At 75.5% G+C, this 113923-nt stretch carries 105 protein-coding genes and 1 pseudogene (2 of these 106 cut by a window edge); 77 read left to right on the top strand and 29 right to left on the bottom strand.

Annotation, left to right across the window (positions count from 1 at the left end):
* The 3 genes in view from KPL60_RS28570 to mftE are tightly spaced (at most 17 nt apart) and all read left to right on the top strand, a layout consistent with a single transcriptional unit that may run on beyond the window.
* Nucleotides 1-430, top strand: the final stretch of a protein-coding gene (locus tag KPL60_RS28570) for an FAD-dependent oxidoreductase (protein WP_226367727.1). It extends 4130 nt beyond the left edge of the window; the window shows 430 of its 4560 coding nt (coding positions 4131-4560); its start codon lies off the left edge, out of view; the stop codon is at nucleotides 428-430.
* On the top strand, nucleotides 427-1938 hold the full coding sequence (locus KPL60_RS28565; protein WP_226353986.1) for an MFS transporter: 1512 nt from the start codon (nucleotides 427-429) through the stop codon (nucleotides 1936-1938). Before KPL60_RS28570 ends, KPL60_RS28565 begins: the two co-directional genes overlap by 4 nt.
* Before the next feature lie 17 nt (nucleotides 1939-1955).
* A complete protein-coding gene (mftE, locus tag KPL60_RS28560; RefSeq protein ID WP_226353985.1) occupies nucleotides 1956-2678 on the top strand; it encodes a mycofactocin biosynthesis peptidyl-dipeptidase MftE in 723 nt (240 codons plus the stop codon).
* Nucleotides 2679-2685: 7 nt separating this feature from the next.
* Here mftE and KPL60_RS28555 read toward each other — a convergent pair whose 3' ends face one another.
* A complete protein-coding gene (locus KPL60_RS28555) occupies nucleotides 2686-3819 on the bottom strand; it encodes an alkaline phosphatase family protein (RefSeq protein ID WP_226367726.1) in 1134 nt (377 codons plus the stop codon).
* Between the two features lie 96 nt (nucleotides 3820-3915).
* On the opposite strand from KPL60_RS28555, the gene mftF reads away from it, so the two are divergent.
* From mftF to KPL60_RS28520, 7 genes are all read left to right on the top strand, one after another.
* Nucleotides 3916-5409: a mycofactocin biosynthesis glycosyltransferase MftF gene (gene mftF / locus KPL60_RS28550; RefSeq protein ID WP_226367725.1), complete on the top strand. Its 1494-nt coding sequence runs from the start codon at nucleotides 3916-3918 to the stop codon at nucleotides 5407-5409.
* Nucleotides 5410-5792: 383 nt separating this feature from the next.
* Nucleotides 5793-6308 (top strand): (2Fe-2S)-binding protein, encoded by a 516-nt coding sequence (locus tag KPL60_RS28545; protein WP_100878813.1) that lies wholly within the window; start codon nucleotides 5793-5795, stop codon nucleotides 6306-6308.
* A gap of 1 nt (nucleotide 6309) precedes the next feature.
* Complete coding sequence (locus tag KPL60_RS28540) at nucleotides 6310-8793, top strand: xanthine dehydrogenase family protein molybdopterin-binding subunit (RefSeq protein ID WP_226353982.1); 2484 nt, start codon at nucleotides 6310-6312, stop codon at nucleotides 8791-8793.
* The gene (locus tag KPL60_RS28535) at nucleotides 8790-9641 is read left to right on the top strand and encodes a xanthine dehydrogenase family protein subunit M (protein WP_226353981.1); all 852 of its coding nucleotides are present in this window, start codon (nucleotides 8790-8792) and stop codon (nucleotides 9639-9641) included. The genes KPL60_RS28540 and KPL60_RS28535 overlap by 4 nt, the downstream gene beginning before the upstream one ends.
* Nucleotides 9642-9722: 81 nt before the next feature.
* Nucleotides 9723-10451, top strand: coding sequence for an SRPBCC family protein (locus KPL60_RS28530; RefSeq protein ID WP_374203811.1), 729 nt, complete (start codon nucleotides 9723-9725; stop codon nucleotides 10449-10451).
* 76 nt (nucleotides 10452-10527) lie between these two features.
* Nucleotides 10528-11544: a P1 family peptidase gene (locus KPL60_RS28525; protein ID WP_226367724.1), complete on the top strand. Its 1017-nt coding sequence runs from the start codon at nucleotides 10528-10530 to the stop codon at nucleotides 11542-11544.
* A complete protein-coding gene (locus tag KPL60_RS28520; protein ID WP_226353979.1) occupies nucleotides 11541-11849 on the top strand; it encodes a hypothetical protein in 309 nt (102 codons plus the stop codon). The genes KPL60_RS28525 and KPL60_RS28520 overlap by 4 nt, the downstream gene beginning before the upstream one ends.
* A 26-nt stretch (nucleotides 11850-11875) precedes the next feature.
* Here KPL60_RS28520 and KPL60_RS28515 read toward each other — a convergent pair whose 3' ends face one another.
* Nucleotides 11876-12352, bottom strand: coding sequence for a PepSY domain-containing protein (locus KPL60_RS28515; RefSeq protein ID WP_226367723.1), 477 nt, complete (start codon nucleotides 12350-12352; stop codon nucleotides 11876-11878).
* Between the two features lie 148 nt (nucleotides 12353-12500).
* Between KPL60_RS28515 and KPL60_RS28510 the strand changes: the two genes are divergently transcribed.
* From KPL60_RS28510 to KPL60_RS28485, 6 genes and pseudogenes are all read left to right on the top strand, one after another.
* Nucleotides 12501-13961, top strand: a complete 1461-nt coding sequence (locus KPL60_RS28510) for a hypothetical protein (RefSeq protein WP_073576609.1) — start codon at nucleotides 12501-12503, stop codon at nucleotides 13959-13961.
* Nucleotides 13958-14695: pseudogene (locus KPL60_RS28505) on the top strand (hypothetical protein); the annotation flags it as partial. The gene KPL60_RS28510 and the pseudogene KPL60_RS28505, both read left to right, overlap by 4 nt.
* A 478-nt stretch (nucleotides 14696-15173) precedes the next feature.
* The gene (locus KPL60_RS28500; RefSeq protein ID WP_226367722.1) at nucleotides 15174-19655 is read left to right on the top strand and encodes a hypothetical protein; all 4482 of its coding nucleotides are present in this window, start codon (nucleotides 15174-15176) and stop codon (nucleotides 19653-19655) included.
* On the top strand, nucleotides 19652-20647 hold the full coding sequence (locus KPL60_RS28495; protein WP_226367721.1) for a hypothetical protein: 996 nt from the start codon (nucleotides 19652-19654) through the stop codon (nucleotides 20645-20647). The genes KPL60_RS28500 and KPL60_RS28495 overlap by 4 nt, the downstream gene beginning before the upstream one ends.
* Before the next feature lie 120 nt (nucleotides 20648-20767).
* Nucleotides 20768-21649: a polysaccharide deacetylase gene (locus KPL60_RS28490; RefSeq protein ID WP_226353976.1), complete on the top strand. Its 882-nt coding sequence runs from the start codon at nucleotides 20768-20770 to the stop codon at nucleotides 21647-21649.
* Nucleotides 21649-21945, top strand: a complete 297-nt coding sequence (locus KPL60_RS28485) for a hypothetical protein (protein ID WP_226353975.1) — start codon at nucleotides 21649-21651, stop codon at nucleotides 21943-21945. The genes KPL60_RS28490 and KPL60_RS28485 overlap by 1 nt, the downstream gene beginning before the upstream one ends.
* A 25-nt stretch (nucleotides 21946-21970) precedes the next feature.
* Here the strand turns inward: KPL60_RS28485 and KPL60_RS28480 are convergent, their stop codons facing one another.
* Both KPL60_RS28480 and KPL60_RS28475 read right to left on the bottom strand, forming a co-directional pair.
* Complete coding sequence (locus KPL60_RS28480) at nucleotides 21971-23248, bottom strand: HAMP domain-containing sensor histidine kinase (protein ID WP_226367720.1); 1278 nt, start codon at nucleotides 23246-23248, stop codon at nucleotides 21971-21973.
* Complete coding sequence (locus KPL60_RS28475; protein ID WP_226367719.1) at nucleotides 23248-23958, bottom strand: response regulator transcription factor; 711 nt, start codon at nucleotides 23956-23958, stop codon at nucleotides 23248-23250. Before KPL60_RS28475 ends, KPL60_RS28480 begins: the two co-directional genes overlap by 1 nt.
* A 104-nt stretch (nucleotides 23959-24062) precedes the next feature.
* On the opposite strand from KPL60_RS28475, the gene KPL60_RS28470 reads away from it, so the two are divergent.
* Complete coding sequence (locus KPL60_RS28470) at nucleotides 24063-24524, top strand: hypothetical protein (protein WP_226367718.1); 462 nt, start codon at nucleotides 24063-24065, stop codon at nucleotides 24522-24524.
* A 23-nt stretch (nucleotides 24525-24547) separates the two neighbouring features.
* Here the strand turns inward: KPL60_RS28470 and KPL60_RS28465 are convergent, their stop codons facing one another.
* The 3 genes from KPL60_RS28465 to KPL60_RS28455 all read right to left on the bottom strand — a co-directional run bounded on the left by KPL60_RS28465 (nucleotide 24548) and on the right by KPL60_RS28455 (nucleotide 27254).
* Nucleotides 24548-24820, bottom strand: coding sequence for a MoaD/ThiS family protein (locus KPL60_RS28465; protein WP_226367717.1), 273 nt, complete (start codon nucleotides 24818-24820; stop codon nucleotides 24548-24550).
* A 2-nt stretch (nucleotides 24821-24822) separates the two neighbouring features.
* Complete coding sequence (moaA, locus tag KPL60_RS28460; RefSeq protein WP_226353970.1) at nucleotides 24823-25881, bottom strand: GTP 3',8-cyclase MoaA; 1059 nt, start codon at nucleotides 25879-25881, stop codon at nucleotides 24823-24825.
* A gap of 152 nt (nucleotides 25882-26033) precedes the next feature.
* The gene (locus KPL60_RS28455) at nucleotides 26034-27254 is read right to left on the bottom strand and encodes an acyl-CoA dehydrogenase family protein (protein ID WP_374228767.1); all 1221 of its coding nucleotides are present in this window, start codon (nucleotides 27252-27254) and stop codon (nucleotides 26034-26036) included.
* Nucleotides 27255-27361: 107 nt separating this feature from the next.
* Here KPL60_RS28455 and KPL60_RS28450 point away from each other — a divergent pair, with 107 nt between their 5' ends.
* The 4 genes from KPL60_RS28450 (at nucleotide 27362) to KPL60_RS28435 (ending at nucleotide 31089) form a co-directional block, all read left to right on the top strand.
* Nucleotides 27362-27766, top strand: coding sequence for a molybdopterin-binding protein (locus tag KPL60_RS28450; protein WP_062398137.1), 405 nt, complete (start codon nucleotides 27362-27364; stop codon nucleotides 27764-27766).
* A 95-nt stretch (nucleotides 27767-27861) separates the two neighbouring features.
* Nucleotides 27862-28635 (top strand): ABC transporter permease, encoded by a 774-nt coding sequence (locus KPL60_RS28445; protein WP_226368260.1) that lies wholly within the window; start codon nucleotides 27862-27864, stop codon nucleotides 28633-28635.
* Nucleotides 28632-29723, top strand: a complete 1092-nt coding sequence (locus KPL60_RS28440) for a sulfate/molybdate ABC transporter ATP-binding protein (protein WP_226367716.1) — start codon at nucleotides 28632-28634, stop codon at nucleotides 29721-29723. The genes KPL60_RS28445 and KPL60_RS28440 overlap by 4 nt, the downstream gene beginning before the upstream one ends.
* Nucleotides 29724-29907: 184 nt before the next feature.
* Entirely contained in the window at nucleotides 29908-31089 is a 1182-nt protein-coding gene (locus KPL60_RS28435; RefSeq protein WP_226356579.1) for a S8 family peptidase, read from the top strand.
* Here KPL60_RS28435 and KPL60_RS28430 read toward each other — a convergent pair.
* Entirely contained in the window at nucleotides 31086-31949 is an 864-nt protein-coding gene (locus KPL60_RS28430; RefSeq protein ID WP_226367715.1) for a hypothetical protein, read from the bottom strand. The genes KPL60_RS28435 and KPL60_RS28430 overlap by 4 nt on opposite strands.
* 48 nt (nucleotides 31950-31997) lie before the next feature.
* On the opposite strand from KPL60_RS28430, the gene KPL60_RS28425 reads away from it, so the two are divergent.
* The 4 genes from KPL60_RS28425 (at nucleotide 31998) to KPL60_RS28410 (ending at nucleotide 36872) form a co-directional block, all read left to right on the top strand.
* Complete coding sequence (locus tag KPL60_RS28425; RefSeq protein WP_226367714.1) at nucleotides 31998-33629, top strand: phosphatidylserine/phosphatidylglycerophosphate/cardiolipin synthase family protein; 1632 nt, start codon at nucleotides 31998-32000, stop codon at nucleotides 33627-33629.
* Between the two features lie 79 nt (nucleotides 33630-33708).
* Nucleotides 33709-35373: an AMP-binding protein gene (locus KPL60_RS28420; RefSeq protein ID WP_226367713.1), complete on the top strand. Its 1665-nt coding sequence runs from the start codon at nucleotides 33709-33711 to the stop codon at nucleotides 35371-35373.
* A gap of 105 nt (nucleotides 35374-35478) precedes the next feature.
* Nucleotides 35479-35865 (top strand): cold-shock protein, encoded by a 387-nt coding sequence (locus tag KPL60_RS28415; RefSeq protein ID WP_226367712.1) that lies wholly within the window; start codon nucleotides 35479-35481, stop codon nucleotides 35863-35865.
* Nucleotides 35866-35948: 83 nt separating this feature from the next.
* Nucleotides 35949-36872 (top strand): MsnO8 family LLM class oxidoreductase, encoded by a 924-nt coding sequence (locus KPL60_RS28410; protein WP_255656620.1) that lies wholly within the window; start codon nucleotides 35949-35951, stop codon nucleotides 36870-36872.
* Between the two features lie 18 nt (nucleotides 36873-36890).
* On the opposite strand, the gene KPL60_RS28405 is transcribed toward KPL60_RS28410, so the two are convergent.
* The 3 genes from KPL60_RS28405 to KPL60_RS28395 form a co-directional block, all read right to left on the bottom strand.
* Nucleotides 36891-37400, bottom strand: coding sequence for a DUF2771 family protein (locus tag KPL60_RS28405; protein ID WP_226353965.1), 510 nt, complete (start codon nucleotides 37398-37400; stop codon nucleotides 36891-36893).
* A gap of 43 nt (nucleotides 37401-37443) precedes the next feature.
* Nucleotides 37444-38946: an MFS transporter gene (locus tag KPL60_RS28400; protein WP_226353964.1), complete on the bottom strand. Its 1503-nt coding sequence runs from the start codon at nucleotides 38944-38946 to the stop codon at nucleotides 37444-37446.
* A gap of 76 nt (nucleotides 38947-39022) precedes the next feature.
* The gene (locus KPL60_RS28395; protein ID WP_226367710.1) at nucleotides 39023-39847 is read right to left on the bottom strand and encodes a glutaminyl-peptide cyclotransferase; all 825 of its coding nucleotides are present in this window, start codon (nucleotides 39845-39847) and stop codon (nucleotides 39023-39025) included.
* A gap of 39 nt (nucleotides 39848-39886) precedes the next feature.
* Here KPL60_RS28395 and KPL60_RS28390 point away from each other — a divergent pair, with 39 nt between their 5' ends.
* From KPL60_RS28390 to KPL60_RS28365, 6 genes are all read left to right on the top strand, one after another.
* Complete coding sequence (locus KPL60_RS28390) at nucleotides 39887-40720, top strand: DUF3027 domain-containing protein (RefSeq protein ID WP_308016848.1); 834 nt, start codon at nucleotides 39887-39889, stop codon at nucleotides 40718-40720.
* Nucleotides 40618-43527, top strand: a complete 2910-nt coding sequence (locus KPL60_RS28385) for a sacsin N-terminal ATP-binding-like domain-containing protein (RefSeq protein ID WP_374228795.1) — start codon at nucleotides 40618-40620, stop codon at nucleotides 43525-43527. Before KPL60_RS28390 ends, KPL60_RS28385 begins: the two co-directional genes overlap by 103 nt.
* Entirely contained in the window at nucleotides 43524-44798 is a 1275-nt protein-coding gene (gene mshA, locus KPL60_RS28380; protein ID WP_226353961.1) for a D-inositol-3-phosphate glycosyltransferase, read from the top strand. The genes KPL60_RS28385 and mshA overlap by 4 nt, the downstream gene beginning before the upstream one ends.
* Nucleotides 44795-45274, top strand: a complete 480-nt coding sequence (locus KPL60_RS28375; RefSeq protein WP_226353960.1) for a YbjN domain-containing protein — start codon at nucleotides 44795-44797, stop codon at nucleotides 45272-45274. Before mshA ends, KPL60_RS28375 begins: the two co-directional genes overlap by 4 nt.
* 122 nt (nucleotides 45275-45396) lie before the next feature.
* Entirely contained in the window at nucleotides 45397-46974 is a 1578-nt protein-coding gene (locus tag KPL60_RS28370; protein ID WP_226353959.1) for an AMP-binding protein, read from the top strand.
* Nucleotides 46975-47239: 265 nt separating this feature from the next.
* Nucleotides 47240-47731: a GNAT family N-acetyltransferase gene (locus KPL60_RS28365; RefSeq protein WP_226367708.1), complete on the top strand. Its 492-nt coding sequence runs from the start codon at nucleotides 47240-47242 to the stop codon at nucleotides 47729-47731.
* Between the two features lie 28 nt (nucleotides 47732-47759).
* Here KPL60_RS28365 and KPL60_RS34925 read toward each other — a convergent pair whose 3' ends face one another.
* Entirely contained in the window at nucleotides 47760-48746 is a 987-nt protein-coding gene (locus KPL60_RS34925) for an AraC family transcriptional regulator (protein ID WP_226367707.1), read from the bottom strand.
* A gap of 113 nt (nucleotides 48747-48859) precedes the next feature.
* Here KPL60_RS34925 and KPL60_RS28355 point away from each other — a divergent pair, with 113 nt between their 5' ends.
* Together KPL60_RS28355 and KPL60_RS28350 are read left to right on the top strand one after the other, a co-directional pair.
* Nucleotides 48860-49303 (top strand): VOC family protein, encoded by a 444-nt coding sequence (locus KPL60_RS28355; protein ID WP_208818912.1) that lies wholly within the window; start codon nucleotides 48860-48862, stop codon nucleotides 49301-49303.
* Between the two features lie 24 nt (nucleotides 49304-49327).
* The gene (locus tag KPL60_RS28350; protein WP_226367706.1) at nucleotides 49328-50101 is read left to right on the top strand and encodes an SDR family NAD(P)-dependent oxidoreductase; all 774 of its coding nucleotides are present in this window, start codon (nucleotides 49328-49330) and stop codon (nucleotides 50099-50101) included.
* A 5-nt stretch (nucleotides 50102-50106) separates the two neighbouring features.
* Here the strand turns inward: KPL60_RS28350 and KPL60_RS28345 are convergent, their stop codons facing one another.
* Nucleotides 50107-51066 (bottom strand): FAD-dependent oxidoreductase, encoded by a 960-nt coding sequence (locus KPL60_RS28345; protein WP_226367705.1) that lies wholly within the window; start codon nucleotides 51064-51066, stop codon nucleotides 50107-50109.
* Nucleotides 51067-51149: 83 nt separating this feature from the next.
* Between KPL60_RS28345 and KPL60_RS28340 the strand changes: the two genes are divergently transcribed.
* A complete protein-coding gene (locus tag KPL60_RS28340; RefSeq protein WP_226367704.1) occupies nucleotides 51150-51584 on the top strand; it encodes a hypothetical protein in 435 nt (144 codons plus the stop codon).
* Here KPL60_RS28340 and KPL60_RS28335 read toward each other — a convergent pair.
* Complete coding sequence (locus tag KPL60_RS28335; protein ID WP_226367703.1) at nucleotides 51572-52204, bottom strand: TenA family protein; 633 nt, start codon at nucleotides 52202-52204, stop codon at nucleotides 51572-51574. The two genes, KPL60_RS28340 and KPL60_RS28335, sit on opposite strands and share 13 nt — an antisense overlap.
* A gap of 122 nt (nucleotides 52205-52326) precedes the next feature.
* On the opposite strand from KPL60_RS28335, the gene gabP reads away from it, so the two are divergent.
* Complete coding sequence (gene gabP, locus KPL60_RS28330) at nucleotides 52327-53730, top strand: GABA permease (RefSeq protein WP_226353952.1); 1404 nt, start codon at nucleotides 52327-52329, stop codon at nucleotides 53728-53730.
* A 46-nt stretch (nucleotides 53731-53776) separates the two neighbouring features.
* Complete coding sequence (locus tag KPL60_RS28325) at nucleotides 53777-54541, top strand: GntR family transcriptional regulator (RefSeq protein ID WP_208818916.1); 765 nt, start codon at nucleotides 53777-53779, stop codon at nucleotides 54539-54541.
* 8 nt (nucleotides 54542-54549) lie between these two features.
* Here the strand turns inward: KPL60_RS28325 and KPL60_RS28320 are convergent, their stop codons facing one another.
* Both KPL60_RS28320 and KPL60_RS28315 read right to left on the bottom strand, forming a co-directional pair.
* Nucleotides 54550-55059, bottom strand: coding sequence for a VOC family protein (locus KPL60_RS28320; protein WP_100878790.1), 510 nt, complete (start codon nucleotides 55057-55059; stop codon nucleotides 54550-54552).
* A gap of 57 nt (nucleotides 55060-55116) precedes the next feature.
* Nucleotides 55117-55548, bottom strand: coding sequence for an Lrp/AsnC family transcriptional regulator (locus KPL60_RS28315; RefSeq protein ID WP_226368258.1), 432 nt, complete (start codon nucleotides 55546-55548; stop codon nucleotides 55117-55119).
* A gap of 122 nt (nucleotides 55549-55670) precedes the next feature.
* On the opposite strand from KPL60_RS28315, the gene ddaH reads away from it, so the two are divergent.
* From ddaH to KPL60_RS28240, 15 genes are all read left to right on the top strand, one after another.
* A complete protein-coding gene (gene ddaH, locus KPL60_RS28310; protein WP_178375901.1) occupies nucleotides 55671-56471 on the top strand; it encodes a dimethylargininase in 801 nt (266 codons plus the stop codon).
* Nucleotides 56468-57688, top strand: a complete 1221-nt coding sequence (rocD, locus tag KPL60_RS28305) for an ornithine--oxo-acid transaminase (protein WP_374203809.1) — start codon at nucleotides 56468-56470, stop codon at nucleotides 57686-57688. The genes ddaH and rocD overlap by 4 nt, the downstream gene beginning before the upstream one ends.
* Nucleotides 57689-57705: 17 nt before the next feature.
* Nucleotides 57706-58440, top strand: a complete 735-nt coding sequence (locus KPL60_RS28300) for a phosphoglyceromutase (RefSeq protein ID WP_226367702.1) — start codon at nucleotides 57706-57708, stop codon at nucleotides 58438-58440.
* A 165-nt stretch (nucleotides 58441-58605) separates the two neighbouring features.
* On the top strand, nucleotides 58606-59868 hold the full coding sequence (locus tag KPL60_RS28295) for a cell wall metabolism sensor histidine kinase WalK (RefSeq protein ID WP_226367701.1): 1263 nt from the start codon (nucleotides 58606-58608) through the stop codon (nucleotides 59866-59868).
* 1 nt (nucleotide 59869) lies between these two features.
* Nucleotides 59870-60559, top strand: coding sequence for a response regulator transcription factor (locus KPL60_RS28290; RefSeq protein WP_062398072.1), 690 nt, complete (start codon nucleotides 59870-59872; stop codon nucleotides 60557-60559).
* Between the two features lie 46 nt (nucleotides 60560-60605).
* Nucleotides 60606-61613, top strand: a complete 1008-nt coding sequence (locus KPL60_RS28285) for a Ppx/GppA phosphatase family protein (RefSeq protein WP_226353948.1) — start codon at nucleotides 60606-60608, stop codon at nucleotides 61611-61613.
* The gene (locus KPL60_RS28280) at nucleotides 61613-63079 is read left to right on the top strand and encodes a hypothetical protein (protein WP_226367700.1); all 1467 of its coding nucleotides are present in this window, start codon (nucleotides 61613-61615) and stop codon (nucleotides 63077-63079) included. The genes KPL60_RS28285 and KPL60_RS28280 overlap by 1 nt, the downstream gene beginning before the upstream one ends.
* A 62-nt stretch (nucleotides 63080-63141) precedes the next feature.
* Nucleotides 63142-63966 (top strand): sugar phosphate isomerase/epimerase family protein, encoded by an 825-nt coding sequence (locus KPL60_RS28275; RefSeq protein WP_374228794.1) that lies wholly within the window; start codon nucleotides 63142-63144, stop codon nucleotides 63964-63966.
* 9 nt (nucleotides 63967-63975) lie between these two features.
* Nucleotides 63976-64821: a thioesterase family protein gene (locus KPL60_RS28270; RefSeq protein ID WP_226367699.1), complete on the top strand. Its 846-nt coding sequence runs from the start codon at nucleotides 63976-63978 to the stop codon at nucleotides 64819-64821.
* A 20-nt stretch (nucleotides 64822-64841) separates the two neighbouring features.
* Entirely contained in the window at nucleotides 64842-65642 is an 801-nt protein-coding gene (proC, locus tag KPL60_RS28265) for a pyrroline-5-carboxylate reductase (protein ID WP_100878782.1), read from the top strand.
* Between the two features lie 186 nt (nucleotides 65643-65828).
* Nucleotides 65829-66041 (top strand): helix-turn-helix domain-containing protein, encoded by a 213-nt coding sequence (locus KPL60_RS28260; protein ID WP_062398062.1) that lies wholly within the window; start codon nucleotides 65829-65831, stop codon nucleotides 66039-66041.
* A gap of 211 nt (nucleotides 66042-66252) precedes the next feature.
* Nucleotides 66253-66354: a 30S ribosomal protein bS22 gene (locus tag KPL60_RS28255; RefSeq protein ID WP_010241351.1), complete on the top strand. Its 102-nt coding sequence runs from the start codon at nucleotides 66253-66255 to the stop codon at nucleotides 66352-66354.
* A gap of 175 nt (nucleotides 66355-66529) precedes the next feature.
* Nucleotides 66530-67672, top strand: a complete 1143-nt coding sequence (locus tag KPL60_RS28250) for an NAD-dependent epimerase/dehydratase family protein (RefSeq protein ID WP_226367698.1) — start codon at nucleotides 66530-66532, stop codon at nucleotides 67670-67672.
* Nucleotides 67654-68619: a lysophospholipid acyltransferase family protein gene (locus KPL60_RS28245; protein WP_062403815.1), complete on the top strand. Its 966-nt coding sequence runs from the start codon at nucleotides 67654-67656 to the stop codon at nucleotides 68617-68619. The genes KPL60_RS28250 and KPL60_RS28245 overlap by 19 nt, the downstream gene beginning before the upstream one ends.
* Complete coding sequence (locus KPL60_RS28240) at nucleotides 68616-69014, top strand: DUF5313 family protein (RefSeq protein ID WP_226367697.1); 399 nt, start codon at nucleotides 68616-68618, stop codon at nucleotides 69012-69014. Before KPL60_RS28245 ends, KPL60_RS28240 begins: the two co-directional genes overlap by 4 nt.
* A 13-nt stretch (nucleotides 69015-69027) precedes the next feature.
* On the opposite strand, the gene KPL60_RS28235 is transcribed toward KPL60_RS28240, so the two are convergent.
* The 3 genes from KPL60_RS28235 to KPL60_RS28225 form a co-directional block, all read right to left on the bottom strand.
* The gene (locus KPL60_RS28235; protein WP_062398055.1) at nucleotides 69028-69918 is read right to left on the bottom strand and encodes an HAD family phosphatase; all 891 of its coding nucleotides are present in this window, start codon (nucleotides 69916-69918) and stop codon (nucleotides 69028-69030) included.
* A 251-nt stretch (nucleotides 69919-70169) separates the two neighbouring features.
* Entirely contained in the window at nucleotides 70170-71594 is a 1425-nt protein-coding gene (locus KPL60_RS28230; protein WP_208818936.1) for a DUF5667 domain-containing protein, read from the bottom strand.
* A gap of 190 nt (nucleotides 71595-71784) precedes the next feature.
* Complete coding sequence (locus tag KPL60_RS28225) at nucleotides 71785-72423, bottom strand: sigma-70 family RNA polymerase sigma factor (protein ID WP_062398051.1); 639 nt, start codon at nucleotides 72421-72423, stop codon at nucleotides 71785-71787.
* A gap of 728 nt (nucleotides 72424-73151) precedes the next feature.
* Between KPL60_RS28225 and KPL60_RS28220 the strand changes: the two genes are divergently transcribed.
* The 16 genes from KPL60_RS28220 to KPL60_RS35255 all read left to right on the top strand — a co-directional run bounded on the left by KPL60_RS28220 (nucleotide 73152) and on the right by KPL60_RS35255 (nucleotide 92698).
* Nucleotides 73152-74756: an AMP-binding protein gene (locus KPL60_RS28220; RefSeq protein WP_226367696.1), complete on the top strand. Its 1605-nt coding sequence runs from the start codon at nucleotides 73152-73154 to the stop codon at nucleotides 74754-74756.
* A 1-nt stretch (nucleotide 74757) separates the two neighbouring features.
* The gene (locus tag KPL60_RS28215; protein ID WP_073576570.1) at nucleotides 74758-74994 is read left to right on the top strand and encodes a glutaredoxin family protein; all 237 of its coding nucleotides are present in this window, start codon (nucleotides 74758-74760) and stop codon (nucleotides 74992-74994) included.
* Nucleotides 74991-76676, top strand: a complete 1686-nt coding sequence (locus KPL60_RS28210; RefSeq protein WP_226367695.1) for a molybdopterin-dependent oxidoreductase — start codon at nucleotides 74991-74993, stop codon at nucleotides 76674-76676. The genes KPL60_RS28215 and KPL60_RS28210 overlap by 4 nt, the downstream gene beginning before the upstream one ends.
* Before the next feature lie 481 nt (nucleotides 76677-77157).
* Nucleotides 77158-77886, top strand: a complete 729-nt coding sequence (locus tag KPL60_RS28205) for a redox-sensing transcriptional repressor Rex (RefSeq protein ID WP_062403813.1) — start codon at nucleotides 77158-77160, stop codon at nucleotides 77884-77886.
* A gap of 4 nt (nucleotides 77887-77890) precedes the next feature.
* Nucleotides 77891-79327 (top strand): glutamyl-tRNA reductase, encoded by a 1437-nt coding sequence (locus tag KPL60_RS28200; RefSeq protein WP_226367694.1) that lies wholly within the window; start codon nucleotides 77891-77893, stop codon nucleotides 79325-79327.
* Nucleotides 79324-80280: a hydroxymethylbilane synthase gene (gene hemC, locus KPL60_RS28195; protein WP_226367693.1), complete on the top strand. Its 957-nt coding sequence runs from the start codon at nucleotides 79324-79326 to the stop codon at nucleotides 80278-80280. The genes KPL60_RS28200 and hemC overlap by 4 nt, the downstream gene beginning before the upstream one ends.
* Before the next feature lie 16 nt (nucleotides 80281-80296).
* On the top strand, nucleotides 80297-81838 hold the full coding sequence (locus KPL60_RS28190; RefSeq protein ID WP_226353938.1) for a bifunctional uroporphyrinogen-III C-methyltransferase/uroporphyrinogen-III synthase: 1542 nt from the start codon (nucleotides 80297-80299) through the stop codon (nucleotides 81836-81838).
* Between the two features lie 84 nt (nucleotides 81839-81922).
* Complete coding sequence (gene hemB, locus KPL60_RS28185) at nucleotides 81923-82903, top strand: porphobilinogen synthase (RefSeq protein WP_226367692.1); 981 nt, start codon at nucleotides 81923-81925, stop codon at nucleotides 82901-82903.
* A 343-nt stretch (nucleotides 82904-83246) separates the two neighbouring features.
* Complete coding sequence (locus KPL60_RS28180) at nucleotides 83247-84014, top strand: hypothetical protein (RefSeq protein ID WP_226367691.1); 768 nt, start codon at nucleotides 83247-83249, stop codon at nucleotides 84012-84014.
* A gap of 22 nt (nucleotides 84015-84036) precedes the next feature.
* Complete coding sequence (gene hemL / locus KPL60_RS28175) at nucleotides 84037-85377, top strand: glutamate-1-semialdehyde 2,1-aminomutase (protein WP_374228764.1); 1341 nt, start codon at nucleotides 84037-84039, stop codon at nucleotides 85375-85377.
* Nucleotides 85378-85379: 2 nt separating this feature from the next.
* Nucleotides 85380-86039: a histidine phosphatase family protein gene (locus KPL60_RS28170; RefSeq protein WP_226353934.1), complete on the top strand. Its 660-nt coding sequence runs from the start codon at nucleotides 85380-85382 to the stop codon at nucleotides 86037-86039.
* Nucleotides 86036-86635 carry a TlpA disulfide reductase family protein gene (locus KPL60_RS28165; RefSeq protein WP_062398027.1) on the top strand — a complete coding sequence of 200 codons (600 nt, stop codon included), beginning with the start codon at nucleotides 86036-86038 and terminating at the stop codon, nucleotides 86633-86635. Before KPL60_RS28170 ends, KPL60_RS28165 begins: the two co-directional genes overlap by 4 nt.
* Nucleotides 86636-86731: 96 nt before the next feature.
* Nucleotides 86732-87604 carry a cytochrome c biogenesis CcdA family protein gene (locus tag KPL60_RS28160; protein ID WP_226353933.1) on the top strand — a complete coding sequence of 291 codons (873 nt, stop codon included), beginning with the start codon at nucleotides 86732-86734 and terminating at the stop codon, nucleotides 87602-87604.
* Nucleotides 87604-89250, top strand: a complete 1647-nt coding sequence (locus tag KPL60_RS28155) for a cytochrome c biogenesis protein ResB (RefSeq protein WP_226353932.1) — start codon at nucleotides 87604-87606, stop codon at nucleotides 89248-89250. The genes KPL60_RS28160 and KPL60_RS28155 overlap by 1 nt, the downstream gene beginning before the upstream one ends.
* A 6-nt stretch (nucleotides 89251-89256) precedes the next feature.
* Complete coding sequence (gene ccsB / locus KPL60_RS28150; RefSeq protein WP_226353931.1) at nucleotides 89257-90213, top strand: c-type cytochrome biogenesis protein CcsB; 957 nt, start codon at nucleotides 89257-89259, stop codon at nucleotides 90211-90213.
* A 43-nt stretch (nucleotides 90214-90256) separates the two neighbouring features.
* Nucleotides 90257-92698 carry an AAA family ATPase gene (locus KPL60_RS35255; RefSeq protein WP_374228763.1) on the top strand — a complete coding sequence of 814 codons (2442 nt, stop codon included), beginning with the start codon at nucleotides 90257-90259 and terminating at the stop codon, nucleotides 92696-92698.
* A 128-nt stretch (nucleotides 92699-92826) separates the two neighbouring features.
* On the opposite strand, the gene KPL60_RS28140 is transcribed toward KPL60_RS35255, so the two are convergent.
* Together KPL60_RS28140 and KPL60_RS28135 are read right to left on the bottom strand one after the other, a co-directional pair.
* A complete protein-coding gene (locus KPL60_RS28140) occupies nucleotides 92827-93060 on the bottom strand; it encodes a hypothetical protein (protein WP_062398018.1) in 234 nt (77 codons plus the stop codon).
* An 85-nt stretch (nucleotides 93061-93145) separates the two neighbouring features.
* Complete coding sequence (locus KPL60_RS28135; protein ID WP_073576557.1) at nucleotides 93146-93358, bottom strand: BldC family transcriptional regulator; 213 nt, start codon at nucleotides 93356-93358, stop codon at nucleotides 93146-93148.
* Between the two features lie 300 nt (nucleotides 93359-93658).
* Between KPL60_RS28135 and KPL60_RS28130 the strand changes: the two genes are divergently transcribed.
* Nucleotides 93659-94120 (top strand): DUF4229 domain-containing protein, encoded by a 462-nt coding sequence (locus tag KPL60_RS28130; RefSeq protein ID WP_226367690.1) that lies wholly within the window; start codon nucleotides 93659-93661, stop codon nucleotides 94118-94120.
* 12 nt (nucleotides 94121-94132) lie between these two features.
* Here the strand turns inward: KPL60_RS28130 and KPL60_RS28125 are convergent, their stop codons facing one another.
* The 3 genes from KPL60_RS28125 to menE form a co-directional block, all read right to left on the bottom strand.
* Nucleotides 94133-95005 (bottom strand): 1,4-dihydroxy-2-naphthoate polyprenyltransferase, encoded by an 873-nt coding sequence (locus KPL60_RS28125; RefSeq protein ID WP_226367689.1) that lies wholly within the window; start codon nucleotides 95003-95005, stop codon nucleotides 94133-94135.
* A 134-nt stretch (nucleotides 95006-95139) separates the two neighbouring features.
* The gene (locus tag KPL60_RS28120; protein ID WP_226367688.1) at nucleotides 95140-96798 is read right to left on the bottom strand and encodes a hypothetical protein; all 1659 of its coding nucleotides are present in this window, start codon (nucleotides 96796-96798) and stop codon (nucleotides 95140-95142) included.
* Nucleotides 96799-97024: 226 nt separating this feature from the next.
* Nucleotides 97025-98248 (bottom strand): o-succinylbenzoate--CoA ligase, encoded by a 1224-nt coding sequence (menE, locus tag KPL60_RS28115; RefSeq protein ID WP_255656608.1) that lies wholly within the window; start codon nucleotides 98246-98248, stop codon nucleotides 97025-97027.
* 176 nt (nucleotides 98249-98424) lie between these two features.
* Between menE and KPL60_RS28110 the strand changes: the two genes are divergently transcribed.
* The gene (locus KPL60_RS28110) at nucleotides 98425-98682 is read left to right on the top strand and encodes a hypothetical protein (protein ID WP_226353927.1); all 258 of its coding nucleotides are present in this window, start codon (nucleotides 98425-98427) and stop codon (nucleotides 98680-98682) included.
* Nucleotides 98683-98686: 4 nt separating this feature from the next.
* On the opposite strand, the gene KPL60_RS28105 is transcribed toward KPL60_RS28110, so the two are convergent.
* Nucleotides 98687-99589: a 1,4-dihydroxy-2-naphthoyl-CoA synthase gene (locus KPL60_RS28105; RefSeq protein ID WP_226353926.1), complete on the bottom strand. Its 903-nt coding sequence runs from the start codon at nucleotides 99587-99589 to the stop codon at nucleotides 98687-98689.
* Nucleotides 99590-99606: 17 nt separating this feature from the next.
* Nucleotides 99607-100500, bottom strand: coding sequence for an aminoglycoside phosphotransferase family protein (locus KPL60_RS28100; protein ID WP_226353925.1), 894 nt, complete (start codon nucleotides 100498-100500; stop codon nucleotides 99607-99609).
* A 120-nt stretch (nucleotides 100501-100620) separates the two neighbouring features.
* Between KPL60_RS28100 and KPL60_RS28095 the strand changes: the two genes are divergently transcribed.
* The 6 genes from KPL60_RS28095 to KPL60_RS28070 all read left to right on the top strand — a co-directional run bounded on the left by KPL60_RS28095 (nucleotide 100621) and on the right by KPL60_RS28070 (nucleotide 107623).
* Entirely contained in the window at nucleotides 100621-103533 is a 2913-nt protein-coding gene (locus tag KPL60_RS28095) for an FAD-binding and (Fe-S)-binding domain-containing protein (RefSeq protein ID WP_374203853.1), read from the top strand.
* A gap of 43 nt (nucleotides 103534-103576) precedes the next feature.
* A complete protein-coding gene (locus KPL60_RS28090) occupies nucleotides 103577-104422 on the top strand; it encodes a patatin-like phospholipase family protein (protein ID WP_226367687.1) in 846 nt (281 codons plus the stop codon).
* A 7-nt stretch (nucleotides 104423-104429) separates the two neighbouring features.
* Nucleotides 104430-105014, top strand: coding sequence for a TetR/AcrR family transcriptional regulator (locus KPL60_RS28085; protein WP_226367686.1), 585 nt, complete (start codon nucleotides 104430-104432; stop codon nucleotides 105012-105014).
* Nucleotides 105015-105130: 116 nt separating this feature from the next.
* Nucleotides 105131-106339: a Bcr/CflA family efflux MFS transporter gene (locus KPL60_RS28080; protein WP_226367685.1), complete on the top strand. Its 1209-nt coding sequence runs from the start codon at nucleotides 105131-105133 to the stop codon at nucleotides 106337-106339.
* A gap of 29 nt (nucleotides 106340-106368) precedes the next feature.
* Nucleotides 106369-107193, top strand: coding sequence for an aldo/keto reductase (locus KPL60_RS28075; RefSeq protein WP_226353920.1), 825 nt, complete (start codon nucleotides 106369-106371; stop codon nucleotides 107191-107193).
* A 127-nt stretch (nucleotides 107194-107320) separates the two neighbouring features.
* On the top strand, nucleotides 107321-107623 hold the full coding sequence (locus KPL60_RS28070; protein ID WP_226367684.1) for an adhesin: 303 nt from the start codon (nucleotides 107321-107323) through the stop codon (nucleotides 107621-107623).
* Nucleotides 107624-107681: 58 nt separating this feature from the next.
* Here the strand turns inward: KPL60_RS28070 and KPL60_RS28065 are convergent, their stop codons facing one another.
* From KPL60_RS28065 to KPL60_RS28055, 3 genes are all read right to left on the bottom strand, one after another.
* Nucleotides 107682-109328 carry an ABC-F family ATP-binding cassette domain-containing protein gene (locus tag KPL60_RS28065; RefSeq protein ID WP_226367683.1) on the bottom strand — a complete coding sequence of 549 codons (1647 nt, stop codon included), beginning with the start codon at nucleotides 109326-109328 and terminating at the stop codon, nucleotides 107682-107684.
* Between the two features lie 20 nt (nucleotides 109329-109348).
* Nucleotides 109349-110083 carry a dienelactone hydrolase family protein gene (locus tag KPL60_RS28060; RefSeq protein WP_226367682.1) on the bottom strand — a complete coding sequence of 245 codons (735 nt, stop codon included), beginning with the start codon at nucleotides 110081-110083 and terminating at the stop codon, nucleotides 109349-109351.
* A 100-nt stretch (nucleotides 110084-110183) separates the two neighbouring features.
* Nucleotides 110184-111461, bottom strand: a complete 1278-nt coding sequence (locus KPL60_RS28055) for an MFS transporter (protein ID WP_226368253.1) — start codon at nucleotides 111459-111461, stop codon at nucleotides 110184-110186.
* Between the two features lie 243 nt (nucleotides 111462-111704).
* Between KPL60_RS28055 and KPL60_RS28050 the strand changes: the two genes are divergently transcribed.
* Both KPL60_RS28050 and menD read left to right on the top strand, forming a co-directional pair.
* On the top strand, nucleotides 111705-112424 hold the full coding sequence (locus KPL60_RS28050) for a PIG-L deacetylase family protein (protein ID WP_226367681.1): 720 nt from the start codon (nucleotides 111705-111707) through the stop codon (nucleotides 112422-112424).
* A 95-nt stretch (nucleotides 112425-112519) separates the two neighbouring features.
* A protein-coding gene (gene menD / locus KPL60_RS28045) for a 2-succinyl-5-enolpyruvyl-6-hydroxy-3-cyclohexene-1-carboxylic-acid synthase (protein ID WP_226367680.1) crosses the window boundary here: on the top strand, nucleotides 112520-113923 show its 5' portion. Its footprint extends 285 nt past the window's final position; the window shows 1404 of its 1689 coding nt (coding positions 1-1404); the start codon lies at nucleotides 112520-112522; the stop codon falls past the right edge of the window.

The following is a 113923-nucleotide window of genomic DNA, read 5'->3' as shown; positions in this document are numbered from 1 at the left end:
GCAGGACCTCGGGCTCACCCTGGACCGCGAGGGGTTCCGCCGCCGAGCGCACGCCGCCGGGATCCGCTGCCGCACCGACCTCGCCGTGCTGGGGGTGCTGCGCAGGGGTGAGCAGAGCCGTGGTGAGCGGAGCCGTGGTGAGCGGAGCCGTGGTGAGCAGAGCCGTGGTGAGCAGAGCCGCGCCGAGCCCGGCTGCACCGTGGAGCTGCTGCACCACCCGACCGGCCGCACCGAGCGGCGCGCCGTCGGCGCCGTCGTCGCCGCGACGGCCACCGTCCCCGCCACCCGCCTGTGGACCGCGCTGGCCGGCGGGCCGTGGCCGGTGCACCGGATCGGCGACGCGCTGACCCCGCGCCGGTTCGACGCCGCGATCCGTGAGGGCCGCCTCGTCGACCTGGAGCCGGGGCGAGTTCCTACGGTCGTCCGGTGACCACCGAGATCCCGGCCCGCCGCGCCGGACCGCGTGAGTGGGCCGGTCTGGCCGTCCTCGCGCTGCCCCTGCTCGTCCTCGCCCTCGACGTGAGCGTCCTCTACCTGGCCGCGCCCGCACTGGCCGCCGACCTCGCCCCGACCGCCACCCAGGAGCTGTGGATCCTCGACATCTACGGCTTCCTGATCGCCGGGTTCCTCATCACCATGGGCACCCTCGGCGACCGCATCGGCCGCCGTCGGCTGCTGCTCGTCGGCGGCGCCGCGTTCGCCGCGGCGTCGGTGCTGGCGGCCTTCGCCCCCACCGCCGAGCTGCTGATCGCGGCCCGCGCGCTGCTCGGCGTCGCCGGGGCGACCCTGATGCCCTCGACGCTCGGGCTGATCTCGACGATGTTCCCCGACCCCACCCAGCGGCGGTTCGCGGTCGCGGTGTGGATGACGACGTTCTCGGTCGGCATCGCGATCGGCCCGCTCGTCGGCGGGGCGCTGGTCGGGTCGTTCTGGTGGGGCGCGGTGTTCCTCATCGGCGTCCCCGCCATGCTCGCGCTGGTCGTCCTCGGCCCGTTCCTGCTGCCCGAGGAGCGTGCCGCCGGCGGCGGGCGGTTCGACGTCGCCGGGGTCGTGCTGTCGCTGGCCGCGATGCTGCCGCTGGTCTACGCGGTGAAGAACCTCGCCGCCCACGGCCCGGGGCCCGGGGTGCTGGTCGCCGGGGTCGTCGGCCTGGCCGCGGGGACGGCGTTCGTGCGCCGCCAGCGCCGGCTGCCCGCCCCGCTGCTCGACGTCGCGCTGTTCACCCGGCCCGCGTTCACCGCGGCGGTGTCGGTGCTGCTCATCGGCCTGCTCGCCGTCAACGGCCTGTTCTTCGTGCTCCCGCAGTACCTGCAGCTCGTGACCGGTCTGTCCGCGCTCGCCGCCGGGGTCTGGATGCTGCCGCTCGCACTGGCCACCGTCGGTGGGTCGCTGGTGACGCCGGTGCTGTCGCGGCGGTTCGGGGTGCCCGCCGTCGTCGCCGGGTCGGCCGCGTTCGCCGCGGTCGGCGCGCTGCTGGTCGGGCTGGTCGGTGCGGGTTCCGGGCCGGTCGCGCTGGTGGCGCTGACCGCGGGCACCGTGCTCGGCCTGGGCCCGATCGGCGTGCTCGCGACCGACCTGGTCATCGGCTCGGTGCCCAGCGCCCGCGCCGGGTCCGCGGCGTCGATCTCGGAGACCGCGGGCGAGCTGGGCGTGGCGCTCGGCGTCGCCGTCACCGGCAGCGTGCTCACCGCCGTCTACACCGGACGGCTGGTGCTGCCCGGCGGGCTGCCCGCCGACGTCGCCGGCCGGGCCGGGGAGAGCCTGGCGGGAGCGGTCGCCGCGGCCGCGCGGCTGCCCGGCACCGGCGGGGACGCGCTGCTCGCGGCCGCCCGGGACGCCTACACCGCGGGGATCGGCGTCGTCGGGCTCATCGCCGCCGGGCTGCTGACCGGCGCCGTCGTCCTCGCGCTGACCGCGCTGCGCCGGACCGGGGCCTGAGCGGGCAGGCTGGGACCGTGCTCCTCGCGGATCTGACCTGGCCCGACCTCGACCCGGCCGCGGCGTACACGCTGCTCGTGCCGGTCGGCTCCACCGAGCAGCACGGCCCGCACCTGCCGCTGGGCACCGACACCGCCGTGGCGTCGGCGGTCGCGGCGGCGCTGCACGACGCCGACCCGGGGCTCGTCCTCGCCCCCGCCCTGCCCTACGGCGCCGCCGGTGAGCACGAGGGCTTCCCCGGCACCGTGTCGATCGGGGAGGACGCGCTGCGCACGGTCCTCGTCGAGTACGGCCGTTCGGCGTGCCGGTGGGCGTCGCGGCTGGTGCTGCTCAACGGGCACGGCGGCAACGTCGCCGCGCTCCGCTCGGCGGTGACCCTGCTGCGCGACGAGGGCCGCGACGCGGGCTGGCTGTCCTGCGTCGCCGACGTCCCCGGAGTGCCGCTGGACGCGCACGCCGGGCGCTACGAGACCTCGCTGCTCGCCCACCTGCACCCCGGCCTGGTCCGCACCGACCGCGCCCAGGCGGGCGACACCCGGCCGCTGCGCGAGGTCATCGGGGAGCTGCGGGCCGGGGGGATCGCCGCGGTCAGCCCGAACGGGGTGCTCGGTGACCCGGCCGGCGCGACGGCCGGGGAGGGGCTGCGGCTGCTCGCGGCGATCACGGCGACGGCGTCGGCGGCGGTCACGGCGTGGGACCCCGACCCCGGCACCGGACGCCTCCGCCCGCCGCCGGCGTAGCGCGGGGTCACACCGCGGGGTGCACCAGCAGGGGCACGAGCTGCTCGGCCGTGGTGAACGAGCCGTGCTGGCCGGGCAGCGTGGACAGGAACGGCTCCGCCTCGCTCCGGACCACCGCGGCCGTCCCGTGCATCGCGGCGACGACGTCGCCGACCCGGTCGAGCACCCGGTCGGTGACCGGCCCGAACCAGCCCCGGGCGACCGCCTCCTCCCGGGTGACGACGGCGGCGTCGTCGCCGAGCACCGCCCGCCAGGCGGCGAGCACGTCGGCCGCCGCCCCGGGCTCGGCGTAGACGTGCCGGGCGCGCGGGTCCCCGCCGAGCAGCGCCACGCCGTCGGACAGTGCCGGGGTGGTGTCGGCGTCGACGGTCCGGTCGACGGTGACCATGCCGTGGTCGCCGGTGACCGCCAGCAGGGTCCCCGCGGGCAGTGCGTCGCGCAGCATCGCGAGCAGCGCGTCGACCTGGCGCAGCTGCCAGCGCCACGCGGGGCTCCCGGGGCCGTACAGGTGGCCGACCTTGTCCAGGTCGGCGTGGTAGCCGTAGACCAGCCGCGGACCGGGGCCCTCCATCCCGGCGAGGATCTCCACGGCCAGGTCGCCCAGCGCGGCGACCCCGCGGTACTCGCCGCCGCGCAGCCCCGACCGGGTCAGCCCGGACGTCCGGAACTCCAGCGGCGACACCGACCGCACCGCGACGCCCGCCGCCGCGGCCCGCTCCAGCACGGTCGGCTCCGGCTGCACCCGCTCCGGGACGAGCCGCTCCCGCAGGTCCCGGCGGCCCGAGGACCAGCCCAGCGCGTCGAGCAGCTCGCCGTCGACGCGGAACCGCAGCCCCAGCGTGCCGTGTGCGCCCGGCGGCAGCCCGGTGCCGAGCGAGGTCAGGCTGATCGGGGTGGTCGAGGGGAACCCGACGGTGAGCGGGCCGGCGTCGGCGAGCCCGGCCAGCACCGGCGCGTCGGCGGCGTGGGCGTGCAGCAGTTCGTGGCCCAGCCCGTCGACGAGCAGCAGCACCGCCGCCCCGGCCCGCGGGAGCCCGAACGCGGGCGGCCGGTCGTCGAGCGGGGCGCCGATCGCGTGCAGCAGGGCGGGGAGGACGTCGGCCAGCGTCGCCGAGCCGTAGCGGGGGAGGACCTCGGGCATGCCCCGGAGTCTGCACGGCAGGACCCGTGCGGACCACGCCGATCGGGCAGGTGCGGGTGTCGACCCGCGACGGCCGGGGATGGAAGGCTCCCGGAGGTGACCGCCGCCCGGACCGACCCCGACCGTCCCTCCGCCACGACCCCCTCGGGCCCGGCGGACCGGCGGCTCCCGGACGGCTTCCGGGTGCTGCTCGACCGTCGCACCCGGCGGCTCGACGGAGGCGCGGCGCTGCTCGGCGGCGCCCCGCCCCGGCTGGTGCACCTGTCCGCGCGGGCCCGCGCGCTGCTGCCCGCCCCCGGGCGGCCGCTGGTCGTCACCGGCCCCACCGAGCGGTCCCTGGCCCGCACCCTGCTCGACGCCGGGCTCGCCCACCCCGTCCCCGACGCCCCGGCCGGGATCACCGCGGCCGAGGTCACCGTCGTCGTCCCGGTGAAGGACCGGCCGCTGGACCGGCTCCTCGCCGCGCTGGCCGGGACCGGGGTGGCCGGCCCGGTCGTCGTCGACGACGGGTCCGCCGACCCGGCCCCGCTGCGCCGCGCCGTCGAGCGGGCCGGGGGGACGGTCCTGCGGCACGCCACCCCGCGCGGCCCGGCGGCCGCCCGCAACGCCGGCCTCGCCGCCGCGACCACCCCGTTCGTGGTGTTCCTCGACTCCGACGTCGTCCCCGAACCCGGCTGGCTGCCCCCGCTGCTCGCCCACCTCGCCGACCCCGCGGTCGGTCTCGTCGCACCGCGGATCGTGGCGCCGGACCCGGAGCGGGGAGGCGGGCTGCGCGGGGCGGTCGGGCGCTACGAGGCGGTGCGGTCGTCGCTGGACCTGGGGCCCGACCCGGCGCTGATCGTGCCGCGGTCCCGTGTCGCCTACGTGCCGAGCGCGGCGATGCTCGTCCGGGTCTCGGCGGTCGGGCCGGTCGCGTTCGACCCGGGGATGCACGTCGCCGAGGACGTCGACCTCGTCCTGCGCCTGCACGCGGCCGGCTGGGCGATGCGCTTCGAACCCGTCGCGCGGGTCGCCCACGACCACCGCACCCATCCGGGGGAGTGGCTGCGGCGCAAGGCGTTCTACGGCACCGGGGCGGCGCCGCTGGCGCGCAGGCACCCGGGCGCGGTCCCGCCGGTGATCCTCTCCCCCTGGACGGCGGCGGTCTGTCTGCTCCTGCTCGCCCAGCGGCGGGGGGCGACGGCGCTCGCCGCCGTCGTCACCGGGGTCGCGACCGAACGGCTGTCCCGGAAGCTGCCCCGGCTCGAGCACCCGCGGCGCGGGGCGGCGCTGCTCACCGCGCTCGGCCTGTCCGGGGCGCTGTGGCAGACGGCGTCGGCGCTGACCCGGCACTTCTGGCCGGTCGCCGCGCTCGCCTGCCTGGTGTCGCGCCGGGCCCGTCGCGCGGTCGTCGCGGCGGCGCTGGTGGAGGGGCTGACCGACTGGTGGCGCCACCGCGACCGCGACCCGCGGGTCCGGACCGGGCCGCTGCTGCACCTGCTCGCGCACCGGCTCGACGACCTCGCCTACGGTGCCGGTCTGTGGTGGGGGGCCGTCGAGCACCGGACCTCCGCCCCGCTGCGCCCGACCGGTCCTGGCGCACGACGCTGACGCAGGTTAGGCTTCCCTGACCTCCGGTGTCGTACCACTCCGTCTGGAGTGGTCTGAACGGGTGATTCGTGTTGCGTCACGGATCCGATTCTGAGGGCGTCTCTCGCCCACCTTCTCCGCGCCTGCGGTTGCGCACGACAGGCTGTCGCCGTGACGTCGGCAACACGCCACCCGACCTCCGGTCGCCCCGCTCCCGGCTCCTTGCACCCCAGGAAGATCGGGAGTGTGATGTGGGCGCTGCCACACGAGACGTGCGGCAACTTTTCCGGGCGCGCCGGCGTGGTCGCGAGTCAGGCGACGGCGAACGGCGTTCCTCGGACGAAGTCCCCGGTCAGACCCCGCGCTTCGGAGCGTGCGTGGTCGCGTACGAGGAGTGAGAGTTCATGACAGAGGTCCGGGTCACCGTCGACGGCGTGAACTACGCCGACGACGTCGAGCCCCGCATGTTGCTCGCGCAGTACCTGAGGGAGACGCTGGGCAAGACGGGGACGCTGATCGGCTGCGACACCAGCAACTGTGGTGCCTGCACGGTTCATCTCAACGGGCAGAGCGTGAAGTCCTGCTCGGTGCTCGCGGTCCAGGCGGACGGCGCCGAGGTCACCACCATCGAGGGTCTCGCCCGCGACGGTCAGCTGCACCCGGTGCAGGAGGCCTTCCGTGAGTGCCACGGTCTGCAGTGCGGGTACTGCACGCCGGGAATGATCATGGCTGCGGTGGACCTGCTCGGGGACAACCCCGACCCGTCCGAGCAGGAGGTCCGTGAGGGCATCGAGGGCAACCTCTGCCGGTGCACGGGCTACCAGAACATCGTGCGTGCCGTGCAGACCGCGGCGAAGAACATGAAGCCGGGAGCCGCTCAGCCCTCCGGCCAGGCCGCCCCGGTTGCGGGAGGTAACTGACGTGACGACGACCGCCGAACCCACCACGACCGGCGAGATCGGCAAGGCCAGGGTCCGCAAGGAGGACCAGCGCCTCATCACCGGCCGGTCCCGCTACACCGACTCCATCACGCCTCCGGGAACCGTCCACATCGCCGTCGTCCGGTCGACGATCGCGCGGGCGACCATCACCTCGATCGACAAGTCCGAGGCCGAGAAGGCCCCGGGTGTGTTCGGCGTCTACACCGCGGCCGACCTGGGTGCGGAGGAGGTCGGCATGCCCTGCGCGTGGCCGATCACCCCGGACCAGAAGGCCCCGCAGCGCCCGGTGCTCGCCGTCGGCCGCGTCAACTTCTCCGGTGAGGGCGTCGCCGTCGTCGTCGCCCGGTCGGCCGCCGCCGCGCGCGACGCCGCCGAGCTCGTCGAGGTCGACTACGAGCCGCTCGACCCGGTCCTCGACATGGAGGCCGCCGCGCAGGACGGTGCCGAGCTGGTCCACCCGGACCTCGGCACCAACGTCTCCGCGACCTGGGTGTTCGACTCCGCCGCCGCCGGCACCGGTGCCGACGTGGCCGAGGCCATCAAGGCCGCCGAGGCCGACAGCGACTCCGTCGTCGTCCGCCGCCGCTTCCGCCAGCAGCGCCTGATCCCCGCGTTTATGGAGCCCCGCTCCTGCGTGGTGGACCCGACCGGTGAGCAGCTGACCATCTGGGCCGCGACCCAGGTGCCGCACATCCTGCGCACCATGACCACGGTGACCCTCGGGGTGCCGGAGTCCAAGCTGCGCGTCATCGCCCCCGACGTGGGCGGCGGCTTCGGCGGCAAGATCGGTGTCCTGCCCGAGGAGATGCTCTGCGTGCTGCTCGCGCAGAAGCTGGGCAAGCCGGTCAAGTGGACCGAGACCCGCAGCGAGTGCATGCTCACCGCGCACCACGCCCGGGACCAGATCCAGGACCTCGTGATGACCGCCAAGAAGGACGGCACCATCACCGGGTTCGACATCCACCTCTACGCCGACATGGGCGCCTACCTGGGCCTCGTCGGGCCGGGTGTGCCGATCCTCGGCGCGTTCATGTTCAACGCGATCTACAAGATCCCCGCGCTGAAGTTCACCTGCTCCAACGTCTTCACCAACAAGACGCTGACCGACGCCTACCGCGGCGCCGGCCGTCCCGAGGCGACCTTCGCCGTCGAGCGCATGCTCGACGAGCTGGCCGTCGAGCTCGGCCGCGACCCGATGGAGCTGCGCGAGCAGAACTGGATCAAGCACGAGGAGTTCCCCTTCACGACCGTCGTGGGCCTGACCTACGACACCGGCAACTACGAGCAGGCCACGCAGCGCGCGATGGACCTGTTCGACTACGCCGGTCTGCGCCGTGAGCAGGAGGAGCGCCGCAAGTCCGGTGACCCGGTCCAGCTGGGCATCGGCATCTCGACCTTCACCGAGATGTGCGGTCTCGCCCCGTCCCGCGTGCTCGGCTCGCTGGACTACGGCGCCGGCGGCTGGGAGGCCGCCAGCATCCGGATGCTGGCCACCGGCAAGGTCGAGGTCACCACCGGTGCCTCCGCCCACGGCCAGGGCCACGAGACGGCGTTCTCGCAGATCGTCGCGGACAAGCTGGGCGTCGCGTTCGAGGACGTCGAGATCCTGCACGGCGACACCCAGGTGGCGCCGAAGGGCCTCGACACCTACGGCTCGCGCTCGCTGGTCGTCGGCGGTGTCGCCATCGTCAACGCCGCGGACAAGGTGATCGAGAAGGCGACGAAGATCGCCGCGCACCTGCTCGAGGCCTCCGAGGACGACATCGAGTTCGCGAACGGCCAGTTCACCGTCCGCGGCACCGACAAGGGCAAGGCCATCCAGGAGATCGCGTTCGCCGCGTTCATGGCGCACGACTACCCGGAGGGCATGGAGCCGTCGCTGGACTCCGACGCCGTCTTCGACCCGGAGAACTTCTCCTACCCGCACGGCACCCACCTGGCCGCGATCGAGGTCGACACCGACACCGGCCGGGTGAACCTGCGCAAGTACGTCTGCGTCGACGACATCGGCAACGTCATCAACCCGCTGATCGTCGAGGGCCAGGTGCACGGCGGTCTTGCCCAGGGCATCGCGCAGGCCCTGTTCGAGGAGGCGAACTACGACGACCAGGGCACCCTGGTCAACGCCACGTTCGTCGACTACACGATCCCGTCGGCGGCGGACCTGCCGAGCTTCACCACCGAGACGGTCTCCACCCCGGCGACGAGCAACCCGCTCGGCGTGAAGGGCGTCGGCGAGGCGGGCACCATCGCCTCGACCCCGGCGATCCTCAACGGCGTGCTGGACGCGGTGCGGCACCTCGGCGTCGACGAGATCGAGATGCCGACCACCTCGCAGCGCGTGTGGCGTGCGCTCCAGGTCGCGAAGGGCAAGAGCCCGCAGGAGACCCCGAGCGACACCCACTCGCCCGGCGCCGGCCTCGGCTCCATCGACCCGAACAACCCCAAGGGAGAGGTCCAGTGATCCCGGCCAAGTTCGACTACGTCCGGCCCTCCTCGGTCGAGGAGGCCGTGACGGCCCTGCAGTCGGCCGGTGAGGACGCCAAGATCCTCGCCGGCGGCCAGAGCCTGCTGCCGGTGCTGCGTCTGCGGATGGCCGCGCCGAGCACGATCATCGACCTCGGGGGCATCCCCGAGCTCAAGCGGATCGGCGAGGACGACCAGTACGTCATGGTCGGCGCGATGGCCACCCACCACGAGGTCATGCGCAACGACCTGGTGAACAAGCACGTGGAGCTCATCGCCCGGGCGACCGAGACCGTCGCCGACCCGCAGGTCCGCCACCGCGGCACCCTGGGCGGCGCGCTCGCGCACGCCGACCCGGCCGGTGACCTGGGCGCGGCCGCCCTGGCGCTGGACGCCGAGTTCGTCATCCTGGGTGCCGGTGGCACCCGCCTGGTGACCGCGGCGGACTTCTTCCAGGACTACTTCACGACCGCGATCGGCGAGGGCGAGATCCTCACCATGATCCGGTTCCCGAAGTACACCGGCTGGAAGAGCCACTACGAGAAGTTCAACCGGGTCGCCCAGGCGTGGTCGATGGTGGCCGTCGCCGTCGCGCTGAAGGTGGACGGCGGGACGATCACCGAGGCCCGTGTCGGCCTGACCAACATGGGCAACACGCCGGTCCGCGCGACCGGGGTCGAGGCGGCCCTGGTGGGCAAGGCCGCGGGCCCGGACGTCGCGAAGGCCGCCGCCGAGCACGCGCTCGAGGGCACGTCGGCTCCGAGTGACGCGGACGCCGCAGCCGACTACCGTGAGCACCTGGCGAAGGTTCTCACCGGTCGTGCGGTGCTGGCCGCGGCCGGCTGACGAACCCGACAGACACACCGACGCCGGCGCCGGCTCCCGGAGAACATCCCGGGACCGGCGCCGGCGTTCGTTCGAGGAGGCTTGGCAGAGAAGATGCAGCTGGAGAACAAGTTCACGATCGCGGCGCCGATCGAGGACGCCTGGAAGGCGCTCAACGACCCGGAGCTCATCGCTCCGTGCTTCCCCGGGGCGACCCTGACCGAGTACGAGGGCGACTCGTTCCAGGGCACCGTCAAGGTCAAGCTCGGCCCGATCTCGCTCACCTACAAGGGCAAGGGCACCTACATCGACCGTGACGACGCCAACCACAAGGTCGTCATCGACGCGTCCGGCCGCGACGCCCGCGGCAACGGCACCGCCAAGGCCATCGTGACCGGCACGATGGTCGCCGACGGTCCCGACAAGACCTCGGTCACGATGGTCACCGACATGACCGTCACCGGTCGTCCGGCGCAGTTCGGCCGGGGCGTCATCTCCGACGTCGCCGACAAGATCATCGGGCAGTTCTCGAACTGCGTCGCGGACAAGCTGACCGGCCCCGGTGCCGCGTCGTCCAACGGCGCGGGCCCGAAGCACGCGGCCGACGAGACCAGCCCGATCCCGGCCGTCCCGCCGGCGCCGGGCGAGCAGGCCGCGCCCGCCCCGGTGAAGCGCACCTACCAGCCGCAGAGCAGCCCGGTCGAGGCCATCGACCTGCTCGACTCGGCGGGTGCCCCGGTGCTCAAGCGCCTCGCGCCCGTGCTGGGCGGCGTGGGTGCGCTGGTGCTGCTGTTCGTGCTGATCCGGCGTCTGCGCGGCGCGAAGGGCTGAGTCCCCCGCACGTCCCTCCGGGCCGGTACCGCGTTCCGCGGTGCCGGCCCGTGGCGTTGCGGGGCAGGATGGAGCGGTGCGAGCGGGCGAGCGGAACGGGCTGACCGACGTCGAGGGCCTGCGGGTCGGGCACGCGGCGGTGAGCGGGCCGGGCGCCCGCAGCGGGACGACGGTCGTGCTGGCCCCGCCGGGCGGCGCGGTCGCCGGCGTGGACGTACGCGGCGCCGCGCCCGGCACCCGGGAGACCGACCTGCTCGACCCGGTCGCGACGGTCCAGCGGGTGCACGCCGTCACCCTGTCCGGGGGCAGCGCCTTCGGTCTCGACGCCGCCTCCGGGGTGATGGCCCGGCTGGAGCGCGACGGCGAGGGCTTCCCGGTGCCCGGCGCCGTCGTGCCGATCGTGCCGGCCGCCGTGGTGTTCGACCTCGGCCGCGGCGGCGACCCCCGGGCCCGCCCGACCGCGGTGACCGGCACGGCCGCCTACGACGACGCGCACGCCGGCCCGGTCGTCCAGGGCTCGGTCGGGGCGGGCACCGGCGCGGTGTCCGGCGGGCTGCGCGGCGGGATCGGGTCGGCGTCCGCGGTGCTCACCGAGGGCTCTGCCGCCGGGACGACGATCGCGGCCCTGGTCGTGCTCAACTCCGCCGGTGCGGCCGCGGACCCGGCCACCGGTGAGGTGTACGGCGCCCGGCACGGTCTGCCGGGCGAGTTCACCGCCGGGGTGGCCCCGGTCCTCGCCCCGCCGGAGCGGCTCGCCGAGCTGTACGCGGGGCACGTGAACCCGCTGGGGACGGCGACGACGCTGGTCGTCGTCGGCACCGATGCGGCCCTGGACAAGGTCGGCTGCACCCGGCTGGCGACGATGGCGCACGACGGCCTGGCCCGGTCGATCTCGCCGGTGCACACGATCCGCGACGGCGACTGCGCGTTCGCGCTGGCCACGGGCACCCGGGCCGCGCCGGACGTCGCCGGGGTGTTCGCGCTGCAGGCGGCTGCGGCGGAGGTGACGGCGCGGGCGGTGGCGCACGCGCTGCTCGCGGCGGAACCGGCGCCGGACCGGCCGTCGTACTCGTCGCTCCTGGTGGGTCCGTGAGCGCGCCGAACCCGTGGCTGGGGCGCCCGCGTGCCCCGCGTCCGCCGTCCGCGCCGGACCCGGACGCGGTGCGTCTGGTGGGACTGCCCCGGCGGCGGGCGGCGGCCCGGGCGGTGAACGACGTGGTGCGGGGCGTGGACGTGCGCGCGTTCGGCGACGGGTGGACCGTGTCGTTCCTCAGCGGCTACTACACGCTCTGCCACACCCTCGACCAGCTGCTCGACGCCGTGGCCCCACCCGGGGAGCGGGAGCTGCTGCGGGCGACGGTGCTGGCCGCGGCCGACGGGACCGCGGGCCGGGGCTGACCGGCCCGGCCCGCGCCCCGCCGCCGTCAGTCGTCGTCCCGGTCGTCGCCGTCGTGGTGGTCGCCGTCGTGGTCGAGGACCCGGCCGGTGGCGGCGTCGACGTCGATGTCGTGCTCGGTGGTGCCGTTCCGGACCTCGACCTCCCAGTGGTCCCGGTCGTCGCTGCCGTCGTCGTCGCGGTCGTCCCGGTCGGCGCTCTCCCACTCGCTCTTCGTGACCCGGCCCCCGCCCGCGGCGGCCAGTGCGGCGCGCTCGGCGGCGGCACGGTCGACCGCGGGCGCGGCGGGGGTGGGGGCCGCCGGCGCGGTGGCCGCGGCGGTGGGCGCGGCGGTGCGGGGCAGCTCCGGCGGCAGCAGGTCGGCGGTGCGTGCGATCGCGGCGCCGGTCGGGACGACGGTGAGCTCGTCCGGGGCGCCACCCGCGCCGAGTGCGAGGGCGGTGCCCCCGCCGACGAGCAGGAGACCGGTGGCGGCGACGGCGGCGACGGTGAGCGGGGTACGCACGGTGATCTTCCTCCGAGAGGTTCCGGCTGGTCCGGGTCGGTGCGACCCGGATGCTGGTGGGAACTGTGCCGCCGCCCGCCCCAAGGTCGCGCTGCGTGAGCCCTAAGGCGGCGTTAGGGCCCGGAGCGGCCGAACTACAGTCGTCGGGGTGTCGACCATCAGCCCGGACGAGGGAGTGGCGCGCCGGCTGAAGGCCCTGGCCTGCACGGCGCCGCTGCACGACCTCGACGCTCGCAAGGGGCGGCTCGACTGGGACGCGACCGGCTACCAGATGGCCGAGATCGGCCTGCAGGCGATCGACCAGGTCACCCTGGCCATGGACTTCGACCACGGTGCGGACCACGCGGAGGTCGTCCGGCGGCTGCTGCCGTTCGTGGGCGCGCAGGTGCCGGGGGCGCCGCGGTCGGAGTATGTCCGCGTCGCACAGTGGGTCATCGACAACCTGATCAACGTGGGGTCGATCGACCGCGGGTTCGCCGTGGAGTACGGCACGACCGACGACGACGGCCGCTACGTGCGTCGCCGGTTCGACTTCAAGCTGCTCGTCGAGGTGGCCGCCCCGGACGGCGGGATCTACCTGCGCGCCTCGGACGAGGCGATCAACGTGCTGGTCGGGGCGTTGGACACCGACGTCGAGTCGGCCCAGGAGGCGGCCGAGACGAAGCTGGAGACGCTGATCGTCCGCGGTCGTCTCGGCGACGCCCGGCTGGCCGCCGAGCAGGCCCGCTACCGGACCGTGCAGTACGCGGAGTCGTTGCGGCGCAAGCTGGAGGCGACCCGGCGCGACGTCCGCTCGGTGGACTGGCTCGACGCCGTCCCGCAGCTGCTCGACGAGGCGCTGACCCACATCGAGTCCCGCTACCGCGCCGAGACGATGATCAAGGCGAACATCGCCGACGCCCGTGACGAGGCCACCGAGCCCGGGCGCCGCAGGCAGGCCGCGGAGCTGGTGACCGTCGTCGACGACTGCATCCAGCGGCACACCCAGCTGCAGGCGCGGTTGCAGGAGGCGGGCGCGTCGTTCCGCGCCGAGCAGGACCGCCAGCAGTTCTCCGGGAAGCCGAAGCGGGCCGCCGTCGACGTGTTCGGGCAGCTGCTGCGGCCGTCGCTGGCGCTGACCGTCGAGGCGGCGCACGACCCGGTGACCGGCTACTTCGGTGCCGGGGCCGGCGTGCGGAACCCGTCGGTGCCGAGCCTGGGCGGGCTGGTCGAGACGCTGCTGACACCGCCGAGCGACCGTGACCCGTTCGGCGCCGAGGTGCCCGAGCCGGAGCTGGCACCGCAGCCGCGCGAGCGGTTCGGGGTGGACACGTGGGCGGCCGCCGACGCGGTGCTGCCCGCCGACGTCGAGCACCCGGTGCGGCTGTCCGCGGCGCTCGCGGCGGCCCGCGCGGCCGGGGCGGACCTGCCGCAGCTGGTCGCGCTGCGGGCGATGCACGCCGTCGGGACGGCGGTGGCCACGGCACGGACCCAGGGCGACCCGTCGGTGCTGGTCGCCGTCGACGACGGGACGGTCCTCGACGACCCCGAGTTCGGCGGCGCGGACCTGCTGCTGGCGCGGGCCGGGGTGCAGGGCGGACAGACGAACCGACGGACGGCGCAGACATGAGTGACACCGAGACCGCGGCCCGCCTGGTCGGCTACGGCATGCGCCCCAAGGCGCTGCCCGGCCGCGACCCCGACTACGCCGATCTGGTCCGGCGCTACCGCGAGGACGACGAGTTCCGCACGACCGTGCAGCGCGTGGCGTCCGGTCTGGGCCTGGTCGTGCTGGCCGTCGACACCGGCCCGGGCATCGTGCTCGCCGCGACCGAGGGCTCGGTGTTCGAGATCCGGATGGACGAGTACGCCCGCCGCACCGCCCTGGCCAACCGGGGCGCCGACAAGGTCCTGCACGGGATCGCGCACCTCGCCGTCGCCGCGCTGGCCTTCCCCCGCCCCGACGACCTCGGCGACGACTCCTACGTCGGCCGGGTCTCGGTGGAGCTCGTCGACGGCGCCGTCCGCGAGGCCTGCCGGGTGCTCAACGAGCGTGCCGCGGGTCCCGCCGACCCCGAGTCCGACGCCCCGCAGCTCGAGGAGGTCTGGCGGGTCTGGCAGCGCCGCCCGGAGGCCACCGCGACCAAGGACGGCCGCGTCGGCGAGTCCACCACCCGCGGGATCGTCGGCAAGGCGCTGCGGTTCCTCGCCGACCAGGGCTTCCTCGTCCCGGTCGGTGCGGAGGGCGCCTACCGGACGACGCCGCGCTACCAGGTGCAGGTGCGCGAGCTCGCGGCCCAGCGGGCCTTCGACGAGCTGCTGGCCCTGAACGTCCTGCCCGCCGCGACCGCCGCCGGGACCCTGGTGACCGAGCACGACGGCGTGTTCGACGCGCCGGGCTCCGGTGCTCCCGGCACGCCCGGTCCCGACGGTGCTGCCGGCGCGTCCGGCGTCTCCGGCTCGGTCGACGGGCCTGGTCCGGAGGACACGCCCGGGGCGGGGAGCGACCCGGACCTCGACGACCCGTCGGACTCGGGGGAGGCCGCCGGGCCGTCGTCGCGGCCCGATCCGGCACCGGCGGTGGGGCCGGCCGATGAGCCCACCGTTCCGGCGGGCGAGGTCGCAGGGAACGGTGCCGGGGGTGGCGGCCCGACCGGCTCTGTCGACGACGCTGCGTCCGCAGAGTTCGCTTACCCGGTAAGCGAACTCGCACAGGGCATCGCCGGGGGTGGCGATGCGGCCGAGGAAGGTCACCCTGCCGACGCGGGTGCAGAGCGTGCGAATCCGGCCGCCGCCGACCCGTCGAGCACCCCGCCGACCGACCACCCCACGGAGGACCGCGATGTATGAGCTGACCCGCGTCCGCCTGTTCTCCGTCGGTCCGACCGCCGCCCGCTACCAGGACGTCGCGCTCGACCTGCGGGGCGTCGGGGCCCCGGTGAAGGTCGCCGTCCAGGAGGACCTGTTCGCCCCGGACGCGCTCGACCGCACGACGCCGCGCCGGCCGTCGCCCGCGTCGGTGCTGTTCCTGGAGAACGGCGGCGGCAAGTCCGTCCTGCTCAAGCTGATCTTCTCGGTGCTGCTGCCCGGGCGGCGCCAGGTCGTCGGGACCACCAGCACCACGGTGCTGGAGAACTTCGTGCTGGCCGAGGACGTGGCGCACGTCGTCTGCGAGTGGATGCACGTCGGCACCGGGCGGCTGCTGGTCACCGGGAAGGTGTCGGAGTGGCGCGGGCACGTCGCCTCCACCGACCCGGAGAAGCTGGCCGACGCCTGGTTCTCCTTCCGGCCGGTCCCCGGGATGGGCCTCGACGACCTGCCGTTCACCCACGACGGGCGCCGGGTCACCCTGGCCGCCTTCCGGGAGCGCCTGCAGACCGCGCACCGCGAGCACCCCGACGCCGAGCTCGCCTGGGAGACCGGGCACCGGGACTGGACCCGCCACCTCGTCGACGTCGGGCTGGACCCGGAGCTGTTCCGCTACCAGCGCGCGATGAACGCCGGCGAGGGCGAGGCCGCCGAGGCGTTCTCGTTCTCCTCCGACGAGGCGTTCGTCGACTTCCTGCTGCGCGCGGTGCTCGACCCGGCGGAGCCGCAGAACGTCGCCGAGCTCGTCGCCGGCTACGCCGACCGGCTCGCCCAGCGCGAGGAGCTGGAGACCGAGCGGGAGTTCGTCGACGGCACGCTGTCCCGGCTCGAGCCGATGGTCGACGCCGAGGCCACCGCGACCGCCGCCCGCGACACCGAGACCGCCGCGCGCACCGAGCTGGCGGCGACCGCGTCGCGGATCGCGGCCCGCCGGATCGCCGAGGAGGCCCGCTCGGTGACCGCCGCTGAGGAGGCCACCGGTGCGGTCGAGGCCGAGCAGTCCGCGGCCCGGGCCGCGGAGCGGCTGCAGGACACCGTCGGTGAGCTGCGCAGACTCACCGCGGGGCTCGCCGTCGAGGCCGCCGAGCGGACCGCGGCCGAGGCGACCCGCGAGCGCGACGCCGCGTCGGCCGTCTCGATGGCCCGCGACGCCGTCGAACCGGTCCTGGCGCACCGCGTCGCCGCCGCCGAGGCCGCGCGGCTGCGCGCCCGCGTCGAGGAGGAGGAGCAGAAGGCCCGGCCCGCGCTCGCCGCCCGGCAGGACGCCGCCCGCGCGCTCGCGGTCGCGCTGGCCCGGGTCGCCGCGGAGGCCGACGCCGCCGCCGACGCGGCGGAGGAACACCGCGCCGACGCCGAGGAGCGTGCGGCGGCCGCCCGTCGCGAGCAGGTCACCCGCACCGCCGACGCCGCCCGCGCCGAGAGCGCCGCCACCACCGCCCGCGAGGCCCTCGACGACCTCGACACCCGGGTCGCCGCCGCCGTCTCCGCCGGGCACCTGACGGCGGGCTCGACCGCCGCCGACGTCGAGGACTCCGCGGCCGCCGCCCGGACCGAGGCGGAGCGGTGCGCCACCGCGCTCGCCGACGCCGACACCGCGGCCGCCACGATCCGCGAGGAGCGTCGGGCCGCCGAGGCCCGCCGCACCGCCGCCCAGGACGCGGCGGCCGCCGCCCGCGCCGACGCCGCGACCGCCGAGGCCGCGCGCTCCGCCGCGGAGGCCGACGCCGTCGCGCTCGCCGGGGAGGTCCGGCCCGCGGAGCTGCTCGGGCTCGACGAGATCCGCCCGGACACCGACGCGGGCCTCGTCGTCGACACCCTGACCACCGCGATCCGCGGCGCCGAGCGGGAGCGGACGACCCTGCACGGCGACCAGCGCCGCGACGAACGTGCGCTCGCCGCGCTCGGTGACGGCGGCCTGCTGCCCGACCCGACGGAGATCGAGGACGTCCTCGCGGCGCTGGAGGCCGCCGGGATCACCGCCTGGTCCGGGCGTCGCTACCTGGCGAAGCTGCCCGCCCCCGACCGGGAGACCGTGCTGGCGCGGCTGCCGCACCTGGCGGGCGGGGTGCTGCTCAACGACGCGCGCGACGCCGAGCGGGCCCGCGCCGAGCTGGACGCGGCGCGGCTGCTGCCGGCCTGCCTGGTCGCGGTCGGCACCACCGCCGCGCTGCGCGCCGACGCCGACGCGGCGCCCGGGATCGACTTCGTCGTGCCGCCCAACCCGGCCCTGCACGACGAACAGGCCGCCGAGCAGGTCCGGGTCCGGCTCGTCGCCGAGACCACCGAGCGCGCCGCCCGGCTCGCCGAGCTGGAGACCGTCCTCGACGACGACCGCAGGCTGCGGGACCGGTTCGCCGCGCTGCGCGACCGACGTCCCACCCTCGCCGACCTGACCGGCGCCGCCGAGGCCGCGGAGACCACCCGGGCCGCCGCCGTCGCCGAGCACGAGGCGACCCGCGCCGAGGTCGAGGACCTCGACGAGCGCGCCGACCGGCTCACCGTCGACCGGCCCGGCCTGGAGCGCACCGCCGGGGACACCCGTCGCCGGGCGGACGCGCTGGCCGCGCTGCGCACCGAGCTCGCCCGCCGGGCGACGCACGAGGAGCGGATGCGCACCGGGGAGGCCGACGCCGCGCGGGCCCGCGACGAGGCCGACGCCGCCGGGACCACCGCCGACCGCGCCGGTCGCGAGGCCGCCGACGCCCAGCAGACGCGCGACCGGCAGCGCGGCATCGGCACGACCCTGCGCGACGAGGCCGCGGCGCTCCCGGTCTCCACCGACGAGGTCGGCGGGCAGGACGGGGAGCCGGAGGGGACCCCCGGGACGCCGCTGGCCGAGCTGCGCGAGGAGTTCCAGCGGGCCCGCGACGCCTACGCCTCGGCCTCCGTCGACACCGACCTGCACGGTGCGCTGGAGCGGGCCGAGGCCGACGCGCGGGAGCGGCGGGTCGCCGTCGACGGGCTGCCGCGCACCGTCGTCGAGGCCGCGACGGCGTTCCTGCACACCCCCGACGGCGCCGACGCAGCCAGCCGCCGCGCCGCCGCCGACCAGGCCCGCACCGCCTACGACGAGGCCGAGAGCCGCCGCGCCGACGCCGCGACCGAGCTGGCCGTCGCCCGCCGCGAGCTGGAGCGGTTCACCGGCGGCGAGCGGCCGATCGACCCCTACGACCCGCCCCGCGACGCCGAGCACGGCCGCGAGCTGGTCGCCCGCGCCACGGCCGACCTGGACGCGGCGGGCAAGGACCTGGAACGCCGTCGTCGGGCCCGGACCGACGCCGAGGACGCCCACCGCACCGCCACCGACCTCGCCCGCGGGTTCGGGCTGGTCGTGTCCTCGCTGGACGAGACGCCCGAGCCGGCCGGGGTGCCGTTCGACGGTGACGTCGAGGCCGCCCAGGCCGCGCTCAAGCGCCACCAGAACGCCGTCCGCGACGCGGCGGGGGAGCGGACGCGGGCCGAGAAGAAGGTCCGCGAGGGGGTCGACGCCGTCGCCCGCTTCGCCCAGGACCCGCGGTTCGCGACCCTGAGCTCCCCGGTGCACCGCCACATCGGCGGCGTCGACCGGTCGGAGATGCCTGGCCTCGCCGCCGAGTGGATCGCCGCGCTGCGCCCGCGGCTGCGTTCCCTCGACGACGACCTCGGCAACATCGAGCGGCACCGCTCCGGGATCGTCACCCGGCTGTCCGGGATGGTCGGCGAGGCGCTGCGCACGGTGCGCCTCGCGCAGCGGCTGTCCCAGCTGCCCGAGGGCCTCGGCGACTGGTCGGGCCAGCAGTTCCTGCGGATCCGGTTCGAGGAGCTGCCCGACGCGGCGCTGCGCCACGAGCTCGGCGCCGTCGTCGACCGCACCGCCACCGGGATGGCGGGCGGTAAGGCGAAGGACCGGCGCGACGGCATGTCCATGCTGCTGCGCGGGGTCCGCGCGGCGATGCCGAAGGGCGTCCGGGTCGAGATGCTCAAGCCCGACGCCGTGCTGCGCACCGAGCGGCTGCGCGTCTCCGCGATCAAGGACGTGTTCTCCGGCGGGCAGCAGCTGACCGCGGCGATCGTCCTGTACTGCACGATGGCGGCCCTGCGGGCGCACCAGCGCGGGCAGGGCAGACGGGCGCACGCGGGCGTGCTGTTCCTCGACAACCCGATCGGGCGCGCGTCGGCGGGGTACCTGCTGGAGCTGCAGTTCGGCGTCGCGCAGGCCCTCGGCGTGCAGCTGGTCTACACGACCGGGCTGTTCGACGCGGGCGCGCTGTCGTCGTTCCCGCTGCTCGTGCGGCTGCGCAACGACGCCGACCTGCGCGCCGGACGCAAGTACCTGTCCGTCGACGAGCGGGTCACCCGGTCGGTGCCCGACGCCGACGCCCCCGGCGGCCGGATCACCGCCGCCCGCGTCTACCGGCGCCCCGAGGCCGCGGTGGCCGCCGGCACCGGCGACGACGGCGCGGGGTCGGCCGGATGACCCCGCCCGGGCCCGTCGCGGAGCGGCTCGCCGAGCTGCTGGCGGCCTCCGGGCGGACCCGGATCCCACGCTCGGCGGTGCGCGCGGCGTTCCTGCAGGCGGACCCCACGATGGTCGGCAGCGTCGACGCCCGGCGGAACCTCGCCGGGGCCCTGGCCGAGCTGGCCGCCGCGGGCGTGCTGGAGCCGACCGACCGGACCGACGACGGGGTGCCGCCGCTGCCGAACTCGGTCCGGCTGCTCCGGGCGCGCCCGGACGCCGGCCAGGCCAGGGTGGACCGGGGCCCGTGGCACCCCGAGCTGTCCCGGGCCGTGGACCTGCGGCAGCCGTCGCGGGTGCTGCTGCAGGTCAACGACTGGCTGTTCGCCCACGCGTCCCGCGCGGTCGAGGTCCCGCTGCGCGAGCGCGCGCTGGAGATCACCGGCGACGAGAAGGCCTTCGACGGCCCGCTGCCCGGCGGGCTGACCCCGGAGGTCCTGCGGGCCCGCCGGGTCGTCCCGCCGCTGCACCGCGAGCGCCTGCCCGGCGACGGGCCGGTGCTGCTCGTCGTCGGGAACGCCGACACCCTGGACTCGCTGCGCCGCGCCCTGGCGCCCGACCCCGGCCCGGTCGGTGGCCTCGCCTGGGGCGCGGGGAACGCGTTCACCGCGTCGGTGCTCGCCCTGCGCGACGACCCGCCCGCGGCGGTCCGCTACTTCGGCGACCTCGACGCCGCCGGGCTGCGGATCCCACGTGCCGCCTCCGACCTCGCCGAGGCGCACGGCCTGCCGCCGGTGCGGCCCGCGACCGGGCTGTACCGGGCGCTGCTGCGGCACGGGCGTCCGGCGTCGTCGCGAACGGTGGACCACAGCGACGTCGAGTGGCTCGACGCCCGGCTGCGCGGTCCCGTCCGTGACCTGTTCGCCGCCGGGGCGCGGCTGGCCCAGGAGGCCGTCGGGGTCACGGTGCTGGCCGGTGACCCGGACTGGCGCGACGGGCTCACCCCGGCCTGAGGGCCCACCCGGTCCGGATCAGCGGTTCCCAACGCCACCTCAGGATCTGCGCCGACGGTGTGACCGTGGTCGCATCGGGTGTCGCCGCCGACCGGGCGGCGCGGGTGCGGAGGTGCGGACGTGGCCGGTAAAGAGATCTTCGTGGCGTTCGGGATCGACGTCGACGCGGTCGGCGGCTGGCTCGGGTCCTACGGCGGTGAGGACTCGCCGGGGGACATCTCGCGCGGCGTGTTCGCCGGGGAGGTCGGCGTCCCGCGGCTGAACCGGCTGCTCGCCCGCTACGACCTGCCGTCGACCTGGTTCTGGCCCGGGCACTCGATCGAGACGTTCCCGGAGCAGTTCGACGCGGTCGTCGCGGCCGGGCACGAGATCGGTGTGCACGGCTACTCCCACGAGAACCCGATCGCGATGAGCCGGGAGCAGGAGTCCGACATCCTCGACCACTGCATCGGGCTGATCACCGACCGGGCCGGGGCCCGCCCGACCGGCTACGTCGCGCCGTGGTGGGAGTTCTCCCGGGTCACCAACGAGCTGCTCCTCGAACGCGGCATCACCTACGACCACTCGCTGATGCACCGCGACTTCGAGCCGTACTACGTCCGCGTCGGCGACTCCTGGACCCCGATCGACTACGACCGGCCCGCCCGCGAGTGGATGAAGCCCCTCGTCCGCGGGGAGGAGACCGACCTGGTCGAGATCCCCGCGTCCTGGTACCTCGACGACCTGCCGCCGATGATGTTCATCAAGTCCAGCCCGAACTCGCACGGCTTCGTGAACCCGCGCGACATCGAGCAGATGTGGCGCGACCAGTTCGACTGGGTGTACCGCGAGCAGGACTACGCGGTCTTCACGATCACGATCCACCCGGACGTCTCGGGACGCCCGCAGGTGCTGCTCATGCTGGAACGGCTGATCGAGCACATCTCCGGCCACGACGGGGTGCGCTGGTCCACCTTCGACGGCATCGCCCGGGACTTCCTCACCCGGCACCCGCGCCGCTGATGTGCGGGGCCTGCGGGCGTCCGCACGACCCGGACGGCGCACTCGTCGCGGGGCCCCGGCGGCGGGCCGCCGTCGCCGCGGCGGCGACCCGGCTGGTGCGGGCCCCGGCCGCCGACGGTCCCGGGCCGGGTGGCGGGGTCCGCGTGCGGGCGGTGCCCGGGGGATGGACGGTGACCGCGCCGACCGGGCGCGGCACGGTCGCGCGGACCCTCGGACAGCTGGTGGACGCGCTGCACGCGGGTGACCGCGCCGCGGTGCGCGACGCCCTGCTGGCCGCGGCCGCCGCGGTCCGGTGAGGGCGGAGGCCCCGAGCGGCCGGGCTCAGCCCGCCGGTGGCCCCAGCTCCAGCTCGACCCGCAGCCCGCCCCCGGCGGGGGAGTGCACCGTCAGCGCACCGCCGCCCTGGTCGGCGGTGCGCCGGGCGATGTCGAGGCCCAGCCCCGTCGAGCCGCCGCCGCTGACCCCGCGGGAGGTGGGGTCGGTCCCGGGCGGCAGCCCCGGGCCGTCGTCGTGCACGACGACCCGGGCGCCCCCGCCGGTCCGGGCCGACAGCTCCACGCCGAAGGCCGTGCCGTCCGGGGTGTGCGCGAAGACGTTGCCCAGCAGCGCGTCCACACACGCCTCCAGGTCGCCGGGTGCGCAGGCCACGGGCAGCGGGCCGTCGGCCAGGTGCAGGGTCACCGAGCGGTCGGTGTCCTCGGCCAGCACCCGCCAGAACTCCACCCGCTCCCGGACGACGGCCGCCGCGTCCGCGCTGCGGGTCGTGCCGCCGCGTCGCCGGGCCTGCTCGATCGCGCCGGTGACCGCGCGCCGGACGCCGTCGACCCCGGCCGACAGCCGTGCGGACTCGTCGGGGTCGCGCAGGGCCTCGGCGTCGAGCCGCAGGGCGGTCAGCGGGGTGCGGACCCGGTGCGCCAGGTCCGCGACGTTCTCCCGCTCCTCGCGCAGCAGCTCCGAGATCCGCCCGGCCAGCCCGTTCAGCGCGCCCGCGACGACACCGAGCTCGGCCGGGGCGCCGGGGTCGGCGCGCGCGGACAGGTCCCCGGCCGCGAGCCGCTCCGACACCCCGGACAGGTCGGTGGTGGCGTCGACGAGGGTGCGGGCCAGCCGGTCCGCGAGCAGCAGCCCTCCGGCGAGCAGCACCAGCGACAGTCCGCCCAGCAGCAGCCAGGAGCGGGTCACCCCGCGGGTGAGCTCGGCGTCGGGGACGAACACGCGGATCGCGGCGTTGCCGCCCGTGGCGCCGGTCACCGCGAACACCAGCTCGCGCCCGCCGGCCGCCTCGGTCGACGCGCTCGTCCCGAGCAGCCCCAGGCGGACCACCGGGCTGCGCGGTGCGGGCGCGCCGAGCACGGTGCCGTCGGGCAGGAACACCGAGACGTCGGAGGCGTCGCGTCCGTCGGCGTTCTGGACGGCGGGGACCAGCACCGACCGGTCCCCGCCCGCGACGGCCGGGGTCAGCACCTGGGCCTGGACGGTCGCCGCGGACACCGCCGAGCTCTCCGCGACCGAGCGGATCAGCGTCGCGAGCGGGACCGCGAACGCGACCAGCACCAGCAGCACGGTCGCCCCGACGAGGACGAGGATGCGCCGTCGCATCAGGCGGTGCCCGGCCCGGTCCCCGGCGTCGCGGACGGCGCGGACAGCCGGACCCCGACGCCGCGCACCGAGTGCAGGTAGCGCGGGGCCTGCGCGGTCTCGCCGAGCTTGCGGCGCAGCCACGACAGGTGCACGTCGACGGTCTTGTCGGCGCCGCCGTAGGGCTGCTGCCAGACCTCGGTCACCAGCTCCCGCTTGCTGACGACCTGGTCGGCGCGGGCGGCGAGGTGGTGCAGCAGTTCGAACTCGCGCGGCGTCAGCTCCAGCTCGGCGCCGTCGAGCACCGCGCGCCGCGAACGCGGGTCCACCGACAGCCCGCCGACGACGACCGTCGGGTCGGCCGCCCCGTCGCCGAGCCGGCGCAGCACCGCCCGGATCCGGGCGTCGAGCTGGGCGGCGGCGAACGGCTTGACCAGGTAGTCGTCGGCGCCCGCGTCGAGCACGGAGACGATCTCGGTCTCGTCGTCGCGGGCGGTCGCGACGATCACCGGCACCGTGCTGGCGCCGCGCAGCATCCGCAGCATGGTGGTGCCGTCCATGTCGGGCAGGCCGAGGTCGAGCACCACGAGGTCGGGCCGCTTCCCGACGGCGTGCTCCAGCCCGGCCATCGCGGTCGGTGCGGAGTCGACGGCGTGCCCCCGCTCGGTCAGCCCGCGGATGAGCGCACCGCGGATGCCGGGGTCGTCCTCGACGATCAGGATCTGGGCCACGGAGGGAGAACCTATCCGCCGCGACCCCGCCCGCGGTGGGGCACAGCCGTCGCTTGTGTCCCGTTTAGGGATCCGTTAACCGGGGTCCGGGGCATGCTGTGCGCGTGGAACGACCGACGCGCCCCGTCCTGCAGATCGCGCTCTGGACCGCCGCGGCCGCCGGTGCCCTGCTCCTGGGCCTGACGGCCGTCGGGAGCATCGGCAGCGACCTCGCGGGCACGCAGACGCAGCCGCTCAGCGCCGAGCAGGTGGACGCCCGCCTGGCCCAGCAGGCCGCCACCGCCGCGCCACCGGCACCCGCGCCCGTCCCGACGACGGCACCCGCCGCCGCCCCGCCCGCGGTGGTGCAGGCCGGGGCCGCGGGGAACGTCCTGGTCCGCTGCGACGGCGCGACCCCGCGGATCGTGTCGGTCAACCCCGCACAGGGCTGGGAGCGCGAGGACGACAAGGACATCGGCCCGGCCGAGGTCGTGTTCGACGGCGACGACGTCCCGGACGTCCGGGTGACGCTGAGCTGCGCCGGTGGGGTGCCGACCGGCCGGGTCGCGACCGTCCCCGAGGACTGATCCCTCGGGGACCGTGCCGGGTCTCAGCCGCCGGCGAACGGCGGGAGCACGTCGAGCGTGGCCGCCCCGCCGACCGCGGCGGAGCGGTCGCGCACCGCCACCTCGTCGAGCAGGAAGCTGCAGCGCAGCAGCACCTGCTCCAGCTCCGGGCCGTGCGCGGTGCCGAGTGCGGCGACGGCGTCGGCCACCGTCGCCTCGCCGGGGAGCTCGACGGTCTCCTCGCCGGTGCCGGCGGCCGCCTTGGCGGCGGCGAAGTAGCGGACGGTCAGCGTCCTGGTCTCGCACGACAGGGTCATGCTCATCCTCCGATCGCGCTCATGGGGCGCGCGGGCTGCAGGAATCCGGGGTCGTCGATGCCGTGGCCCGCCTTCTTGCCCCACATCGCGTCGCGCCAGACGTCGGCGATCTCGGCGTCGGTCGCGCCGCCGCGGAGCATGGCGCGCAGGTCGGTCTCGCCGGTGGCGAACAGGCAGGTGCGGACCTGGCCGTCGGCGGTGAGGCGGGTCCGGTCGCAGGCCCCGCAGAACGGGCGGGTCACCGAGGCGATCACCCCGACGGTGGCGGGGCCCCCGTTCACCACGAACCGCTCGGCGGGCGCACCGCCGCGGTCCTCGTCGGACGGGGTGAGCACGAAGCGCTCCTCGAGCCGCGCGAGGATCTCGTCGGCGGTGATCATCTCGGTGCGGCGCCAGCCGTGCTGGGCGTCGAGCGGCATCTGCTCGATGAAACGCAGCTGGTAGCCGTGGGTCAGCGCGAACTCCAGCAGGTCCGCGGCCTCGTCGTCGTTCACGCCGCGCAGCAGCACCGCGTTGATCTTCACCGGGGACAGGCCCGCGGCGTGTGCGGCGGCCATCCCGTCGATGACGTCCGACAGCCGGTCGCGCCGCGTGATCTGCGCGAACCGCTCCGGGCGCAGGGTGTCCATCGAGACGTTGAGCCGGTTCACCCCGGAGGCCGCGAGGGCCTCGGCGCGGCGGGCGAGCCCGATGCCGTTGGTCGTCAGCGAGATGTCCGGGCGGGGCTCCAGCGCCGACGCCGCGGAGAAGATCTCCTCCAGGCCCTTGCGCAGCAGCGGCTCACCGCCGGTGAAGCGCAGCTCCTCGATGCCGAGGTCGCGCACCGCGACGGCGATGAGCCGGTTCAGCTCGTCGTCGGTCAGCTGCTCCGAGCGCGGCATCCAGTCCAGGCCCTCGGCGGGCATGCAGTAGGTGCAGCGCAGGTTGCAGCGGTCGGTGAGCGAGATCCGCAGGTCGGTCGCGACCCGGCCGAACCCGTCGACGAGACGGGGGTCGGCCGGTCGGGCCGGGTCCCGGGACGTGCCGCCCCGCAGCGACGGCAGGCCGAGCTCGGTGGTCATGGGCCCGAGGCTAACCGCCGTCGCCCGCGCCCGCCCAGGGCGGGTTTCCGCAGCTCAGACCGATGATCCGCACCCGCGGACGTGGCCGGGGTCACGCCGTCGCAGGTGCGGAACTAGTCATGGTGTACCTAGTCGAAAGGACAGGGACACGATTACTTCCGGTGGGCCTTCAGCTCCTGCCGGGCGACCGAGCGGATGTGCACCTCGTCCGGTCCGTCGGCGAAGCGCAGGGCGCGCGCCCAGGCGTAGAAGTAGGCCAGCGGGGTGTCGTCGCTCATCGCGGCGCCGCCGTGCACCTGCATCGCCCGGTCGATCACGGTGCACGCCATCCGCGGCACGACGACCTTGATCGCGGCGATCTCGGTGGCCGCGCCCTTCGCACCGTGGTTGTCGATCAGCCACGCCGTCTTGAGCGTCAGCAGCCGGGCCTGCTCGATCTCCATCCGGCACAGCGCGATCTGCTCGCGCACCACGCCCTGCTCGGCCAGCGGCTTGCCGAACGCGACCCGCGCCTGCGCGCGCTCGGTCATCAGGTGCAGCGCCCGCTCGGCCATGCCGATCAGCCGCATGCAGTGGTGGATGCGGCCCGGGCCGAGCCGGGCCTGGGCGATGGCGAACCCGCCGCCCTCCTCGCCGAGCAGGTTCGACGCCGGCACCCGCACGCCCTCGAGGCGCAGTTCGGAGTGCCCGTGCTGGTCCTGGAAGCCGAACGTCGGCAGGTGCCGCTCGATCGTCAGGCCGGGGGTGTCGCGCGGGACGAGGATCATCGACTGCCGGCGGTGCGTCGACACGGTGTCGTCGCTGTCGTCGGCGGTCTTGCCCATGACGATGAAGATCCGGCAGCGCTCGTCCGCGGCACCGGAGATCCACCACTTGCGGCCGTCGATGACGTAGTCGTCGCCGTCGCGCCGGATCCGGGTCTCGATGTTCGTGGCGTCCGACGACGCGACGTCCGGCTCGGTCATCGCGAACGCCGAGCGGATCTCGCCGTCGAGCAGCGGCTCCAGCCACTGCTGCTTCTGCTCGTCGGTGCCGAACAGGTGCAGCGTCTCCATGTTCCCGGTGTCCGGGGCCTGGCAGTTGATCACCTCCGGCGCGATGACCGGGGACCAGCCGGAGACCTCCGCGACCGGCGCGTACTCCAGGTTCGACAGCCCCGACACGTCCGGCAGGAACAGGTTCCACAGGCCACGCCCGCGGGCCTTCGCCTTCAGCTCCTCGACCACCGGGGGCAGGGCCCACTCCTCCGGGGTGCCGCGCCGCTCGGCCCGGAACGCGTCGTAGGAGGCCTCGGCCGGGAGGACCTCCTCGTTGAGGAAGGCGCGCATGCGCGCGGTGTAGTCGGCCGCCACGGCGCTGGGTGCGAAGTCCACGTCACCGATCAGACCACAGGTCCCCGGCACCCGGCAGCGCGCGATCCCGACATCCCGCGGGGTATCCAGCGTGGCACCACCGCAGGCGCGACCATAGTATCCGGGTGGTGCCGCACTTCAGGATCTCCGAGGCCGCCCGACTGCTCGGCGTCAGCGACGACACCGTCCGCCGCTGGGTGGACGCGGGGACGCTGCCGGTGCAGGCGGACGCGTCGAACCGCAAGGTCATCGACGGCGCCGCGCTCGCCGCGTTCGCCCGCGACCACGCGTCCGCCCCGCCGGACCCCTCGGTGGTGCAGCGCTCGGCCCGCAACCGCATGGTCGGCCTGGTCACCTCGGTGCTGGCCGACACGGTGATGGCCCAGGTCGAGATGCAGTGCGGCCCGCACCGCGTGGTGTCGCTGATGAGCAGCGAGGCCGTGCGCGACCTCGGTCTCGAGCCCGGCGCGCTCGCGGTGGCGGTGATCAAGTCGACGAACGTGGTGGTGGAGACGCCGGGCGGGCACCTGTGACCCCCGGGGCCGGCACCGCCCCCGCGCCGGCCCCGACCCGGCGCCGCGAGGGCGCGGCCGACCGCCACGGCACCGGCGTCGGACTGCCGGTCTGGATGTGGGTCCCGGCCGGCATCGGCTTCCTGGTCATCGCGCTGCCCGTGCTCGGCCTGCTGTGGGAGGCCGACTGGGCGGAGACCCCCCGCCTGCTCACCAGCGAGGCCGCGCTGTCGGCGCTGCGCCTGTCGCTGCTCACCGCGGCGATCTCCACGACGCTGTGCCTGCTGCTCGGCGGGCCGCTCGCGGTGGTCCTGGCCCGCGGCCGGATCAACCGGCTGCCCCGCCTGATGCGCGGGATCCGCTCGGTCGTCCTGCTCCCGCTGGTGCTGCCGCCGGTCGTCGGCGGGCTGTCGCTGCTGTTCCTGCTCGGAGCCAAGGGCCTGGTCGGGCAGGGTCTGGACACCGCGTTCGGGATCTTCATCCCGTTCACGACGGCGGCGGTGGTGCTGGCCCAGACCTTCGTCGCGATGCCGTTCCTCATCGTGTCGCTGGAGGGCGCCCTGCGGACCGCGGGGGAGCGCTACGAGGCGACCGCGGCCACCCTCGGCGCGTCGCCGGGGCTGGCCTTCCGCCGGGTCACCGTGCCGCTGGTGCTGCCCGGACTGGCGTCCGGGCTGGTGCTGGCCTTCGCCCGCTGCATGGGCGAGTTCGGGGCGACGATCGCGTTCGCCGGCAGCCTGGAGGGCACCACCCGGACCCTGCCGCTGCTGGTCTACCTGCAGGGGGAGACCGACGTCGCGGGGGCGGTCGCGCTGTCGCTGCTGCTGGTCGTCGTGTCGCTGGTCGTGATCGTCATCGGGCGTCCGCGCGGGCTGGACGGCCGCGGATGAGCGGGGTGGAGATGGCCGCGCGGCTGGACCGGGACGGGTTCGCCCTGGACCTGGAGCTGTCGGTCGCCGCGGGCGAGGTGCTCGCGGTGCTCGGCCCGAACGGGGCGGGCAAGTCCACGATGCTCGGCATCCTGTCCGGGCTGCTGCGCCCGGACTCCGGGCACCTGCGCGTCGACGGCCGGACCCTGCTCGACACCGCCGACGGGACCTTCGTGCCGCCGCACCGGCGCGGTGTCGGGCTGCTCGCCCAGGAGCCGCTGCTGTTCCCGCACCTGTCGGCGCTGGCGAACGTCGCGTTCGGGCCGCGGGCCCAGGGCACGCCCCGCGCCGCGGCCGACTCCCGGGCCCGCGAGCTGCTCGACGCCGTCGGTGTCGGCGGGCTCGCCGCCCGCCGCCCCGCGCAGCTGTCCGGCGGACAGCAGCAGCGGGTCGCGCTGGCCCGCGCGCTGGCCCCCCGGCCGGGGCTGCTGCTGCTCGACGAGCCGCTCGCCGCCCTCGACGTCGACGCCACCCCCGCCATGCGCAGCCTGCTGCGCCGGGTCATCGCCGACGGCAAGCAGACCGCCCTGCTGGTCACCCACGACGCGCTCGACGCCCTCGTGCTCGCCGACCGCGTCGTCGTGCTGGACCGGGGCCGGATCGTCGAGTCCGGCCCCGCCCGGGACGTCCTGGCCCGTCCGCGGAGCGCGTTCTCCGCCCGCATCGCCGGCCTGGACCTGGTGCCGGGCGTCGCCGAGGGCTCCGGGGTGCGCACCGCAGACGGGACCGAGATCCGGGGCCGGGTCGTCGAGGTGGCCGAGGGGGAGCCCGCCGTCGCGGTGTTCCCGCCGTCCGCGGTCGCGGTGCACGCGAGCAGGCCCGAGGGCAGCCCGCGCAACGTCTTCCCGGTCCGGATCGCCGCGCTGGAGCCGCGCGGGGACACCGTGCGGCTGCGGGCCGCGCCCGTCGCCGGGGGGCCGGACTGGGTGTCCGGGCTGGCCGCCGACGTCACCCCGGCCGCCGTCGCCGAACTGGGTGTCGAACCCGGTCACGAGGTGTGGTTCGCGGTGAAGGCGACCGAGGTCGCCGTGCACGGCCGGCACGCCTGAGGGCCGCGGCCGATCCGCTGATCGTGCAGCTCGGAGCCCTGCCGGGCCCCGGTCGGCAGGCGTCCCCGGCACCGCCGGTACCGAAACGCTCCGTAACCCGGGTGGTCCCAGGTGTCACCCGGGCCACCATCGTGTCTCTCGCACCAGGCGTCACAGGCGCATAGCGTCGCTGTCTGTGAGCCCCATGCGTCCCCGCGCCGCCCGTCTGGTCACTGCCGGTGTCCTGGCGGTCGCGCTCGGTGTTCCTCTCGCACCGACGGCGTCCGCCGCCGAGACGGCGCCGTCGGCACCCGCCGGGTACCTGGTGCAGACGGCGACCGACGGGCAGACGCGGGCCGCCGCGGAGTCCGTCGGCGTCGAGCCGAAGGTCACCTTCGACAGCGTGGTGCACGGCTTCGCCGCGGACCTCACCCCGGCCCAGGCGACCGAGCTGCGCGACCGGCCCGGCGTCGTCGGGGTGGAGGAGGACCGCGCGATCTCCCCGCTCGACCCGCAGGCCGTCCACCAGGACGCGCCGGTCGGCCCGCCCGCGGGTGCCGAGCAGGCGCCGGGCAACTGGGGGCTCGACCGCATCGACCAGCCGAACCTGCCGCTGGACGGGCAGTACCGGCACACCGCGACCGGCGCCGGGGTGGACGTGTTCGTCCTCGACACCGGCGTCGACGCGAGTCACCCGGAGTTCGGCGGCCGGGCGAAGCTCGAGCTCAACACGATCGACCGGACCGACACCGACTGCGACGGGCACGGCACCGTCGTCGCCGGGATCGCCGCGTCGAAGGACTACGGCGTGGCCCCGGGCGCGACCGTGCGCGCGGTGAAGGTGCTCGACTGCAACGGCACCGGGACGCTGTCGTCGCTGATCTCCGGTCTGGACTGGGTGTCGAAGAACAAGCGCGGCCCCGCGGTCGCGGTGATGTCGTGGAGCTACGGCGGCTCGCCGATCCTCCAGCAGGCCGTCCAGCGCATGATCGACTCCGGGGTGTTCGCGGCCTCCTCGGCCGGCAACACCGGCGGCGACGACTGCACCGCGCTGCCCCGCGCGATCGGGGACGTGCTGGTCGTCGCGAACTCGACGATCGACGACAAGCGCTCGTCGAACTCCTCGACCGGCCGCTGCGTCTCGCTCTACGCGCCGGGCACCCGGATCGTCGCGCCGGTCCCCGGTGGCGGCACCGCCTCCTACAGCGGGACCTCGATGGCCGCGCCGTTCGCGGCCGGGGTGGCGGCGCTGTACAAGCAGGCCCGCGGCGACGCGCCGGCCACCACCGTCAAGAAGTGGATCGTCGACAACGCGGTGCCGGGGAAGATCGACGGCGGCGGCACCGGCGGCACCCCGAACCGGCTGCTGCAGACCGGCGGGCTCTAGACCCGGGCCTCGTCGGCCCACTCCCACAGCTCGTACACGGGCTGGTCGAGCAGGTCGTTCAGCTCGGCGGGCGACAGCGACGGCGTCGCGAGCCACACCAGCTGGTCGGTCCACAGCCAGGCGATCCGGGGTGCGCCGCGGTCGCGCAGGGCACGGGCGGCGGCGACGAGCGGGCCGGGGGCGAGGGCCTTCGGGTGGCCGGGGGTCACGACCGCGACGACCGTGCCGTCCACCTCGACCGACGCTCCGGCGACGGAGACCCGGTGGTCGGGGCCGGCGAGCCGGTCGAGCGCGGCGGCGTGCTCGGCGGGGTCCTGCTCGGCCCAGGTCGAGAGGGGGGCCAGCAACGCGTCCCAGCCGTCCGGGTCGGCCTCGCCCAGCGCGCCCAGCACGGCCCCGGCCGTGACCGGCTCGCCGTGGTCGGCGACCCCACCGGCCAGCGCGCCGGGCTCGGCGACGCCGGACGGCAGCACCCCCGCGTCCACGAGAACCGCGATCGTGTGCTCCAGCCGGTCCCGTCCCTCGGCCGACAGGTCCGGGACGTCCCGTACCGTGACCGGCGGCGCCGGGGTGGTCGGCGCCCCGGGCAGCGGCGTCGGCAGCACCACCGCCGCCGGGACCGGGGGTGCGGCCGCGTCCGCGCGGTCCGCCGCCTGCCACGACCGCCACGCCATCAGCCCGAACACCGCGACCGCGGCCGCGGCCAGCAGGAACGGGAACGCACGGTCCAGCGGACCCCGGCCCGGCGGTCCCACCAGCTCGATCTGCACCCCCGTCACCACGAACCATCCGCCGACCACCACCGCGCCCGCCACCGAGATCGCAGCGGAGACCCGGTCGACCGTGCCAGGGCGTGCCATGCCCGCAGGATAGGCGCGACCCCCGGTGATCCGGATAGCGTCCGGCGCATGCCCGGCCAGCCCCCCGCCGACCTCGCGTCCCTCACCCGTCGCTACCTCGCCCCCGCCACCCCCGAGTGCCCCACGTTCGTCGAGGACACCGAGTGGGAGCCGATCGTCGACGGCGTCGACTACTTCGCCCGGCTGCGGGAGCTGTTCGACCGGGCGGGGCCCGGCGACACGGTGCTGGTCACCGGGCTGAACCTCGAACCGGACATGGACCTGCACGGCCTGGCGCCCGACGAGGACGGCTACGAGGCGCTCGCCGACCGCTTCGCCCGCCTCGTCGACGCCGGCGTGGACGTGCGCGTGCTGCTCACCGCCGCGCTGTTCTCCGGCTCCGTCCCGGGGGTGGCGATCGGGCCGTTCCGGGCGAACGCGTTCGCCGCGCTGGAGCTGCGCCGCCGCCCCCAGCTGGCCGGACGGGTGCTGCTCGACTGGTCCGGCTCCGGGATCGGCTGCCACCACCAGAAGGTGGTGCTCACCCACGTCGGGGGCGAGCTGACGGCGTACGTCGGCGGGCTGGACCTGTCCGCCAACCGGTTCGACGCCGAGCCGCACGACCGGCTGTCCATCGGCGAGGAGCGCTGGGGCTGGCACGACGGCGCCGCCGCGCTGCGCGGGCCCGGCGCCGCCCGGGTCTGGGAGGTCTACCGCGGTCGCTGGACCGAGGCCGCGACGCTGCCGCCGCGCCGGTTCATGGTCGGCCCCACCGACTGGGAACCGATGAACCCCGAGCCGTTCGCCGCCGACCTGCCGCCGTCGCCGCCCGCCCCGCCGCGCCCCGCCCCGGGCACCGCGGTGCAGGTCCTCCGCTCGCTGCGGCCGTGGAAGATTGACCACTTCGGGATGCTCTACCGGCGGCACTGGACGGTGCTCCCGCGGCACGGCGCGCAGGAGGTCTTCCACACCCTGTCCGCGGCGATCCGCGGCGCCCGCCGCTACGTCTACCTGGAGGACCAGTACTTCTTCGAGGTCCCGGGCGGGCGACGGGCGTTCCGGCTCTACGGGCTGCTGCGCGACGCCGCCGCCCGCGGGGTGAAGGTCGTGCTCGTCTGCTCGGGTCGCAAGGACCCGGTCGACGCCGGGGTGAACAAGTTCCGCCGCCGCGTCACCGGCGACGTCCAGCGCGGCGTGATCGACCAGCTCGACCCGGGCGACCGCGGCAACGTGATCATGCACCGGATCGAGGACCTCACCGTCCACACCAAGCTGGCGCTGGTCGACGACGTCTTCGCCTCCATCGGGTCGGCCAACTTCTTCTCCCGCTCGATGCGCGGCACCGACACCGAGCTGTCGACGGCGTTCGTCACCACCGGCGACCAGGTGCGTGACCTGCGGGTACGGCTGTGGGCCGAGCACCTGCGCACCGAGCTGACCGACGAGCTCGCGCCCCGGCTGGCCGACCTGGACCTCGCGCTGGGCATGTGGCGCCCGGAGTGGCTGCCGCCGGACGCGCCGGCCGGGACCTGGCGGGTGCCCGGCTACCCCGCCGGGTTCGCCCCGGCCGAACGGGTGCTGGTGCCGGTCGGTCCGTGGCCGGAGCCGTCGCCGCGGCCGCTGCGCCGCGCGGCCCACGGGGCGCGGCGCGGGGCGGCGAAGGTCGCCGAGTCGGGGCGGCGACGCCTGTCCTCGTCCTGACCGACGGGTGTTGGCAACCGCGTCGTCCGGGGGCGAGGATGTGACGACCCGCACCGAACCGCCCGAGGAGTACGACGTCGTGACCTCAGCCGCCGCAACCCCCGCCGTCCCGTCCTACGCCTCCGGGACCTCGGACACGCCGTTGCTCGGCGACACCATCGGCGACGACTTCGACCGCACCGCCGCCCGGGTGCCGGACAACGACGCGCTCGTCGAGGTGCAGACCGGGCGCCGCTGGACCTACCGCGAGCTGCGGACCGCCGTCGACGACCTGGCCACCGGGCTGCTCGCCGCCGGGCTCACCGTGGGGGACCGGGTCGGGATCTGGTCGCCGAACACCGCGGAGTGGACGCTGACCCAGTTCGCGACGGCCAAGATCGGCGTCGTCCTGGTCAACATCAACCCGTCCTACCGGACCCACGAGCTGGAGTTCGTGCTCAAGCAGGCCGGGATCTCGACGCTGGTGTCGGCGTCGTCGTTCAAGACCTCCGACTACGAGAAGATGATCGCCGAGGTCCGGGCGAACTGTCCCGACCTGCAGCGTGTCGTGATCACCGGCTCCCCCGAGTGGGACGCGCTGGCCGCGGGCGACGCCTCTCGCCGCGACGAGCTGGCGCAGGTGCAGGCGTCGCTGACAGCCGACGACCCGATCAACATCCAGTACACGTCCGGGACGACCGGGTTCCCGAAGGGTGCGACGCTGTCGCACCACAACATCCTCAACAACGGCTACTACGTCGGTCGGATGTGCGGCTACACCGAGGCCGACCGGGTCTGCATCCCAGTGCCCTTCTACCACTGCTTCGGCATGGTGATGGGCAACCTCGGCTGCACCACCAACGGCGCCACCATGGTCATCCCGGCCCAGGGCTTCGACCCGAAGGCGACCCTGCACGCCGTCCAGCAGGAGCGCTGCACCTCGCTCTACGGGGTGCCCACGATGTTCATCGCCGAGCTCAACGACCCCGACTTCGGCTCCTACGACCTGTCCAGCCTGCGCACCGGGATCATGGCCGGGTCGCCGTGCCCGGTCGAGGTGATGAAGCAGGTCGTCGACCGGATGGGCATGACCGAGGTGACCATCGCCTACGGCATGACCGAGACCAGCCCGGTGTCCACCCAGACCCGGGCCGAGGACTCGCTCGAGCGGCGGGTGTCCACCGTCGGGCGGGTCATGCCGCACCTGGAGGTCAAGGTCGTCGACCCGGACACCGGGCGCACGATGCCCCGCGGCGAGCCGGGCGAGCTGTGCACCCGCGGCTACTCGGTGATGCTCGGCTACTGGGAGCAGCCGGAGAAGACCGCCGAGGTCATCGACCGTGCCCGCTGGATGCACACCGGCGACCTCGCCGTGATGGACGACGAGGGCTACGTCAACATCACCGGCCGGATCAAGGACATGGTCATCCGCGGCGGGGAGAACGTGTACCCGCGCGAGATCGAGGAGTTCCTCTACACCCACCCCGACGTCGTCGACGCCCAGGTCATCGGTGTCCCCGACGAGCGCTACGGCGAGGAGCTCTGCGCCTGGGTGGTGCTGCGCGAGGGCACCGCGCCCATGACCGCCGACACGCTGCGCGAGTTCGCCACCGGGAAGCTGGCGCACTACAAGATCCCGCGCTACGTGCTCGTCGTCGACGAGTTCCCGATGACGGTCACCGGCAAGGTCCGCAAGGTCGAGATGCGGGAGAAGTCGGTCGGGCTGCTGGACCTGGAGAGTGCGGCGAACGTCCGAAACGCCTGACCCCGGACGGGTCCCCAGGCGTACCATCGGTGACGGCGCGTCCGGCGAGCCCGGGCGCGTTTGTCGTGCACGCAGCAACACAGCAAGCAGGAATCGAGGACGACGGTGCCCACCGGCAGGGTGAAGTGGTACGACGCGGAGAAGGGCTTCGGCTTCCTCTCCCAGGACGGCGGTGAGGACGTCTACGTGCGCAAGGCGGCGCTGCCGTCCGGCGTGGAGGCGCTCAAGTCCGGCCAGCGGGTCGAGTTCGGGATGGCCGAGGGCCGCCGCGGGCCGCAGGCGCTCTCCGTGCGCATCGTCGAGAAGCAGGCGTCCGCGGTGGAGAACGCGCGCCGCCCCGCCGAGGAGCTGCACGGTCTGATCGAGGACATGATGGGCCTGCTGGAGAACAAGATCCAGCCGGCGCTGCGGCACGGGCGCTACCCGGACCGCAAGACCTGCAAGCTGGCCGCCGAGGTCGTGCGGGCCGTCGCCCGCGACCTGGACGACTGATCCGACCCGACCCGCCCGCCCGCCGCGCGGACGACGGAATGGCGGCGGGTGCGGGCGGTGTTGGGGCGACTGTGCGCCTGTCGATGTTGGACCGCTCGCGGACGCGGGCCGGGGAGCCCGACGCCGCCGCGGTCCGCGGCACGGTGGCGCGGGCCGTCCGCGCCGAGCAGCTCGGCTACCACCGGTTCTGGGTGGCCGAGCACCACGCCGTGCCCGGTATCGCGTCGGGCAGCCCACCGGTCCTGATGGCCGCGGTGGGCGCGGCGACCTCGCGGATCCGGGTCGGCTCGGGCGGGATCATGCTGCCCAACCACCAGCCGCTCGTCGTCGCGGAGCAGGTCGCGCTGCTGGAGGCGCTGCACCCCGGGCGGATCGACCTGGGCATCGGCCGCTCGCCCGGGTTCACCGAGCCGGTCCGCCGCGCCCTGCGCGCCGGTGGGGCCGACGACGCGGAGTTCCGCGCCGCCCTCGACGAGCTCCGCTCCTTCCTCGACGGCAGCGGCCCGGTGACGGCCCGGCCGCGGCTGGAGCACGCCGTCCCGCTGTTCCTGCTCGCCACCGGCGCGGGGCTGCGGCTGGCCGGGGACCTGGGGCTGCCGGCCGTCGTCGGCGGTCCGGTGCTCGACGACCCGGCGGCGCTGGCGGACTACCGCGAGCGGGCCGGGGACGCGGCGCACCTGGTGGTGTCCGCCGACGTGCTCGTCGGGGACCCGCAGCTGGCGCTGTCCGAGGCGTGGGCGCACGCCGTGGCCCGCACCACCGGGGAGTTCCCGCCGCTGGAGCCGCCGGACCCGCATCGCGCGACGACCCGGCGCCAGCGCGAGACCGTGGACCGGGCGCTGGCGCACGCGATCGTCGGCGACGAGGACACCGTCGCCGAGCGGCTCGACGACCTCGTGGCCCGCACCGGCGCCGACGAGCTGCTGGTGTTCTCCTCGACCCACGACCGCGACGCGCAGGCCGACTCCGACGCCGCGCTGGCCCGGCTGCTCGGCGCGGGCCGCTGAGCCCCGGGTCGCGCCCGCTCAGCCCTGCTCGCCGACCAGCACCCAGGTCGCCCGGACCGGGAACTGGATGTCGGTGCTCTCCGGGTCGATCGACGGCGGCGCCCCGAACACCTGCACCTGCGCGGTCACGAGCCGGTCGCCCGGCTCGGGCAGGGACAGCGTGAAGTCGGTGCGGGTGCCCGGCGCGGCGATCGCGCTGCGCTGCTGGACCGGGGTCGGGTCGGTGCCGCGGGTGAACGCGTAGGCGACCTGCCAGGGCGCGGAGGAGACCTCCTCGGGCACCGTGATGCGGACCTCCGTCCCGGGCGGGACCTGGGCGGTCACCCGGGCGTTCGGGGCGTCCTGGCAGTTCTGCAGACTGGTGTCGCAGAACTGGGTGGGCGCGGCGGTCAGCGAGGTGCCGCCGACGTCGAACGTCACCGTCGGGGCCTCGCCGCCGCACCCGGCGAGGACGAGGGCGGCCGCGGCCAGGGTCCCGGCCAGCGCACCGGCGGACCGGCGGGGGCGCGGTCGGGGGCGGGTGATCACGCCGACCAGCGTACGGATCCGGGCCCGGCGCGCGGGTGGGCCCTCAGCGGGCGACGGCCGGGCGCGGCCCCAGACCGGGCACCAGCGAGGTGCCGCGGCGCACCAGCGCGGCCTGCAGCGCGAACACCGCCACCACCCCGGTCACGATCACGAACCCGGTGCGGAACGTGTCGTGCGGGGCGAGCACCCCGATCGCCCCGCCCAGCACCCAGGCCAGCTGCAGGACCGTCTCCGACCGCCCGAACGCCGACGCCCGCGCGTCCTCGGGCAGGTCGCGCTGCACCACTGCGTCGAGGCAGACCTTCGCCAGCGCGCTCGCCGTCGACGCGACCAGGGCCGCGACCACCGCCGTCGGGACGCCCGGCAGCAGCGCCACCGCCGCCGCGGCCAGCACCGCCGCCGCGGCCGCCGCGAGCACCACCGGCTCGACCCGGGAGAAGCGGCTGCGCGCCCCCACCGCGTTCCCGGCGAACAGCCCGACACCGGCGGCTGCGCCGACCATCCCGATCACCACCAGCTGGCCCGCGGGATCGCCGTCGGGGGACTGCTCGGCCCCGGCCTTCACCACGAACGCGACGAACAGCGTGAGGAACCCGGTCAGCACCCGCACCGTGCTCGTGCCCCACAGCGCGACGAGCACCGCCCGCGTCGCGGGGGCGCGGGACCGGCGCTTGCCCGGCCGGGTGGCGGGCACCGCCGCGGTCACCTCGCCCGCGGTGGACTCGACCCAGCGGGGGATCCGCAGGCAGAGCACGGCACCGGCGACGCCGAGCACCGCCGTCCACCACAGCGGCCCGGCCCCGCCGACGGCCAGCGCCGCACCGCCCGCGACGGCCCCGGCGATCCCGCCCGCGGCCATCCCGAACGTGGTGAGCCGGGAGTTCGTCGTCGCCAGGGTGATCGTCGACGGCAGCACCCGCGGGGTCACGGCCGCCTTGAGCACCAGGAACGACTTGGACAGCACCATGATCCCCAGCGCGGCCGGGTAGAGCAGCCAGTCGTCGAGGTGGAACACCAGCACCACGGCGAGCACCGCACGGCCGGCGCAGGACACCGCCATCGCGATCCGCCTGCCCCGCTGCAACCGGTCCAGCGCGGGGCCGATCACCGGCGCCACCAGCGCGAACGGCGCGACGGTGATCGCCAGGTAGAGCGCCACGTTCGCTGTGGACTCCGCCGTCGCCGCCGCGAAGAACAGCGTGTTCGCCAGCGCGACGGCCACCGCCGCGTCGAGCGCGTAGGTCAGCATCGTGGCGTAGGTGAGCGCCGTCAGCCCGGACCGGTCGGCGCCGTCGGCGGTCGCGGCGCGCCGGAACAGCGCGACCGCGCGCCCGCCCAGCTCGCGGGTGCGGTGCACGGCGACCCGGGTGACCGTCAGCTTGCGGGGGACCGCGGCCGGGCCGGGGCGGGGCAGCTCGTCGGTGGCGGCACCGGCGGAGCGCGCACGGCGCAGCGCCGGGTCCGAGGCGATCGGGGCGGTGCGCGGGTCCGGGCCACGTCTCGACCCGGCCGCCCGGCGGCGGCTGCGGAACGGGTTCGGTGCCACGCGGTCATTGTGCAGGCGGGCACCGACCGTTCCGGCGATCCCGCCGGGTGGTGTCACCCGCCCGGCGCAGCGCCGGTCAGGCCGGGGGCACCGGGAGCCGCACCCGGAACGTCGTCGGCCACAGCTTTCCGGTGAGCAGGTACTCGTCGCCGTCGACGTGGGCGATGCCGTTGAGCACGTCGGCCCCGGCCCGTTGCCCGGCCGGCAGCAGCCCGGTCGCGTCGACGACGGCGTCGACCACCCCGGTCGACGGGTCGATCCGCACCAGGTCGTCGGTCTGCCAGACGTTGGCCCACACCCGGTCCCCGACGCACTCCAGCTCGTTGAGCCGGGTCACCGGGGCGCCGTCCAGGGTGACGGCCACCGAGCCGGTCCCCGCCAGGTCGGCCGGGTCGTGGAAGAACAGCCGGTCGGTGCCGTCCGAGCGCACCACGCGGTCGCCGGAGCCGCCGGAGAGCAGGCACAGCCCCCAGCCCTCGCCGTCGACGGGCACCTCGCGCAGCGGCCGCAGCGTCGCCCGGTCCCACTCGACCGCCACCCCGTCCTGCCAGGTCAGCTGCCAGATCCGGTCCCCGACGACGGTGATACCCTCCCCGAAGTACGCCGGTGGCAGCGGGCTCGCCGCCCGCACCGCGCCCGTCGCCGGGTCCAGCGCGCGCAGCTGCGAGCGCCCCACCCGGCCGGTCCCCTCGTAGAGGGTCCCGTCGCGCAGCTCCAGGCCCTGGGTGAACGCCTGCGGGTCGTGCGGGATCTCGGCGAGGACCTGCGGACGGACCACCGGAACGGGGCCCGGGTCGGGCAGACCCGGCGCCGGTGCGGCGGCCCCGCAGGCCGCCAGGGCCAGCAGGAGGGGGAGCAGCCCCGTCACGGAGGGGCGGCGGAGCAGCGCTCGGGCGGGCACCCGCCCAGGATGCCCGGGCACGGGTGGCACACTGGTGAGGTGAGCACTGGTGAGGTGGGTGTCGAGGTCGGCGACTCCGGTGACGAGCGGGCGGAGACGCCGCAGCCCCGGGTGACACCCGCGCCGTCGCACCTGTTCGACGCGGTGGACGAGGCGCGGGCCGCGGCCGTCGAGGAGGCGGCCGACGAGCTGGGTGGCGAGGCGGCCGTGGCCGCCGTCGGCGCGCACCTGGGCACGACCGTCGAGGACGACGGCTCGGTCACCCACTCCTTCGCCGCGCACCTGCCCGGCTACCGCGGCTGGCGCTGGGCGGTCACCGTCGCCGCCGCGGCCGGTGACGGGCCGGTGACGGTCTCGGAGTCGGTGCTGCTGCCCGGCTCGACCGCACTCGTCGCGCCCGACTGGGTGCCGTGGGACCAGCGCGTGCGCCCCGGTGACCTCAAGCCCGGCGACCTGCTGCCCGCCCCGGCCGACGACCCGCGCCTGGTGCCGGGATACGTCGACTCCGGGGACCCGGCCGTCGACGCGCTGGCCCGCGAGGTCGGCCTCGGCCGCGAGCGGGTGCTGTCGTTCGAGGGCCGCATCGCCGCCGCCGAGCGCTGGCAGGACGGGGAGCGCGGCCCGGCCGCCGACCTCGCCCGGTCCGCGCCCGCGTCCTGCGGGACCTGCGGGTTCCTGGTGCCGCTCGCCGGGTCGCTGCAGGGCGTGTTCGGGGTCTGCGCGAACGGCTCCTCCCCGGCCGACGCCCAGGTCGTCGCCGTCGGCTTCGGCTGCGGCGCGCACTCCTCGGTCGCCGAGCCGTCCGGCTCCCCGGTCCACGTCTCGGCCCTGGTCTACGACGACGGCGTCGACCTCGAGCCGGTCGGGTCCTGAGCCCTACCGGCGTCGCGGGCGGCACCGACCCGTTCGGCACGGCGGCGCTGCGGGACGGGGTCCTGGCGGCCTGGTCGTCGTCGCCGACCCGGTTCCGGGAGGACGTCAACGCCGAGGACGACCTGCGCCGCGGCGGGTACGCCGACACCTGGGTCGCCGAGCTGCTCCAGAACGCCGCCGACGCCGCGCTCGCCGCGGACCTGCCCGGCCGGGTCCGGGCCGTCGTGGTGGACGGTGAGCTGCGCGTCGCCAACACCGGTGCCCCGCTCGACGCCGTCGGGGTCGCCGCGCTCGCCGCGCTGCGGGCCTCGGCCAAGCGGGACGCGGCCGGCGCGACCGGCCGCTTCGGCGTCGGGTTCGCCGCGGTCCTCGCCGTCTGCACCGCGCCCCGCCTGGTGACCGCCGCCGGCGGCGTCGCGTTCTCCGCGGCCCGGACCGCGGTGGAGGTGGCCGGGCTGGGCGGTGCCGCGGCCGCCGAGCTGGCCCGCGACGCCCGGGTGCCGGTGCTGCGGCTGGCCTGGCCCGCGCCGGAGGAGGAACCGCCGCCGCCCGGGTTCGCCACCGAGGTCCGGCTGCGCCCGGCGCCCGGCACCGACCCGCACGACCTGCTCGACGAGCTCGCCCGCACCGCCGGGGACCTGCTGCTGGCCCTGCCGGGGCTGGAGTCGGTCACGGCGGGCCCGGTGACCGTCGCCCGCACCGACCTCGGCGACGGCCGGGTGCGTGTCGGCGACGCCGGGTACCTGCTGGTCACCGGGGACGCGGGCGTCCGCTGGGCGCTGCCGCTGCACGGCGACCGGCCCGCCCCGTACGGCCCGGACGACGGCGAGGTCCTGCACGCCCCCACCCGCAGCGCCGAGCAGCTGTCGCTGCCCGCCCGGCTGGTCGCACCGTTCCCGCTCGACCCGGACCGCCGCCGGATCCGTGCCGACGACCCGGGCGTCGACGTGCTGGTCGACGCCGCGGCGGCCGCCTACGCCGACCTCGTCCGGCGTGTCGGCCCCGCCGACCGCACCGCCCTGGTGCCGGAGCCGGGCTTCCCGCGCTCGCCGCTCGACGGCCGGCTGCGCGAGGCGGTCACCGCGGCGCTGACCCGCACCCCGTGGCTCCCCGCCGCCACGGGCGACGCGGACGTGCTCGCACCGGAGCGGGCCGAGTGGCTCGACGTGCCCGCCGACGGGCTGCCCGAGCTGCTCGCCGCGACCGGTCCGGCGTTCGCCCGGCTCGTCGCGTCCGGGGTCGTCCCGCCCGCCGGGCTCGGCGTGGACCGGGTCGGCCCCGCCGCGCTGGCGGAGCGGCTCACCGGCGTCGAGGTGGATCCGGGCCGATGGCGGGAGCTGTACGCGGCGCTCGCCCCGGCCGCCGACACCGTCCCGGGGCTGGCCGCCGAGCTGGGCGCGCTGCCCGTCCCGCTCGTCGACGGCCGCCTGGTGCCCGGACCCGCCTCGGTGCTGCTCCCCGTCGGGGGCGACCCGGCCGGGGCGGCGGCGCTCCCCGAGCTGCGGATCGCCCACCCCGACGCCGTCCACCCGCTGCTGCGCCGCCTCGGCGCCGTCGACGCCGACCGCGACACCCTGCTCGACGCGCCCGCGCTGCACGCCGCCGTCGAGCGGTCCGTCGACGACGCCGAGGCGGGCCTGGACACCACCGCGGCGGCCCGCGCCGTCCTCGCCCTGCTCGACACCCCCGCCGCCGCGCCGGACCCGCGGTTCGGGGCCCTCGCCCTCACCGACGACGACGGCCGCCCCGCCCGTGCCGACGAGCTCGTCCTGCCCGACGCCGCCGTCCGGGACCTGCTCGACCCGGACGCCCCGGTGGGCGTGCTGGGGCCGGAGTGGGCCGACGTGCCCCGCGACGCCCTGGTCGCCGCGGGCGTGCTGGACCGGTTCACGGTCGTCGCGTTCGACCCCGACGTGCTGCACGACGCCGAGCACTACCCCGGCGACGGCGACCCGCCGCCCGCCGTCCGCGACCTCGACCTCGTCGCCGACGACCGCTGGCCCGCGGCGCTGGCCCTGCTCGCCGGCGACCGCGACACCCGGGCCGCAGCGCTCACCGGCTACACCGCCTGGTGGCTGTCGCGCCACGTCCGCCTCGACGGCCGGCTGGCCGGCACGTGGCGGCTGCGCTCGGCGACCGGGCTGACCGGGCTCTACGACGAGGTCGGGGCCCTGCCCGGCGTCGACGACGCGGTGCTCGCCGCCGTCGGCGTCCGGGACCGGGTCGTCGTCGACGGGCCGGACGAGGTCACCGAGCTGCTCGACCGGCTCGCCGACCCGGCCCGCACGGTGACCGGGGAGGTGGCCGCGGCCGCCTACTCCGCGCTCGCCGCGGCCGTCGCCGACGGCCGGGTGGACCTCGACGACGTCGACCCGCCGGACCGGGTCCGCACGGTGACCGGGTCGGTCGCGCCGACCGACCGCGCCGTCGTCCTCGACGCGCCGTGGGTGCTGCCCGCGCTGGACGCGCTGCCCGCCGTCCCCGGCGGGCCCGACCCCGCCGCCCTCGCGGAACTGCTCGACGTGCCGCTGGCCTCGGACCGGGTCGCCGGGACCGCCCGCGGCACCGGCACCCCCGGCCCGTGGACCGCCGACCCCGAGGTCGTCCTGGCACTGGCCGCGCTGGGGGAGACCGCGCCCCCGGGGCGGCTGCACCGGCACGAGGAGCTGGTCGTCGACCTCGACGACGGCGGGACGGTGACCGTCCCGGCCTGGCCCGGCCGCGGCGACGACTGGCACGCCGCGGACCCGCTGCGGGCGCTGGTGGCTGCGCTGGCGGTCCGGCGCCGTGTCAGGATGCTCCGGTGAGTGAGCGACTGCCCCGACGGGTCGCGGTGCTGTCGGTGCACACCTCCCCGACCGAGCAGCCCGGCACCGGCGACGCCGGTGGGATGAACGTCTACGTCGCGCAGACGGCGATCCGGATGGCCCGCCGCGGCGTCGAGGCGGAGATCTTCACCCGCGCCACGTCGTCGGAGCAGCCACCGACGGTCGAGCTGGAGCCGGGCGCGACGGTCCGGTTCGTCGCCGCGGGCCCCTTCGAGGGCCTCGGCAAGGACGACCTGCCGAGCCAGCTGTGCGCCTTCACCGCCGGGGTGCTGCGGGCCGAGGCCCGCCACGACCCGGGCTGGTACGACGTCGTGCACTCCCACTACTGGCTGTCCGGTCAGGTCGGCTGGCTGGCCCGGGACCGCTGGGGGGTGCCGCTGGTGCACTCCGCGCACACCCTGGCCAAGGTCAAGAACGCCGCGCTCGCCGCCGGGGACACCCCCGAGCCGCGGGTGCGGGTGATCGGCGAGGACCAGGTCGTCGCCGAGGCCGACCGGCTGGTGGCGAACACCGAGATCGAGTCCAAGCAGCTGCTGGACCTCTACGACGCCGACCCGCACCGCACCGTCACCATCCCGCCCGGGGTGGACACCGACCGCTTCCGGCCCGGGGACCGCGCCGCGGCCCGCGCCGAGCTGGGCCTGCCCCCCGAGGCGGTGGTGCTGGCGTTCGTCGGGCGCATCCAGCGGCTCAAGGCCCCCGACGTGCTGCTGCGCGCCGCCGCCGAGCTGGCCGCGCGCGCACCGGGGCTGCGGGAGCGCCTCGTCGTGCTCGTCGCGGGCGGTCCGTCCGGGTCCGGGCTGGCCGAGCCGACGTCGCTGCACGAGCTGGCCGCCGAGCTGGGGATCACCGACCTCGTCCGGTTCCTGCCGCCGCGGGCCGGCGACGAGCTGGTGACCGTCTACCGGGCGGCCGACGTCGTCGCCGTCCCGAGCCACAACGAGTCCTTCGGGCTGGTCGCGCTGGAGGCCCAGGCCTGCGGGACGCCGGTGGTGGCGACCCGGGTGGGCGGGCTGCCGGTCGCCGTCGCCGAGGGCCGGTCCGGGCTGCTCGTCACCGGGCACGACATCTCCGACTGGGCCGACGCGCTGGGCGAGCTCGCGCTCGACCCGGGCCGTCGCGAGCAGATGGGGCGGACCGCGGCGACGCACGCGCACCGCTTCTCCTGGGACCGCACGACCGACGCCCTGCTGGGCGCCTACGACGAGGCCCGCACCGAGTTCGCGGCGCGGCGACGGAGGGACGTATGAGCGACCTGGAGCAGCGGATCGGGGCCGCGCTGGCCGACTCCGGCGCCGAGCACGTCCACCGCGGGCCCGGGCAGTGGCTGGTCACCCTCCCCGGCGAGGCCCGGCTCCAGACCCAGACCTGGCTGATCCTGCGCGAGCAGACCCTCGCGGTGCAGGCGTTCGTGTGCCGCAGGCCCGACGAGAACCACGAGGGCGTCTACCGGTTCATGCTGCTGCGCAACGCCAAGCTGTACGGCGTGCACTACTGCCTGGACCGGGTCGGGGACATCCACCTCGTCGGGCGGCTGGCGCGCCACGCCGTCACCGCGGACGAGCTCGACCGTGTCCTCGGCTCGGTGCTGGAGGCCGCCGACGGCGACTTCAACACCTTCCTGGAGCTGGGCTTCGCCTCCTCCATCCGCCGCGAGTACGCCTGGCGCAGCGAGAACGGCGAGTCGACCGCGAACCTGGCCGCGTTCGAGCACCTCTTCCAGTGACCCACGGGTAACTTTTCACCGCGCTACGCGGACGGCACACGGAGGGTGCGCCTAGCATGGCGCGGACCCCCGACCGGACGTCCGTTACGTCCGGCCCGCAGGACCTCGCGAAGGAGCGAACCTTGTCGTTGCGCAGCCCGTACCCGGACGTCGAGATCCCCGACGTCTCGCTCACCGAGTTCCTGTTCGCCGACGGGTTCGGCGACCGGGCGGACGCGCCGGCGATCCTCGACGGCACCACCGGTGACCAGCTGACCTACACCGAGTTCCACGGCCTGGTCGAGAAGATCGCCGGCGGGCTCGCCGCCCGCGGCATCGGCACCGGCGACGTCGTCGCGCTGTTCGCGCCGAACCTGCCGCAGTGGGCGGCGCTGTTCCACGGCATCCTGCGCGCCAACGGCATCGTGACCAGCGCGAACTCGATGTACACCGGTGGCGAGCTGGCTCACCAGCTCAAGGACTCCGGCGCGAAGATGGTCATCACCGTCTCGCCGTTCCTCGACCGCGCCGTGGCCGGGGCGAAGGAGGCCGGGCTGTCGGAGGACGTCGTCCTCACCATCGACGCCACCGAGGGCCACGACTCGCTGCGCGACCTCGTCTCCTCGGGCGCGCCGGCACCGGAGCTCACCACCTCCGCGGACGACACCGCGGTGCTGCCCTACTCCTCCGGCACCACCGGCCTGGCCAAGGGCGTGGTGCTGACCCACCGCAACCTGGTGGCGAACCTGCTCCAGATCCAGGTCATGGGCGACGTGACCAGCGAGACCAAGATCATGGCGTTCCTGCCGTTCTTCCACATCTACGGCATGACCGTGATGATGAACCAGGGGCTGCACGCGCGCGCCACCGTCGTCACCATGCCGAAGTTCGACCTCGAGCAGTTCCTGACCATCACCCAGGACCTGCAGGTCGACCGGCTCTACATCGCCCCGCCGGTCGCCGTCGCGCTGGCCAAGCACCCGATCATCGACAAGTTCGACCTGTCCTGCGTGAAGACGATCTTCTCCGGTGCCGCCCCGCTGGACGGCGAGCTCGGCCGCGCCGTCGCCAAGCGGCTGGACTGCACCGTGCTGCAGGGCTACGGCATGACCGAGCTGTCCCCGGTCAGCCACTGCATGCCCGACGACCGCGGCGACCTCGACCTGAACTCGTCGGGCTTCGCGCTGCCGAACATCGAGTGCAAGCTGGTCGACCCGGAGTCCGGCAAGGAGGTCGGCGTCGGCGAGCGCGGCGAGCTGTGGGTGAAGGGCCCGAACGTGATGGTCGGGTACCTCAACAACACCGAGGCGACCGACGCCACCAAGGACGCCGACGGCTTCCTGCACACCGGTGACATCGCCGTCGTCGACGACGAGGGCGTCTACTCGATCGTCGACCGGGTCAAGGAGCTCATCAAGTACAAGGGCTACCAGGTGCCGCCCGCCGAGCTGGAGGCGCTGCTGCTGACCCACGACAAGATCGCCGACACCGCGGTCATCGGGGTCAAGGACGCCGACGGCGAGGAGGTGCCGAAAGCGTTCGTGGTGAAGCAGGCCTCGGGTGAGGACCTGACCGAGGACGACGTCATGAGCTTCGTCGCCGAGAAGGTCGCGCCGCACAAGAAGGTGCGCGTGGTCGAGTTCATCGACCAGATCCCGAAGTCGGCCTCGGGCAAGATCCTGCGCAAGGACCTGCGGGCCCGGGAGAACGAGAAGGCCTGACCCGCACGACCGGCCGGGACGGCGCCGTGACCTGCAGCGATGCGGGGGCGGCGCCGTCCCGTCGTCGGCACACCTTCCCCGGGCTCCGCACCCGAGCCGCCGGCACGGATCCGGGACGTCGATCAGTACATGAGCGCTGTCGCGACCCGGCCGGACAGCACTCAGGTACTGATCGACGCCGGCTCGATGCACACCGGCGTCCGAACCCGGTGGGGCGGGCGCGGTGATCCGCGGGGCGGCGGCGCCGGCGTGCTGTCCTGTACCCATGACCGCCGACGCCCCCACCCCCGTGCGACTCGGCCCGTCCGACGCGGGCGAGGTCCTCACGCTGCAGCGGGCCGCCTACGTCACCGAGGCCCGGGCGCACGACGACCTGTCCCTCCCGCCGTTGACCGAGGAGCTGCCCGCGGTCCGCGAGGAGCTCGGCCGCGCCTCGGTGACGGCCTGGGGCGTCCGCGACGACCGGGGCCGGCTCGTCGCCGCCGTGCGGGTCGAGGTGTGCGACGACGTCGCCCGGGTGAACCGCCTGGTCGTCGCACCGGACCGGCAGGGCGCAGGCCTCGGGTCCGGGCTGCTCGCGTTCGCGGAGGGCCGGCTCGGCGACGCCGTGACGACGGTCGCGCTGTTCACCGGCGAGCACAGCGCGGGCAACCTCCGCCTGTACCGGCGGGCCGGCTACGTCGAGACGCACCGGACGGGCGCCGGCACCTACGAGCTGGTCCACCTGACCAAGGCCCGCACGTCGTTCTCGGCGTGACGGGCGGGCGCGGAGGGACGAGTGTGGGTCAGCGGCCCGCGGTCTGCTCGGGGGTCTCGCCGAAGGCGCGCGTGTAGGCCACGCGGAACCCGCCCGGGCGCAGGAAGCCCCACCGGCCCGCGATGCGGCCGACCGACGTCGCGTCGCCGGAGGCGCGGAGGTCGGCGCGCACGCCGTCGAGCCGGGCCCGCCACAGCACGGCGCCCGGGTCGGTCCCGGCCCGGCGCAGCCCGGCGACCGCGGCGCGGGCCGGGCCCCCGGTCAGCCGGGCCAGCTCCACGGGGTCGACGGGGCGGTGCGCGTGGGCGCGCAGGTGCTCGGTGACGCGGCGGACCAGCCGGGCGGGCAGGGCCGGGGTGCGGGTCCGGCCGCGCCGGGTGACCTCGTCGAGCACGGTGTTCGGGAACGTCTCCAGGAACCGCGACGCCAGCAGCCCGAACGCCTCGTCGACGGCGACGGACCCGTCGAGCAGCATCGGGTTGCCGAGCACCCGGTCGCGCACGTGCACCACGGTCGCGGCCCAGCGCTGCGCGTGCGCCCCGCTCAGCGGGGTGATCCCGGACAGCCGCACCCGGTCGACCGCGACGCCGTGCACCTGCCCGGCCCAGCGGGTCAGGGCCGCCGTGTCGAGGGCGACGACGTCGAGGTCGATGTCCTCGGCGAGGTCCCGGAAGCGGCCCTCGGGCGGGAGCACGCCGACGTCGCCGGGCTGCAGCAGCACGGTGCCGTACGCCTCGGTGTCCAGGCGCATGCGTCCGCCCTGGACCAGGTCGATCATGAAGTCGTTCTCGACCGGGTCGACCGTCGCGTCGATCTCGGCGGTGACCCACAGGTCGCTCAGCGAGAACCCCGGCGCGGCGACGGTCTCGTTCCCCACCTCGAAGTCGCGGCCGTCGCCCGTCGGCCGGACGACCGCGCCCGCGTAGAACTCCGCGGCGAACCGTTCGACGTCGGCCGCCGACCCCATGCGGAGGCTCAGGCGTCGCACTCCGTTGCCGGGCGGTTGTCCGTTCACTCGCCCTCCACCGGTGCACCGGGTGATCGGATGCGGAAAGCTACCCCGCCACCGGGCGTCGGCGCGACCCGCGTCACCGCGGAACGGTCGGGGCCCGGCCGTAGCCTCCACCCATGGCGACCCCCTGGACGATCACCGTCGACTGTGCCGACGCACGCCTGCTCGCGGAGTTCTGGAGTGCCGCGCTCGGCTACGCCCCCGCCCCTCCGCCGACCGGGTTCGAGACCTGGGAGGCGTGGATGGTCCACCACGAGGTGCCCGCCGACGAGTGGGGCGACGTCGCCGCGATCAGCGACCCGGACGGCGCGGGCCCGCGGATCTCGTTCCTGCGGGTCGACGAGCCGCGCACGGTGAAGAACCGGTTGCACCTGGACCTGCAGGTCTCCGGCGGCCGGCACCTGCCCGCCGAGCTGCGCGGCGAGCGCCTGGCGGCGGAGGCACGACGGCTGTGCGCGCTCGGCGCCCGGGTCGTCGAGGAGCACCTGTCCCCGGGTTCTCCACATGTGGACCACCTGTGGATGGCCGACCCGGAGGGCAACGACTTCTGCATCGTGTGAGCCCACCGCGGGTATCCGCCGATCATGGGAACGAAGGACGGCACGGTCGCGATCGTCACCGGAGCGGGCTCGGGCATCGGCGCCGCCACCGCGCGGCGGTTCGCGGCGGACGGGGCCACGGTCGTGCTGACCGGGCGGACGAAGGAGAAGCTCGACGACGTGGTGGCCGGCGCCGACCCGGCGGTCGCCGACCGGATGCACGTGCTGGTCGCCGACTCGTCCGACGAGGAGGCGATCACCCACCTCGTCGACGAGGTCGCGTCCGGCTTCGGGCGGCTGGACACGCTGGTCAACAACGCGGCGGTGGCCCGGCCGGGCACCGCGGAGCAGACCTCGACCGAGCAGTGGCGGTTCGTGCACGCCGTCGACGTCGACGGGGTCTTCTTCGCGTCCCGCGCCGCGGTGCCGCACCTGCGCGCGACCCGGGGCTCGATCGTGAACGTGACCTCGGTGTCCGGGCTGGGCGGGGACTGGGCGAACGTCGCCTACAACTCGGCGAAGGGCGCCGTCGTCAACCTCACCCGGGCGATGGCGCTCGACCACGGCGGCGAGGGGATCCGGGTCAACGCGGTCAGCCCGTCGCTGACCCACACGGAGATGACCGAGGGCATGACCGGCGACGAGGACCTGATGGCCCGCTTCGCCGACCGCATCCCGATGGGCCGCGGCGGCGACCCCGCCGAGGTCGCCGACGTGATCGCCTTCCTCGCCGGGCCCGACGCGCGGTTCGTCACCGGGGTCAACCTGCCCGTCGACGGCGGGCTGTCCGCGTCGAACGGGCAGCCGCGGATGTCCTGACCGGGTCAGGGGGCGTCGGCGAGGTCCGCGACGTCGTCGGCGCAGCCCCAGGACAGGGTGATGCCGGAGCCGCCGTGCCCGTAGTCGTGGATCACCCGCGGCCGGGTCGCGGTGGCGGGCTCGGCCTCCAGCCGCACCTCCGGGCGGGCCGGGCGCAGGCCCGCGAGGTGCTCCAGGACCTCCGCGTCGCGCAGGGCGGGGACGATGTCGCGGCAGCGCCGCAGGATCGCCTCGCCCGCGGCCGGGTCCGGCGTCGCGTCCCAGACGCCGTCGTCGAGGGTGCCGCCGAGGACGCAGTCGTGCGCGCGGGGGTGCACGTACGCGCGTCCGTCGGGGTGCGCCTCGTCGCGGACCGACATCGTCAGACCGGGGTTGGTGACGCGCACGATCTGCCCCCGCACCGGGGTCACCGTGGTGTCACCGACCAGGGTGCGCGCGCCCATCCCGGAGCAGTGCACGACGAGGTCGGCGTCCCGCCCGGCCTCGTCGAGCGAGGTGACGCGGCGGCGTTCCAGGACGATCCCGCGGCGCCCGGCCTCGGCGGCCAGCCAGGGCAGGTGCACCGGCATCTCGACCAGCGGCACCGTGAAGCGCAGGCCGTGGGCGTAGCCGGGCGGCAGCTCGCCGGGCCGGGCCGGGCGGACCTCGCCGACGGCGTCGGCCCACCACTGCGGCTCGGGCTCGGTCCGGTACAGGGTCAGCGACTCCCGCATCCCGACGCCGGGGACGCCGTCGGCGGCCTGGCGGGCCAGCTCGGTGAAGGTGCGCCGGCCCCAGTCGAGGACCTTGTCCCGCGGCCCGGCGCGGGTCGGGAACCACACGGCCGCGGCCAGGTGCGACGTCGACGCCTCCACCGGCGCGTCGGCCAGCACCCGCACCGACCAGCCCCGTTCCCGCAGCCGGACCGCGCAGCTCAGGCCCGCGATCCCGGCGCCGACCACCACCGCCCGTCGGTTGCCTCCCATGCCGGCGATCCTCGCAGCCACCGGCCCCGGATCGTCATCCGGACGTCGGCGCCCGGCCACCCCCGGGGCGCACACTCGGCCCGGTGACCGCACCGCTGCTGACCGGCCCGGCACTGGCCCGCCGGGCCGCGCTCGTCCTCGCCGTCCCGTTGCAGGTCGCGCTGGGCGCCCGGCTGCTCGACGACGCCGACCCGGCCGCCGGGGTCGCGTTCACCGTCGACGAGCTCGCCGACGGCGGCGCGGGCGGCGCGCACGCCGGTGCGCTGGCCGTCGGGCTGGAGGTGGCCGCGCTGCTCGCGGTCCTGCCGCACCTGTCCGAGGCCGAGCACGCGGTGTCGGTGTCCACCGCGGTCACGCTGCCCGCGCAGGCCAGGCGGGGCCGGGACGTCGCGTTCCGCGGAACGCTCGACCGGCGCACCGGCCGGTCCGCGTTCACCTCGGTGACGGCCGTCTGCGACGGCGTCGTCGTCGCCCGGGCCCAGGTCGTGAAGGCCGTCGTCGGCTTTCAGCCGGGGTAGGCGGCGTCGAAGAACGCCAGCTCCAGGTCCACCGCGCGGACGAACAGCGCCGCGACCCGCTCCCGGTGGACGGGGTCGAGCCGGTCGGCGGCGCGGTCGAGCTCGTCGCGCAGGAACGCGACCCACTCCTCGAACTCGACGCCGCGGTGCAGCTCGATCCACTCACGGGAGATCCGGTCGTCGGGGGTGGTGGCGCCCGGCCGGGTCGCCCAGTCCAGGTACAGCCACTCGGCGACGACCAGCACGGCGAGGGTCTCGGCGTACCCGGCGTCGCGGGCCTCGTCCATCAGGTCGACGAACCCGACGGTCGGCGCGGTCCGCTCCGGCTCGGCGTTCCCGTCCAGCTCACCGAGCGAGCGCTCGAAGTAGTCGTTCTCCGGGCCCGCGACCAGCCCGAGCTGACGGGCCAGCCGGACCCGCGGGCCGGGCCGGTCGGCCGTCGCGACGGCGGCGCCGAGCAGCGCGAGGAACGAGTCGACGAACTGCAGGTCCTGCTCCAGGTAGTGCCGCAGCACGCCGCGGTCCAGAGCGCCGGACCACAGCTCGTCGACGAACCGGTGCCCGACCGCCGCGTCCCAGGTCGCGGCCGTCGACTCGCGCAGCTGCGCGCTGAATCCCATGCCGCCCAGGCTAGGCGCCGCCCCCGGACGCGGCCCGGGGTGTGACAACGGGCGACGCCCGGGTGACCATTGCGCAACGCACCGGCCACCGCCGGCTGTGGCACCGAGGAGGGGGAGGCGCCATGACGGAGACCGCGAACCGGCCGGAGGCCGGTGGCGAGCTGAAGGCGGGGCTGCGCGACCGGCACGTCACGATGATCAGCATCGCCGGGGTGATCGGCGCCGGGCTGTTCATCGGCTCCGGCAGCGCGATCGCCACCGCGGGCCCCGCGGTGCTGCTGGCCTACCTCTTCGCCGGGACGCTGGTCGTGCTGGTCATGCGGATGCTCGGCGAGATGGCGGCCGCGCAGCCGGACTCCGGCTCGTTCTCCACCTACGCCGACCGGGCGATCGGGCCGTGGGCCGGGTTCACCGTCGGCTGGCTGTACTGGTGGTTCTGGGTCCTCGTGATCCCGGTGGAGGCCACCGCGGCCGCGGTCATCCTCAACTCGTGGCTGCCCGGGGTGCCGCAGTGGGGCTGGGCGCTGGCCGTCACCGTGCTGCTGACGGTGACCAACCTGTTCTCCGTCGCCAACTACGGCGAGTTCGAGTTCTGGTTCGCCCTGCTCAAGGTGGTCGCGATCATCGCGTTCATCGTCGTCGGGGTCCTGGCGGTGCTGGGCCTGCTGCCCGGCTTCGTCGGCGACGACTCGTCGGTGTCGGGGCTGTCCCGGCTGGTGTCCGAGGGCGGGTTCCTGCCGAACGGGCCGGGCGCGGTGGTCGCCGCGGTGCTGGTGACGATGTTCAGCTTCATGGGCACCGAGATCGTCACGATCGCGGCCGCGGAGTCCGGCGACCCGGCCCGCGGGATCGGCCGGGCCACCCGCTCGGTGATCTGGCGGATCGCGGTGTTCTACCTGGCCTCGATCCTGCTCGTCGTCGCGATCGTGCCGTGGAACGACCCGCGGCTGCCCGAGGTCGGCTCCTACCAGGCGGCCCTGGAGGCGCTGGGCGTCCCGTCGGCCAAGCTGATCGTCGACGTCGTGGTGCTCGTCGCCGTCGCCAGCTGCCTGAACTCGGCGCTGTACACGGCGTCGCGGATGCTGTTCTCGCTCGGCCGCCGCGGGCAGGCCCCGGACCTGGTCAACCGGACCACCTCCCAGGGCGTGCCGCGGTTCGCGGTGCTCGGGTCGACGCTGGTCGGGTTCGTCGCGGTGATCGCGAACTATGCCTTCCCCGAGGAGGTCTTCGCCGCGCTGCTCGCGACCTCCGGCGCGATCGCGCTGCTGGTCTACCTGGTCATCGCGGTGTCCCAGCTGCGGATGCGCCGGGTGCTGGAGCGCGACGGCGTCGCGATGCCGGTGCGGATGTGGGGCTACCCGGTGCTCACCTGGGCGGTGATCGTCGTGATCCCGGTGGTGCTCGTCTACATGGCCACCCGCGAGGGCTCGCGCTTCGAGCTGGGCATGACCGCGCTCATCGCGGCCGGTGTCGTGGGTGTCGGCGTGCTGCTCACCCGGCGTCGCGCGCGGGCCGCCGTGCGGTGACCCCACGGCGCTCGCCTACGGTGATCACGCGCGAGGGGGTGGGGCGATGACGGCGCGAGCACTGGTCCGCAACGGGGCGATGCCGCTGTGGCAGCAGCTGCTGGCGGACCTGCGCCGCCGGCTCTCCGACGGCGAGTTCGACGAGGCCCTGCCCGGCGAGTTCGCGCTGGCCGCCGACTACGGGGTCAGCAGGCACACCGTGCGCGAGGCGCTGCGCCGGCTGCGGGAGGACGGCGCCGTCGTCGCCGGGCGGGGGCGGGTCGCCCGCCCGACCGTGCGCTCGGAGATCGAGCAGCCGCTCGACGAGCCGTACTCGCTCTACGTGGCGGTCGAGTCCGCCGGGCGCACCCAGCGCAGCGTGGTGCGGACCTTCGAGGTCCGCGCCGACGGCGTGGTCGCGGCCCGGATGGGGCTGGAGGAGTCCACGCCGCTGGTGCACCTGGAGCGGCTGCGTCTCGCCGACGCCGAGCCGCTCGCCGTCGACCGGGTGTGGCTGCCCGAGGAGCTGGCGGCGCCGCTGCTCGACGTCGACTTCACCCACACCGGCATCTACCCCGAGTACCGGCGCCGCTGCGGGATCCGTGTCGACGGCGGCATGGAGAACATCCGGGCCGTGCTGCCCGGGCGCGGCGAGCGGGAGCTGCTCGGCATCGACGAGGGCGTCGCCGCCCTGTCGATCGAGCGGCTCGGCCTGTCCGCCGGGCGCCCCGTGGAGTGGCGGCACACCCTGGTCCGCGGCGACCGGTTCTCGGTCACCGCCCAGTTCTCGTCCCGCTCGGGCTACCGGGTGGACCTCAACGAGCCGGGCTGAGGCGCGGCTCAGGCCGGGACCGAGACGCCGATCCCGCCGCGGGTGTCCGCGCCGTAGCGGGCGATCTCGGCCGCGATGTCGAGCGGCTCGATGCGCATGTCGTGGTCGTCGCCGTCGATCAGGGCCGCCGGGACCAGCCAGCACACCTCGAACTCCAGACCGTCGGGGTCCTTCGCGTAGAGCGCCTTGGTCGTGCCGTGGTCCGAGGCGCCGACCAGGGCCCCGGCCGCCTGCAGCCGCTCGCCGATCCGGGCGAGCTCGCCGAGGGTGTCGACCTCCCACGCCAGGTGGTAGAGCCCGACGGTGCCGCGGCCCGCCTGCGAGGCCCCGGCCTGCGCGCCGATCCCGAACAGGGCGAGGTCGTGGTCGTTGGTCGAGCCCTCGGCCTGCAGGAACGCGCCGCGCCCGCCCGGGAGCTCGACGACCGGGCGGAAGCCGAGGGTGTCGCGGTAGAAGCCGACGCTGCGCGGGACGTCGCGGACGTAGAGGACGGCGTGGTTGAGGCGCTGGACGGGCACGGCTGCTCCTTTGGTTGAACTCTCAACCGACTACGGTACGCGGTGACCCGTGAGAGTTCAACGAGTCACCAGCCAGGTCAGGACGACGGCCGAGCGGGTGTGGTCGACGTTGGCCGCGAGCCGCAGCCGCTCCAGAGCGTCCTCCAGGGACCGCACGTCGCGCGAGCGCAGCAGGACCAGCGCGTCGGCCTCCCCGGTGACCGTCCCCGCCGTGACGACCTCCGGCACCGCCGACAGCATCCGCTGCAGCTCGGCCGGGGCGACCGTGCCGCGGCAGAACAGCTCGACGTAGGCCTCCACGCCCGGACCCTGCTCGACGTCGGGGTCCACCTGCACGGTGAAGCCCCGCACCACGCCGCGGGCGGTCAGCCGATCCACCCGGCGCCGCACCGCCGACGCCGACAGGCCCACCCGCTCGCCCAGCTCGGCCCAGCCGGCCCGCCCGTCGACCCGGAGGAGGTCCAGCAGTCTGCGGTCGATCGCGTCGATCCCGTCCACGACGCCGGATGCTAGACCGGGGCGCGCGGAACCGGCGCCGAGCCGGGACTGAACGCGCGGATCGTGCGCCCGAAGCCGGGAAACGCACGGGGTGTGCGCGCCATGCTGTGCCCATGACCTCTGTGCTGATGTGCCGCCCCGAGCACTTCACGGTGAGCTACCGGATCAACCCGTGGATGCGTCCGGAGCAGGCGACCGACACCCGGCTCGCGCTGGCGCAGTGGGAGACCCTGCACGCGGTCTACCGCGACCTCGGGTTCGACGTCCGGCTCGTCGACCCGCTGCCCGGGTACCCGGACATGGTCTACGCCGCCAACGGCGGCACCGTGATCGACGGGACCGCCCTCACCGCCCGGTTCCGGCACACCGAGCGGGCCGCCGAGGGGCCAGCGTACGGCGCGTGGTTCCGGGCCGCCGGGTTCGCCGTGCACGAGGCCCGCCACGTCAACGAGGGCGAGGGCGACCTGCTGCTCGTCGGCGACACCGTCTACGCCGGCACCGGGTTCCGCACCGACCCGCGTGCGCACGCCGAGGCCGCGGAGGTGTTCGGCCGCGAGGTCGTGTCCCTGCAGCTGGTCGACCCGCGCTACTACCACCTCGACACCGCGTTCGCGGTGCTCGACCCGGCCGGCGGGCCGGGCGCGGTCGCCTACCTGCCCGGCGCGTTCGACGACGCCTCCCAGGAGGTGCTGCGGTTCCGCTTCCCGGACGCGGTGGTCGTCTCCGACGACGACGCGGCGGTGCTGGGCCTGAACTGCTTCTCCGACGGGCGCACGGTCGTCCACGCGCCGCAGGCCGAGAAGTTCGCGGCCGACCTGGCCGAGCGCGGGTTCGGCACCGTCGGCGTCGACACCTCGGAGCTGCGCCGGGGCGGCGGCGGCATCAAGTGCGCCACGCTGGAGCTGCGGTCGTGACCGCCGTGGTCCCGGGCACCGACCCGCAGATCGCCCTCGCCGAGGAGTTCGGCGTCCGGAACTACGCGCCGTTGCCGGTGGTGCTGTCCCACGGCGACGGCGCCTGGGTCACCGATGTCGACGGCGTCCGCTACCTCGACGCGCTCGCGGGCTACTCCGCGCTCAACTTCGGGCACCGCCACCCCGCGCTCACCGCGGCCGCGCACGCCCAGCTCGACACGCTCACCCTGACCGCGCGGGCGTTCCACAACGACCGGCTGCCGGCGTTCCAGCGCGACCTCGCCGCGCTGACCGGCACCGAGGCCGTCCTGCCGATGAACACCGGCGCGGAGGCCGTCGAGTCCGCGGTGAAGGTCGCCCGTGCCTGGGGGTACCGGGTGAAGGGCGTGCGGCCGGGGGCGGCGCGGATCGTCGTCGCCGGGGGGAACTTCCACGGCCGCACGACGACGGTGGTCTCCTTCTCCGACGACCCGGTCGCCCGCGACGACTTCGGCCCGTTCACCCCCGGCTTCGACCGCGTCCCCTACGGCGACGCCGACGCGCTGGCCGCCGCGCTCACCGACGACACCGTCGCGGTGCTGCTCGAACCGGTGCAGGGCGAGGCCGGGGTGCTCGTGCCGCCGCCCGGCTACCTGCGCGCGGTCCGCGAGCTCACCGAGCGGCGGGGCGTGCTGCTGGTCTGCGACGAGATCCAGTCCGGGCTCGGCCGGGCCGGGGCCACGCTGTGCACCGACCTGTCCGGGGTGCGCGCCGACCTCTACACCCTCGGCAAGGCGCTCGGCGGCGGGATCGTGCCGGTCAGCGCCGTCGTCGGGCGGCGCGACGTGCTCGGCGTGCTGCGCCCCGGCGAGCACGGCTCCACCTTCGGCGGCAACCCGCTCGCCGCCGCCGTCGGGTCCGCGGTGTGCGCGCTGCTGGCGACGGGGGAGTACCAGGCGCGGGCCCGCGAGCTCGGCGCGCACCTGGACGCGCGGCTGCGCGCGCTGCCCGGGCTCACCGCCGTGCGCGGGGTGGGGCTGTGGTCCGGCGTCGACGTCGACCCGCGGATCGGCACCGGCCGCGACGTGTGCGTCGCACTCGCCCGGCGCGGGGTGCTGGCCAAGGAGACCCACGGCGTGACCGTGCGGCTGTCCCCGCCGCTGGTGGTCACCCACGACGAGGTGGACGTGCTGGTGGACACGTTCGGGGCCGCGCTGGGGGACCTTTCCCGGGGGTAGGTGGCAGGCTGTCCGCCATGCCGACCCTCGTACTGCTGCGTCACGGTCAGAGCGACTGGAACGCGAAGAACCTGTTCACCGGCTGGGTGGACGTGCCGCTCTCCTCCCAGGGCGAGGCGGAGGCCCGCCGGGGCGGCGAGCTGCTGGCCGAGGCGGGCGTCGCGCCCGACGTCGTGCACACCTCGCTGCTGCGCCGGGCCATCTCCACCGCGAACATCGCCCTCGACGCCGCCGACCGGCACTGGATCCCGGTCAAGCGCGACTGGCGCCTCAACGAGCGCCACTACGGCGCGCTGCAGGGCAAGGACAAGAAGCAGACCCTGGAGCAGTACGGCGAGGAGCAGTTCATGCTCTGGCGCCGCTCCTACGACACCCCGCCGCCCGCGATCGAGAAGGGCTCGGAGTTCTCCCAGGACGCCGACCCGCGCTACGCCGGCGTCGACGCCCCGCTGACCGAGTGCCTGGCCGACGTCGTCGACCGGTTCCTGCCCTACTGGACCGAGGCCGTGGTGCCGGACCTGCGCGAGGGGAAGGTCGTGCTGCTCGCCGCGCACGGCAACTCGCTGCGCGCGCTGGTGAAGTACCTCGACGGCATCTCCGACGCCGACATCGCCGGCCTCAACATCCCCACCGGCATCCCGCTGGTCTACGACCTCGACGACGACCTGAAGCCGACGAACCCGGGCGGGCGCTACCTCGACCCGGCCGCGGCCCAGGAGGCCATCGCCGGAGTGGCGAACCAGGGTCGGTGACCCGTCGCCGTGCCCTCCGGCGCCGGGAGCGCCGGGGGCACGGACGGGGTTCGCTGAACCCACGGTGAACGGGGACCGAACAGTGTCGCGCGAAGGGGTCGCGGGCGTCACCATCCGGTGTCCGGCGCTGGTCAGGGGGTACCCCCGGCTGCCTACCATGCACCCGTGACCACGCTCGCGTGGCTGATCCCGGCCCTCGCCCTGCTCCTCGGTCTCCTCGCCGGGGCGGCACTGGCGCGACGGCCGTCGCACGGCCGACCCAGCCCCGGCACCGGCCGCCCCCCGGCGGACCCCGTGGCCGCCGACGGACCCACCCTCGGCGAGCTGCTGCACCGCACGTTCCGCCAGTCGAGCTCCGGGCTCGCCGTGGTCGGGGCCGGGGGCGAGGTGCTCCTGCACAACCCGCGGGCCGCCGCGCTCGGCGCCGTCACCGGCGAGCGGCTCGACCCGCGCGCGCTCGCCGCCTGCCGGCGGGTGCAGGGCGGGGACCGGCTGCTCGCCTCCGGCGACTACACCGTCGACCTCTCGCCGCTGGACCGCACGCCCCGCGGCCCGGTCGCGGTGCAGGCCAGGGTCCGCTCCCTCGGGGACGGCTTCGCGCTGGTCGAGGCCGTCGACACCTCCGAGGTGGCCCGGCTGGAGGCGACCCGGCGCGACTTCGTCGCCAACGTCTCGCACGAGCTCAAGACCCCGGTCGGCGCGGTCGCGCTGCTGGCCGAGGCCCTGCTCGACAGCCTCGACGGCCTGGAGCCCGCCGACGGCGGCGAGCCCGACCCCGACGCCGTCCGTGAGGTCCGCCGGTTCGGCGACAAGCTGCTGCGCGAGGCGACCCGGATGGGGAACCTGGTCTCGGAGCTGATCGCGCTGTCCCGGCTGACCGGCGCCGAACGGCTGCCCGCGCTGGCCGCCGTCGACGTCGACGAGGTCGTCTCCGAGGCGCTGGCCCGCAGCCGCACCTCCGCCGAGTCGCACGCCGTCGAGATCACCGCCGACGAGACCTCGGGGCTGGTAGTCGACGGCGACCGCACACTGCTCGTCACCGCGCTGACGAACCTGCTGGAGAACGCGATCGCCTACTCCGCGGCGGACTCGTCGGTGTCGGTGAGCCGGCGCTCGGTCGACGGTTCGATCGAGATCGCCGTGACCGACCGCGGCATCGGCATCGCCCCCGAGCACCAGCAGCGGGTCTTCGAGCGCTTCTTCCGGGTCGACCCGGCCCGCTCGCGGGCCACCGGCGGCACCGGTCTCGGCCTGGCGATCGTCAAGCACGTCTGCGCCAACCACGGTGGCGAGGTGCGGTTGTGGAGCCGCCCCGGCACCGGATCGACCTTCACCATGCGCCTGCCCGCCCGGATGGGCATCGGCGGCGCCCCCCACGGTGAGGCTGCCGCCGGCAGCTCCCCCAAGACCGCCGGAACCGGAGGATGAGATGACCAGGGTGCTGATCGTCGAGGACGAGGAGTCCTTCGCCGACCCGCTCGCGTTCATGCTGCGCAAGGAGGGGTTCACCACCGCCGTCGCGGCCAACGGCAACGACGCGCTGAGCGAGTTCGACCGCAACGGCGCCGACATCGTGCTGCTGGACCTGATGCTGCCCGGCATGAGCGGTACCGACGTCTGCAAGGCGCTGCGCTCCCGCTCCGCCGTGCCGGTGATCATGGTGACCGCCCGCGACAGCGAGATCGACAAGGTCGTCGGGCTGGAGCTCGGCGCCGACGACTACGTCACCAAGCCCTACTCGGCGCGCGAGCTCATCGCCCGCGTCCGCGCGGTGCTGCGCCGCGGGGGCGAGACCGGCGGCGAGACCGAGGGCGGCACCGGTGTGCTGGAGGCCGGCCCGGTGCGGATGGACGTCGAGCGGCACGTCGTGTCGGTCAACGGCGACGAGGTCGCGCTCCCGCTCAAGGAGTTCGACCTGCTGGAGTACCTGCTGCGCAACGTCGGACGGGTACTCACCCGCGCCCAGCTGATCGACCGGGTGTGGGGCGCGGACTACGTCGGCGACACCAAGACCCTCGACGTGCACGTCAAGCGGCTGCGGTCCAAGGTCGAGGGCGACCCCTCGACACCCAAGCACCTGGTCACGGTGCGCGGGCTCGGCTACAAGTTCGACGTGTGAGCCAGGGGTTGCCCGAGGGTCGATAACGGCTCGGTAACCTGATCGGGTGCGCCTGGCAGTTCTCGACGTGGGGTCCAACACCGTTCACCTGCTGGTGGTGGACGCCCACCGGGGTGCCCACCCGAAGCCCATGTCGTCGGAGAAGGACCAGCTGCGCCTGGCCGAGCACCTCGACCGCAAGGGCGCGCTGGGCCGCGACGGCGTGAAGGCGCTGCTGGAGAGCGTGCACCGGGCCCGGGACACCGCCCGGGCCGCCGGCTGCGACGACCTCCTGGCGTTCGCCACGTCCGCGCTGCGCGACGCGACGAACTCCGCCGAGGTCCTCGCCCGGGTGCAGCGCGAGACCGGGGTGGCGCTGGAGGTCCTGCCCGGCGAGGACGAGGCCCGCTGGACCTTCCTCGCCGTCCGCCGCTGGTGCGGCTGGTCGGCCGGGCGGCTGCTCGTGCTCGACATCGGCGGCGGCTCGCTGGAGCTGGCCGTCGGGCGCGACGAGACCCCCGACGTCGCCGCGTCGGTGCCGCTGGGCGCGGGCCGGCTGACCCGCGACGCGTTCACCTCCGACCCGCCGTCGCGGGCGGAGGTCGCCGCGCTGACCGAGCGCGTCCGCGACGAGATCGCCCCCGTCGCCGGACGGCTGCGTGCCGCGGGGCGCCCGGACCGGGCCGTCGGCACCTCCAAGACCTTCCGGACGCTGGCCCGGCTCGCCGGCGCCGCGCCGTCCAGCGCCGGGCCGGGCGCCCGCCGCACGCTGACCGCGCAGGGCCTGCGCCAGCTGTCGGCGTTCATCACCCGGATGTCGGGTCCCGACCTCGCCGAGCTCGACGGCGTGAGCGCCAGCCGGGCGCACCAGCTCGTCGCCGGGGCGGTCGTCGCGCAGGCCGCGATGGACGCCCTCGGCGTGACCGAACTCGAGATCTGTCCGTGGGCGTTGCGCGAGGGAGTGATCCTCCGGCGCTTCGACATGCTCGATGGGACGAACGGGGACGACCGCTCGGCGCAGACATCCCCGGGCGGGCTTGGACCCTTGACAACACACAGGGCACGGTGGTCGTGATGAGTGTGGACAGCGGAGAGCCTCGCCAGCGGACGGTCGCGGAGCTCCTGGCCGCCAACGGCGGCCAGCAGCCCGGACGACGCCGCCGTCGTCGCGCCGCGGAGGACGACGAGGGGCCCGTCGCCCCGTCGCCCGCGGCACCCGCGCGGACCGACGTGGCGGCCCCGCCGCGCCGCCCCGCGGCCGCCGACCGTGTCCGCCCGCCCGAGGGGTTCGCCCCGCGCGGTGGCGACGGTCCGCCCCCCACCGAGCACCCCTCGTTCCCGCCCGCGCGCCGCCCCGACCCCTCCGAGGGGCCGGCCGGGCGCGCACCGGAGCCGTTCGTGCCGAACGGCAACGCTCCGAACGGCGGTGCTCCTCACGGCGGCGCCCCGAACGGCAGCAGCCCGAACGGCGGCAGCCCGAACGGTGCTGCGCCCCACGGGGCCACGGCCTTCGGCGGCGCCCCGAACGGTGCCCCGCCCCGCAGGCCGCAGGGCCCGCCCCCCGGCCAGTGGTCCGCGGGTCCCGGCCCGGCCCCGCAGGCCCGTCCGCTCCCGCCCGAGCCGCAGGGCCCGCCGAACGGCCGCCCCTACGGCCACGACGACGGCCCCGCCACCCAGGCCTGGGGCCCCCGCGGCGACGCCCCGCGCCCGGCCGGTCCGTACGGCCCCCCGCCCGGCGCGGCCGACGACGTCCCCGACGAGGTCCCCACCAGCAGGCTCGGCGCCCGCCGCCCGGCCCCCACGGCCGACGACGACGGCGGCCCGCCCACCCAGTTCGGCGCCCCGCCGCTGGACGACGAGCACGACGGCCCCCGTCCGCATCCGGCCGACGCGGGCCCGCCGACCGGCGCCTACGACCCGTACGCCGACGACTACGACGACCGGCAGGGCTACGACGACCGGGGCTACGACGACCGGGGCCACGAGGACCGGGGCTACGACGCCGACCCCCGCTACGACGACCGCCACGGCCCCGCCGGGTACGACGACGGACCCGGCTCCGCCGACGGCGGCCGCACCGGCGTGCTCGCCCCCGGGCGCCCGCAGGACGACGACTACGACGACTACGACGAATACGAGGACCACGGCGAGCTCGCCGCCGGCGCCGTCGAGGAGGACGAGCCCCCGCGTCGCCGCTTCGGGCGCCGCGGCGCCGTCACCGACAGCGGTGCGCAGCCGCCCGCGGGCCTCGACGACGACGCGTCGACCGGTGCGGCCGGGACCGGCCAGGCCTGGGCGGTCGTCATCGCCCAGTGGATCGGCGGCGCCGTCGCCGGCGCGGCGATCTGGGTGCTGTTCCGCTACCTGTGGACCTCGCTGCCGATCGTGGCGCTGTCGCTCGCGGTCGTGCTGACCGTCGGGCTCGTGCTCGGCGTGCGGGCCCTGCTGCGCAACGACGACCTGAAGACCACGCTGTTCGCGGTGCTCGTCGGACTGCTGCTGACCGTGTCCCCGGCGATCCTGGTGTTGTTGGACCGGTAACGATGAGCGACGGTGTGACGACTCCACGATTCGTGACACCGTCGCGCCTGTCCACCGCCGACCTGCCCGGGTCGGCACCCGTCGCGCTGTCCACGGCCTCGGTCTACCCGGAGGGCGTCGCCGCCGGGTTCGAGATCGCCGGTGAGCTGGGCTATGACGGCGTCGAGCTCATGATCTGGACCGACCCGGTCAGCCAGGACCCGCGCGCGGTCGAGCGCCTCGCGCACCGCCACGGGGTGCCGATCCTCGCGGTGCACGCGCCCTGCCTGGCCGTCACCCAGCGGGTCTGGGGTGCCGACCCGGTGCACCGGCTGCGGCGCACCGTCGAGGTCGCCGCCCGGCTGGGCGCGCGCACCGTGGTGGTGCACCCGCCGTTCCGCTGGCAGCGCCGCTACGCCGACGTCTTCGCCGACGAGGTCGCCCGCGCCCACGAGGTCCACGACGTCACGCTGCCGGTGGAGAACATGTTCCCGGTGACCCGCGGCGGGATCAGCACCGTGCCCTACGCGCTGGGCCACGACCCGACCGGCATCGGGTTCGGCGCGTACACCCTGGACCTGTCGCACACCGCCGCGGCCGGCGTCGACGCGCTCGACCTCGCCGAGCGGATGGGGGACCGGCTCACCCACCTGCACCTCACCGACGGCTCCGGCGCCCCGCGCGACGAGCACCTGGTCCCCGGCCGCGGGGCGCAGCCGTGCGCCGAGGTGTGCCAGCGCCTGGCCGACTCCCGGTTCGCCGCGGACGGCGGCACCGTCGTCCTGGAGGTGTCGACCCGGCGCTGCCGGACCCGGCAGGAGCGCACCGCGCTGCTCGCCGAGTCGCTGCTGTTCGCCCGGCTGCACCTCACACCGACGATGTCCGCCATTGCCCCTACCCGTGGGTAACATGCCTGTATGAGCAGTACGACGGTCCGGCCGTTCGCCGACTCGCACGTGATCGAGCACCTCGGGGACGGCCGGTTCCGCGCCCGGCTCGACGAGACCTGGGCGATCGGGGACAAGGCCTTCGGCGGCCTGCTGATGGTGCTCATGGCCAAGTCCGGGCTGGCCCGCCTGGCGGCCGACGACGCCCCCGCGCCGGACCCGCTGGCCGTCGCCGTGGACTTCCTGCGCGCGCCCGACCTGGGCCCGGTCGAGATCACGACCGACCCGCTCAAGATCGGGCGGACGGTGTCCACGGTCGCCGTGCGGCTGCACCAGGAGGACAGGCTCATGCTGCACTCCACCGTCACCGCCGGCGTGCTGCCGACCGAGGCCCCGCGCCTGGACGACGGCTCCGCGCTCGCCGTCGAACCGGACCCGGACGCGCTCGACCCGGCCTCGGCCGAGGGCGGCGCACGCGGCCTCGCCGCCGCCTGCGAGCTGCGCTACCCGCGCGGCGCGCTGCCGTTCCTGCGCGGCGAGACCGGGCCGCCGGAGATGACCGGCTGGGTCCGCCCGCGCGGCGAGGAGCCGGACGTGCTGTTCGCGCTGATGGCCGGCGACATCCTGCCCCCGACCGTGTTCAACCTCGGCGGGACGTTCGGCTGGGCGCCGACGGTGCAGCTCACCGCGCTGCTGCGGGCCCGCCCCGCCCCGGGCTGGCTGCGGGTCGGTTCCCGCTCGCGTGCGGTGTCGAGCCCGCCCGCCGGTGGCGGGGTGTCGAGCGCGCAGTTCGACGAGGACGTCACCGTCGTCGACGCGCGCGGCCGCACCGTCTGCCAGGCACGCCAGCTCGCCCTGGCCCCGCTGGCCCGCTGAGGGGTTCCTACGCTGCCCCCATGACGAGGATCGCGGTACTGGGCGGGGGACGGATCGGCGAGGCGCTGCTCGGCGGGCTGCTGGCGGCCGGGCGGGACGCCGGTGACCTGGTGGTCGCCGAGCGGTACCCGGCGCGGGCGCAGGAGCTGACCGCGTCGCTGGGGGTCACCGCGGCCCCGGTCGACGAGGCGGTGCGCGGGGCCGGGACGGTCGTCGTCGCCGTCAAGCCGCAGGACGTCGTCACGCTGCTCGGCGAGGTCGCCGGGGCGCTGGAGCCGGGCGCGCTCGTCGTGTCGCTGTGCGCGGGCCTGCCGACCTCGCTGTTCGAGGGCGCCCTGCCCGACGGCACGCCGGTCGTGCGGGTCATGCCGAACACCCCGATGCTGCTCGGCGCGGCGATGTGCGCGATCTCCCCGGGCGCGCACGCGACCCCCGCGCACCTGGACGAGACCGAGGCACTGCTGTCCACCGTCGGCGCGGTGCTGCGCCTGGACGAGGCGAAGCAGGACGCCGCGACCGCGCTGTCCGGCTCCGGGCCCGCGTACTTCTTCCTCGTCGCCGAGGCGATGATCGAGGCGGGCGTCGGGCTGGGCCTGACCCGCCCGGACGCGACCGAGCTGACCGTGCAGACCGCGCTCGGTGCCGCGCGGATGCTGCGCGAGACCGGCGAGCACCCCGCGGTGCTGCGGGAGAACGTCACCTCGCCGGCCGGGACGACGGCGGCCGCCCTGCGCGAGCTGGAGCGGCACGGGCTGCGTGCGGCCCTGGCCGACGCGGTCACCGCGGCGCACGACCGCTCGGTGGCGCTCGGTCGCGGCTGACCCGGGCCGCCGGTACCTCGTTCAGCTCATCGTATGACGCAAAGTCACACGGACGCGCCGTGCTGTAGCACGATCGGGCCCCCCTCTGGCGGACCGATCGTCACATCCGCCCCGGTAGACTGCACCTGCATCCCCCACCACCGGGCGAACCGGGGAACCCGTCTCGGGGGAGGAAGGCGGTGCCCCATGGCGGCGGAACGTCCCGAGCCCCTGCGGCCGTCCCAGGTCCAGTTCCTGACGGTGGCCGAGGTCGCGTCGATGATGCGCGTCTCGAAGATGACCGTGTACCGGCTCGTCCACTCCGGCGAGCTGCCCGCCGCGCGCGTCGGTCGCTCGTTCCGCGTGCCGCAGCGCGCGGTCGAGGACTACCTGCGCAACGCCTACTTCGACGCGGGCTGATCCCCGGTGGGGTGAAGGCCGGTACGCCCGGGTAGACTGGTGAACCGGCTGCCGACCCCCACCGGTCGCATCGCGTCGTCGCCCCGCTCCGGCGGGCGTCGCCCGGCCCGCGCCTCGTGTCCACGTGCACGGATCGTGCGGGCGGCCCACTCCGAGGTCACCCGGTGGAGCGGTCGCTGACGATCTGCGTCGACACAGGAGGAGCACCCACATGGGCTCGGTCATCAAGAAGCGCCGCAAGCGGATGTCGAAGAAGAAGCACCGCAAGCTGCTGCGCAAGACCCGGGTGCAGCGCCGCAAGCTCGGCAAGTGACTCGCGCACCGGCCGCGCCCCCGCTCCCCGCGGGTGCGCGGCCGGTGTCGTTGTGGCGGTCCGTCCCCCGGACGGACGCGTCGCGCACCTCACGTGTCCGCGTACCTGCCCGGTGTGACGGGGCGGGACTACGATCGGCACGATCTCGCGTCAGCCCCCGGTGAACGGAGCGCCCATGGACCGGCCGACCCCGAACGTCGTGCTGGTCACCGGGGTCAGCGGCTTCCTCGGCGGGCACCTCGCGGCCCGGCTGGCGGCCGACCCGGCCATCGACCGGGTGCTGGGCGTGGACACCGTCCCCCCGCCCCGGGACCTGCTGAAGCGGATGGGCCGCGCCGAGTTCGTGCGCGCCGACATCCGCAACCCGCTCATCGCGAAGGTCATCTCCTCGGCGAACGTCGACACCGTCGTGCACGCGTCGCTCTCGGCCAGCCCCGCCTCGTCGGGCGGCCGGGCGACGATGAAGGAGATGAACGTCATCGGCACGATGCAGCTCCTCGCCGCGTGCCAGAAGGCGACCAGCGTGCGCCGGGTCGTGCTCAAGTCGACGACCGCGGTCTACGGCTCCAGCTCCCGCGACCCCGCCGTGTTCGACGAGGCCATCGGGGCCAAGGACCTGCCCTCGGGCGGGTACGCCAAGGACGCCGCGGAGATCGAGGGCTACCTGCGCGGGTTCAGCCGTCGTCGCCCGGACGTCACCACCACGGTCCTGCGGTTCGCCAACTTCATCGGCCCGCGGATGGACACCGTGCTGTCGCGCTACTTCGCGCTGCCGGTCGTCCCCACCGTGCTGGGCTACGACGCCCGGATCCAGCTGCTGCACGAGGAGGACGGCCTCGCCGTGCTCGAGCGTGCCGCCACCCACGAGCTGCCGGGCGTGTTCAACGTCGCCGCGCACGGGGTGCTGATGCTGTCCCAGGCCATCCGGCGCGCGGGCAAGATCGCCGTCCCGGTGCCGAGCGGCGCGGTCGGCCCGGTCAGCCGGGTGCTGCGCGGCGCGCGCGTCGTCGACTTCTCCCCGGAGCAGATGCGCTTCCTCAACTTCGGCAGGGTCGTGGACCTCACCCGGCTGATCGACGACTTCGGCTTCGTGCCGCGGTGGACGACCACCCAGGCGTTCGACGACTTCGTGCGCGGCAAGGCGCTGGCGCCGGTGCTCGGCCCGGAGCGGATCGCCTCGCTCGAACGGGGCGTGCTCGGTCTGGCCCGGTCGCTGCGGTTACGGGTCGGGACGGCGGCATGCGGGCACGCGAGCAGGGACGGCCGGGCGGCCGCGGTGGTACGACGAAGGGCGACGGCATGGCCGAGGCGCGGGTGATCCCGATCCGGGGCAACCGGGGGCCTGCCCGGCCCGCGCGGGCCGAGGAGCCGTCGCGGCCCGCGCCGGTCGCCTCCGCACCCGAGCCCGAGGACGACGAGGGCCCGGCCTGGGAGGCCGCGCTGGAGCAGGTCCTGGAGTTCCTGCGCCGCCGGCTCGCGGGCGACTACCCGATCGACGAGTTCGGCTTCGACCGCGAGCTCACCGACGCGATGGTGCTGCCCGCCCTGCGCCCGCTCTACAAGCGCTGGTTCCGCGTCGAGACCATCGGCACCCACCACATCCCTGAGACCGGTGGCGCGCTGATCGTCGCCAACCACTCCGGGACGCTGCCGCTCGACGCGGTGATGACGACCGTCGCGGTGCACGACGACCACCCGTCGCACCGGCACCTGCGGCTGCTCGGCGCCGACCTCATGTTCACCATGCCGGTCTCCGGCTCGCTGGCCCGCAAGGCCGGCGCGACGCTGGCCTGCAACCCCGACGCCGAGCGGCTCATGACCTCCGGCGAGCTCGTCGGGGTGTTCCCCGAGGGGTTCAAGGGCATCGGCAAGCCGTTCCGGGACCGCTACAAGCTGCAGCGGTTCGGCCGCGGCGGGTTCGTCTCCGCCGCGCTGCGCACCGGGGTCCCGATCATCCCGTGCTCGATCGTCGGCGCCGAGGAGATCTACCCCAAGATCGGCGACCTGGCGCCGCTGGCCCGGCTGTTCGGGGCGCCGTACTTCCCGGTCACGCCGACCTTCCCGCTGCTCGGCCCGGCGGGGCTGATCCCGCTGCCGTCGAAGTGGTACATCGAGTTCGGCGAGCCGATCCGCACCGACGACCACACCCCGGCCGACGCCGACGACCCGATGCTCGTGTTCAACCTGACCGACCAGGTCCGGGAGACCATCCAGCACACGCTGTACCGGCTGCTGTCCCAGCGGCGCAACGTGTTCCTGGGATGATCCGGCGGCCGGACCCGCTGCGGTGGCTCTGGTACGCCGCCGGTGGACGGCTGCCCGCTCGGTACCGCGGGTGGGTGCTGCACGACACGACCTGCCGGACCTGGCACCTGCGCCACTTCGCGCGCACGGCGGCGGTGCTGACGCTGCTGTCGGTGCCGCTGGTGCTCGTCGTCCCGGGCCCGTTGTGGCTGCGGCTCACCGCCCTGCTGCTGGGCTGGTTGGTGTCGCTGCAGTACGCGCTGTTCGTGATGGAGGAGTCCGTCGAGCACCGCGTGATGAAGGCCGGCTACCCCGCGGGCACCGCCCGCGCGACGCGGCGGGAGGCCACCGCCGACGAGCGGGCGGAGGCCGCCCGCCGCTACGCCGAGCGCTACCGCGGGGCCCCGCCGCCCTGAGCGGCCGGGCGGGTCAGCGCTTGCGGTAGGCCATCCCGGCCGCCACCGCACCGGCGACGGCGCCCGCGCCGAGCACCGAGGGCACCCCGATCCGGGCGGCCTTGCGGCCGGTCCGGAAGTCGCGGATCTGCCAGTTGCGGGCCTTCGCGACGTCGCGCAGCTCGGAGTCCGGGTTCACCGCGACCGCGGTGCCGACCGCCGAGAGCATCGGGACGTCGTTCACCGAGTCCGAGTACGCGGTGCAGCGACGCAGGTCCAGCCCCTCCGACGCGGCCAGCGCGCGGACCGCGTGCGCCTTCGCCGGGCCGTGCAGGATCTCGCCGACCAGCCGTCCGGTGTAGAGCCCGTCGACGGACTCCGCGACGGTGCCCAGCGCCCCGGTCAGCCCGAGCCGCCGCGCGATGATGCGGGCCAGCTCGATCGGCGTCGCGGTGACCAGCCAGACCCGCTGGCCGGCGTCGAGGTGCATCTGGGCCAGCGCCCGGGTCCCCGCCCAGATCCGGTCCGACATCAGCTCGTCGTAGATCTCCTCGCCGAGCGCGACGACCTCGTCGACCGGACGGCCCGCGACGAACGACAGCGCGGTGTCGCGGTGTCCCGCGATGCCGCCCTTGTCCTCCCGGCCGCCTACCCGGAACTTGATCTGCTGCCAGGCGAAGCCGGCCATGTCGGAGGTGGTGAAGAACTTGCGCGCGGCCAGGCCGCGGGCGAAGTGGAAGATCGACGCGCCGACCATCATCGTGTTGTCGCAGTCGAAGAACGCGGCGGCGGTGAGGTCCGGCGGTGCGCCGTCCCCGCCCTCCGGGCCGTCGGGGTGGTCGTCGGCCTCGGCAGCGACGGCCGCGGCGGCGGAGGCCTGACCGGCCCGCTGCGCGGAGTCGAGTGCGGTCGCCCGCTCCAGCACCCCCGGCTCCTCGGAGAGCCCGGTGTGGGTGGGCGGGTGAGACTCGCGGGTCCCGCTCTGGTCGAGAGGGGGGACGGACCCGGGATCACTCACCACGGCGGCCTTCCTGGTGCGACGGCGTCTCGCGTCCCGAGGGGATCGGGGCGCGGCCCCAGCCTACTGCCGGAACGCGGGAGCGGGCCCGGCCTCCGGTACGTGACACATGTCGACGTACCGGGGACCGGGCCCGTACCCGTGGTGTCCGGAGCGGATCAGCCGAGGGTGACCGGGCCGAGGCCCGGCAGCAGCGGCGGGATGGTGATCGGCGGCAGCAGGCGGTCCTGCTCCGACGAGGACTCCGACGAGCTGCCCGACCCGCTGTCGGAGGTGGTCGAGCCACCGCCGTTCAGCAGCGGCAGCCCGCCGCCCTGCTGCGAGGACCCCGAGGTGGTCGGGGCCTGCGAGGTCGAGGTCGCCGGACCGGAGGTCGGCGACGGCGACGGCGTGCCGGTCGCGGTCTCCGACGGCGTCACCGGCGCGGACTGCTCGACGGCCTGCGCCGAGGACGGCCCACCCGCGGTGCGGCACTCGCCGGGCACCGGGCCGAGGTCGTCGACGGTGCCGCCGCTGTCCGCGGCGCAGCCGGTGCCGGCCCGCAGCGCCTCGGCCCGGGACAGCACCCGGTCCAGCAGGCGGATCGCCTCCGAGGTCTCCCCGCGGCTCTCGGCGGGCAGGTCGGACTGCAGACGGGTGATGCGCCCGGACTGGGCGGCCGCCCAGGTCCGCAGCTCGGCCAGGCGCGAGGTGTCCGCGCCGTCGGTGCCCGCGCCGGTCAGCATCAGCCTGCTGCCGGTGCTGGTGGCCCGGTCGAAGTCGCCCATCGCGGACGCGACCGCGTCCGGCGACGGCGGCGTGGACCGCGCGACCAGGCTCTCCAGCTCGTCGACCCGGGAGCGGGCCAGGTCGAGCTGGCGGGCGGCCTCGGCCTGCTGGCCGACGGTGAACACCCCGCCGACGCTCTCGCTGGCGCGCTTCATGCCGTACATCGCGTCGCCGGGCAGGGCGTCGCGGCTGGCGGTCGAGGTCACGCCGGCGATCACCGCGAGCGCGGCGAACCCGCCGACGACGACGCCGAAGCGCTTGCGCACGCTCGGGCGGCGGCGGTCCAGCATCCGGGCGCCGGACTGCGCCGGGCGGGCGGAGTCGTCGCGGCCGGGGCCGGCCTCGGCGTCGCGGGCCGGTCCGGCCGGGGCGCCCACCTGCTCCGGGTGGTCCGGGTGGTCCGACGGCAGCACGTGGCGGCCGCGGCGCGGACGGCTGCTGCGACCGGTCGGGTCGTCCGCGGCCGGGGCGTGCTCGCCGGCGGCGCGGCGGTTGGACACCGCGTCCCAGTCGAGGTCGTCGGCGATCGGCGGGCCGATCGGCGCGGTGAGGTCGGCCTGGTCGACGCGGTCGAACCGGTCGCCGAACGGGGAGCCGCCGGACTGCTGCCCGACGCCCTCCTGGGCCAGCACCTCGAACAGCCGGGCCCGCATCCGGGCCGAGGCGTGCGGATCGGGCGAGAGATCACGCCGCGAACGGTCCAGCGCGGCGGCCAGCGCGATCTCGTGCGCCAGCTCCTCCGATGCAGGGGCACCTGCCGGCGCACGGTCGAAACCGTCGTCGCCGGGGTACCCGTCGTCCCATGCCCTGGGCATGCCGTCCGTCCTCACTGCAGTCTCGCGCTGCTCGTCGGCGCGTGTGGCGCCGTCAGTGCACGCCGGTCTGTACAACGACCGACCGCGGACGAGGTTACGGCCTTCCAACCGTTCACCGCATCGAGTAGTGCGTTCGGCGCAGTGATCGACACACCCTCTCGCGTTCCGGCTGATCCGGCGGCAGACCCGCTCACCGCAGACCGTCCGGGAGCAGCTGCGCGAGACGACGCACCGCGCGGTGCTGCAGCGCCTTGACCGCACCCTCGTTGCGGTCCATCAGCTCGGCGGTCTCGGCGACCGAGAGGCCCTTGAGGAACCGGTACTGGATGCATTCGCGCTGGTCGGAGTTGAGCTTGGCGATCGAGGCCAGCAGCTCGTCGTTGGTGGCCATGTCGAGCACCTGCTGCTCGGGACCACCGGTGCTGGGCGACAGCTCGACGATCTCCGAGGTCGTCTGCTCCAGCCGGAACCGGCTGGACTTGACGTAGTCGAAGATCAGGTTCCGGGCGATGGTGACGAACCAGGCCCCGATGTCGCGGCCCTGGTAGCTCACCGAGGAGATCCGCCGCAGGGCGCGGACGAACGTCTCCTGCGTCACGTCCTCGGCGAAGGACCGGTCGCCCATCCGGAACAGCACGTACCGGTAGACCACGTCGTGGTAGCGCTCGTAGAGCTCACCGAACGCGGCCGCGTCGCCGGCCTGGCAGGCCTCGACCAGGGCCCAGGAGCTGTTCGCGTCCTCGACGGCGCGGGCGGCCTCGTCGGCCGGGTCGGCCTCCGGGCGCTGCAGCTCCTGCGAGATCTGCGGTGCCTGTCGTGGCATCGGCATGTCCTGCTCGGTACGGCCGGGCGGACCCGACCGGGTGGTCCGGCCGTCCGGGCGGTGTAGGGCGGGGCCTGCGGGGTACGTGGGGGGAGCGTCGACCAGGGGAGCGGACGCGATCGGCCCCGTCGGCTGGGACGGTGCAGAGGTCGCTGAAGTCACGGACACCTCCCCGTCCGGCTGGGGGCGGACGGTGTCGGGTCTGTCCTGGCCGGGTTCGGGGGCCCGGGTCGGACGGACGGTCTCGGGGATGGTCTCGGAGCGCTGCTGTCGGAGCAGGCGGTGCGGTCGCATCGGCCGGGTCATGGATCCCGGGGGGTCGGACGGGGTACGGCTCGGCGGGCGACCCGGCCGGCGGGGACCGCCGGCGCGTCCCGCGCGGCGCGGCGCGGTGTGCGCCGTGGCGCGCTGGCGTCGAGCTGCATGCCACTCCCTCGGGTGAGTCGCGCGACGAACCGGCGGTTCACGCGTTGAACTTCATGTAGCGGCGGAGCATAGACGTCTGTCGAGTGGCGCAACGCACTCGCCGCCTCTCGTCGCGTGCCGTTCCGGCGAGCGGCCCGATACGCGCGGTGGACGAACTGTGCGCGAAGCGTGTCCGAATCGACACGTGGCGTGCACAGCGGTGAGCGGTCCCTCGGAACACGACGGCCGCGGCCGGGTTTGGAACACTGGCGGCGACGCGTGCCGACGAGCCGACCCCGCCCCGGCGGGGTCCGAGGATGGAGACCGCCGTGCCGAGTTCCGACCCCGTGCCGGGCCACCGTCCCGACCGGCCCACCCACCTCGCCGACCTGGTGGCGCGCAACGCCTCCGAGCGTCCGGGGCACGACGCCGTCCGTGACCTGTCCGGCGCCGCACCGCTCACCCTGACCTGGTCGGCGTTCGACGCCGCGGTCTCCGCCGAGGCCGCCCGGCTGCGTGCGGCGGGCGTCCGCCACGGCGACCGGGTCGCGATCGGCCTGCCCGACGGCGCCGACTACTGCGTGGCGCTGTTCGGCGCGCTGCGGGCCGACGCGGTCGTCGTACCGTTCGGCGCGGGCTCGGTGACCCGCGAGCTGGAGGTCGTGCTCGACCAGGCCCGGCCGGTCGCGGTCGTCGCCCGGCCCGACGACGCCGTCGCGGCCGGCTGCGCCGAGGGTGTCGGCGCGACGCTGCTGGGCCCCCCGGACCTGGCGGCCCCGGTCCCGGACGCCCCGGTCGACCGGGCCCCCGCCGACCCCGAGCGGATCGCGCTGGTCGTGTTCACCTCCGGCACCACCGGGCGCCCGCGCGGGGTGCAGCTGTCGCACCGCGCGCTGCTGGCCAACCGCGAGCAGGCGGGTGCGCTCCGCCCGGCGCCGGTCAACGGGGTCGACCGGGTCCTGCTGGCGCTGCCCCTGTTCCACGTCTACGGCCTCGCCGCCGGGCTGCTGCAGGTCTGCTGGACCGGCGCGACCGTCGTGCTGCCCGGCCGGTTCTCCCCGGACCGGCTGGCCGAGACGGTCGTCGAGGAGCGGGTCAGCGTCGTCGCCGGGGTGCCGTCGATGTTCCGGATGCTGCTCGACCTCGGGCCCGAGCGGCTGCGCGCCGCGATGGCCGGGGTGCGGCTGTGCACCTCCGGCGGGGCGCCGCTGCCCGCGGGCTGGCTCGCGGACTTCCGCGCGGCGAGCGGGCTGGACCTGCACGAGGGCTACGGCCTCACCGAGGGCGGGCCCGTCGTCACCAGCAACGACCTGGGCCGACCGGCCAAGCCCGGCTCGGTCGGGCAGGTGCTGCCCGGTGTCGAGCTGCGCCTGGTCGACGCCGACGGGCAGCCGATGGAGCGCAGGCCCGCGCCGGAGCCCGAGCCGCGCGGCGAGGACCCGCTGGACGACCTGGACTACGACGACGGCTCCGACCCGTCCGACGACACCGGGCTGATCGCGGTGCGCGGGCCGAACCTGTTCTCCGGCTACTGGCCCGACGGCTCCGGCGGCCCCGGCGAGGACGGCTGGTTCGTCACCGCCGACGTCGGCTACCTCGACACCGACGGCGACCTGCACCTCGTCGACCGGTCCTCGGACCTGGTCATCGTCAACGGCTTCAACGTCTACCCGCGCGAGGTGGAGCAGGTCGTCGCCGAGCTGGACGCGGTGGCCGAGGTCGCCGTCGTCGGGGTGCCCGACGACCGGACCGGAGCCGCGGTCAAGGCGGTGGTCGTGCCGGTCGCGGGCGCCGAGCTCACCGAGGAGACGGTCGCCGCGCACTGCGCGGCCCGGCTCGCCCGGTTCAAGCGGCCCGCGGTCGTCGCCTTCGCCGACGAGCTGCCCCGCACCCCGACGGGCAAGATCGCCCGAAGGACTCTGGCGAGGATGTGAGATGCGGGTACGACTGCTGACCCGGGTGGGCTGCCACCTGTGCGACGACGCCGCCGAGGTGCTGGCCCGGGTGTGCGCCGAGACGGGCACCGGCTGGGACACCGTCGACGTCGACTCCGACGACGAGCTGCGCGCCGAGTACGGCGACCAGGTGCCGGTGGTGCTGCTCGACGGCCGTGAGCACGACTCGTTCCGGGTCGACGAGGAGCGCCTGCGCGCGGACCTGGCCCGGCCGTGAGCCCGGTCCCCGACGGTCCGGTCGCGACCTCGGACGGTCCGGCCGGCGGGGCCCCGGACGCGGACCGCCCGCCGGTCCGCACCGCACCGGCCGCCCGTACCGCCCTGGCCGGGCTCGCCGCGGCCGCCCTGGGCGTCGGCGCGGGGCAGGCGCTCGCGCTGCTGGTCGCCCCGGCCGCGGGGCCGGTGAACGCCGTCGCCGAGCAGGTCGTGGCACTCACCCCGCCCGCGCTGGCCGGCGCGGCGACCGTCGGGGCCGGGATCGGCAGCCGCTACACCGTCGTCGCCGGGGTGCTCGTGGTCCTGGCCCTGGCCGCGGCCGGGCTCGGGGCGCTGTCGCGCCGCTCGCCGTGGCCGGGGGCGTGGGGGCTCGCGGCGCTCGGGCTGCTGGGTGTCGTCGCCGCGGCGACGGCGTCGGGAGCCGGTCAGCTCGACATGGTCCCGGCGGGTGCCGCGGCCGTCGTCGCGGTGACGGTCTTCCGGAAGCTGCACGCGCTGGCGGCCCGGATCCCCGCCCCGACCGCGGCCGGGACGCTGCCCGACGGGCGGCCCGTCCGGTCGTCGCTGACTCGGCGGCGGTTCCTGCGCACCACCGCGCTGGCGGGGGCGGGCGGGGTCGTGCTGGGCACCGGGGCCGCGGTCGCCGCGCCCCTGCTGCCCTCGGGCCGGATCGGGCCCGAACGCGACGCGCTGACCGCCCGGATCCGGGCGCTCGCCGCGCAGGGCCGCATCGCGCCCGCCCCGGCACTGCCCGCCGGGGCCCAGGTGCCGGGCGCGGCCGCGTTCACCACCGCCGTCGACGACTTCTACCGGATCGACACCGCGCTGCGGGTCCCGTCGGTCGACCCGGCGTCGTGGAGCCTGCGGGTGCACGGGCGGGTCGGGCGCGAGCTCACCCTCACCCTCGACGACCTGCTGGCCCGTCCGCTCGTCGAACGCTGGGTGACGATGGCCTGCGTCTCCAACGACGTCGGCGGCGACCTCGTGTCCACCACCCGGTTCACCGGGGTGGAGCTCGCGCCGCTGCTCGCGGCCGCCGCGCCCGACCCGGCGGCGGACCAGGCGCTGTCCACCTCCACCGACGGCTGGACGGCGGGCAGCCCGTCGTCGCTGCTGCTCGACCCCGCCCGCGGCGCGCTGCTCGCGGTCGCGATGGCCGGACCGGACGGCCCGGTCGCGCTGCCGCCCGAGCACGGCTTCCCGGTGCGGATCGTCGTCCCCGGGCTCTACGGCTACGTCTCGGCCACCAAGTGGGTCACCGACATCGAGTTCACGACGTTCGCCGCCCGTACCGACTACTGGCGCGACCGCGGGTGGGCGCCGCCCGGGCCGATGGAGACCGCCGCGCGGATCGAGTCGCCCGCCTCGTACGCGAGCGTGCCCGCCGGCCGGGTCGTGGTCACCGGCTCCGCCTGGGCGGTGCCCCGGGGGATCCGCCGGGTCGAGGTCGGGGTGCAGGACGGGGGTGCGGCCGGGTCCTGGGTCACCGCGGAGCTCGCGCCGGTGCCGTCCGGCGGGGCCACCTGGCGTCAGTGGCGCGCCGAGCTGGACCTGCCGCCGGGCGGGTACACCCTGGTGTGCCGCGCCACCGACGGCGACGGCGTCGTCCAGACCTCGGAGCGCCGCTCCCCGCTGCCGGGCGCGGCGACCGGCTGGCCGACCCGCACCGTCACCGTGACCTGAGTGACCGTGACCTGAGCCTCGTCGCGCCGTCCCGGGCGGAGAGGTGTGTCACGGGCGGTCGCGAGGTATGCGTGACGGTGGTGGCGTGGAGGACGACGTGGCGCTCGTCGCACGACGAGCGGTTCCTGCCCGTCGATCACCGGTAGCTCCAGGTCAGGGGTCCCGGTCGAGCACGGAGAGGACCAAGATCGCAACTTTGTGCGTGCCTTCACAAGCGGCTACCGTGGGTTCCCGTCGCCGGACCCGGTGGCACGGTGCCCCCGCGGCGCCGAGGACGCCGGGCCTCGTCCGTCCGCAGCCCGACCGGCCCGTCCGGCCGGTTCGCGGGCGTGCCGTGAGCGCGCCGGCGACCGGCACCTGCACACCCCCGACCGGAGCACGCCCAGTTTCGATGACCGACCGCCCGCGGACAAGCCCCCGCGAGCAGGAGCGGGCACCGGGACCCCGGCCGCCCGCGACCGACGCCCGAGGAGGACGGCCCGTGACCCTGCCGCCCGAGTCCGGTGCCGCCGCGCCCGACGGCAACGGCGAGCGCCCCGCGCGCCCGGTGCCGGAGGCCACCGTGTCCCGGCTCGCGGTGTACCTGCGGGTGCTCGGCGAGCTGCGCGAGGCCGGCGTCGAGACGGTGTCGTCCGAGGAGCTCGCCGGTGCCTCCGGGGTCAACTCGGCCAAGCTCCGCAAGGACCTGTCCTACCTGGGGTCCTACGGCGTGCGCGGCGTCGGCTACGACGTCACCTCGCTGCAGGGACGGCTGCAGGGCGAGCTGGGCATGGACCACCGGCAGTCGGTCGCGCTGGTCGGCGTCGGCAACCTGGGCCACGCCCTGGCCGGCTACACCGGCTTCGCCGGCCGCGGGTTCCCGGTCAGCACCCTGTTCGACGTCGACGACGACCTCGTCGGCAGCGAGATCAACGGCATCCGGGTGCGGCACGTGCGCGAGATCCCCGAGGTGTGCGCCGGTGGCGGCGTCACCATCGGGATGATCGCGACGCCGGGCCCGGCGGCCCAGAAGGTCTGCGACCTGCTCGTGGCGGCCGGTGTGCAGTCCATCCTCAACTTCGCCCCGGTGCTGCTGACGGTCCCGGACGACGTCGAGGTCCGCAAGGTCGACCTGTCGGTCGAGCTGCAGGTCCTCGCGTTCCACGTGGCGCGACGGCACACCGGTGCCGCCGCGGTGACGGACAAGACGAACGAATCGGTGGTGTCGTAGAGCCATGAGCGTCCTCGTGGTCGGCCTGTCGCACCGCAGCGCGCCGGTCGAGGTGCTGGAGCGCCTCGCGGTCGCTCCGGGTGACGTGCCCAAGCTGCTCGAGGAGATGCTCGACCGCACGCACGTCGAGGAGGCGGTCGTCCTCTCCACGTGCAACCGGATCGAGATCTGCGCGGTCGTGGACGCGTTCCACGGCGGCCTCGGCGACGTGACCGACGTCCTCGGCACCCACGCCGGGTTCCCCATCGGCGAGCTGTCCGAGCACCTGTTCGTGCACTACGCGGGCTCCGCGGTCCAGCACCTGTTCGCGCTGGCGGCGGGCCTGGACTCGATGGTGGTCGGCGAGTCGCAGATCCTCGGCCAGCTGCGCGGCGCCTACGCGGCCGCGGACGCCGCGGGCGCCGTCGGCAAGGTCCTGCACGAGCTGGTGCAGCAGGCACTGCGCGTCGGCAAGCGGGTGCACGCCGGGACCGGCATCGACGAGGCGGGTGCCTCGGTGGTGTCCGAGGCCCTGCGCGACGCCGACCGTGAGCTCGGCGGCGTCGGCCTGGGCGGGACCCGCGCCGTGATCGTCGGCGCCGGGGCGATGGGTGCGCTGGCCGCCGCGCACCTGCGTCGTGCCGGGGCGGGCGAGATCGTCGTGCTGAACCGCTCGGCCGAGCGCGGCGAGCGGCTCGTGGAGAAGGTCCTCGAGCACGCCGAGCAGGGCACCACCGCGCGCTACGCGCCGATGGAGTCCCTGGCCGACGAGCTGCGCGACGCCGATCTGATGCTGGCCTGCACCGGCGCGATCGGGCACGTCGTCGACGTGGCCCCGGTCGCCGAGGCGCTGACCGGCCGCACCTCTCCTTTGGTCGTGTGCGACCTGGGCCTGCCGCGTGACGTCGACCCGGCCGTCGGCGAGCTGTCCGGCGTGCGCATGGTCGACCTCATCACCCTCCAGCGTCGGCTGCTCGACACCGCCGACGGCGGCTCGGTCGCCGCGGCCCAGACGATGGTCGACGCCGAGGCCCAGCAGTACCTGGCCGGGCAGCGCTCGGCCGAGGTCACGCCGACGGTCACCGCGCTGCGCCGGCGCGCCTCGGAGGTCGTCGACGCCGAGCTGCTGCGCCTGGACTCCCGGTTGCCCGACCTGGACGGCCATGTCCGCGAGGAGCTCTCGCGGACCGTCCGCCGCGTCGTCGACAAGCTGCTGCACACGCCCACGGTCCAGGTGAAGCGCCTGGCCGAGGGCCCGGACGGGGACAGCTACGCCGCGGCGCTGCGCACCCTGTTCGAGCTCGACCCGCAGGCCGCCGCCGCGGTCGCCGCCCCGGTCCGGGGCGCCGACGCCAGCGTCGACGGCGGCGACGTCACCGCCGCCCTGCGCTTCAGCGACCCCACCGCGCCGTTCGACGCCACCCCGTCGATCGGGTCCCGTCCCCCGGAGCAGATCTCGTGAGTGTCCTGAAGATCGGCACCCGGCCGTCGAAGCTGGCGGTCGCGCAGTCCACCACCGTGGCCGACCGGCTCGTCGCCGCGGGCCACCCGTGCGAGCTGGTCACCATCTCGACCAGCGGTGACCGCTCGTCGGCGCCGATCCCGCAGATCGGGGTGGGGGTGTTCGTCTCGCAGCTGCGCGACGCGCTCTACGCCGGCGAGATCGACGTCGCGGTGCACTCGTACAAGGACCTGCCGAGCGCGCAGCCCGAGGGGCTCACGATCGCGGCGATCCCGGAGCGCGAGGACGTCCGCGACGCGCTGGTCACCGGCGGTCGTGTGCTCGGCGAGCTGGGCCGTGGCGCCCGGGTCGGGACGGGGTCCCCGCGCCGGACCGTGCAGCTGCACGCGCTCGGCCAGGGCCTGGAGGTGCTGCCGATCCGCGGCAACGTGGACACCCGGATCGGGAAGGTGCGGTCGGGCGAGCTGGACGCGGTGGTCGTGGCCGCCGCCGGGCTGCGCAGGCTGGGCCGCATCGACGAGGCCGACGAGCTGATCGACCCGCTGCAGATGCTGCCCGCCCCCGCCCAGGGTGCGCTGGCGATCGAGTGCCGCACCGCCGACACCGATCTGGTGTCGGTGCTGGCCGCGGTGCTGGACGACAGCGGCGTGCGCTTCGCCGTCACCGCCGAGCGTGCGGTGCTGGCGGGCCTGGAGGCCGAGTGCACGACCCCCGTCGGGGCGCTCGCCGAGGTCGTCTCCGACCTCGACGACGACGGCCGGGCGGTCGACCGCCTGTCGCTGCGCGGTGCGCTGGGGATCGGGGACATCGCGGGGGGCGACGTGGTGCGCGCCTCCGCCACCGGAGACATGGACGACGCAGAGAAGCTCGGGGCCGCGGTCGCCCTCGAGCTTCTCGACCTGGGAGCCGAGGACCTGCCCCCCGCAGGTCCCGGTGGTCCCGCCAACCGCTGATTCGGGAGTTTCTTCAATGACAGGACCTGCCAACACCTCGGGGCGGATCGCCTTCGTGGGCAGCGGACCGGGGGACCCGGCGCTGCTCACCGTGCGCGCCCGGGACGTGCTCGCCGGCTCGCCGCTGGTCATCACCGACCCGGACGTGCCCGAGGGCATCCTCGCCCTGGCCGCGGACGGCGCCGAGGTGCGCCCGGCCGTCGGCCAGCCCGCCGACATCGCGAGCGACCTGCTCACCGAGGCGGGCCAGGGCCGCTCGGTGGCCCGGCTGGTCTCCGGTGACCCGCTGACCAACGACGCCGTCGTCGCCGAGGCGATGGCCGTGTCCGCCTCGGGCACGCCGTTCGACGTCGTCCCCGGCGTCCCCTCCTCGACCGCGGTCCCGGCCTACGCCGGTGTCGCGCTCGGGTCGGCGCACGTCGAGGCCGACGTCCGCGCGGGCGTCGACTGGGCCGCGCTGGCCGCGAGCCCGGGCCCGGTCGTGCTGCACGCGACGAGCGCGCTGCTCGGCGACGTCGCCGCCGGTCTGACCGCCCAGGGCGTCCCGGACGAGACGCCGGTCGCGATCACCGCGGGCGGCACCACCTCCACCCAGCGGACCATCTCGTCGTCGGTCGGGCGGATCGCCGCCGACGGCGGTGACCTCGAGGGCGCCCTCGTCCTGACCGTCGGCGAGGCCGCCGGTCGTCGCGGCGAGCTGTCCTGGTGGGAGTCGCGCGCGCTCTACGGCTGGCGGGTCCTGGTGCCGCGCACCAAGGACCAGGCCGGCGTGATGAGCGAGCGGCTGCGGATGCACGGCGCCATCCCGGAGGAGGTGCCGACGATCGCCGTCGAGCCGCCCCGGTCGCCCGCGCAGATGGAGCGCTCGGTCAAGGGCCTCGTCGACGGCCGCTACCAGTGGGTCGTGTTCACCTCGACCAACGCGGTCAAGGCCGTCTGGGAGAAGTTCCACGAGTTCGGCCTCGACGCCCGCGCCTTCTCCGGTGTGAAGATCGCCTGCGTCGGCCGCTCGACCGCGGAGAAGGTCCGCGAGTTCGGCATCGAGCCCGAGCTCGTCCCGGACATCGACGAGGCCCAGTCCTCGACGTCCGAGGGCCTGCTGGACATCTTCCCGCCGCACGACGACGTGCTCGACCCGGTCGACCGGGTGCTGCTCCCGCGCGCCGACATCGCCACCGAGACGCTGTCGGCCGGTCTGCAGGAGCGCGGCTGGGAGGTCGACGACGTGACGGCCTACCGGACCGTCCGGGCCGCCCCGCCGCCCGCGCCGATCCGTGAGGCGATCAAGACCGGCGGCTTCGACGCGGTGTGCTTCACCTCGTCGTCGACGGTGCGGAACCTGGTCGGCATCGCCGGCAAGCCGCACGCCCGGACCCTGGTCGCCTGCATCGGCCCGGCCACCGCGGAGACCGCGCGCGAGTTCGGCCTGCGGGTCGACGTGCAGCCGGAGGAGGCCCGCGTCCCGACCCTGGTCGACGCGCTGGCCAGCCACACCGCGAAGCTGCGCGCCGAGGGCAACCTGCCGCCGCCGAAGAAGGTGAAGGCGCGCCGCCGCTGAGCCCTGCTCCCGTCGGGCCCCGTACCGCCTCCCCGAGGTGGTGCGGGGCCGACGTGTGTCCGGGGCGGTCGTAGCCTGGTCCGCATGGGTTTCCCGGCGCAGCGTCCCCGACGGTTGCGGACCACCCCCGCGATGCGGCGGCTGGTCTCCGAGACCGAGGTCCGTCCGCGGCAGCTGGTGCTGCCGATGTTCGTCCGTGAGGGCGCGACGGAGCCGGTCCCGATCGGCTCGATGCCGGGGGTCGTCCAGCACACCCGCGACTCGCTGCGCAAGGCGGCCGCGGAGGCGGCGGCCGCGGGCGTCGGCGGCGTGATGCTGTTCGGGGTCCCCGAGCACCACGACGCGACCGGCTCCGGCGCCGTCGACCCGGACGGGATCCTCAACGTCGGCCTGCGCGACGTGCGCTCCGAGGTCGGCGACGACCTGGTCGTCATGTCCGACCTGTGCCTCGACGAGTTCACCGACCACGGGCACTGCGGCGTGCTGGACGCCGACGGCGGCGTCGACAACGACGCGACGCTGGAGATCTACGCCCGGATGGGCGTGGAGCAGGCCCGCGCGGGCGCCCACCTCGTCGGCCCCAGCGGGATGATGGACGGCCAGGTCGGCGTCATCCGCGCCGCGCTCGACGAGGCCGGGTTCACCGACACCGGCATCCTCGCCTACACCGCCAAGTACGCCTCGGCGTTCTACGGGCCCTTCCGCGAGGCGGTGAACTCGCAGCTGAAGGGCGACCGCAAGACCTACCAGCAGGACGGCGGCAACGCCCGCGAGGCGCTGCGCGAGCTGGCACTCGACCTCGACGAGGGTGCCGACATGGTGATGGTCAAGCCCGCCCTGGCCTACCTGGACGTCCTGGCCCGGGTGGCCGACGTCGCCGACGTGCCCGTCGCGGCGTACCAGATCTCCGGGGAGTACGCGATGGTCGAGGCCGCCGTCGCCCGGGGCTGGCTCGAGCGCGAGCGGACCGTCATGGAGACGCTGACCTCGATCCGCCGCGCGGGTGCGGACGTGATCCTGACCTACTGGGCCACCGAGGCCGCGACCTGGCTCGACCGGGGCTGACCCCGCCCACCCGGGGTCGGCGGCACGCCCATCCGGGACGGTGTTCACGGAGACCGTTCACGCGGTGACGGGTTTCCGCGGAGAAGAGCGGCGCCGGGTGGCGACCCCCCGGGGCCCCCTGTTCGTGAATTCGCTTACCGGGTAAGCGAATTCGCCGCACTCCCCATGGGGCCTCGACGGGACCGGGTCCCGACGCCGCGTCCCGGTTCGAGGGGAACGGCATCGCGGGCCCGGCCGGGCCCGGCCGTGTGGTGCCGGTCGGTCGCTCCGTGAGGGGTGAATCGCGGCGCCGGGTACCGCCGAACGTGGCAAACCGGACACCGGCACGGCTACCGTGGAGGTCGTGAGCAGCAACCCCGGACAGCACGACGCCCCGCAGTACTACCGGCCCGGGCCGTCGACGGGGCGCTACCCGCAGTACCCGCAGAACCCGTACCCCCACGGCTGGCACGGCGGCGCCACACCGCCGGCGCCGTCGCAGCAGGCACCCGCCGCGCCCGCGCCGCAGCCGGGCACCACCGCGCAGCCGGGCGCCGCGCCGCAGCCGGGGCCCGGTCAGCAGGCCGGGCAGGGCCCGCAGTGGAACACCGCGCCGGGCTGGGGGCCGCCCCCGGCGGGGCTCGGCAGCGGGCCGCAGGGACGTCCGGCCCGTCCGCGTCAGGTGGTCACCGCGCTGGTCGCGCTGATCGCGGCGGCACTGCCGTTCGTGGTCATGGGCATCGGCGCGATGTTCGCGACGATCAACGACGCGGTCCTCAACGACACCGGGCTCCCGCGTGCCGACATCGACGCCGCGCTGGCCCAGACCGGTCTGACGATGGACCAGCTCACCCAGTTCGTGCGGGTGATGGGCGGGGTCTTCCTCGTCCTGGCGCTGGTGTGGATCGCGCTGGCCGTCGTCGCGTTCCTCGGGGCCGGTGGCGCCCGGATCGCGCTGGCCGTGCTGGCCGGCGTCTACGGGATCCCGCTCCTGCTGCTCATGGCGCCGACGATCCCGCTGTTCGCGGTGCTCGTCGTGGCGCTGTCCGTCGCCGGGGTCGCGCTGCTGTTCGGACGCCCGGCGAAGGAGTGGTACGCCACCCGCAAGCTCGGGGCCGCGAGCCGGTCCTGACACCGGCTGCGAGACTGGGGACGTGAGCACCGGAAGCGCAGGGACCGCCGTGAGCAACCCGGAACCGAAGGAGTCCGCCCGCCTCTTCGAGCGGGCGACCGAGCTGATCCCCGGCGGGGTGAACTCCCCGGTACGGGCGTTCAACTCGGTCGGCGGCACCCCGCGGTTCATGGTCTCGGGTGAGGGCTGCCGCCTCACCGACGCCGACGGCGCCACCTACGTCGACCTCGTCTCCTCCTGGGGGCCGATGATCCTGGGGCACGCGCACCCGGCCGTCGTCGAGGCGGTGCGGTCCGCGGCGTCGCAGGGGCTGTCGTTCGGCACGCCGACCCCGGGCGAGATCGACCTCGCCGCCGAGATCGTCGACCGGACCCCGGTCGAGCAGGTCCGGCTGGTCAACTCGGGCACCGAGGCGACGATGAGCGCCATCCGGCTCGCCCGGGGCATCACCGGTCGCACGGTGATCGTGAAGTTCTCCGGCTGCTACCACGGCCACGTCGACGCGCTGCTCGCCGACGCCGGCTCCGGGATCGCCACCCTCGGCCTGCCGACCAGCCCGGGCGTCACCGGCGCCCAGGCCGCCGACACCGTGGTGCTGCCCTACAACGACCTCGACGCCGTCCGCCAGGTCTTCGAGCAGCGCGGCGCCGACATCGCCTGCGTGATCACCGAGGCCGCCGCGGGCAACATGGGCGTGGTCCCGCCCGTCGAGGGCTTCAACGCCGGGCTGCGCGACCTGTGCCACGCGCACGGCGCGCTGCTGGTGATCGACGAGGTGATGACCGGGTTCCGCGCGTCGCGGCAGGGCTGGTTCGGCTGCGACGGCGTCGCGGGCGACCTCTACACCTTCGGCAAGGTCATGTCCGGCGGGCTGCCCGCGGCCGCGTTCGGCGGGTCGGCGCAGCACATGTCGTACCTGGCCCCGGCCGGGCCGGTCTACCAGGCGGGCACGCTGGCCGGGAACCCCGTCGCCGTCGCCGCCGGGCTCACCACGCTGCGCCACGCCGACGACGCCGCCTACGTCACCCTGCAGGCCAACGCCGACCGGATCGGTGCGCTGGTCACCGCGGCGCTGGAGCGGGAGGGCGTCGCGCACACCCTGCAGTACGCGGGCACGATGTTCTCGCCGTTCTTCACCGACACCCCGGTCACCGGCTACGCCGGGGCCAAGGCCGCCGAGACCTGGCGCTACCCGGCGTTCTTCCACGCGATGCTCGACCACGGCGTCTACCTGCCCCCGAGCGCCTTCGAGGGCTGGTTCGTCTCCACCGCGCTGGACGACGAGGCGTTCGAGCGGATCGAGACCGGCCTGGCCGCCGCCGCGAGGGCCGCGGCCGCCGCCACCCGCCCGGACGGGGCCTGAGCATGGGTGACCGGACCAGCCCGCCCGCGTCGGGACCGGTGACCGTGGTGCACGTGCTGCGCCACGGCGAGGTGCACAACCCCGAGGGCGTCCTCTACGGCCGCATCCCCGGCTACCACCTGTCCGACCACGGCCGGGCCCAGGCCAAGACCGTCGCCGCGTACCTCGACGGCAACGACGTCGCCGCCGTCGTCGCGTCGCCGCTGCAGCGCGCCCAGGAGACCGCACGCCCGATCGCGGACGCCCACGGCGTCGACATCCACACCGACGAGGGCCTGATCGAGTCCGGCAACCTCTTCGAGGGCAAGCGGTTCGGCGTCGGCGACGGCGCGCTCAAGCGCCCACAGGTGTGGCGGCTGCTGCGTGACCCGTTCACCCCGTCCTGGGGCGAGCCGTACCTCGCGATCGCGCACCGGATGCTCGGCGCCGTGCACGCCGCGCGGGCGCTCGCACCCGGCCGCGAGATCGTGTGCGTGTCCCACCAGCTGCCGATCTGGACGCTGCGCCGCTACCTGATGGGCCAGCGGCTCTGGCACGACCCGCGCCGCCGCCAGTGCGCGCTCGCCTCGCTGACCAGCATCGAGTTCACCGGTACCCGGATGACCGGGCTGCGCTACGCAGAGCCGGCCGGCCCGAGCGGCGCGATGGTGACCGGGGCATGAGACGCCTGCTGCCCGCCCTGCTCGGGTTGTTGCTGCTCGTCGCCGGGTGCGGCGTCGGCCGCGACGCCGCGGGCGGGGGACCCGGCCAGGACTTCCAGTTCGTCGCCCCGGGCGGCCAGGTGCGCATCACCTACGACCCGCCGGAGAGCCGCCAGCCGATCACCGACCTGCGCGGCGAGAGCCTGCTGCGCGAGGGCACCCAGGTCGGCATCGGCGACTTCCCCGACACGGTGCGGGTCATCAACATCTGGGGCTCCTGGTGCGGCCCGTGCCGGACCGAGGCCCCCGAGCTGCAGGCCGTGGCCGAGGCGGCCCGGGGCAAGGCCGTCGTCCTCGGGATCGACGTCCGCGACGACCGGCAGGCCGCCCTGGACTTCGTGACCGACCGCGGCATCACCTACGACTCGATCTACGACGCGCCCGGCCGCACCCTGGCCCGGCTCGACGGCTACCCGCGCAACGTCGTGCCCTCGACGATCGTGCTCGACCGCGACGCCCGGGTGGCCGCGGTGTTCCTGGTCCCGGTCGGGAGCTCGGACCTGCTGCCGCTCATCACCCGGCTTGCCGCCGAGCCGAGGTCCGGTTCGTCCCGCTGACCCCGGGTGACCGCGCGGTCGCGCCCCGCCCGGTGAACTACACGCTGTAGAACCCGCCGCGCGGCACCCCGAGCAGGGCTTCTACCCTGGGATGCGATGGACGCGACGACGACGCTGGCGATCTCGGGGCCGCTGCTGCTCGCAGTGCTGGTCTCGGTCGCCGCCGGGCTGGTGAGCTTCGCGTCGCCGTGCGTCGTCCCGCTGGTTCCCGGTTACCTCGCCTACCTCGCGGGGCTCGTCGGCGCGCAGTCCCCGCCGGTCACCCCGGCCGAGGCCACCGAGCGCGCCGCCGCCCGCCGGGGCCCGACCGCGACCGCGCCCGAGGACGGCGGGCAGGACGGCACTGCTGGTGCCGCCGCCGTCACCGCCGCACCGGTCCGGGACGACGGCCGCTGGCGGGTCGCCGGGGCCGCGCTGCTGTTCGTCGGCGGGTTCACCGTCGTGTTCGGCGCGATCATGGTCGGCGTCGTGTGGCTGTCCGACGTCCTCATCGACAACGAGGCGCTGCTCCAGCGCATCGGCGGCGTCGTGATGATCGTGATGGGGCTGGCGTTCGCCGGTGCCATCCCCGCGCTGCAGCGCGAGTACCGCTCGCACTGGACGCCGCGGGCCGGTCTCGCGGGCGCCCCGCTGCTGGGCGCGGTCTTCGGCCTGGGCTGGGTGCCCTGCATCGGGCCGACGCTGGCCGGGGTCGTCGCCGTCGCCGCCGGTACCGGGGGCGGCTCGGTGCGCGGGATCGTGCTGATCCTGGCCTACTGCGCCGGGCTCGGGATCCCGTTCGTGCTGATCGCGCTGGGCGCGACCCGGGCGGTGCGCGCGCTGGGCTGGCTGCGCCGCCACACCCGGGCGGTGCAGATCGCCGGGGGAGTGCTGCTGGTCCTCGTCGGGGCGCTGCTGGTCTCCGGTCTGTGGTCCCAGTGGCTGGTCAAGCTGCAGGTGTCGATCGCCGGATTCACCCCGCCGATCTGATGAGCTCCCCGCCCGACGCCCCGCCGCAGCCGTCCGTGTCGACACCGGACGGCGTGCCCCCGTCGTCGCCGCGGCCCGGGCCGCTCGCCCGCGTGCTGGCGTTCCTGCGCAACACCTGGCGCGGGCTGACCAGCATGCGCACCGCGCTGGTCCTGCTGTTCCTCCTCGCGCTGGCCGCGATGCCCGGGGCCCTGCTGCCGCAGCGCTCGCTGAACGCGTTCCTCGTCGAGGACTTCTACCGCGACAACCCCGCCATCGCGCCGGTGATCGACGCGGTCGGCGGGTTCGAGGTGTTCGCGAGCCCGTGGTTCGCCGCCATCTACCTGCTGCTGATGATCTCGCTGGTCGGCTGCGTGTTCCCGCGCACCGGCGAGTACCTGCGCTCGGTCCGCCAGCCCCCGGTCATGACCCCGCGCAACCTGGCACGGCTGCCGCACCACGCCGAGGGCGACACGACCGCGGGCGTCGACGACGGGCTGGCCAGGGCGCGGCGGCTGCTGCGCGGCTGGCGCACCGTGGAGCGCACCGAGGACGACGGCTCCCGCACGATCTCGGCGGAGAAGGGGTTCCTGCGCGAGACCGGCAACCTCGTCTTCCACCTCAGCCTGATCGGCATCCTGCTCGGCCTGGCCGGCGGCAAGATGTACGGCTACGAGGGCGACGTCATCGTCCGCGCCGACGGCAGCGAGTTCTGCAACAGCTCCATCCTCGGCTACGACAGCTTCCGCGCCGGGCTGCGCGTCGACGGCACCGACCTCAACGACTTCTGCGTGAAGGTCGACCGGTTCGACGGCACCTGGCTGCCGAACGGCCAGCCGTCGACCTTCGGCGCCTCGGTCGGGTTCCAGACCGGGCAGGACGTCCGCGACGGCGTCAGCACCTGGCGCCCCGACGAGATCGCGGTCAACCACCCGCTGCGCACCGACGGCGACCGCGTCTACCTGACCGGCTACGGCTACGCGCCGGAGTTCACGGTGACCTGGCCGGACGGGCAGAGCCGCACCGGTGAGGTGCAGTGGCGCCCGGTCGACCAGTCCGGCACCCAGCTGTCGGAGGGGGCGACGAAGTTCGAGCGCCCCGGCATCACCGACCCGGAGCAGCGGCGCACCACGCAGCTCGCCGTCACCGGGACGTTCGCACCGACCGGCGCGGTCGACCCCGAGGGCAAGCTGGTGTCGGTGCACCCGGACCTGCGCTCGCCGACCGCCGACGTCGACGTGCTCCTCGGCGACCTCGGCATCGACGACGGCCGCGGCCAGTCGATCTTCAGTGTCGACCAGAGCAAGATCGACGACGGCGAGCTGCGCTCCGTCAGGACGGCGCGGCTCGGGATCGGCGACACCACACGGCTGCCGGACGGCACGGTCGTCCGGTTCGACGGCGTCACCCCGTGGGTGAACCTGCAGGTGGGCCACGACCCCGGCCAGTCCTGGGTGCTGGCCGCGGCGGTGCTGATGGTCGGCGGCCTCGCGCTGTCGCTGTCGGTCACGCGCCGCCGGTTCTGGGTGCGGGTGTCCCCGCGCGACGGCGGGGGCGGTCACATCGCCCTCGGTGGTCTGGCCCGGACCGACCGGGCAGGCTACGGCGAGGAGTTCGACCGGCTCGCGACCGAGCTGCTCGACCCGACGGACAAGAAGGACGGTTAACCCGAGATGCTCGTCGACCCGATCACCGCGATGTGGAGCGACCGCCTGTTCCAGGCGACGCTCGTCGTGCTGCTGCTGGCGCTGGTGTTCGCGTCGCTGGAGTACGCGGCCCGGCGCGTCGCGCGGGCCGCGGCCCGCGCGGAGGAGCCCGCCCCGGTGGGGGCCGGGTCCACGGCGGTCGCGGCGCCCGAGGAGCCCCCGTCCGACGACGGCCGCCGCTCCCGTGCCGACCGCTACGGCCGGATCGGCATCTCGCTGATGGTGCTGGCGGCCCTGACCCACCTCGGGTCGATCGTGCTGCGCGGCTTCGCCGCCTACCGGTGGCCGCTGGGCAACATGTACGAGTTCACCTCGGCGCTGTGCCTGATGGCGGTCGGGGCGTGGCTGGTGCTCGTGCGCCGGCACCCGGGTCTGCGTCCGGCCGGGGTGTTCGTGCTGACGCCGGTCGTGCTGCTCATGTTCGTCACCGGCACCGTGCTCTACCTCGACGCCGCGCCGGTCGTCCCGGCCCTGCAGTCGTACTGGATCATCATCCACGTCACGACGATCACGCTGGCCTCCGGCCTGCTGCTCGTGCCCGGTGTGGCGAGCCTGCTGTTCCTGGTCAAGCGGAACGGGAAGCCGGCGTCGTGGGCCGCGAAGCTGCCGTCGGCGGAGTCCCTCGACCGGCTGGCGTACCGCGTGACGGTGCTCGCGTTCCCGCTCTACACCTTCGGCATCATCACCGGCGCGGTGTGGGCCGAGGCGGCCTGGGGCCGGTTCTGGGGCTGGGACCCGAAGGAGACCGTGGCCTTCGTCGCGTGGGTGCTCTACGCCGCCTACCTGCACGCCCGGGCCACCGCGGGGTGGAAGAACTCCGGTGCCGCGGCCTGGATCAACACGGCCGGCTTCGCCACGATCGTGTTCAACCTGTTCTTCATCAACATGGTGGTGGCCGGACTGCACTCGTACGCGGGGGTGTGAGGCGCCTCGACCACCGGGTTCCGCGCGGCTACCGTCGTTTCCCGTGAGTGAGAACGGTTCCGGCGAGCAGCCCGACGGGTCGGTGGGCCGCTACGTGCGGGAGCGCTGGGCCACGACGGAGTCCCCCGGCCGGTCCTTCGGACGGCGCAGGCGGACCGGCGGTGACGACGCTGCGGAGCAGGTCCCCGACGCCGGTACCACGCCGCTGCGGACCCCGTCGGCCGCCGAACGCGCCGCGTCGGCGCCCGCCCCGGGCCGCGCGGCCATCGGGACGCAGACCCCGCCGGCGGGCTCGGCGTGGGGCAGCGAGCTGCCCGAGATCGACGACGACCTGGTCGACGAGATCGACCCGTCCACCCCGCCGCACGGGATGGACCTGTCCGCCCTGCGCGAGACCCCGCGCCCGGCCTCCTCCGGCTCCGCGACCGTCGCCGACCCCGACGACGAGCCCGCCCCGGCCTCCGCGGGCGACCCCCGGCACCGGCGCGACGACGCCGCCCCGGACCCGGCCGTGCAGGACCACGGCCCCGACGACACCGGTCTCTACCGCGCCGCGGGTACCGACCCCGAGCCGTGGTGGGCCGTGCCCGCCTCCGCGGTGCCCGACGACGACCCCGACGCGGACCTCATCTGGCGCGCCGACCGGTCCGCGGGCCGCACGGCGGACGACACCGGCGACCGCGACACGACCCCCGGGTACTCCCCGGACGGTGACGCGGCCCCCGGGCACTCGCCGGTCGGTGACGCCGCGGCCCCCGGATACTCGCCGGAGGGCGGTGCCGCGGGCCCGGACCTCCCGGACCGCGCCACGGCCTCCCGGGACGACTCCCCGGGCCGCACCGCGACCGCCGGGTACGACGACGCGCCCGTGGCCGCCGATCCGCGGCACTCCGACCCCGCCGCTCCGGCGCCCACGGATCCTGCGGGTCCGGCGCACGCGGGGCACGGCGGCCGCGCGGTGCGGGACGGGTACCCGCCCTACGCCGATCCGGCCCCGGAACCGTCGCCGGGCGAGGGCTCCGGGCACACGGGTCCGGCGTGGCCCGCCGAGGCCGCACGGCACCCGGCGACCGCGCGGGAGGACGGGGCCGCCGTGGCCGGGCCCGCCGCACCCGGCAGTGACCCCGGCCCGGGGCCGGCGACCTCCGGCCACGGGACCGCGGCCACCGGCCGGCGGATGGGCCACGGCACGCCGGGACGGCCCGAGGGAGCCCCGCGCGCCGACGGCAGCGCCCGTGCGGACGGCAGCGCCCGTGCCGACACCGCGCCGCCCACCGAGGGGACACGGGAGTCCACCGGGGCGGCCCCGGCAGCCCCCGCCCGGACCGGCACCCCCCGGACGGACCGTTCCCGCGACGACCGTGCCCGCGACGACCGGCGCCCCCGCCAGGGGGACCGTCCCTGGCGCGCGGCCTGGGACGACGAGTCCGCGGAGACCGGGCCCCAGCGCACCCTCACCCCGCCGCGCGGCCGGCCGCAGACGGGGGTGAAGCGGCCCCGCTGGACGGCCCCCGAGGCGATCGAGGCCCGGGCCGCGCAGCACCGCCGCGGCGACGAGCCGCACGGCGGGCTGGACCTCGCGCCATCGCGCACGGGGCACGGCAGCGCGGGCCGTCCGCCGACGAGCGGGTGGCGTCGCTGGGTCTACGTGCTCACCGGCGGCCTGGTGAACCCGGGGGAGAGCCCCGCGGAGCTGCACCGGCGCGACCTCGTGGCCCGCGCGAACCGGCCGCTGATCAGCTCGCAGAAGATCGCGATGCTGAGCCTCAAGGGCGGGGTCGGGAAGACGACGGTCACCGCGACCCTCGGGGCGACGTTCGCGTCGCACCGGGGCGACCGGGTCGTGGCCGTCGACGCCAACCCCGACCGCGGCACGCTGAGCCAGAAGATCCCGCTGGAGACCACCGCGACCGTCCGCCACCTGCTGCGCGACGCCGACCGGGTCCGCCGCTACAGCGACGTCCGCGCCTACACCTCGCAGGGCGTGTCCCGGCTCGAGGTGCTCGCCAGCGAGCAGGACCCGGCGGTGTCGGAGGCGTTCAGCGAGGACGACTACCGGCGCGCGGTCGACCTGCTGGAGCACTTCTACAACCTGGTCCTGACCGACTGCGGCACCGGCCTGATGCACTCCGCGATGTACGGCGTGCTGGGGATGGCCGACCAGATCGTCGTCGTGTCGTCGGGCTCGATCGACGGCGCCCGCAGCGCCTCGGCGACCCTGGACTGGCTCGACGCCCACGGCTACGGGGCGCTGGTCCGCAACGCCGTCGTCGTCATCAACACCGTCTACCGGCGGGCCGGTGGCGGGGTGGACCTCGACCGCGTCGCCGAGCACTTCTCGGGGCGGTGCCGGGCCGTGGTCAAGGTGCCGTTCGACCCGCACCTGGAGGAGGGCGCGGAGATCGACCTGGAGCGCCTGGAGGAGACGACCCGGACGGCGTTGCTGGAGCTGGCGGCGGCCGTCGCCGACGGCTTCCCGGTCTGATCCCGGGCCGCGACGGTCCCCGTCGCCGCCCCGGATGTGACCGGAGACACCGAAGGGCGGTCCGCCCGGTGGGGTGGACCGCCCTTCGGTAAAGGCGTCTTGGGGAGGTGCCGGCCGGCGCGACCCGCTCAGGGACGCTCGGGCGGGTCCTCCTGGTTACGGACCTTCTCGTCGAGCTCGCGCAGGAAGTCGGGATCGTCGTCGGGGCCGGTCGCGCGCGGCTTCTCGGCCCGCTGGCCCGACGACCAGGGGAACTCCGCGCGTGGGATGCGGTCGGAGACCACCTGTTCGGACCGCAGGGTCCGCACGAGCAGCACCGCGACCACGGCCGCGCCGACAAGAAGGATCAGGAAGAACAACATCAGGCCACCTCCGCTGTCCAGCGTAGCGAAGGTGGCCTGACGTACGGGTGAAGTCGAGACCCTCACCCCATGTGTGCGCTCCGGATCAGCGGAGACCGGTGTTCGCCTCGCTGGTCAGGTCGGCCAGCAGGCCGCGGACCTCGGACTCGCGGAACCGGCGGTGGCCGCCCGGCGTGCGGATCGAGCCGATCCGCCCGGCCGAGGCCCAGCGGGTCACGGTCTTGGGGTCGACGCGGAAGAGCGTGGCCACCTCACCCGGGGTGAGGAGACGCTCGGGTGCCTGAGTCGGAGCTGCCATGGGGATCCTCCCGAAGTGCACGTGGAGTATGTGTCACGGTGCTCGCCGGAGGCATCCGGCCGGGTACCGCTCTCGGTTTCCGGGCCATCGTGACACCTCAGACCCCGGGTACTCGAACGGTGTTGTGTGAGTAAAGGGTTCTTAAAGGGCAAAGCCGGTGAACAACTCGAACCGGACAGCCGGGGACGCCCGGGGAGGGACCGCCGCCCGGGCGGGTGGCCGCGATCCGGACGTCCGGGACGGGGCCGGGTGGAACCGGGCAGCCGCGGTCCGGCAGGTCCGGCCCGTACCCTGGAGGCCATGACGTCTCCGACCCCGCCGCAGGCCGCGGCGCGGGAGCGCGCCGGTGAGCCCGGGCTGGCCACCACGGTGGCGCTCTACACGCTCGCGCGGCTCGGTCTGCTCGCCGTGGTGACGGTCGTCCTCGCGCTGATCGGCGTGCCGTGGCTCGTCGCGCTGCTCGTGGCGCTCGTCGTCGCACTGCCGCTGTCGATGGTGCTGTTCCGCGGGCTGCGGGAGCGGCTGGACCGGGCGATCGCCGCGTCGACGGCCCGCCGGTCGTCCGAGCGCGCGTCGCTGCGGGCCCAGCTGCGCGGCGACGTCGGCCCGCCGCCCTCCCCGGACACGCCCGTCGCGCCCGCGTCCCCGTCGGCCACTCCGTCCGCGGGCGCGTCCCCGTCGGCCGCCGCCGCTGCGGACGGCGCCGAGGCGTCCACCGGGTCCGACACGGCCTCCTCGGCGGGGGACGGCCCGGCCCGCTGAGCGGGAGCGACCTCAGCCGACGGCGAGCCCGACGGCCACGGCGAGGCCCCAGGCCAGCAGGAGCAGGCCGGTGTCCCTGAGGACCGGGATGAGCGCGGGGCCCTCTGCCCCGCCGAGGACGATCCGCACCGGCCGTACGGCGGCGGGCAGCGGGAACAGCGCCACCAGCAGGCCCGGCCGGTCGAACGCGGCACCGACCGCGACGACGAACGGCACCAGCACCAGCGCGAGGTAGAGCATCCGGGTGCCGTGGTCCCCGAGCCGCACCGCGAGGGTGCGCTTGCCGACGACCCGGTCGCCCGGGATGTCCCGCAGGTTGTTCGCGACCAGCACCGCGCACGTCAGCAGCCCGACACCGACCGCGGCCCCGACGGCGGCGGCGTCGACGTGTCCGGCCTGGGTCAGCATGGTGCCCAGCACCGCGACCGGGCCGAAGAACACGAACACCGCGACCTCGCCGAGCCCGGCGTAGCCGTAGGGCCGCGAGCCGCCGGTGTAGTACCAGGCGCCGACGATGCACAGCGCCCCGACGAGCAGCAGCCACCACTGGCCGGAGACCGCCGTGAGCACCAGCCCGGCGACGGCGGCGACCCCGAAGCAGGCGAACGCCGCGGCCTTCACCGTGGCCGGTTCGGCGGCCCGGGAGCCGACCAGGCGCTGGGGGCCGACACGGTCGTCGTCGGTGCCGCGGATGCCGTCGGAGTAGTCGTTGGCGAAGTTCACCCCGATCACCAGCGCGACCGCCACCAGGAGGGCGAGCAGCGCGGAGCCGGGGGCGAGGGCGCCCGCGCCGAGCGCGGCGCCGGTGCCGACGAGGACGGGGGAGATCGCGGTGGGGAGGGTGCGCGGCCGCGCGCCCTCGACCCACTCTGCCGTGGTGGCCACCCCGGGAACCTATCCCGCCGCGCCGCCGTCCGACGGGGCCGTCCCACGGCACGACCACACCCCTGCGCCGGTCGCCACACCCGCTGCGACGGGTGTGCGGACCGGCGCAGGGGTGTGGCTGCCGGGCAGGACGGTCAGGAGGTGCCGGAGGGCGCCCGCTGGGCCGAGCCGGGGGTCACGCGGGCGGCCTGGTTGTCGCCGGTGGGGACGCCGGTCGCGGGTGTGGGCGCGGTGGCGGACCCGGGTGAGGGGGTGCCCGCCGTGGACCCGCCGGCGGCCGGTGCCCCGGCTCCCGGCCCCGTCGCCGCGGAGGGTGCGGACGGCGCGGACGGTGCGGACGGCGTCGATGAGGACGGTGCAGACGCGGACGGGGTGGCCGCGGACGGTGCGGCGGGGGCAGCTGGGACCGGAGCCGGCGAACCGCCCACCGCGGCGGAGGCGTCGGGCCCCGCGGGAGCCGCGGAGGTGCCGGGAGCCGCGGGAGTGCCGGGCGCCGACGGAGCAGCGGAGGCGTCGGGCGCGGTGGGGGCGGCGGGGGCGGCGGGGGCCGCGGGCGAGGGTGCGGACGGGGCCGCCGCGTCGCAGGCCGGGACGTCGCCCGGCAGCCCGGTGAACGCCGTCGCCGGGAGGTACTGGCCGTCGCCGATCCGGACGAACGCGCCGGAGGTGCACTGCACCGGCACCTCGGTGGCGTCGACGGCGATCCCGACCGACTCCGCGCCGGCCTCGGGCCGGGCGAGGATCTGGATGTCCGGGGTGCCCTCGGTGCGGATCGCGGACAGCCGCTGCGACCCGGTCCACAGGTAGTCGACCTGGACCTGCGAGTTGTCCTTCAGGCCGAGGACGTCCCAGAAGATGCCGTCGCCCAGGTCGATGCCCGCCGGGTTGGCGACCCGGCGCCCGAACTGGTCCTTGCCGCCGTTGTGCCCGTTGCGCGCGGCCGCGGCCTGCGGCACGCCCTGGGGAAGGTCCTTCCACATCTCCCGCTGGTTCGACGGGTTCCAGTAGTCGTCCTTGGTGTTCCACGGGCCGATGTCCCAGACCGGGGCGATCGCGCAGCGCCCGTTGGGGGCGCAGACCTTGACCGAGTAGTCGGTCTTGCCGTTGGCCGAGAGCGCCCGGCGCGAGGGCAGCGCGACGAAGCGGTCCCGGTTGACGATCTTGTGGCCGTTCGCGGTGGTGCCGCCGACGAGCCCCTCGCGGGTGGCGAACACCGAGTAGCTGCGCGGCGCGGCCTCGGTGACCGGCTCGCTCTCGGCGCCGGAGCCGGGCGTCGCGGTGAGGGTGAGCTCCCGGACGGTCGGGTCGGCCGCGCCGGTGGCGGTGAGGACCAGGCGTCCCTGCACCTCGGTGACGGCCTCCGGCAGCTCGGTGCGGGAGTCCTGGGCGGCGATCCACTCGGTCCAGCCGCCGCCCGCCCGCTTCCCGCGGACGTCGACCGACGCCGTCGAGCCGGGCGGGGTGTCCGCGACGAGCCGGGAGTCGACCTCCCGGGTCGGGGCGTCCAGGGTGCGCGGCGCGAGGGTCAGCAGCCCGGTCGGGACGACCTCGGCCGGGTCGGCGGAGGACTCCGTGTCCCCCTCGTCCGCCGGGGCCCCGAAGGCCGTCGACCGGTCGAACCGGGCCCCGTCGGGCGAGACGACGACACCGTTGCCGGTGCCCTCGCTCAGCTCCGGCTGCCACGTCGTGCCCGGCTCGTCGGCCATCGCCGGGACCGTGGCGGCGGCACAGAGCGCGCCGGTCGCGGCGAGCAGACCGATGGCCCGCAGCCCGGCCCGCGTGATGCTGCGCATGGACAACCCCCGCTGATCGCTGTGACTCGTGTGACGACGGGGAGCCCTGTGATGGGTGAGGGCTCTGTGTCGCCAGTGGTCGAAGCACACTCGATCTCAGGGGTGCGTGCAACGCACGCTGCGTGAACCAACTCCAAGGTGTGTACACGGATCGGGTGGTGGAGACCGTGACGCAACGCCGTGATCCGACTGCCCACCGTGACCGACAACTCCGCTGGGTGAGCGGTCAGGTGCGGCGCGCCCCCGCCAGGATCTCCGCGACGGCGGTGCGGTCGGGCTTGCCGATCCCGCGCTCGGGCACGGTGTCGGCCCGCAGCAGCAGCCGCGGCACGGCGGCCCGGCCGCACGCCGCGCGGACCGCGGCACACAGAGCGTGATCGTCCGGTGCGGCCCCGGAAGGCACCACGAGCGCGGCCACGATCTGGCCCCACTCGTCGTCGGGGAGGCCGACGACGCACGCCGCGCGGACGCCGTCGACCGCCAGGAGCGCCCGCTCCACCGCGGCGGGCGCGACCTTCTCGCCCCCGGTGTTGACGACGTCGTCGATCCGGCCCAGGACGGTCAGCGTCCCGTCCGGCGCGAGCGCACCGAGGTCCCCGGTCCGGAACCGGCGGACGCCCCCGTCGGACACGAAGGCCTCCGCGGTCGCCTCCGGCGCCCCCAGGTACCCGCCGGCGACGACCGGCCCGCCGAGCACCACCCGTCCGTCGGCCGGGTCGAGGGTGACCTCGACGCCGTCGAGCGGGACGCCGTCGTGGACGCAGCCGCCGCAGGTCTCGCTCATCCCGTAGGTGGTGACCACCCGGATCCCCTCGGCGAGCGCGCGCCCGCGCAGCCGCGGGTCCAGCGCGGCCCCGCCGACGAGCACGGCGTCGTACCCGGCCAGGGCGTACAGCGGGGCACCGCCGTGGTCGAGGATCCGCGCCAGCTGGGTCGGGACGAGGCTGGTGTAGCGACGGGTGCCGTGCGCCATCCGTCCGGTGGCGCGGGCCAGGCCGTCGGGCCGGAAGCCGCCGCGGACGTCCTGGACCACGCAGGCGGTGTCCGCGAGCAGGGCGCGCAGCACCACCTGGACCCCGGCGACGTGCTCGGCGGGCAGCGTGAGCAGCCACGACCCCGGGCCGCCGAGGCGGGCGTGCGTCGCCGCGGCCGAGGCCCGCAGCGCGTCCGCGGTGAGCGCGACGTACTTGGGCTCCCCGGTCGACCCCGAGGTGGCGACGACGGCGGCGAGCCCGTCGGGCAGCTCCCCGGCCGCGGCGGCCCGCGCCACCGGCCCGGGCAGCGCATCCGACCCGGCGGTGTCCGGCCCCGCGGCACCCGGGCCCGGGCCCGGCTCGGCCCGCACGGGCAGCACCGCGGGACCCGTGCCGTCGACGGCGGCCCGCAGCGCGGCCGCCAGCCGGGTCACCGACTCCGCGGAGCCGTCCACCGGAAGTGCACGCACAGTCATGCTGTCAACCCTGTCTGTCGTGACGCACGCAACCGGGAGCGGCGTCCGAACGGCGTCTTTCATCAGATTCGGGGAACGGTGTAGGGGAGGTGCAACGCGGGGGGCCTCCCACCCGACTCAGGGGGTGAGAGCGGCGGCGCACCCGCCCGCCGGTCACGGGTTCGAAGGAGCTCACCATGCCGTACACCGCCACCGCCGACGCGTCCCCGACCGGCAGCCCGCGCTCGCTGCGCTGCCGCCGGCCCGCCGGCTCCGGGCACCGTGCGGTCGCCGGCGAGCTCGCGGCCCTGGCCTTCGACGTGCCGTCCGGCCCGGTGCCCCCGGCCGCGGCGCCGCAGCGCCCGGCGGTCGCCGTCCCGCAGCAGAGCGGCCCGCGGGCCGTCGTCGCGGCGCGGCCGGTCCCCGTGCCCCGGCCGCGCCCCGCCGCGGAGTGACGACCTAGTAGTGCCAGGGGAACGGCGACCAGTCCGGGTCCCGCTTTTCCAGGAACGAGTCCCGGCCCTCCACCGCCTCGTCGGTCATGTAGGCCAGCCGGGTCGCCTCACCGGCGAAGAGCTGCTGGCCGACCAGACCGTCGTCGGCGAGGTTGAAGGCGTACTTCAGCATCCGCTGGGCCTGCGGTGACTTGCCGTTGATCTCCGACGCCCACTGCAGGGCCTCGGTCTCCAGGTCCGCGTGGTCGACCACGGCGTTGACCGCGCCCATGTGGTGCATCTGCTCGGCGCTGTAGGTGCGGCCGAGGAAGAAGATCTCCCGGGCGAACTTCTGCCCCACCTGGCGGGCCAGGTACGCCGAGCCGTAGCCGCCGTCGAACGAGCCGACGTCGGCGTCGGTCTGCTTGAAGCGGGCGTGCTCGCGGGAGGCGATCGTGAGGTCGGCGACGGCGTGCAGCGAGTGCCCGCCACCGGCGGCCCAGCCGTTCACCACGGCGATGACGACCTTCGGCATGAACCGGATCAGCCGCTGGCACTCCAGGATGTGCAGCCGCCCGGCCCGGCCCTGCTCGACGGTCTCCGCGGTGTCCCCGGAGGCGTACTGGTAGCCGGTGCGGCCACGGATGCGCTGGTCGCCGCCGGAGCAGAAGGCGCGCTTGCCGTCCTTCGGGGAGGGGCCGTTCCCGGTCAGCAGCACCGCGCCCACGTCGGCGCTGGTCCGGGCGTGCTCCAGGGCGCGGTAGAGCTCGTCGACGGTGCCCGGCCGGAACGCGTTGAGGACCTCGGGACGGTCGAACGCGATCCGCACGGCGCCGGTAGCGCGGGCGCGGTGGTAGGTGATGTCGCGGAAGTCGAACCCGTCGACCGGCGTCCAGGCGTCCGGGTCGAAGGTCTCGGAGACGGTCATGGCCGAACCCTAAGGACTCACTCCGCGACGAGCGGCGCCAGCCGTCGGGCCACGGCCAGTGCGGGGCCCGGGCCGTCCCACCCGGTGTCGCCGTCGGCGTCCCACACCTCGGACAGCACGCACACCGCGAACCCCCACGCGACGGCGCGGTCCCACCCGATCCCGACGGCGTCGGCGAGCCGTTCCAGCCGGTCCGGCGCGCGGCGGGCCAGCTCGGCCGGGTCGGCGTCGAGCGGGTTGTACAGCAGCTGGCCGCAGTCGTAGCCGGGGTCGCCGGTCCGTCCGTGCGGGTCGATCGCCAGCCACGGCTCCCGGGTCGCGGCGAGGACGTTGTGCTGGTGCAGGTCGCCGTGCAGCAGCACCTCGCGCTCCGCGGAGCCGCACAGCTGCGTCCACAGTGCCGCCGCCCGTTCCACCAGCGGCCGGGGCAGCACCGCGGCGGGGCGGGCCAGGTGCGCGTCGAACGCGGCCCGCTCGGCCGCGACGTGGTCGACCCCGGGCGGTAAGGGGGCCGCGTGCAGCCGGGCCAGCAGCCCGCCCACGACGTCGACGGCGTCGTCGTCGGGCCGGGTGGCGAGCTCGGTCCCGGGACACGCGCGTTCGAGCAGCAGCGCCCCGCGGGCCGGGTCGGCCCACAGCAGCCGGACGGCACCGTCCCCGTCCCAGGCGCGCAGCGCGGCGATCTCGGCGTCGAGGTGCCCGTCGGGGACCCCCGCCTTGAGCACGGCCGGGGTCCCGTCGGCGCAGGTCACCGCCCGCACCGCGTGGTAGGTCTGCGGCAGCGCCGGGCCGGGCTCCAGGTCCAGCTCGGTGGCCAGCCCGGCCAGCAGCGGGCCGAGTCCGGCGAGCCAGGCCGCTCCCCGGTCGCCCCAGACCCGGACGACGGTGTCGGCGAGCTCGTCGCGGTGCACCGGGGCAGCCTGGTGCGGCGATCCGGATCACCGCAACCGCCGTTCCGGCACGGGCGGGGCCCCGGGGGGCGCGGGGTAGCGTCTCGGGTGCCCCGGACGGCCGAGAGGAGCCCCGTGACCATCGAGAGCGCGCGTCCCACCACCGCGAGCAGCTCCACGAGCAGCACCGCGTACCGCGCCCTGGAGAACGACCTGCGTGCCGCCATCGGCGGTGAGGTCCGGTTCGACGCGGGCAGCCGCGCGATGTGGTCGGCGGACGCCTCGAACTACCGGGGCGTCCCGATCGGCGTGATCTGCCCGCGCGACGCCGCCGACGTCGAGGCCGCCGTCGCCGTGTGCCGCACCCACGACGTGCCGGTGCTGCCGGTCGGGTCGCGCACCTCCATCGCGGGCCAGGCCGTCAACACCGCGGTCGCGATGGACTTCCGCACGCACATGGACGCGATCCTGTCCGTGGACCCCGACGCCCGGACTGCGACCGTGCAGCCGGGTGCCGTCTGCGACGCCGTGCGCGACGCCGGCAAGCCGCACGGCCTGACGTTCGGCCCGGACCCGTCGACGCACAACCGCTGCTCGATTGGCGGGATGATCGGCAACAACGCCTGCGGCTCGCACTCGGTGGCCTGGGGCAAGACCGTCGACAACGTCGCATCGCTGGAGGTCCTCACCTACCGCGGCGAGCGGCTCGTGCTGGGCGGCGACGGCACCGAGACAGGCACGATCCCGGACGCGCTGCGTGCGCTGGGCGCGCGGGTCGCCGACGACGTCGAGAAGCATGTGCCCGAGCTGACCCGGCGGGTGTCGGGCTACAACCTCGACCAGCTCGTCCCGGGCAACGTGAACCTGGCCAAGGCGCTGGTCGGCACCGAGGGCACCTGCGCGACGATCCTGTCCGCGACCGTCGACCTCGTCGAGTCCCCGCCCGCGCGGGCGCTGGCCGTGCTCGGCTTCCCCGACGCCTACCACGCCGCGGACAACGTGATGATCGTCCGCGAGCACTCGCCGCTGACGATCGAGGGCATGGACGCCGGGCTGATCGCCTCGCTGCGCGCCCTGCGCCCGAACGAGACGACGAGCCGGATGCTCCCCGAGGGCAAGGGCTGGCTCTACGTCGAGACCGGCGGGGCCACCCGCGCCGAGGCGGAGGCAGCCGCGCAGGCCGTCGCCGACGCGATGAAGGCCTGGACGACCGGTGCGGTCGTCGTCGGCGAGCCGGCCCGGATGGCCGCGCTGTGGAAGATCCGCGAGGAGGGCGCGGGCCTGCTGACCCGCTCGCCCGAGGGCGGCGAGGCCTGGCCCGGCTGGGAGGACGCCGCCGTCCCGCCGGAGCGCTTCGGCGCCTACCTGCGCGAGTTCGACAAGGTCCTGGAGGCCCACGGCCGCAAGGGCATCTACTACGGCCACTTCGGCGACGGCTGTCTGCACGTGCGGATCGACTTCGACCTGCTCACCAAGCCGGGCGTGCAGAACTTCCGGGACTTCATGACCGCGGCCGCGGACCTCGTCGTCGCGCACGGCGGGTCGCTGTCCGGTGAGCACGGCGACGGCCAGGCCCGCGCCGAGCTGCTCCCGCGGATGTACCCGCCGCAGATCATCGCCGCGTTCGAGGACTTCAAGGGGATCTGGGACCCGGACGACCGGATGAACCCCGGCCGCGTCGTGCGCCCGGCGACGATGGACGAGAACCTGCGCGTCCAGCTCGGCATGCCGACCATGCCCGACGAGCCGAAGCTGGCCTTCGGCCACGACCGCGGCTCCTTCCACCGCGCCACCCGCCGCTGCCTGGGCGTCGGCAAGTGCGCCGTCGACACCGGCTCCGGGGTCATGTGCCCCAGCTGGAACGTGACCAAGGAGGAGAAGCACTCCACCCGCGGCCGCGCCCGCCTGCTGTTCGAGATGGCGAACGGCGAGATCATCAAGGACGGCTGGCAGTCCGACGAGGTCGCCGAGTCCCTCGACCTGTGCCTGTCCTGCAAGGGCTGCAAGTCCGACTGCCCGGTCGGGGTCGACATGGCCTCGTACAAGACCGAGTTCCTCGCGAACCGCTACCACCGGAAGCTGCGCCCGCGCGCGCACTACTCGATGGGGGCGCTCCCGCGCTGGCTGCGCGCGGTCGGGGTGCTGCCGGCCGCGGCCGTCGACGGGCTGAACCGGCTCGCGCAGGTGCCGTTCCTGGCGAAGGTCGCGAAGAAGGCGGGCGGTATCGACGCCCGTCGCGCCATCCCGCCGATCGCCCGGGAGACCTACACGGCGCAGGCCGCCCGCGGGCTGCCGATGTCGACGGTGCCGGACCTCGGCGTCGCGCCCGGCAGCCGCGGCCCGCTGCTGCTGTGGACCGACACCTTCACCGACCACTTCGACCCGGAGATCGCGGCCGACGCCGTCGCGGTCCTCACCGGGCTCGGGTACCGGGTCGAGCTGCCCCCGAAGAACGTGTGCTGCGGCCTGACCTGGACCTCCACCGGCCAGGTCACCGCGGCCCGCCGGGTGCTGGCGCGCAGCCTGCGCGCGATCGGCCCGGCGCTCGACGCCGGCATCCCGGTCGTCGGGCTGGAGCCGTCCTGCACCGCCGCGCTGCGCAGCGACGCCGCGGAGCTGCTGCCCGACGACCCGCGGGTGCCGCTGCTGGCGCGGCAGGTGTCGACCTTCGCCGAGCTGCTGGCCCGGCACGCCGACGAGCTGTCGGCCGTCGCGGGGACCGGGAACGGTGCCGCGCTGGTGCAGATCCACTGCCACCAGCACGCCGAGCTGGGCTCGGAGCCCGACCGCGCGGTGCTGGCGGCGCTCGGCGTCGACGCCACCGTGCTCGACTCCGGCTGCTGCGGCCTGGCCGGCAACTTCGGGTTCGAGGACGGCCACTACGACGTGTCGATGGCGTGCGCCGAGCGGGCCCTGCTGCCCGCGCTGCGCGCCGCCGACGAGTCCGTGGACCTGCTCGCCGACGGCTACTCCTGCCGGACCCAGGTCCGTCAGGCCGGCGAGCGGGAGCCGGTGCACCTGGCCCAGATCGCGGCCCGCGCCCTGCGGGGGTGATCGCCTCCCGCGATCGTGCGGGAGACCGACGAGGGAGGACCCCATGGCCGACGACCGACGGGCGCTGGTGCTGGGCGGCGGCGGGCTGACCGGCATCGCCTGGATGTACGGGCTGCTGGCCGGGCTCCTCGCCGACGGCGTCGACCTGCGCGACGCCGACCTCGTCGTCGGGACCTCGGCGGGGTCGGTGGTGGGCACCAACCTGGCCGTCGGGCGTGACCCGGCCGCGCTCGCCGCGACCCAGCTCGCCCCGCCGTCCGGGGAGATCGCCGCGACCCTCGGGCTGCGGCTGGCGGTCCGCTACGGCGTCGCCGCGCTCTCCGGACCGCGCGACGCGACCCGGGTCCGGGCCCGGATCGGCCGTCTCGCCCTCGACACCGACACGGTCGACGAGGCCGAGCGGATCGCGGTGATCCGGTCGCGGCTCGACGGCGCGGACTGGCCCGCCGACCGGGACCTGCGGGTCACCGCCGTCGACGCGCACACCGGCGCGTTCCGGGTCTTCGGCCGCGACGACGGCGTCGAGCTCGCCACCGCGGTCGCCGCCAGCTGCGCGGTGCCCGGCGTCTGGCCGCCGGTCACGGCCGTGGGCACCCGGTGGATCGACGGCGGGGTCCGCTCCATGGCCAACGCCGACCTCGCCGCGGGCTACGGCCGCGTTGTCGTGGTGGCGCCGCTGTCCGGCGGGCTCGGCGGGGCCGCGCCGCCCCGGGTCCAGGCCGAGGCGCTCGGCGCGCTCGCCCGGGTCGCGGTCGTCGAGCCGGACCGGCGTTCGCGCCGCGCGTTCGGCCGCAACCCGCTCGACCCGGCCCGCCGTCCGGGCTCGGCGCGGGCCGGCCGGGCGCAGGCGGCGGACGTCGCCGCCGAGGTCGCGCGGGTCTGGGGCTGAGCCCGCGGTGCCCCCGCGCCGGACCCGGCAGGAACGCAGCGACGAGCGCCAGCGCGCGATCCTCACCGCGGCCACCGAGATCCTGGTCGGGGAGCGGATGAGCGCGGTGACCCACCGCAACGTCGCCGCCCGGGCCGGGGTCCCCGGCGGGGCGATCCGCTACTACTTCTCCACCCGCGAGGACCTGCTCTCGGCGGTCCTGGCCGATCTCGACCGGGCCCGGCGCGACGCCGCGCGGGAGGCCGCTACGGTGCCGGCGGGCGCCGCCCCCGGCACCGCCGAGCTCGTCGACCGGCTGGTCCGCAGCGGCCTCGGGGCCCCGCTCGACGACGACACCCTGCGCGGCGTCGTCGGCTCGCTCGCCGACGCGGCCCGGGAGAGCCCCCGGCTGGCCCGCGAGCTCGCCGAGCAGTGGGCGGGCACCGAGCACGACGTGGCGGCGACGCTGCGGGCCTGCGGGCGCCCGGAGCGCTCCGCCCGCCGCTACCTGCTGCTCATGGACGGCGCGCTGCTCGCCGCCGCCGTGCAGGGCCGCACCGGCCTGGCCGGGTTCGTCGCCGACGAGCTGGCCGCCGCCCTCGACGGGGAGTAGCCGCGGTCGTGTCGCGGAGCACACCACACCGCAAAAAGTGGTGCAGGTGCATCAATTCTCCCTACCCTGGGATCGTCTCCCGCCGAGCGGGCGCTCCGACCAGGACCTGGTGCTCCATGACCGCGCCTCCGCGCTCCTTCACGCTCACCCTCGCCGTCGTCGTCGGGCTGGGCCCGTTCGCGATCGACATGTACCTCGCGTCGCTGCCCGACATCGCGGCCGAGTTCCGTGCCCCGGTGTGGGTCACCCAGCTGACGCTGACCGGCTACCTGCTGGTGCTCGGCCTCGGGCAGCTGTTCGCCGGCCCGCTGACCGACGCCGTCGGCCGCCGCACACCGCTGCTGGCCGGGCTCGCGCTGTTCACCGCGGGCTCGGTCGTCGCCGCGCTCGCCCCGTCCATGGCGGTCCTCGTGGCCGCCCGGCTGCTGCAGGCCGCGGGCGGCGCGGTCACCGTCGTCGTCGCCAACAGCTCGGTGCGCGACCGCGCCGAGGGCGACGCCGCGACCCGGCTCTACGCCGCGCTGATGGTGGTGGTCGCCGTCGCGCCGATCATCGCGCCCGCGGCGGGCGGTGCCCTCGACGACGCCGCGGGCTGGCGCGCGGTCTTCGTGGCGCTGGCCGTGCTCGGCGCGCTCACCCTCGCCGCGGCGGCCCGGTTCCTGCCCGAGTCCCTGCCGGTCGGCGCGCGCACGCCGTTCCGGCCGGGGGCGACGCTGCGCGGGTACGGCTCGCTGCTGCGCGACCGTGCGTTCGTCGTACCGGCCGCCGCGATCTGCACCGTCTTCGGCTTCCTGTTCGCCTACATCGGAGGTGCGTCGTACGTGTACCGCGGCGCCTACGGCCTGGGCGCCTCGGAGTTCGGGCTGCTGTTCGGGGCGACCGCGGTCGCCGTCGCCGTCGGGGCCGGCGCCGCACACGTGCTGGCCGACCGGCTCCCCGGACGGACGAACGCGGTGCTCGGCGCGGCGCTGATCGTCGCCGGGGCGGTCGGCGCCGCCCTCGCCGCCGTCGCCGGGCTGCCGATCGGGGTGCTCGCCGTGTCCTTCGCCGTCGCCCTGGCCGGGCTCGGGATCACCGAGCCGGTCCTGATGGGTGCGGCCATGAACGCCCGCTCGGAGGGCCTCGGGTCGGCGAGCGCGGTGCTCGGGGCGTGCCAGTTCGTGCTGGGGGCGGTGGGCACCGCCGCCGCGGGTGTCGCGGCCGCCGCGGGGCCCGTCGTCTGGACCGGTCTGCTGCTCGGCATCGCCGTCGTCGCCGTCCTGCTCACGCTCGCACTGCCCCGGGCACGTATTCCTGCCGGAGACCGATCCCACGGGGTCGCATGAGCGCGCAACGGCCCGGGTAGCCGAGGGCCATGACTGTTCCCACGATCAAGCTGAACGACGGCCGCGAGATCCCCCAGCTCGGCTTCGGCGTCTTCCAGATCGAGCCCGGTGACACCGCGGAGAAGGTCAGGGCGGCCCTCGATGTCGGCTACCGCCACATCGACACCGCGCAGATGTACGGCAACGAGGAGGGCGTCGGCAAGGCCATCGCCGACTCCGGCATCCCGCGCGACGAGCTGTGGATCACCACCAAGCTGAACAACGACGGGCACGGCCGGGAGGCGGCGGTGAGCAGGCTCGACGAGAGCCTCACCAAGCTCGGCCTCGACCACGTGGACCTGTACCTCATCCACTGGCCGCGCCCGAAGGAGAACCGCTACGTCGAGACCTGGCAGGGCCTCGAGGACGCGCAGAAGGCGGGCAAAGCGCTGTCGATCGGCGTCTCGAACTTCCAGCCCGGCCACCTCGACCGGCTGGCGGAGGAGACCTCCACGGTCCCCGCGATCAACCAGATCGAGTTCCACCCGCACCTGGTGCAGCGCGAGCTGCGCGAGTACCTCCAGCAGCACGACATCGCGCTGGAGGCGTGGAGCCCGATCGGTCAGGGCAAGGGCCTGCTCGACGCGCCCGAGCTGAAGGAGATCGCCGAGCGGGTCGGCAAGTCCGCCGCGCAGGTCGTGCTCCGCTGGCACATCCAGCTCGGGAACATCGTCTTCCCGAAGTCGAACAACCCGGAGCGGATCAAGGAGAACTCCGAGATCTTCGACTTCGCGCTGAGCGAGGACGACATCGCCGCCGTCGAGAAGCTCCACACCGGCGAGCGCATCGGCCCGGACCCCGACGACTTCGGCTGATCCGGTGGGGGTGACGGGTGTCACCGTCCGGCATCTGCGGAGGGCACGGCGCCACGGGTCACCCGACCGGGGACGCGGACGGGCCGGCGCGGTGGACGTGTGCGCCCGCGTCCGTACGGTGGGGACGATGTTGGCGATCACCGAGAACGCCGCCGAGGCGATCAGGACCCTGAGCACCGACGCGGAGCTGCCCGACGACGGCGGCCTGCGCATCTCCGCGCCCGACCCGGCGCAGGGCCTCGAACTGGCCCTCGCGCAGGAGGGCGACACGCAGGACACCGTGCTGCGCGGGGAGGGCATCACCGTCTTCCTCGAGCCGGCCGCGGCGGAGCTCCTGGACGACAAGGTCCTCGACGTCCAGCCCGTGGCGACCGAGCAGGGCGAGCAGGAGCTGCGCTTCGCGATCGTCGAGCAGCCCGAGACCGCCTGACCCACCCCCGACACCGACGTCGTGGCCCCGCCGGGAACCCGGTGGGGCCACGGCCGTCTCAGAGCTCGGTGACGGTCCCGTCGCGGACGTCCCAGCGGCGGGTGGCGCGCACCGTGTCGAGCATCCGCCGGTCGTGGGTCACCAGCAGGACGGTCCCGTCGAAGTCCTCGACCGCCTGCTCCAGCTGTTCGATGGCGGGCAGGTCGAGGTGGTTGGTCGGCTCGTCGAGCACCAGCAGGTTCACCCCGCGCGCCTGCAGCAGCGCCAGCGCGGCGCGGGTCCGCTCGCCCGGCGAGAGCGACGACGTCGTCCGCAGCACCTGGTCCGCGCCCAGGGAGAACTTCGCGAGCAGCGTCCGCACCTCGGACTCGGGCCAGTCCGGCACCTGCTCGCCGAACGCGCGCAGCAGCGTCGCGTCCCCGAGGAAGGCGCCGCGGGCCTGGTCGATCTCGCCGACCAGCACCCCCGAGCCGAGCCCCGCCGAGCCCGAGTCCGGGGCGATCCGGCCGAGCAGCAGCCCGAGCAACGTCGACTTGCCCGCCCCGTTCGCGCCGGTGACGACGACCCGGTCCGCCCAGCCCACCTGCACCGTGGCCGGGCCGAACGCGAAGTCCCCGCGCCGCACGGCGGCGGCGTCGGCCCGCGCGACGACCGACCCGGACCGGGGTGCGGAGGCGATCTCCATCCGCAGCTCCCACTCCTTGCGGGGCTCCTCCACGACCTCCAGCCGCTCGATCGCCCGCTCGGTCTGCCGGGCCTTCGCGGCCTGCTTCTCGCTGGACTCCTGGCGCTGCGCGCGGACGTTCTTGTCCGGGTCCTTCGTCTTGCGCCGGGCGTTGCGCACGCCCTGGGCCATCCAGTTGCGCTGCATGACCGCGCGCTGCTGGAGGGTCCCGAGCTTCCCGGCGTACTCCTCGTAGTCCTCGCGGGCGTGCCGGCGGGCCACCTCGCGCTCGGCGAGGTAGGACTCGTAGCCGCCGTCGTAGACGTCGATCCGCTGCTGGACCAGGTCCAGCTCGACGATCCGGTTCACCGTGCGTGCCAGGAACTCCCGGTCGTGGCTGACCAGCACCGTCGGCGTGCCCTGCCGGGCCAGGCCGCCCACGAACCGCTCCAGCCGCTCCAGGCCGTCGAGGTCGAGGTCGTTGGTGGGCTCGTCGAGCAGCAGCAGGTCGTAGCGGGACAGCAGCAGCGCCGCGAGGTTCGCCCGCGCCGCCTGCCCGCCGGACAGCCCGGTCATCGGGGCGTCCGGGCCGACCGCCAGCCCGACCTCGCGCAGCACCTCACCGGAGCGCTCGTCGAGGTCGGCGCCGCCGAGGGCCAGCCAGCGGTCCAGCGCGGCGGCGTAGCGGTCGTCGGCGCCGGGGGTGCCCGACGCCAGCCCCTCCGCCTCGGCGTCCATCGTCGCCTGCGCGTCGGCGACGCCGGTCCGGCGCGCCAGGAACCCGGCGACCGTCTCCCCGGGACGCCGGTCGGGCTCCTGCGGCAGGTGCCCGACGGTCGCGTCGGGCGGGCCGAGGGTCAGCGACCCGTCGTCCGGGGGCCGCGAGCCGGCCAGCACCGTCAGCAGGGTGGACTTGCCGGCGCCGTTGGCACCGACCAGCCCGATGACGTCGCCGGGCGCGACGACGAGGTCCAGCCCGGAGAACAGGGGTCGGTCGCCGTGGCCCGCGGCCAGGCCCGTCACGTGAAGGGTCGCGCTCATGTCGAGCGCAGACGCTACCCCTACAGGTTCGCCCCGAAGAGCCGGTGCAGGGCGTCCCAGTGCCGCTGCTCGGCGTCGTCGTCGTGGGTGGGGGCGTCCGGCACCGCGAAGCCGTGCGCCGCCGGGTAGGTCTCCAGGGTCGCCGGCACCCCGGCCGCGGACAGCGCGTCGCCGAGGCGCTGCTTCTGCTCGTCGGGGAAGGAGTCGTCGTCGGTCGCGCCGGCCACGTAGACCTCGGCCCGGATGCGGTCGGCGAGCTGGTGCACGCTGGCCGGGTCGTCGGTGGCGAGGTTGCCCCCGTGGAACGACGCCGCGGCCGCGACCCGCTCCGGCTGCGTCGCGGCGGTGCGCAGGCTCATCACCCCGCCCATGCAGTAGCCGGTGGTGCCGACCGCCCTGCCGCCGACCTCGGGCCGCTCCAGCAGCGCGGTCACCCACGCCTCGGCGTCGACGGCGACGAACTCGGGCGTCAGCGAGCCCACCATCCCCATCAGCCGGGCCCGCTCGGGCTTGTCGGAGAACACGGTGGCGAAGTCGAACGGGGCCCAGTCGCCGTGCCGGTGGTAGACGTCGGGCAGCAGCACCGCGTACCCGAGCGACGCCAGGTGCGCGGCCATGTCGTGGATGGCCGGCCGGACACCGCCGGCGTCGGGGTAGAGGAGCACGCCCGGCCACGGGCCGTCGCCGTCCGGGGTGTGCAGGGTGGCGGCGGCGTCGCCGTCGGGGGTGCTGATCGTGAAGTCGGTGCGCGGCACGGGTCCGGCCTCCCGGGGGTGATCGACGGGTCGCACCCGTTCTACGCCCCCGGGAGCCGTTCCGCCGGACCGCGGCGCGGTTCGGGTGGTACGTACCGGATCAGGTCCTGGTCAGCGCGTCGTCGTCGTCGAGACGCCGGGTGCGGGTCTCCGAGTAGCTCGCCACGGCGATGATCGTGACCACCGACGCGATCGCGATGTACACCGCGATCGAGTAGCCGGTACCCGTCGCGACCAGCAGCGACGCCGCGATCAGCGGGGCCAGGCCGCCCGCGAACACCGACGCCAGCTGGTAGCCGATCGAGATGCCCGAGTAGCGCACCTTGGTACCGAACAGCTCGGACAGGAACGCCGCCTGCGGGCCGTACATCGCGCCGTGCAGCACCAGCCCGACCGTCACCGCGACGGCGGTGAGGGCGAAGCTCTGCGTGTCCACCAGGAAGAAGAACACGAACGCCCAGATGCCGACGCCGGCGGCGCCGAACAGGTACACCGGCTTGCGGCCGACCCGGTCGGAGACCGCACCCCACATCGGGGTGGTCACCAGGTGCACCGCGGCACCGATCAGCACCGCGCCCAGCACGAACGACGACGGCAGCCCGAACTGCTCCTTCACGTACGTCGAGATGACGATCGTGAAGATGTAGTACGAGACGTTCTCGGCGAACCGGGCGCCCATCGCGGTCAGGACCTCGCGCGGGTAGAGCCGCAGGACGTCCAGGATCGGCATGGTGTCCTTCTCGCCGGCCGCGGCGCGCGCGGCCGCCCTGGCCTGCGCCTCCCGGAAGACCGGCGACTCCTCGACGGCGAGGCGGACGTAGAGGCCGATGAGCACCAGCACCGCGGACAGCAGGAACGGGATCCGCCAGCCCCAGGCCAGGAACGCCTCCTCGGACTGGACCAGCGCCATGATCGCGAGCAGGCCGTTGGCCAGCAGCTGCCCGGCCGGGGCACCCGCCTGCGGCCAGCTCGCCCAGAACCCACGGTGTTCGGGCCTGCCGTGCTCGGACACGATGAGGACCGCGCCGCCCCACTCACCGCTCAGCGCGAAGCCCTGGACCAGCCGCAGCACGACGAGCAGCAGCGGCGCGGCGATCCCGATCGTGGCGTAGGCCGGGAGAAGGCCGATCGCGAACGTCGAGGCGCCCATCATCATCAGCGACAGGACCAGCAGCTTCTTGCGGCCGATCTTGTCGCCGTAGTGGCCGAAGACCAGGCCGCCCACCGGGCGCGCGACGAAGCCGACCGCGAACGTGCCGAGCGACAGCAGGGTCCCGGTCGCGCCGTCGGACTCGGGGAAGAACACCGCCGGGAACACCAGGGCGGCGGCGACGCCGTAGAGGAAGTAGTCGTACCACTCGACGGTCGTGCCCAGCATGCTCCCCGCGACGACCTTTGCGATCGGCGTGTGCGGCTGGTCGGACGCCGGTGGCGTCGGTGATCCCGGCGCGGTGGCGCCGGCGTGCGTGTCGGACACGGTCCCTCCCCGTCGACGGACTTCTGCGGTGGCGTCACGGTAGGGCCGTCGTGCGCCGTTTTCACCGGTTCCGGCCACATCGGTACCTCGACCGTGACGTGCCCCGGCCACACCCGGTCGCGACTGCGCGGCAGACTGGGCCACATGGCCGACCTGCTGCCCCTGCCGGAGGACTTCGACCGGGCGCTGGTCGTCGTCGCCCATCCCGACGACATGGAGTACGGCGGCTCCGGCGCCGTCGCCCGGTGGACCGCGCAGGGCCGCGAGGTCGTCTACCTGCTGGTGACCCGTGGCGAGGCGGGCATCGACACGATGGACCCCGCCGAGTGCGGACGCGTGCGCGAGGCCGAGCAGCGTGCGGCCTGCGCCGCCGTCGGCGTCACCACGTGCGAGTTCCTCGACCACCCCGACGGGCTCGTCGAGTACTCGGTGGCGCTGCGCCGCGACATCGCCGCCGCGATCCGCAGGCACCGCCCGCAGCTGGTGGTGACCGGCAACTTCCGCGAGTTCTGGGACGCCGGCGAGACGCTCAACCAGGCCGACCACGTCGCGGTCGGACGGGCGACGGTCGACGCCGTCCGGGACGCGGCGAACCGCTGGCTGTTCCCCGAGGCGGGGGAGCGCTGGGACGGGGTCACCGGCCTCGCCGCGGCCTCCTCGCCCGCCGCGCGGCACGCCGTCGACATCTCCGAGCACCTCGACGCCGCCGTCGCGTCGCTGTCCGCGCACCGCGCCTACCTCGACGGGCTGGGCGGCGGCCCGATGACCGACCCCGGCACGTTCCTGCGCGCGGCCGCCGAGCGGACGGCGGAGCAGCTGCCCGGGGCCACCGCGGCCACCCCGTTCGAGTACCTGCGGCCCTGAACCGGCCGCAACGCCGATGATCCGCGCCTCAGCCGACCGGCCTCGGTGGGGATCGCGGGCAGTACGCCGGTACCGTCGTGGTGAGGGGTGATGGGGTGAACGGCTCGACCGCGCAGGCGCGCGTCCTCGTCGACGAGCTGGCGCGGGCCGGTGTCACCGACGCGGTCCTGTGCCCCGGCTCCCGCAACGCGCCACCCGCGTTCGCGCTGGCCCGGGCCGACGAGCGGGGCACGGTTCGGCTGCACGTGCGCATCGACGAACGCGCCGCGGGCTTCCTCGCGCTGGGTCTGTCGCTGGCGTCGGGCCGGCCGGTCCCGGTCGTCGTCACGTCCGGGACGGCCGCGGCGAACCTGCACCCCGCGGTGCTGGAGGCGTCGCACTCGGGGGTCCCGCTGCTGGTCCTGACCGCGGACCGGCCGCCGGAGCTGGTCGGCACCGGCGCCAGCCAGACCGTCGACCAGACCGGTCTGTACGGCGGCGCGGTGCGCTGGGCGGGCGCGCTGCCGGTGCCCGTGGGCACCACCGAGCCGGAGGCGCGGCGCTGGCGGGCGGTCGTCGCGCGGATGCTCGCCGCGGCCACCGGTGCCGGTGCGGGCGCGCCCGGTCCGGTGCACCTGGACCTGCCCTACACCGACCCGCTCGTGCCCGACGACGACCCGGCCGGGCCGGACACCGGGCACCACGACGCCGGTCTGCCGGGCGCGGACCTGCCCGCCGGGCGGCCCGGCGGTGCGCCGTGGACCGCGGTGACCCGCCCGGTCCGCACGCTGCCCCCGCTGGAGCTCGACCCGGGGGCGCGCACGCTCGTCGTCGCCGGGGCGGGCGGGCCCGCCGCGGACCCCGGCCTGCTCGGCGGGGCCCCGGTGGTCGCGGAGCCGTCGTCGTGCTGGTGGGCGCACGCGCTGCGCACCGGGCCGTGGCTGCTCGACCGGCCGGAGCTGCGTCCCACCCAGGTCGTCGTGGTCGGCAGGCCCACCCTGCACCGGGGCGTCGCCGCGCTGCTCGCCGACCCGTCGGTGGCGGTGTTCGCCGACCCCGGTCCGGACGGCGCCCCGTGGACCGACGTCGCCGGCACGGTCCGGGCCGTCGGTGCGCTGCCCGCGCTGTCCCCGCCCGAGGACTGGGTGCGGTCCTGGCGCGACGCGGACCGGGCCGCGGGCAAGTCCCTCGACACCGCGCTCGACGACGGCACCGCCGCCGGCGCACCCGGCCTGCGGCTGGCCCGCGACCTCGTCGCCGCCCAGCCCGACGGCGGGCAGCTCGTCCTCGGCTCGTCGAACCCGGTGCGCGACGTCGCGCTGGCCGCCGTGCCCCGCCCCGGGCTCACCGTGCGGTCGAACCGCGGGGTCGCGGGCATCGACGGGACGGTGTCGACCGCCCTCGGCGCCGCGCTCGCCCACCCGGGCCCGACGGCGCTGCTGCTCGGCGACCTCACGCTGCTGCACGACACCACCGGGCTGGTCGTCGGCCCGGGGGAGCCGTCCCCGGACCTGACCGTC

This window comes from Pseudonocardia sp. ICBG162 (assembly GCF_020496225.1).
Taxonomy (GTDB): Bacteria; Actinomycetota; Actinomycetes; order Mycobacteriales; family Pseudonocardiaceae; genus Pseudonocardia; species Pseudonocardia alni.
This window is presented reverse-complemented; position numbering and strand designations above follow the sequence as displayed.

Coding starts and splice junctions, on each gene's coding strand:
- KPL60_RS28190 (WP_226353938.1), top strand. CDS start 80,297: ATGACAGGACCTGCCAACACCTCGGGGCGGATCGCCTTCGTGGGCAGC.
- KPL60_RS28105 (WP_226353926.1), bottom strand. CDS start 99,589: ATGACCGTCTCCGAGACCTTCGACCCGGACGCCTGGACGCCGGTCGAC.
- KPL60_RS28070 (WP_226367684.1), top strand. CDS start 107,321: ATGTTGGCGATCACCGAGAACGCCGCCGAGGCGATCAGGACCCTGAGC.
- KPL60_RS28050 (WP_226367681.1), top strand. CDS start 111,705: ATGGCCGACCTGCTGCCCCTGCCGGAGGACTTCGACCGGGCGCTGGTC.
- KPL60_RS28280 (WP_226367700.1), top strand. CDS start 61,613: ATGAGTGTGGACAGCGGAGAGCCTCGCCAGCGGACGGTCGCGGAGCTC.
- KPL60_RS28130 (WP_226367690.1), top strand. CDS start 93,659: ATGACGTCTCCGACCCCGCCGCAGGCCGCGGCGCGGGAGCGCGCCGGT.
- proC (WP_100878782.1), top strand. CDS start 64,842: ATGACGAGGATCGCGGTACTGGGCGGGGGACGGATCGGCGAGGCGCTG.
- KPL60_RS28245 (WP_062403815.1), top strand. CDS start 67,654: ATGGCCGAGGCGCGGGTGATCCCGATCCGGGGCAACCGGGGGCCTGCC.
- KPL60_RS28300 (WP_226367702.1), top strand. CDS start 57,706: ATGCCGACCCTCGTACTGCTGCGTCACGGTCAGAGCGACTGGAACGCG.
- KPL60_RS28110 (WP_226353927.1), top strand. CDS start 98,425: ATGCCGTACACCGCCACCGCCGACGCGTCCCCGACCGGCAGCCCGCGC.
- KPL60_RS28545 (WP_100878813.1), top strand. CDS start 5,793: ATGACAGAGGTCCGGGTCACCGTCGACGGCGTGAACTACGCCGACGAC.
- KPL60_RS28270 (WP_226367699.1), top strand. CDS start 63,976: ATGAGCAGTACGACGGTCCGGCCGTTCGCCGACTCGCACGTGATCGAG.
- ccsB (WP_226353931.1), top strand. CDS start 89,257: ATGCTCGTCGACCCGATCACCGCGATGTGGAGCGACCGCCTGTTCCAG.
- KPL60_RS28250 (WP_226367698.1), top strand. CDS start 66,530: ATGGACCGGCCGACCCCGAACGTCGTGCTGGTCACCGGGGTCAGCGGC.
- KPL60_RS28375 (WP_226353960.1), top strand. CDS start 44,795: ATGAGCGACCTGGAGCAGCGGATCGGGGCCGCGCTGGCCGACTCCGGC.
- KPL60_RS28500 (WP_226367722.1), top strand. CDS start 15,174: ATGTATGAGCTGACCCGCGTCCGCCTGTTCTCCGTCGGTCCGACCGCC.
- KPL60_RS28055 (WP_226368253.1), bottom strand. CDS start 111,461: ATGCTGGGCACGACCGTCGAGTGGTACGACTACTTCCTCTACGGCGTC.
- KPL60_RS28485 (WP_226353975.1), top strand. CDS start 21,649: ATGTGCGGGGCCTGCGGGCGTCCGCACGACCCGGACGGCGCACTCGTC.
- KPL60_RS28410 (WP_255656620.1), top strand. CDS start 35,949: ATGTTGGACCGCTCGCGGACGCGGGCCGGGGAGCCCGACGCCGCCGCG.
- KPL60_RS28495 (WP_226367721.1), top strand. CDS start 19,652: ATGACCCCGCCCGGGCCCGTCGCGGAGCGGCTCGCCGAGCTGCTGGCG.
- KPL60_RS28080 (WP_226367685.1), top strand. CDS start 105,131: ATGACCGCGCCTCCGCGCTCCTTCACGCTCACCCTCGCCGTCGTCGTC.
- KPL60_RS28325 (WP_208818916.1), top strand. CDS start 53,777: ATGACGGCGCGAGCACTGGTCCGCAACGGGGCGATGCCGCTGTGGCAG.
- KPL60_RS28445 (WP_226368260.1), top strand. CDS start 27,862: ATGTGGGTCCCGGCCGGCATCGGCTTCCTGGTCATCGCGCTGCCCGTG.
- KPL60_RS28255 (WP_010241351.1), top strand. CDS start 66,253: ATGGGCTCGGTCATCAAGAAGCGCCGCAAGCGGATGTCGAAGAAGAAG.
- ddaH (WP_178375901.1), top strand. CDS start 55,671: ATGACCTCTGTGCTGATGTGCCGCCCCGAGCACTTCACGGTGAGCTAC.
- KPL60_RS28165 (WP_062398027.1), top strand. CDS start 86,036: ATGAGACGCCTGCTGCCCGCCCTGCTCGGGTTGTTGCTGCTCGTCGCC.
- menE (WP_255656608.1), bottom strand. CDS start 98,248: ATGACTGTGCGTGCACTTCCGGTGGACGGCTCCGCGGAGTCGGTGACC.
- KPL60_RS28160 (WP_226353933.1), top strand. CDS start 86,732: ATGGACGCGACGACGACGCTGGCGATCTCGGGGCCGCTGCTGCTCGCA.
- KPL60_RS28435 (WP_226356579.1), top strand. CDS start 29,908: ATGCGTCCCCGCGCCGCCCGTCTGGTCACTGCCGGTGTCCTGGCGGTC.
- KPL60_RS28480 (WP_226367720.1), bottom strand. CDS start 23,248: ATGCGACGGCGCATCCTCGTCCTCGTCGGGGCGACCGTGCTGCTGGTG.
- moaA (WP_226353970.1), bottom strand. CDS start 25,881: ATGACCACCGAGCTCGGCCTGCCGTCGCTGCGGGGCGGCACGTCCCGG.
- KPL60_RS28290 (WP_062398072.1), top strand. CDS start 59,870: ATGACCAGGGTGCTGATCGTCGAGGACGAGGAGTCCTTCGCCGACCCG.
- KPL60_RS28555 (WP_226367726.1), bottom strand. CDS start 3,819: ATGCCCGAGGTCCTCCCCCGCTACGGCTCGGCGACGCTGGCCGACGTC.
- KPL60_RS28230 (WP_208818936.1), bottom strand. CDS start 71,594: ATGCCCAGGGCATGGGACGACGGGTACCCCGGCGACGACGGTTTCGAC.
- KPL60_RS28440 (WP_226367716.1), top strand. CDS start 28,632: ATGAGCGGGGTGGAGATGGCCGCGCGGCTGGACCGGGACGGGTTCGCC.
- KPL60_RS28365 (WP_226367708.1), top strand. CDS start 47,240: ATGACCGCCGACGCCCCCACCCCCGTGCGACTCGGCCCGTCCGACGCG.
- KPL60_RS28240 (WP_226367697.1), top strand. CDS start 68,616: ATGATCCGGCGGCCGGACCCGCTGCGGTGGCTCTGGTACGCCGCCGGT.
- KPL60_RS28425 (WP_226367714.1), top strand. CDS start 31,998: ATGCCCGGCCAGCCCCCCGCCGACCTCGCGTCCCTCACCCGTCGCTAC.
- KPL60_RS28335 (WP_226367703.1), bottom strand. CDS start 52,204: ATGGGATTCAGCGCGCAGCTGCGCGAGTCGACGGCCGCGACCTGGGAC.
- KPL60_RS28170 (WP_226353934.1), top strand. CDS start 85,380: ATGGGTGACCGGACCAGCCCGCCCGCGTCGGGACCGGTGACCGTGGTG.
- KPL60_RS28065 (WP_226367683.1), bottom strand. CDS start 109,328: ATGAGCGCGACCCTTCACGTGACGGGCCTGGCCGCGGGCCACGGCGAC.
- hemB (WP_226367692.1), top strand. CDS start 81,923: ATGGGTTTCCCGGCGCAGCGTCCCCGACGGTTGCGGACCACCCCCGCG.
- KPL60_RS28260 (WP_062398062.1), top strand. CDS start 65,829: ATGGCGGCGGAACGTCCCGAGCCCCTGCGGCCGTCCCAGGTCCAGTTC.
- KPL60_RS28135 (WP_073576557.1), bottom strand. CDS start 93,358: ATGGCAGCTCCGACTCAGGCACCCGAGCGTCTCCTCACCCCGGGTGAG.
- KPL60_RS28155 (WP_226353932.1), top strand. CDS start 87,604: ATGAGCTCCCCGCCCGACGCCCCGCCGCAGCCGTCCGTGTCGACACCG.
- KPL60_RS28120 (WP_226367688.1), bottom strand. CDS start 96,798: ATGCGCAGCATCACGCGGGCCGGGCTGCGGGCCATCGGTCTGCTCGCC.
- KPL60_RS28350 (WP_226367706.1), top strand. CDS start 49,328: ATGGGAACGAAGGACGGCACGGTCGCGATCGTCACCGGAGCGGGCTCG.
- KPL60_RS28140 (WP_062398018.1), bottom strand. CDS start 93,060: ATGTTGTTCTTCCTGATCCTTCTTGTCGGCGCGGCCGTGGTCGCGGTG.
- KPL60_RS28090 (WP_226367687.1), top strand. CDS start 103,577: ATGGCCGACGACCGACGGGCGCTGGTGCTGGGCGGCGGCGGGCTGACC.
- gabP (WP_226353952.1), top strand. CDS start 52,327: ATGACGGAGACCGCGAACCGGCCGGAGGCCGGTGGCGAGCTGAAGGCG.
- KPL60_RS28215 (WP_073576570.1), top strand. CDS start 74,758: ATGCGGGTACGACTGCTGACCCGGGTGGGCTGCCACCTGTGCGACGAC.
- KPL60_RS28075 (WP_226353920.1), top strand. CDS start 106,369: ATGACTGTTCCCACGATCAAGCTGAACGACGGCCGCGAGATCCCCCAG.
- KPL60_RS28355 (WP_208818912.1), top strand. CDS start 48,860: ATGGCGACCCCCTGGACGATCACCGTCGACTGTGCCGACGCACGCCTG.
- KPL60_RS28225 (WP_062398051.1), bottom strand. CDS start 72,423: ATGCCGATGCCACGACAGGCACCGCAGATCTCGCAGGAGCTGCAGCGC.
- KPL60_RS28465 (WP_226367717.1), bottom strand. CDS start 24,820: ATGACCCTGTCGTGCGAGACCAGGACGCTGACCGTCCGCTACTTCGCC.
- KPL60_RS28200 (WP_226367694.1), top strand. CDS start 77,891: ATGAGCGTCCTCGTGGTCGGCCTGTCGCACCGCAGCGCGCCGGTCGAG.
- KPL60_RS28430 (WP_226367715.1), bottom strand. CDS start 31,949: ATGGCACGCCCTGGCACGGTCGACCGGGTCTCCGCTGCGATCTCGGTG.
- KPL60_RS28345 (WP_226367705.1), bottom strand. CDS start 51,066: ATGGGAGGCAACCGACGGGCGGTGGTGGTCGGCGCCGGGATCGCGGGC.